Source organism: Bradyrhizobium sp. 179, assembly GCF_023073535.1.
GTDB lineage: Bacteria > Pseudomonadota > Alphaproteobacteria > Rhizobiales > Xanthobacteraceae > Bradyrhizobium.
The window spans coordinates 160,034-273,122 of the sequence record NZ_JADPJR010000053.1; the positions used below are offsets into that span (position 1 = coordinate 160,034).

102 protein-coding genes, 1 tRNA gene and 3 pseudogenes (2 of these 106 cut by a window edge) are annotated in these 113,089 nt (G+C 63.8%); 54 read left to right on the forward strand and 52 right to left on the reverse strand.

The window, feature by feature from the left end; all coding sequences use genetic code 11:
* The 3 genes from hemH to IVB12_RS12405 form a co-directional block, all read left to right on the forward strand.
* Positions 1-222: the 3' end of a ferrochelatase gene (hemH, locus tag IVB12_RS12395; protein WP_247299199.1), read on the forward strand. It extends 816 nt beyond the left edge of the window; the window shows 222 of its 1,038 coding nt (coding positions 817-1,038); the start codon falls outside the window, past its left edge; its stop codon occupies positions 220-222.
* 218 nt (positions 223-440) lie between these two features.
* Positions 441-1,439 carry an SPFH domain-containing protein gene (locus IVB12_RS12400; RefSeq protein ID WP_247299201.1) on the forward strand — a complete coding sequence of 333 codons (999 nt, stop codon included), beginning with the start codon at positions 441-443 and terminating at the stop codon, positions 1,437-1,439.
* A gap of 16 nt (positions 1,440-1,455) precedes the next feature.
* A complete protein-coding gene (locus tag IVB12_RS12405; protein ID WP_247299202.1) occupies positions 1,456-1,899 on the forward strand; it encodes an NfeD family protein in 444 nt (147 codons plus the stop codon).
* A 39-nt stretch (positions 1,900-1,938) separates the two neighbouring features.
* On the opposite strand, the gene IVB12_RS12410 is transcribed toward IVB12_RS12405, so the two are convergent.
* Positions 1,939-2,262, reverse strand: coding sequence for a helix-turn-helix domain-containing protein (locus tag IVB12_RS12410; protein WP_247299204.1), 324 nt, complete (start codon positions 2,260-2,262; stop codon positions 1,939-1,941).
* Positions 2,263-2,345: 83 nt separating this feature from the next.
* Between IVB12_RS12410 and IVB12_RS12415 the strand changes: the two genes are divergently transcribed.
* Positions 2,346-2,897: a carboxymuconolactone decarboxylase family protein gene (locus tag IVB12_RS12415; RefSeq protein WP_247299504.1), complete on the forward strand. Its 552-nt coding sequence runs from the start codon at positions 2,346-2,348 to the stop codon at positions 2,895-2,897.
* 159 nt (positions 2,898-3,056) lie between these two features.
* On the opposite strand, the gene IVB12_RS12420 is transcribed toward IVB12_RS12415, so the two are convergent.
* On the reverse strand, positions 3,057-4,064 hold the full coding sequence (locus tag IVB12_RS12420) for a KpsF/GutQ family sugar-phosphate isomerase (protein WP_247299206.1): 1,008 nt from the start codon (positions 4,062-4,064) through the stop codon (positions 3,057-3,059).
* A 192-nt stretch (positions 4,065-4,256) separates the two neighbouring features.
* On the opposite strand from IVB12_RS12420, the gene IVB12_RS12425 reads away from it, so the two are divergent.
* Positions 4,257-6,011 carry an outer membrane beta-barrel protein gene (locus IVB12_RS12425; protein WP_247299207.1) on the forward strand — a complete coding sequence of 585 codons (1,755 nt, stop codon included), beginning with the start codon at positions 4,257-4,259 and terminating at the stop codon, positions 6,009-6,011.
* Positions 6,012-6,213: 202 nt separating this feature from the next.
* Here IVB12_RS12425 and IVB12_RS12430 read toward each other — a convergent pair whose 3' ends face one another.
* Both IVB12_RS12430 and gltB read right to left on the reverse strand, forming a co-directional pair.
* A complete protein-coding gene (locus IVB12_RS12430; RefSeq protein WP_247299210.1) occupies positions 6,214-7,665 on the reverse strand; it encodes a glutamate synthase subunit beta in 1,452 nt (483 codons plus the stop codon).
* A 155-nt stretch (positions 7,666-7,820) separates the two neighbouring features.
* On the reverse strand, positions 7,821-12,554 hold the full coding sequence (gene gltB / locus IVB12_RS12435) for a glutamate synthase large subunit (RefSeq protein ID WP_247299212.1): 4,734 nt from the start codon (positions 12,552-12,554) through the stop codon (positions 7,821-7,823).
* Positions 12,555-13,040: 486 nt separating this feature from the next.
* On the opposite strand from gltB, the gene IVB12_RS12440 reads away from it, so the two are divergent.
* Complete coding sequence (locus IVB12_RS12440) at positions 13,041-13,820, forward strand: hypothetical protein (protein ID WP_247299216.1); 780 nt, start codon at positions 13,041-13,043, stop codon at positions 13,818-13,820.
* Between the two features lie 130 nt (positions 13,821-13,950).
* Here the strand turns inward: IVB12_RS12440 and IVB12_RS12445 are convergent, their stop codons facing one another.
* Positions 13,951-14,721: an alpha/beta hydrolase gene (locus IVB12_RS12445; protein ID WP_247299218.1), complete on the reverse strand. Its 771-nt coding sequence runs from the start codon at positions 14,719-14,721 to the stop codon at positions 13,951-13,953.
* 306 nt (positions 14,722-15,027) lie between these two features.
* The gene (locus tag IVB12_RS12450; protein WP_247299220.1) at positions 15,028-15,495 is read right to left on the reverse strand and encodes an Hsp20 family protein; all 468 of its coding nucleotides are present in this window, start codon (positions 15,493-15,495) and stop codon (positions 15,028-15,030) included.
* Positions 15,496-15,701: 206 nt separating this feature from the next.
* Between IVB12_RS12450 and IVB12_RS12455 the strand changes: the two genes are divergently transcribed.
* A complete protein-coding gene (locus IVB12_RS12455; RefSeq protein WP_247299222.1) occupies positions 15,702-16,649 on the forward strand; it encodes an alpha/beta hydrolase in 948 nt (315 codons plus the stop codon).
* A gap of 99 nt (positions 16,650-16,748) precedes the next feature.
* On the opposite strand, the gene IVB12_RS12460 is transcribed toward IVB12_RS12455, so the two are convergent.
* Both IVB12_RS12460 and IVB12_RS12465 read right to left on the reverse strand, forming a co-directional pair.
* Complete coding sequence (locus tag IVB12_RS12460; RefSeq protein WP_247299224.1) at positions 16,749-19,523, reverse strand: di-heme-cytochrome C peroxidase; 2,775 nt, start codon at positions 19,521-19,523, stop codon at positions 16,749-16,751.
* A gap of 173 nt (positions 19,524-19,696) precedes the next feature.
* Positions 19,697-21,493, reverse strand: a complete 1,797-nt coding sequence (locus IVB12_RS12465) for a tetratricopeptide repeat protein (protein WP_247299226.1) — start codon at positions 21,491-21,493, stop codon at positions 19,697-19,699.
* A 209-nt stretch (positions 21,494-21,702) separates the two neighbouring features.
* Between IVB12_RS12465 and IVB12_RS12470 the strand changes: the two genes are divergently transcribed.
* Positions 21,703-22,335, forward strand: a complete 633-nt coding sequence (locus IVB12_RS12470) for a LysE family translocator (protein ID WP_247299228.1) — start codon at positions 21,703-21,705, stop codon at positions 22,333-22,335.
* A 6-nt stretch (positions 22,336-22,341) separates the two neighbouring features.
* Here the strand turns inward: IVB12_RS12470 and IVB12_RS12475 are convergent, their stop codons facing one another.
* Entirely contained in the window at positions 22,342-23,094 is a 753-nt protein-coding gene (locus IVB12_RS12475; protein ID WP_247299230.1) for a sulfite exporter TauE/SafE family protein, read from the reverse strand.
* Between the two features lie 90 nt (positions 23,095-23,184).
* Here IVB12_RS12475 and IVB12_RS12480 point away from each other — a divergent pair, with 90 nt between their 5' ends.
* From IVB12_RS12480 to IVB12_RS12495, 4 genes are all read left to right on the forward strand, one after another.
* Positions 23,185-24,075 (forward strand): LysR substrate-binding domain-containing protein, encoded by an 891-nt coding sequence (locus IVB12_RS12480; protein WP_247299232.1) that lies wholly within the window; start codon positions 23,185-23,187, stop codon positions 24,073-24,075.
* Positions 24,076-24,623: 548 nt separating this feature from the next.
* Positions 24,624-25,409 (forward strand): succinate dehydrogenase iron-sulfur subunit, encoded by a 786-nt coding sequence (locus IVB12_RS12485; RefSeq protein WP_247299234.1) that lies wholly within the window; start codon positions 24,624-24,626, stop codon positions 25,407-25,409.
* 76 nt (positions 25,410-25,485) lie between these two features.
* Complete coding sequence (locus IVB12_RS12490; RefSeq protein ID WP_247299236.1) at positions 25,486-26,004, forward strand: NUDIX hydrolase; 519 nt, start codon at positions 25,486-25,488, stop codon at positions 26,002-26,004.
* Positions 25,973-26,833: an SIR2 family protein gene (locus tag IVB12_RS12495; RefSeq protein WP_247299238.1), complete on the forward strand. Its 861-nt coding sequence runs from the start codon at positions 25,973-25,975 to the stop codon at positions 26,831-26,833. Before IVB12_RS12490 ends, IVB12_RS12495 begins: the two co-directional genes overlap by 32 nt.
* 8 nt (positions 26,834-26,841) lie before the next feature.
* Here the strand turns inward: IVB12_RS12495 and IVB12_RS12500 are convergent, their stop codons facing one another.
* Together IVB12_RS12500 and IVB12_RS12505 are read right to left on the reverse strand one after the other, a co-directional pair.
* Positions 26,842-27,210 carry a hypothetical protein gene (locus IVB12_RS12500; RefSeq protein ID WP_247299240.1) on the reverse strand — a complete coding sequence of 123 codons (369 nt, stop codon included), beginning with the start codon at positions 27,208-27,210 and terminating at the stop codon, positions 26,842-26,844.
* A 107-nt stretch (positions 27,211-27,317) separates the two neighbouring features.
* Complete coding sequence (locus tag IVB12_RS12505) at positions 27,318-27,551, reverse strand: DUF3551 domain-containing protein (RefSeq protein ID WP_247299242.1); 234 nt, start codon at positions 27,549-27,551, stop codon at positions 27,318-27,320.
* Between the two features lie 135 nt (positions 27,552-27,686).
* Between IVB12_RS12505 and IVB12_RS12510 the strand changes: the two are divergent.
* Positions 27,687-27,944, forward strand: a pseudogene (locus IVB12_RS12510) (NADH-quinone oxidoreductase subunit D); the annotation flags it as partial.
* A 7-nt stretch (positions 27,945-27,951) separates the two neighbouring features.
* Here IVB12_RS12510 and IVB12_RS12515 read toward each other — a convergent pair.
* The 3 genes from IVB12_RS12515 to IVB12_RS12525 form a co-directional block, all read right to left on the reverse strand.
* Complete coding sequence (locus IVB12_RS12515) at positions 27,952-28,920, reverse strand: tripartite tricarboxylate transporter substrate binding protein (RefSeq protein WP_247299244.1); 969 nt, start codon at positions 28,918-28,920, stop codon at positions 27,952-27,954.
* Between the two features lie 21 nt (positions 28,921-28,941).
* Positions 28,942-29,724, reverse strand: coding sequence for a histidinol-phosphatase (hisN, locus tag IVB12_RS12520; RefSeq protein ID WP_247299246.1), 783 nt, complete (start codon positions 29,722-29,724; stop codon positions 28,942-28,944).
* 523 nt (positions 29,725-30,247) lie between these two features.
* Positions 30,248-31,138 (reverse strand): N-formylglutamate amidohydrolase, encoded by an 891-nt coding sequence (locus IVB12_RS12525; protein WP_247299248.1) that lies wholly within the window; start codon positions 31,136-31,138, stop codon positions 30,248-30,250.
* Positions 31,139-31,467: 329 nt separating this feature from the next.
* On the opposite strand from IVB12_RS12525, the gene IVB12_RS12530 reads away from it, so the two are divergent.
* The 5 genes from IVB12_RS12530 to IVB12_RS12550 all read left to right on the forward strand — a co-directional run bounded on the left by IVB12_RS12530 (position 31,468) and on the right by IVB12_RS12550 (position 33,509).
* Entirely contained in the window at positions 31,468-31,827 is a 360-nt protein-coding gene (locus IVB12_RS12530) for a response regulator (RefSeq protein ID WP_007597092.1), read from the forward strand.
* A gap of 73 nt (positions 31,828-31,900) precedes the next feature.
* Positions 31,901-31,975: transfer RNA gene (locus IVB12_RS12535), tRNA-Val, on the forward strand.
* Positions 31,976-32,133: 158 nt separating this feature from the next.
* On the forward strand, positions 32,134-32,349 hold the full coding sequence (locus tag IVB12_RS12540) for a DUF2945 domain-containing protein (protein ID WP_247299250.1): 216 nt from the start codon (positions 32,134-32,136) through the stop codon (positions 32,347-32,349).
* A gap of 27 nt (positions 32,350-32,376) precedes the next feature.
* On the forward strand, positions 32,377-32,913 hold the full coding sequence (locus tag IVB12_RS12545) for a DUF488 domain-containing protein (RefSeq protein ID WP_247299251.1): 537 nt from the start codon (positions 32,377-32,379) through the stop codon (positions 32,911-32,913).
* A 140-nt stretch (positions 32,914-33,053) separates the two neighbouring features.
* A complete protein-coding gene (locus IVB12_RS12550) occupies positions 33,054-33,509 on the forward strand; it encodes an L-2-amino-thiazoline-4-carboxylic acid hydrolase (protein ID WP_247299505.1) in 456 nt (151 codons plus the stop codon).
* On the opposite strand, the gene IVB12_RS12555 is transcribed toward IVB12_RS12550, so the two are convergent.
* Both IVB12_RS12555 and IVB12_RS12560 read right to left on the reverse strand, forming a co-directional pair.
* The gene (locus tag IVB12_RS12555; RefSeq protein ID WP_247299253.1) at positions 33,479-33,988 is read right to left on the reverse strand and encodes an NUDIX hydrolase; all 510 of its coding nucleotides are present in this window, start codon (positions 33,986-33,988) and stop codon (positions 33,479-33,481) included. The two genes, IVB12_RS12550 and IVB12_RS12555, sit on opposite strands and share 31 nt — an antisense overlap.
* Positions 33,989-34,180: 192 nt before the next feature.
* Positions 34,181-36,184 carry an AAA family ATPase gene (locus tag IVB12_RS12560; protein WP_247299255.1) on the reverse strand — a complete coding sequence of 668 codons (2,004 nt, stop codon included), beginning with the start codon at positions 36,182-36,184 and terminating at the stop codon, positions 34,181-34,183.
* Positions 36,185-36,295: 111 nt separating this feature from the next.
* On the opposite strand from IVB12_RS12560, the gene IVB12_RS12565 reads away from it, so the two are divergent.
* Genes IVB12_RS12565 through IVB12_RS12575 form a run of 3 tightly spaced genes read left to right on the forward strand, consistent with a single transcriptional unit; the run spans position 36,296 to position 39,533 of the window.
* Entirely contained in the window at positions 36,296-37,522 is a 1,227-nt protein-coding gene (locus tag IVB12_RS12565; protein WP_247299257.1) for an ABC transporter substrate-binding protein, read from the forward strand.
* Between the two features lie 53 nt (positions 37,523-37,575).
* Entirely contained in the window at positions 37,576-38,346 is a 771-nt protein-coding gene (locus IVB12_RS12570; protein ID WP_247299507.1) for a hypothetical protein, read from the forward strand.
* Positions 38,343-39,533, forward strand: coding sequence for an FAD-dependent monooxygenase (locus IVB12_RS12575; protein ID WP_247299259.1), 1,191 nt, complete (start codon positions 38,343-38,345; stop codon positions 39,531-39,533). Before IVB12_RS12570 ends, IVB12_RS12575 begins: the two co-directional genes overlap by 4 nt.
* 193 nt (positions 39,534-39,726) lie before the next feature.
* On the opposite strand, the gene IVB12_RS12580 is transcribed toward IVB12_RS12575, so the two are convergent.
* From IVB12_RS12580 to IVB12_RS12595, 4 genes are all read right to left on the reverse strand, one after another.
* Entirely contained in the window at positions 39,727-40,818 is a 1,092-nt protein-coding gene (locus IVB12_RS12580) for an enolase C-terminal domain-like protein (protein ID WP_247299261.1), read from the reverse strand.
* A gap of 576 nt (positions 40,819-41,394) precedes the next feature.
* Positions 41,395-42,618 (reverse strand): ABC transporter substrate-binding protein, encoded by a 1,224-nt coding sequence (locus IVB12_RS12585; RefSeq protein ID WP_247299263.1) that lies wholly within the window; start codon positions 42,616-42,618, stop codon positions 41,395-41,397.
* Positions 42,619-42,771: 153 nt separating this feature from the next.
* The gene (locus IVB12_RS12590) at positions 42,772-43,701 is read right to left on the reverse strand and encodes a carboxylesterase family protein (protein ID WP_346657674.1); all 930 of its coding nucleotides are present in this window, start codon (positions 43,699-43,701) and stop codon (positions 42,772-42,774) included.
* Positions 43,702-44,003: 302 nt separating this feature from the next.
* The gene (locus tag IVB12_RS12595; protein WP_247299265.1) at positions 44,004-44,573 is read right to left on the reverse strand and encodes an alpha-ketoglutarate-dependent dioxygenase AlkB; all 570 of its coding nucleotides are present in this window, start codon (positions 44,571-44,573) and stop codon (positions 44,004-44,006) included.
* A 79-nt stretch (positions 44,574-44,652) separates the two neighbouring features.
* On the opposite strand from IVB12_RS12595, the gene IVB12_RS12600 reads away from it, so the two are divergent.
* Complete coding sequence (locus IVB12_RS12600; RefSeq protein WP_212327277.1) at positions 44,653-44,793, forward strand: hypothetical protein; 141 nt, start codon at positions 44,653-44,655, stop codon at positions 44,791-44,793.
* Position 44,794: 1 nt separating this feature from the next.
* Here the strand turns inward: IVB12_RS12600 and IVB12_RS12605 are convergent.
* The 4 genes and pseudogenes from IVB12_RS12605 to IVB12_RS12620 form a co-directional block, all read right to left on the reverse strand.
* Positions 44,795-44,987, reverse strand: a pseudogene (locus tag IVB12_RS12605) (ATP-binding protein); the annotation flags it as partial.
* A gap of 168 nt (positions 44,988-45,155) precedes the next feature.
* Positions 45,156-46,427 carry a DUF892 family protein gene (locus tag IVB12_RS12610; RefSeq protein ID WP_247299266.1) on the reverse strand — a complete coding sequence of 424 codons (1,272 nt, stop codon included), beginning with the start codon at positions 46,425-46,427 and terminating at the stop codon, positions 45,156-45,158.
* A 141-nt stretch (positions 46,428-46,568) separates the two neighbouring features.
* Positions 46,569-48,023 (reverse strand): dihydropyrimidinase, encoded by a 1,455-nt coding sequence (hydA, locus tag IVB12_RS12615; RefSeq protein WP_247299267.1) that lies wholly within the window; start codon positions 48,021-48,023, stop codon positions 46,569-46,571.
* 116 nt (positions 48,024-48,139) lie between these two features.
* The gene (locus tag IVB12_RS12620; protein WP_247299268.1) at positions 48,140-48,748 is read right to left on the reverse strand and encodes a TetR/AcrR family transcriptional regulator; all 609 of its coding nucleotides are present in this window, start codon (positions 48,746-48,748) and stop codon (positions 48,140-48,142) included.
* 101 nt (positions 48,749-48,849) lie between these two features.
* Here IVB12_RS12620 and IVB12_RS12625 point away from each other — a divergent pair, with 101 nt between their 5' ends.
* Genes IVB12_RS12625 through IVB12_RS12640 form a run of 4 tightly spaced genes read left to right on the forward strand, consistent with a single transcriptional unit; the run spans position 48,850 to position 50,350 of the window.
* A complete protein-coding gene (locus IVB12_RS12625) occupies positions 48,850-49,545 on the forward strand; it encodes a PspA/IM30 family protein (RefSeq protein ID WP_247299269.1) in 696 nt (231 codons plus the stop codon).
* 52 nt (positions 49,546-49,597) lie between these two features.
* A complete protein-coding gene (locus IVB12_RS12630) occupies positions 49,598-49,873 on the forward strand; it encodes a YiaA/YiaB family inner membrane protein (RefSeq protein ID WP_247299270.1) in 276 nt (91 codons plus the stop codon).
* Positions 49,874-49,915: 42 nt separating this feature from the next.
* Complete coding sequence (locus IVB12_RS12635; RefSeq protein ID WP_247299271.1) at positions 49,916-50,095, forward strand: hypothetical protein; 180 nt, start codon at positions 49,916-49,918, stop codon at positions 50,093-50,095.
* 48 nt (positions 50,096-50,143) lie between these two features.
* Entirely contained in the window at positions 50,144-50,350 is a 207-nt protein-coding gene (locus IVB12_RS12640) for a hypothetical protein (RefSeq protein ID WP_247299272.1), read from the forward strand.
* 57 nt (positions 50,351-50,407) lie between these two features.
* On the opposite strand, the gene IVB12_RS12645 is transcribed toward IVB12_RS12640, so the two are convergent.
* On the reverse strand, positions 50,408-51,247 hold the full coding sequence (locus IVB12_RS12645; protein ID WP_247299273.1) for an SDR family NAD(P)-dependent oxidoreductase: 840 nt from the start codon (positions 51,245-51,247) through the stop codon (positions 50,408-50,410).
* A gap of 189 nt (positions 51,248-51,436) precedes the next feature.
* Here IVB12_RS12645 and IVB12_RS12650 point away from each other — a divergent pair, with 189 nt between their 5' ends.
* The 4 genes from IVB12_RS12650 (at position 51,437) to IVB12_RS12665 (ending at position 56,739) form a co-directional block, all read left to right on the forward strand.
* The gene (locus IVB12_RS12650; protein ID WP_247277660.1) at positions 51,437-52,933 is read left to right on the forward strand and encodes an aldehyde dehydrogenase family protein; all 1,497 of its coding nucleotides are present in this window, start codon (positions 51,437-51,439) and stop codon (positions 52,931-52,933) included.
* A gap of 109 nt (positions 52,934-53,042) precedes the next feature.
* Positions 53,043-54,152, forward strand: a complete 1,110-nt coding sequence (locus IVB12_RS12655; RefSeq protein ID WP_247299275.1) for an alkene reductase — start codon at positions 53,043-53,045, stop codon at positions 54,150-54,152.
* A 156-nt stretch (positions 54,153-54,308) separates the two neighbouring features.
* On the forward strand, positions 54,309-54,812 hold the full coding sequence (locus IVB12_RS12660; protein ID WP_247299276.1) for a GFA family protein: 504 nt from the start codon (positions 54,309-54,311) through the stop codon (positions 54,810-54,812).
* A gap of 265 nt (positions 54,813-55,077) precedes the next feature.
* Positions 55,078-56,739 (forward strand): thiamine pyrophosphate-binding protein, encoded by a 1,662-nt coding sequence (locus IVB12_RS12665; RefSeq protein WP_247299278.1) that lies wholly within the window; start codon positions 55,078-55,080, stop codon positions 56,737-56,739.
* 212 nt (positions 56,740-56,951) lie between these two features.
* Here the strand turns inward: IVB12_RS12665 and IVB12_RS12670 are convergent, their stop codons facing one another.
* Entirely contained in the window at positions 56,952-58,331 is a 1,380-nt protein-coding gene (locus IVB12_RS12670; protein ID WP_247299281.1) for an LLM class flavin-dependent oxidoreductase, read from the reverse strand.
* A 265-nt stretch (positions 58,332-58,596) separates the two neighbouring features.
* Here IVB12_RS12670 and IVB12_RS12675 point away from each other — a divergent pair, with 265 nt between their 5' ends.
* The 6 genes from IVB12_RS12675 to IVB12_RS12700 all read left to right on the forward strand — a co-directional run bounded on the left by IVB12_RS12675 (position 58,597) and on the right by IVB12_RS12700 (position 64,327).
* On the forward strand, positions 58,597-59,982 hold the full coding sequence (locus IVB12_RS12675; RefSeq protein WP_247299282.1) for a M20 family metallopeptidase: 1,386 nt from the start codon (positions 58,597-58,599) through the stop codon (positions 59,980-59,982).
* A gap of 86 nt (positions 59,983-60,068) precedes the next feature.
* Positions 60,069-60,980, forward strand: a complete 912-nt coding sequence (locus tag IVB12_RS12680) for an amino acid ABC transporter substrate-binding protein (RefSeq protein ID WP_247277654.1) — start codon at positions 60,069-60,071, stop codon at positions 60,978-60,980.
* Positions 60,981-61,108: 128 nt separating this feature from the next.
* Positions 61,109-61,840 carry an amino acid ABC transporter permease gene (locus tag IVB12_RS12685; protein WP_247277760.1) on the forward strand — a complete coding sequence of 244 codons (732 nt, stop codon included), beginning with the start codon at positions 61,109-61,111 and terminating at the stop codon, positions 61,838-61,840.
* 2 nt (positions 61,841-61,842) lie between these two features.
* Entirely contained in the window at positions 61,843-62,535 is a 693-nt protein-coding gene (locus IVB12_RS12690; RefSeq protein ID WP_247299284.1) for an ABC transporter permease subunit, read from the forward strand.
* A gap of 12 nt (positions 62,536-62,547) precedes the next feature.
* Positions 62,548-63,279 carry an amino acid ABC transporter ATP-binding protein gene (locus tag IVB12_RS12695; protein ID WP_247277653.1) on the forward strand — a complete coding sequence of 244 codons (732 nt, stop codon included), beginning with the start codon at positions 62,548-62,550 and terminating at the stop codon, positions 63,277-63,279.
* Positions 63,280-63,466: 187 nt separating this feature from the next.
* Positions 63,467-64,327: a D-amino-acid transaminase gene (locus IVB12_RS12700; protein ID WP_247299286.1), complete on the forward strand. Its 861-nt coding sequence runs from the start codon at positions 63,467-63,469 to the stop codon at positions 64,325-64,327.
* 88 nt (positions 64,328-64,415) lie between these two features.
* Here the strand turns inward: IVB12_RS12700 and IVB12_RS12705 are convergent, their stop codons facing one another.
* From IVB12_RS12705 to IVB12_RS12715, 3 genes are read right to left on the reverse strand one after another with little or no spacing between them, the layout of a single operon-like run.
* Positions 64,416-64,877 (reverse strand): carboxymuconolactone decarboxylase family protein, encoded by a 462-nt coding sequence (locus IVB12_RS12705; protein ID WP_247277651.1) that lies wholly within the window; start codon positions 64,875-64,877, stop codon positions 64,416-64,418.
* A gap of 26 nt (positions 64,878-64,903) precedes the next feature.
* Complete coding sequence (locus tag IVB12_RS12710; RefSeq protein ID WP_247299287.1) at positions 64,904-66,514, reverse strand: MDR family MFS transporter; 1,611 nt, start codon at positions 66,512-66,514, stop codon at positions 64,904-64,906.
* Between the two features lie 15 nt (positions 66,515-66,529).
* Positions 66,530-67,681, reverse strand: a complete 1,152-nt coding sequence (locus IVB12_RS12715; RefSeq protein WP_247299288.1) for an HlyD family secretion protein — start codon at positions 67,679-67,681, stop codon at positions 66,530-66,532.
* 133 nt (positions 67,682-67,814) lie between these two features.
* Between IVB12_RS12715 and IVB12_RS12720 the strand changes: the two genes are divergently transcribed.
* On the forward strand, positions 67,815-68,726 hold the full coding sequence (locus IVB12_RS12720) for a LysR family transcriptional regulator (protein ID WP_247299289.1): 912 nt from the start codon (positions 67,815-67,817) through the stop codon (positions 68,724-68,726).
* Positions 68,727-68,738: 12 nt separating this feature from the next.
* Here the strand turns inward: IVB12_RS12720 and IVB12_RS12725 are convergent, their stop codons facing one another.
* Positions 68,739-72,170: an indolepyruvate ferredoxin oxidoreductase family protein gene (locus tag IVB12_RS12725; RefSeq protein ID WP_247299290.1), complete on the reverse strand. Its 3,432-nt coding sequence runs from the start codon at positions 72,168-72,170 to the stop codon at positions 68,739-68,741.
* A gap of 156 nt (positions 72,171-72,326) precedes the next feature.
* Here IVB12_RS12725 and IVB12_RS12730 point away from each other — a divergent pair, with 156 nt between their 5' ends.
* Positions 72,327-72,782, forward strand: coding sequence for an Lrp/AsnC family transcriptional regulator (locus IVB12_RS12730; RefSeq protein WP_247299291.1), 456 nt, complete (start codon positions 72,327-72,329; stop codon positions 72,780-72,782).
* Positions 72,783-72,967: 185 nt separating this feature from the next.
* Here IVB12_RS12730 and IVB12_RS12735 read toward each other — a convergent pair whose 3' ends face one another.
* The 3 genes from IVB12_RS12735 to IVB12_RS12745 are packed head-to-tail and all read right to left on the reverse strand — an operon-like array spanning position 72,968 to position 76,209.
* On the reverse strand, positions 72,968-73,753 hold the full coding sequence (locus IVB12_RS12735) for a fumarylacetoacetate hydrolase family protein (protein ID WP_247299292.1): 786 nt from the start codon (positions 73,751-73,753) through the stop codon (positions 72,968-72,970).
* On the reverse strand, positions 73,741-75,135 hold the full coding sequence (locus IVB12_RS12740; RefSeq protein WP_247299293.1) for an LLM class flavin-dependent oxidoreductase: 1,395 nt from the start codon (positions 75,133-75,135) through the stop codon (positions 73,741-73,743). The genes IVB12_RS12735 and IVB12_RS12740 overlap by 13 nt, the downstream gene beginning before the upstream one ends.
* Positions 75,136-75,156: 21 nt before the next feature.
* The gene (locus IVB12_RS12745; protein WP_247299295.1) at positions 75,157-76,209 is read right to left on the reverse strand and encodes an Ldh family oxidoreductase; all 1,053 of its coding nucleotides are present in this window, start codon (positions 76,207-76,209) and stop codon (positions 75,157-75,159) included.
* Positions 76,210-76,504: 295 nt separating this feature from the next.
* On the opposite strand from IVB12_RS12745, the gene IVB12_RS12750 reads away from it, so the two are divergent.
* Positions 76,505-80,620 carry a GAF domain-containing protein gene (locus IVB12_RS12750; protein ID WP_247299297.1) on the forward strand — a complete coding sequence of 1,372 codons (4,116 nt, stop codon included), beginning with the start codon at positions 76,505-76,507 and terminating at the stop codon, positions 80,618-80,620.
* Here IVB12_RS12750 and IVB12_RS12755 read toward each other — a convergent pair.
* The 5 genes from IVB12_RS12755 to IVB12_RS12775 form a co-directional block, all read right to left on the reverse strand.
* Complete coding sequence (locus tag IVB12_RS12755; RefSeq protein ID WP_247299299.1) at positions 80,594-80,935, reverse strand: hypothetical protein; 342 nt, start codon at positions 80,933-80,935, stop codon at positions 80,594-80,596. The genes IVB12_RS12750 and IVB12_RS12755 overlap by 27 nt on opposite strands.
* A 217-nt stretch (positions 80,936-81,152) precedes the next feature.
* Positions 81,153-82,145, reverse strand: coding sequence for a UDP-glucose 4-epimerase GalE (gene galE / locus IVB12_RS12760; RefSeq protein ID WP_247299301.1), 993 nt, complete (start codon positions 82,143-82,145; stop codon positions 81,153-81,155).
* An 18-nt stretch (positions 82,146-82,163) separates the two neighbouring features.
* Positions 82,164-82,967 carry a WecB/TagA/CpsF family glycosyltransferase gene (locus tag IVB12_RS12765; RefSeq protein ID WP_247299302.1) on the reverse strand — a complete coding sequence of 268 codons (804 nt, stop codon included), beginning with the start codon at positions 82,965-82,967 and terminating at the stop codon, positions 82,164-82,166.
* Positions 82,960-85,341, reverse strand: coding sequence for a Wzz/FepE/Etk N-terminal domain-containing protein (locus IVB12_RS12770; protein ID WP_247299304.1), 2,382 nt, complete (start codon positions 85,339-85,341; stop codon positions 82,960-82,962). Before IVB12_RS12770 ends, IVB12_RS12765 begins: the two co-directional genes overlap by 8 nt.
* 279 nt (positions 85,342-85,620) lie before the next feature.
* Positions 85,621-86,421, reverse strand: a complete 801-nt coding sequence (locus IVB12_RS12775) for a methyltransferase (RefSeq protein WP_247299305.1) — start codon at positions 86,419-86,421, stop codon at positions 85,621-85,623.
* Between the two features lie 407 nt (positions 86,422-86,828).
* Here IVB12_RS12775 and IVB12_RS12780 point away from each other — a divergent pair, with 407 nt between their 5' ends.
* The gene (locus tag IVB12_RS12780) at positions 86,829-87,857 is read left to right on the forward strand and encodes a glycosyltransferase family 2 protein (protein ID WP_247299315.1); all 1,029 of its coding nucleotides are present in this window, start codon (positions 86,829-86,831) and stop codon (positions 87,855-87,857) included.
* A 16-nt stretch (positions 87,858-87,873) separates the two neighbouring features.
* Here IVB12_RS12780 and IVB12_RS12785 read toward each other — a convergent pair whose 3' ends face one another.
* Positions 87,874-88,860, reverse strand: coding sequence for a glycosyltransferase (locus IVB12_RS12785; RefSeq protein WP_247299317.1), 987 nt, complete (start codon positions 88,858-88,860; stop codon positions 87,874-87,876).
* A gap of 318 nt (positions 88,861-89,178) precedes the next feature.
* Between IVB12_RS12785 and IVB12_RS12790 the strand changes: the two genes are divergently transcribed.
* Together IVB12_RS12790 and IVB12_RS12795 are read left to right on the forward strand one after the other, a co-directional pair.
* Entirely contained in the window at positions 89,179-90,531 is a 1,353-nt protein-coding gene (locus tag IVB12_RS12790) for an O-antigen ligase (RefSeq protein WP_247299318.1), read from the forward strand.
* Positions 90,532-90,649: 118 nt separating this feature from the next.
* Positions 90,650-91,783 carry a GNAT family N-acetyltransferase gene (locus IVB12_RS12795; protein ID WP_247299320.1) on the forward strand — a complete coding sequence of 378 codons (1,134 nt, stop codon included), beginning with the start codon at positions 90,650-90,652 and terminating at the stop codon, positions 91,781-91,783.
* A 52-nt stretch (positions 91,784-91,835) separates the two neighbouring features.
* On the opposite strand, the gene wrbA is transcribed toward IVB12_RS12795, so the two are convergent.
* From wrbA to IVB12_RS12810, 3 genes are all read right to left on the reverse strand, one after another.
* A complete protein-coding gene (gene wrbA, locus IVB12_RS12800) occupies positions 91,836-92,435 on the reverse strand; it encodes an NAD(P)H:quinone oxidoreductase (protein ID WP_247299322.1) in 600 nt (199 codons plus the stop codon).
* 154 nt (positions 92,436-92,589) lie between these two features.
* The gene (locus tag IVB12_RS12805) at positions 92,590-93,288 is read right to left on the reverse strand and encodes a pirin family protein (RefSeq protein WP_247299324.1); all 699 of its coding nucleotides are present in this window, start codon (positions 93,286-93,288) and stop codon (positions 92,590-92,592) included.
* 37 nt (positions 93,289-93,325) lie between these two features.
* The gene (locus IVB12_RS12810; RefSeq protein WP_247299326.1) at positions 93,326-94,078 is read right to left on the reverse strand and encodes a 3-oxoacyl-ACP reductase family protein; all 753 of its coding nucleotides are present in this window, start codon (positions 94,076-94,078) and stop codon (positions 93,326-93,328) included.
* A 117-nt stretch (positions 94,079-94,195) separates the two neighbouring features.
* Between IVB12_RS12810 and IVB12_RS12815 the strand changes: the two genes are divergently transcribed.
* On the forward strand, positions 94,196-95,131 hold the full coding sequence (locus IVB12_RS12815; protein WP_247277631.1) for a LysR family transcriptional regulator: 936 nt from the start codon (positions 94,196-94,198) through the stop codon (positions 95,129-95,131).
* Between the two features lie 118 nt (positions 95,132-95,249).
* Here IVB12_RS12815 and IVB12_RS12820 read toward each other — a convergent pair whose 3' ends face one another.
* Positions 95,250-95,513, reverse strand: coding sequence for a hypothetical protein (locus IVB12_RS12820; protein WP_247299328.1), 264 nt, complete (start codon positions 95,511-95,513; stop codon positions 95,250-95,252).
* Between the two features lie 148 nt (positions 95,514-95,661).
* Here IVB12_RS12820 and IVB12_RS12825 point away from each other — a divergent pair, with 148 nt between their 5' ends.
* On the forward strand, positions 95,662-96,648 hold the full coding sequence (locus tag IVB12_RS12825; protein ID WP_247299330.1) for a tripartite tricarboxylate transporter substrate binding protein: 987 nt from the start codon (positions 95,662-95,664) through the stop codon (positions 96,646-96,648).
* 95 nt (positions 96,649-96,743) lie between these two features.
* Positions 96,744-97,088: a hypothetical protein gene (locus tag IVB12_RS12830; RefSeq protein WP_247299332.1), complete on the forward strand. Its 345-nt coding sequence runs from the start codon at positions 96,744-96,746 to the stop codon at positions 97,086-97,088.
* A 74-nt stretch (positions 97,089-97,162) separates the two neighbouring features.
* On the opposite strand, the pseudogene IVB12_RS12835 reads toward IVB12_RS12830, so the two are convergent.
* The 3 genes and pseudogenes from IVB12_RS12835 to IVB12_RS12845 form a co-directional block, all read right to left on the reverse strand.
* Positions 97,163-97,634, reverse strand: a pseudogene (locus IVB12_RS12835) (YbaK/EbsC family protein).
* Between the two features lie 54 nt (positions 97,635-97,688).
* Positions 97,689-98,420 carry a haloacid dehalogenase type II gene (locus tag IVB12_RS12840; protein ID WP_247299334.1) on the reverse strand — a complete coding sequence of 244 codons (732 nt, stop codon included), beginning with the start codon at positions 98,418-98,420 and terminating at the stop codon, positions 97,689-97,691.
* A gap of 376 nt (positions 98,421-98,796) precedes the next feature.
* Positions 98,797-99,681, reverse strand: coding sequence for an amidohydrolase family protein (locus tag IVB12_RS12845; protein ID WP_247277625.1), 885 nt, complete (start codon positions 99,679-99,681; stop codon positions 98,797-98,799).
* 304 nt (positions 99,682-99,985) lie between these two features.
* Between IVB12_RS12845 and ykgO the strand changes: the two genes are divergently transcribed.
* The 3 genes from ykgO (at position 99,986) to IVB12_RS12860 (ending at position 101,298) form a co-directional block, all read left to right on the forward strand.
* Positions 99,986-100,111, forward strand: coding sequence for a type B 50S ribosomal protein L36 (gene ykgO, locus IVB12_RS12850; protein ID WP_006611362.1), 126 nt, complete (start codon positions 99,986-99,988; stop codon positions 100,109-100,111).
* A 105-nt stretch (positions 100,112-100,216) separates the two neighbouring features.
* Entirely contained in the window at positions 100,217-100,858 is a 642-nt protein-coding gene (locus IVB12_RS12855) for a tetratricopeptide repeat protein (protein ID WP_247299336.1), read from the forward strand.
* 179 nt (positions 100,859-101,037) lie between these two features.
* Positions 101,038-101,298: a hypothetical protein gene (locus IVB12_RS12860; RefSeq protein WP_247299338.1), complete on the forward strand. Its 261-nt coding sequence runs from the start codon at positions 101,038-101,040 to the stop codon at positions 101,296-101,298.
* A 7-nt stretch (positions 101,299-101,305) separates the two neighbouring features.
* Here the strand turns inward: IVB12_RS12860 and IVB12_RS12865 are convergent, their stop codons facing one another.
* Positions 101,306-101,488 (reverse strand): hypothetical protein, encoded by a 183-nt coding sequence (locus tag IVB12_RS12865; protein ID WP_018648440.1) that lies wholly within the window; start codon positions 101,486-101,488, stop codon positions 101,306-101,308.
* A gap of 328 nt (positions 101,489-101,816) precedes the next feature.
* Between IVB12_RS12865 and IVB12_RS12870 the strand changes: the two genes are divergently transcribed.
* Positions 101,817-102,773, forward strand: a complete 957-nt coding sequence (locus IVB12_RS12870) for an alpha/beta hydrolase (RefSeq protein WP_247299340.1) — start codon at positions 101,817-101,819, stop codon at positions 102,771-102,773.
* A gap of 18 nt (positions 102,774-102,791) precedes the next feature.
* Here IVB12_RS12870 and cycA read toward each other — a convergent pair whose 3' ends face one another.
* The gene (cycA, locus tag IVB12_RS12875; RefSeq protein WP_247299342.1) at positions 102,792-103,187 is read right to left on the reverse strand and encodes a cytochrome c-550 CycA; all 396 of its coding nucleotides are present in this window, start codon (positions 103,185-103,187) and stop codon (positions 102,792-102,794) included.
* 276 nt (positions 103,188-103,463) lie between these two features.
* Here cycA and IVB12_RS12880 point away from each other — a divergent pair, with 276 nt between their 5' ends.
* Complete coding sequence (locus tag IVB12_RS12880) at positions 103,464-104,957, forward strand: FAD-linked oxidase C-terminal domain-containing protein (protein WP_247299344.1); 1,494 nt, start codon at positions 103,464-103,466, stop codon at positions 104,955-104,957.
* A gap of 213 nt (positions 104,958-105,170) precedes the next feature.
* Here IVB12_RS12880 and IVB12_RS12885 read toward each other — a convergent pair whose 3' ends face one another.
* From IVB12_RS12885 to IVB12_RS12895, 3 genes are all read right to left on the reverse strand, one after another.
* Positions 105,171-105,503, reverse strand: coding sequence for an antibiotic biosynthesis monooxygenase family protein (locus tag IVB12_RS12885; protein WP_247299346.1), 333 nt, complete (start codon positions 105,501-105,503; stop codon positions 105,171-105,173).
* Positions 105,504-105,860: 357 nt separating this feature from the next.
* Positions 105,861-106,121 carry a hypothetical protein gene (locus tag IVB12_RS12890; RefSeq protein ID WP_247299348.1) on the reverse strand — a complete coding sequence of 87 codons (261 nt, stop codon included), beginning with the start codon at positions 106,119-106,121 and terminating at the stop codon, positions 105,861-105,863.
* Between the two features lie 361 nt (positions 106,122-106,482).
* Positions 106,483-107,388 (reverse strand): ferritin-like domain-containing protein, encoded by a 906-nt coding sequence (locus tag IVB12_RS12895; RefSeq protein ID WP_256466517.1) that lies wholly within the window; start codon positions 107,386-107,388, stop codon positions 106,483-106,485.
* A 317-nt stretch (positions 107,389-107,705) separates the two neighbouring features.
* Here IVB12_RS12895 and IVB12_RS12900 point away from each other — a divergent pair, with 317 nt between their 5' ends.
* The 4 genes from IVB12_RS12900 (at position 107,706) to IVB12_RS12915 (ending at position 112,109) form a co-directional block, all read left to right on the forward strand.
* Positions 107,706-108,944: an FAD-binding protein gene (locus IVB12_RS12900; RefSeq protein ID WP_247299350.1), complete on the forward strand. Its 1,239-nt coding sequence runs from the start codon at positions 107,706-107,708 to the stop codon at positions 108,942-108,944.
* A complete protein-coding gene (gene glcF, locus IVB12_RS12905; protein WP_247299352.1) occupies positions 108,941-110,263 on the forward strand; it encodes a glycolate oxidase subunit GlcF in 1,323 nt (440 codons plus the stop codon). The genes IVB12_RS12900 and glcF overlap by 4 nt, the downstream gene beginning before the upstream one ends.
* Positions 110,264-110,347: 84 nt before the next feature.
* Entirely contained in the window at positions 110,348-110,707 is a 360-nt protein-coding gene (locus IVB12_RS12910; protein WP_247299354.1) for a histone, read from the forward strand.
* A gap of 388 nt (positions 110,708-111,095) precedes the next feature.
* A complete protein-coding gene (locus IVB12_RS12915; RefSeq protein WP_247299355.1) occupies positions 111,096-112,109 on the forward strand; it encodes a TorF family putative porin in 1,014 nt (337 codons plus the stop codon).
* Between the two features lie 265 nt (positions 112,110-112,374).
* On the opposite strand, the gene IVB12_RS12920 is transcribed toward IVB12_RS12915, so the two are convergent.
* On the reverse strand, positions 112,375-113,089 hold the 3' portion of the coding sequence (locus IVB12_RS12920; protein WP_247299356.1) for an ABC transporter ATP-binding protein/permease. It continues 1,040 nt past the right edge of the window; the window shows 715 of its 1,755 coding nt (coding positions 1,041-1,755); its start codon lies beyond the right edge, outside the window — the gene reads right to left on this strand; its stop codon occupies positions 112,375-112,377.

Below are 113,089 nucleotides of genomic sequence, written 5' to 3' on the forward strand. Positions count from 1 at the left end.
GAGCGTCTGGCGAAAGACGGCGTGCGCCGCATCGCGGTGGTGACCCCGGGCTTTGCCGCCGATTGCCTGGAGACGCTGGAGGAAATCGCGCAGGAGAATGCCGAGATCTTCAAACATAATGGCGGCGAGCAGTTTTCCGCGATCCCCTGTCTCAACGACAGCGAACCCGGCATGGACGTGATCCGCTCCCTGGTGCTGCGCGAGCTTCAGGGCTGGATTTGACGTTTACGATGGGGCGGCAAATCCAACCTTTGGCGCTAGGTCCGCGCCGCATCCTTTCAAGAGCGCCCTCGCAAATACATAATCGTTGCCATTCCCGTTCTGTACGTCTTGTGCAGAATCGCGCCGGTACCGACGTTAGTCGCGACCGCTGAACCGGTAGGGTTGCGATCCCGACCAATGACAGCGCGGGAAAGGGCCTTTTCCCGTTTGGAGGAGATATGAGCGGTTTCGACATTTTCGCGATTGTTCTGGTGTTGCTCGTCATCGTTACGCTGGTGGCGGGCGTGAAGACGGTGCCGCAGGGCTATGATTGGACTATCGAACGTTTCGGCAAATACACGCAGACGCTGAGCCCCGGGCTCAATCTGATCGTGCCGTATTTCGATCGCGTCGGGCGCAAGATCAACATGATGGAGCAGGTGATCGACATTCCCGAGCAGGAGGTGATCACCAAGGACAACGCCACGGTGACGGTGGACGGCGTCGCCTTCTATCAGGTGTTCGACGCCGCGAAAGCGAGCTACGAGGTTTCCAACCTCACCCAGTCCATTACCGTCTTGACCATGACCAACATCCGCTCGGTGATGGGGGCTATGGATCTCGATCAGGTGCTTTCGCACCGCGACGAGATCAACGAGCGCCTGCTCCGCGTCGTCGATGCCGCGGTCTCGCCCTGGGGTCTCAAGGTCAACCGCATCGAGATCAAGGACATCGTGCCGCCAGCCGACCTCGTCGAGGCCATGGGCCGGCAGATGAAGGCCGAGCGCGTCAAGCGCGCCGACATTCTCGCCGCCGAAGGCCAGCGCCAGTCGGAAATCCTGCGCGCTGAGGGCGCCAAGCAGGGCCAAATCCTCCAGGCCGAAGGCCGCAAGGAAGCTGCGTTCCGCGACGCCGAGGCCCGCGAGCGGTCGGCGGAGGCCGAGGCCAAGGCAACCCAGATGGTCAGCGAAGCGATTTCCAAGGGCGATGTCGCCGCGCTGAACTATTTCATCGCCGACAAGTATATCAAGGCGTTCGGGCAATTGGCCGACTCGCCAAACCAGAAGGTCATCATGCTTCCGGTCGAAGCTATGAGCATGCTGGGTTCGCTCGCCGGCATCGGCGAGATCGCCAAGGCGACGTTCGGCGAGAGCGCCGCGTCCGCTGCGCTCGCTCGCCGTCCCGGCTCGGTGCCGCCGACCGGCAGCACGCCGCCGGCCGCGCCGCCGCAGGGATAATCAAAGAGGTCGTATCATGGCCGACATGTTGGTATCGCTCGGCACCTGGAATTGGCTGATCTTCGGTTTCATCCTGATGGCGCTGGAGGTGCTGGCGCCGGGCATCTTCCTGTTCTGGCTCGGGCTCGCCGCGCTGCTGGTCGGCCTGATCTCGTTCACTGTCACCGTGTCCTGGCAGATCCAGCTCGTGATGTTCGCAGTCTTCGCTGCCGCCGCCGTGCCGGTGTGGCGCCGCCTGGCGCGGCCGAAGCCGGACGCCAGCGCCAGCCCCTTCCTCAACAAGCGCACCGAGGCGCTGTTAGGGCGCGAGTTCACGCTGGAGAAGCCGATCATTGACGGCGCAGGCACCGTCCGCATCGGCGACACGGTGTGGCGCGTGGCTGGCCCTGACACTCCGGCCGGGACGCGCGTGAAAGTCGTGCAGGTCGATGGCGCGAATCTTACTGTGGCCGCGGCGTAGCTTCCTTGCCCACCCCTCCAGGGGAGGTAAACAAGATCGCTACCTTTTCCATCGCTCGGCAAAACGGTGCAATGGCATGAATGTCTCGCACAGCTCGCGTCCGAGCGGCGTCAATGCGTAACCTCCGCCTTCGCCAAGCTCGACGAATCCCGCTGCGCGCAGCTCCGTCAGCCGCGCCTGCAGCACCGTCGGCGAGGCTTCGTCGCAGGCGCTGCGCAGCGCGCGCGAGGTGAGGGGCTCGCCGCGCAACTCCCACAATATCCGCAGGCTCCAGCGCCGGCCGAGCAGGTCCAGCAGCGCCATGATCGGCCGCCCGGTGCGCGAGCCGCGGACGCGGCGTTCTGATGCTGGCTGCTTTGCCATACCGGCCTGTTGCGTAGCGCTACAGATAATGTAGCGTATTGCTACGATAATTGTAGCAACGGAAGCAGTCCATGTCTTCTGCCATGTCACCCTCCTCGCCGCGTATTGCGCCGCTCGATCCGCCTTATCCCCCGGAGATCCAGGCGCAGTTCGAGCGCATCATGCGCGGCGCACCGCCCCTGGTGCTGTTCAGGGTGATGGCAAGCCACAGCCGCGCTTGGGACAAGTTTCGCGCCGGCGGCCTGCTCGATCCCGGCCCGCTGTCCCTGCGCCAGCGCGAGATCATCATCGACCGCACCTGCGCGCTGAACGAATGCGAGTATGAATGGGGCGTGCATGTCGCCATCTTTGCCGGGCCGGCAAAGCTCACGGAGGATGAGGTGCGTGCGACGGTGCTGGGCGACGCCATGTCACCGTGCTGGTCGCCGGCCGAGCAGGCGCTGATTGCGGCCGTCGACGCGCTGCATCATCGTGCGACGCTTGATGACGAGGAGTTCGCCGCGCTGTCCGCGCATTACGACGAGGCGCAGATCCTGGAAATCATGCTGCTGTGCGGCTTCTATCGCACGGTGTCGTATCTGGCGAACGGGCTGCGCTTGCCGCTGGAGGAGAACGCGGCGCGGTTTCCGGCGTAGGTCTCTCCGCCGTCATTGCGCGCCACACCCTCGGTGTCATTCCGGGGCACGCGAAGCGTGAACCCGGAATCCATTGGGCAGCGATCTCGGAGATGAATGGATTCCGGGTTCGCGCCCAAACGGGCGTGCCCCGGAATGACTCCCTGGAGTGTGTGCGCCTTACGCCACGCCCGCCCGCAACAGATCGTGCAGATGCACGATGCCGACCACCTTGCCCGCTTCGGTCACGACCAGGGTTGTGATCTTGCGTGTGTTCAGCACCTCGATCATCTCGGTCGCGAGCATCGACGGCGGCACCGTCTTCGGTTCAGTCGTCATGATCTCATCGACCGACGCAGCCAGCAGGTCGGGGCGCATGTGGCGGCGCAGGTCGCCGTCGGTGATGATGCCGACGGCCTCATCCGCATCATTGACGATACAGACGCAGCCAAGCCCCTTGGCTGACATCTCGACCACGGCCTCCGACATCTTGGTGCCGAGCGGCTTGACCGGAATTTCCGTGCCGGTGCGCATGTAGTCACGGACGAATTTCAGCATCGCCCCCAGCTTTCCGCCGGGGTGGAAATGCGCGAACTCCAGCGCGGTGAAGCCGCGGCCTTCGAGCAGCGCGATCGCGATGGCATCGCCAATCGCGGCCTGCATCAGCGTCGAGGTGGTCGGCGCCAGATTGTGCGGGCAGGCTTCGCGTGCCTTCGGCAGCTCGATCACGATGTCGGCGGACTGGCCCAGCGAGGACGCCGCGCTCGACGTCACTGCGATCATGGGAATCGCAAAGCGCGCAGAATAATTCACGAGGTTCTTCATCTCCGGCTGCTCGCCTGACCAGGACAGCGCCATGATGACGTCGTCGGACGTGATCATGCCGAGATCGCCATGGCCGGCCTCGGCCGCGTGCACGAAGAAGGCGGGGGTGCCGGTCGAGGCCAGCGTCGCCGCGATCTTGCGGCCCATATGGCCTGATTTGCCGAGCCCGGTGACGATGACGCGGCCCTTGGCGTTGCGGATCAGGTCCACCGCTCTCGCAAATGTCGCACCCAGCGGGCCGCGCAGGGCGGCGGCGAGCGCGTTGATGCCGCCGCTCTCCGTCTCCAGCGTGCGGAGCGCGGATTCGACGCTATCAGCAATGGGGCCGGATGATGCGGTCATCAGCGGTTTCGAACTCGGCATGTTCAGGTCCAGGGAGGAGGAGCGTTCGCCCGTTGGCACCTGCTTAGCACGCCCGGGCAGGCGAGGCGACGCGCCGGCCAAATCCCTCAACTGGTCATTAACCATAATTGTTTTAAGTCCATTAACGATGGTTCCCGCCAAGCGGTGGGAGCTCGTCGTGAAAGTAGTTGATTTCGTTGGAGTTCTTCCATCGTGGGGTCGCCTCCAGGCACCGGCCGGAGCAAACGCGCGCATTTCCTGCGCGCCGTATTGCCGTGCCTGATGCTGACGGCCCTCGAGCGTGCACCGGCTCTGGCCCAGAGCCTCACGCCTGATCTGTTCAATCCCAACCGCGGCGGCTTCGCTGCGCCCGAGACGCTGCCGACACGGCGCACCGCCGGCGTGCCGCAGGCGCCATCGGACGCGCTGCCGACGCTGCCCGATCCCAACGATCCGCGCAGGCGCCAGCAGCCCCCAGCGATCTCGCGCGCCGGCCAAAGCCCGACCGGTCAGGTCCCGACCTATGGCCTGCCCGCGGCCAACGGCGCGAGCGGCTCCGGCTACGATTCGCTCAACCGCAAGCGGCAGCAGCCAAAACTCTATCCCGGACAGCCGAAGCCGAAGCGCCCCGTCGGCCCCGGCTCAAAGGTCGCGCCGGCAACGCTGGAGCGGACGCTCGGCCCGCCGCGCATCGCGCCGCCACCCTCCGAAACCGCGCACAGGACGCCAGTGCCGCCGGCGATGGCCGGCAACGTGCCCGGCCAGCCGCTGCGCCGCCGCCTCAAGCTGGACGAGGATCCGTTCGGCGCGGTCGGGGACTATGCCGGCAGCTTCCTGATCAAGGGCGGGCTCGAGCTCTCCGCCGGCTACGACACAAATCCAGCGCGTCTCAACAAGCCTGTCGGTTCGCCGGCCTATGTGGTCGCGCCTGATCTGCTTGTGGTGTCCGACTGGGAGCGCCACGCGCTGGTCGCCGATCTGCGCGGCTCGTTCTCGGGCTACACCAACAACATGCCGGCGACCATCAACGGCTTCGCCTCGCCGTCGCCGGTCGAGGTCGATCGCCCCGATTTCACCGGCCATGTCGACGGCCGCCTCGACGTCACCCGCGATTTCAGGTTGACCTCGCAGCTCCGCCTGCGGCTCGCCACCGACAATCCCGGCAGCCCGAATGTGCAGGCGGGTCTTCAGAAATTTCCGGTCTACGCCGCCTATGGCGCGACCGTCGGCTTCGACCAGACCTTCAACCGTTTCCAGGTCGCCGCCGGCGCCACCGTCGATCGCACCGCCTACACCGATTCAAAGCTCATCGACGGGTCGACCTTTGCCAATACCGACCGCGACTTCAACCAATATGGCGGCGTGGGCCGGTTCTCCTACGATCTGAAGCCGGGCCTCAAGCCCTTCCTGGAAATCCAGGGCGACACCCGCGTGCACGACCAGGCCGCCGACCGCAACGGCTACTTCCGCGATTCAAACGGCGGCTATGCCAAGGTCGGCTCCTCCTTCGAGTTCTCGCGCATCCTCACCGGCGAGATCTCGATCGGCTATTCCGCGCGCAACTATGTCGACCCGCGCCTCAGCCAGCTCGCGGGCTTCCTCACCACGGGCTCGCTGATCTGGAATGCGCGCGGCCTGACAACCGTGAAGTTCTTCACCGACACGCAGATCGCCGAGACCACGATCCCGGGCTCTTCCGGCGTCCTGGTGCGCACCTATTCGGCCGAAGTCGACCACGACTTCCGCCGCTGGCTCACCGCCGTGGGCAAGTTCACCTACGGCACGCTCGACTACCAGAACCAGAATCGCAACGATAAGACTTACTCGCTCGAAAGCAATCTGATCTACAAGCTCAACCGCAACATCTGGATCAAGGGCACGCTGCGCCACGACATTCTGGATTCGAACGTCGCGGGGGCGAGCTCGTCGGGGACGGTAGTGATGCTGGGGGTGAGGCTGCAGAACTAGGTAAGACGGGGCGCGTCGCTCGAGGCCACGCTCTCTCGTCCCCACTCCGCTGTCATGCCCCGCGCAGGCGGGGGCATCCAGTGCGCCGCGGCGGATCTGGTGAGTGCGTGCTCTCTAAGGAGAGCCTCTGGAAATACTGGATCGTCCGCCTTCGCGGACGATGACAGCGTCATTTGAAGCTGGCTGCAGCGCGAGCCGGCGACTAGCGCGGCAGATCCGTCTTCCCCATCAGGAACGTGTCGATCGACCGTGCGCACAGCCGCCCCTCGCGGATCGCCCAGACCACCAGCGATTGGCCGCGGCGCATGTCGCCGGCGGTGAACACGTTCGGGCGCGAGGTCTGGTAGTCCAGTGTGTTGGCCTTGACGTTGCCGCGAGCGTCGAGCTCGACCGCGAGCAGCTTCAAGAGGCCCTCGTGCACGGGATGCACAAAGCCCATCGCGAGCAGGACGAGCTCGGCATCGAGCACGAACTCCGTGCCGGCAATCGGTTTGAACTTGTCGTCGACGCGCACGCAGTGCAGCTTCTTGACCTTGCCGTTCTCGCCCGAGAACCTCTGCGTCAGCACGGCGAATTCGCGGATGGCGCCTTCGGCCTGGCTGGAAGAGGTGCGCATCTTCAGCGGCCAGTTCGGCCAGGTCAGGCCCTTGTTCTCGCGCTCGGGCGGGGCGGGCATGATCTCGAGCTGGGTCACCGAGAGCGCGCCCTGGCGCAGCGAGGTGCCGATGCAGTCAGATCCGGTGTCGCCGCCGCCGATGACGACGACGTGCTTGCCGCCGGCCAGGATCTCCTGGACGCCGCCGAGCGGCTCCTCGGAGACGCGGCGGTTCTGCTGCGGCAGGAAGTCCATCGCGTAGTGAATGCCTTCGAGATCGCGGCCGGGGATCGGCAGGTCGCGCGGAGCTTCGGCGCCGCCGGTCAGTGCGACAGCGTCGTACTCGTTGAGCATCTCGCGCGGATCGACATTGCCGTCGGCGCCGACATGGCTGTTGTAGTGGAAGGTGACGCCTTCGGCTTCCATCTGCTTGACGCGGCGGTCGATGATGCCCTTCTCCATCTTGAAGTCGGGGATGCCGTAGCGCAGCAGGCCGCCGGCCTTGGCGTACTTCTCGAACAGATGCACGTCGTGGCCGGCGCGGGCGAGCTGCTGCGCGCAGGCCATGCCGGCCGGACCCGAGCCGATCACGGCGACCTTCTTTCCGGTCTTGACGGTAGCCACTTCCGGCGTCACCCAGCCATTGTCCCAGGCGCGATCGACGATTGCGCATTCGATGGTCTTGATGGTGACGGGATTGTCGTCGATGTTGAGCGTGCAGGAGGCTTCACACGGCGCCGGACAGATGCGCCCCGTGAACTCCGGGAAATTGTTGGTCGAGTGCAGGTTGCGCGAGGCTTCTTCCCAGTTGCCCTGATAGACAAGATCGTTCCAATCAGGGATCTGGTTGTTGACCGGGCAGCCCGGCGTGCCGGGCGCGACCGAGCCTGTGCCGTGACAATAGGGAATGCCGCAGTTCATGCACCGCGCGGCCTGGTCGCGCACCTCCTTCTCGGAGAGGGGAACGACGAACTCGTGAAAATGCTTCACGCGCTCGGCGACCGGGATGTACTTGCGGTCATGCCGTTCGATTTCAAGAAAACCGGTGATCTTGCCCATTAAACCCGTAGTCCCTGCCGCTTAGTCGTTTGCTCTCTCACTCCTCATCCTGAGGGGCGGCGCCCTTTCGCGCCGCGTCTCGAAGGATGAAGGCCCGGATGGTGGCCTCATGGTTCGAGACGGCGCTCCGCGCCTCTTCACCATGAGGTTATTCTCTACGCCCCGATTGCGATCTTCGGCTCGGCGTCCGCATTGGCGGCCATTTCGCGCAGCGCGCGCCGGTACTCGACCGGCATCACCTTGCGGAATTTAGGCAGCCATTCCTTCCAATTGGCAAGGATGTCGGCGGCGCGCTTGGAGCCGGTCGCTTTGGCATGGCGAGAGATCAGCACGTGCAGCCGCTCGACGTCGGAGGCGAGCAAGTTCTTGAACACGTCGACCCGGCCATGCGCCTCGAGGTCACCGGCATGGTGATAGGTGCCGGCATTGATCAGCTCTTCCGACAGCACCGGCTCGAGCTCGACCATCGACAGGTTGCACAGCCGGTCGAAATCGCCGGCCTCGTCCAGCACGTAGGCGATGCCGCCGGACATGCCCGCCGCGAAGTTGCGCCCGGTCTTGCCGAGCACGACCACGATGCCGCCGGTCATGTATTCGCAGCAATGATCGCCCGCGCCCTCGACCACCGCGACCGCGCCCGAGTTGCGCACGGCAAAGCGCTCGCCGGCGATGCCGCGGAAGTAGCATTCGCCCTCGATCGCGCCGTACATCACGGTATTGCCGACGATGATGCTCTCTTCCGGCACGATCGCAGAGTTCCTCGGCGGCTTGACGATGATCTTGCCGCCCGAGAGGCCCTTGCCGACATAGTCGTTGGCCTCACCCTCGAGCTCGAAGGTGACGCCGTGGGCCAGCCAGGCGCCGAAGGCCTGTCCGGCAGTGCCCTTGAGGCTGACATGGATGGTGTCGTGCGGCAGGCCGGCATGGCCGTAGATCTTGGCGACCGCACCCGACAGCATGGCGCCGGCGGAACGGTTGGTGCTGTTGATCGCGGCCTCGATCTTCACCGGCGCGCCGCGGTCGAGCGCAGGCGTCGCCTTCTCGATCAGCGTGCGGTCGAGCACGGCCTCCAGATGATGGTTCTGGCGCTCGGAATGATAGATCTTCTGGCCGTTCTCTTCCTTCTGCTTGACGAACAGCTTTGAGAAGTCGAGGCCCTTGGCCTTCCAGTGTGCGACCAGCTTGGTCTGGTCGAGCAGCTGCACCTGGCCGACCATCTCGTTGAAGGTGCGGAAGCCGAGCGAAGCCATGATCTCGCGGACTTCTTCCGCGACGAAGAAGAAGTAGTTGATCACGTGCTCGGGCTGGCCGGTGAAGCGCTTGCGCAGCACCGGATCCTGCGTCGCGACTCCGACCGGGCAGGTGTTGAGATGGCACTTGCGCATCATGATGCAGCCGGCCGCGATCAAGGGCGCGGTGGCGAAGCCGAACTCGTCGGCGCCCAGCAGCGCGCCGATCACGACGTCACGGCCGGTGCGGAAGCCGCCGTCGACCTGGACCACGATGCGGCTGCGCAGCCGCTCGCGCACCAGCGTCTGATGGGTCTCGGCGAGGCCGATCTCCCAGGGCGAGCCGGCGTGCTTGATCGAGGTCAGCGGCGAAGCGCCGGTGCCGCCCTCGAAGCCCGCGATGGTGACATGGTCGGCGCGCGCCTTGGCGACGCCCGCGGCGACCGTGCCGACGCCGATCTCGGAGACGAGCTTGACCGAGACGTCGCCCGCCGGGTTGACGTTCTTGAGGTCGTAGATGAGCTGCGCCAGATCCTCGATCGAGTAGATGTCGTGGTGCGGCGGCGGCGAGATCAGGCCGACGCCCGGCGTCGAGTGCCGTACCCTGGCGATGGTCGCGTCGACCTTGTGACCGGGCAGCTGGCCGCCTTCGCCGGGCTTGGCGCCCTGTGCCATCTTGATCTGCATCATGTCGGAGTTGACGAGATACTCCGTGGTGACGCCGAAACGGCCCGAGGCGACCTGCTTGATCGCCGAGCGCATGGAATCGCCGTTCGGCATCGGCTTGAAGCGGTCGGCTTCCTCGCCGCCTTCACCGGTGTTCGACTTGCCGCCGATCCGGTTCATCGCGATCGCGAGCGTGGTATGGGCCTCGCGCGAGATCGAGCCGAAGCTCATCGCACCGGTTGCGAAACGCTTGACGATCTCCTTGGCCGGCTCGACCTGGTCGAGCGGCACCGGCTTGCGCTTCTCCTCCTCCGCGTTCTTGATCCGGAACAGGCCGCGCAGCGTCAAAAGGCGCTCCGACTGCTCGTTGAGGATTTTTGCGAAGGTGCGATAGCGCTCCTGCGAATTGCCGCGGGCGGCGTGCTGGAGCAGCGACACTGACTCGGCGGTCCATGCGTGGTCCTCGCCGCGGCTGCGATAGGCGTATTCGCCACCGACGTCGAGCGCGGTCTTGTAGACCTGCGCCTCGCCGAACGCGTCGGCATGGCGGCGCACCGCTTCTTCGGCGATCTCGGAAAGACCGACGCCCTCGATGCGGGTGTGCGTGCCGGCGAAGAACTTTGCGACGAAGTCCGCCTTAAGGCCGACTGCGTCGAAAATCTGCGCGCCGCAATAGGACTGGTAGGTCGAGATGCCCATCTTGGACATCACCTTGAGCAGGCCCTTGCCGATCGACTTGATGTAGCGCTTGACGATCTCGTAGTCGTCGAGCGAGCCGGGCAGGCGGTCCTTCATCGCGATGATGGTCTCGAACGCGAGGTAAGGATTGATCGCTTCGGCGCCGTAGCCGGCAAGGCAGGCGAAGTGATGCACTTCGCGCGGCTCGCCGGATTCGACGACGAGGCCGACCGAGGTGCGCAAGCCGGTGCGGATCAGGTGGTGATGCACGGCGGCGCAGGCCAGCAGCGACGGGATCGGCACCCGGTCGGTGCCGACCATGCGGTCGGACAGGATGATGATGTTGACGCCCTCGCGCACGGCGCTCTCAGCGCGCGCGCAGAGCTCGTCGAGCACCTGGTCCATGCCGGCCGCCCCGAGGCCAGCGTGGAAGGTGGTGTCGAGCGTGCGCGACTTGAAGTGCGACTCGGCGACGTCGGAGATCGAGCGGATCTTTTCCAGGTCCGCGTCGGTCAGGATCGGCTGGCGCACTTCGAGGCGCTTGGTCGTGGCCATGCCTTGCAGATCGAACAGGTTCGGCCGCGGCCCGATGATCGAGACGAGGCTCATCACCAGCTCTTCGCGGATCGGGTCGATCGGCGGGTTGGTGACCTGCGCAAAGTTCTGCTTGAAGTAGGTGAACAGCGGCTTGGCCTTGTCCGACAGCGCCGAGATCGGCGTATCGTTGCCCATCGATCCCGCGGCTTCCTCGCCGGTGGCCGCCATCGGCGTCATCAGGATGGTGATGTCTTCCTGGCTGTAGCCGAACGCCTGCTGGCGATCGAGCAGCGACAGGTTGGAGCGCACGCCGGTGGTCGGCACCTTCGGCAACTCCTCCAGCACGATCTGGGTCCGCTCCAGCCACTCCTTGTAGGGATGGCTCTTGGCAAGCTCGGCCTTGATCTCGTCGTCGGGAATCAAGCGGCCTTGTTCGAGGTCGACCAGCAGCATCTTGCCCGGCTGCAAGCGCCACTTGGTGATGATCTGGTCCTCGGGGATCGTCAGCACGCCCATCTCGGACGCCATCACGATGCGGTCATCCTTGGTCACCAGATAGCGCGCCGGCCGCAATCCGTTGCGGTCGAGCGTGGCGCCGATCTGGCGGCCGTCGGTGAAGGCGATCGCGGCGGGGCCATCCCACGGCTCCATCAGCGCGGCGTGATATTCGTAGAAGGCGCGGCGCTTCTCATCCATCAAGGGATTGCCGGCCCACGCCTCCGGAATCATCATCATGACGGCGTGCGGCAGTGAGTAGCCGCCCTGCACCAGGAATTCGAGCGCGTTGTCGAAGCAGGCGGTGTCCGACTGTCCCTCATAGGAGATCGGCCAGAGCCGGTTGATGTCCTTGCCGTAGAGCTCGGAGCTCACCGAGGCCTGGCGCGCCGCCATCCAGTTGACGTTGCCGCGCAGCGTGTTGATCTCGCCGTTATGCGCGATCATGCGGTAGGGATGCGCCAGCGACCAGGCCGGGAAGGTGTTGGTCGAGAAGCGCTGGTGAACGAGTGCCAGCGCGCTCTCGAAGTCCTTCTCGTGCAAATCGGGATAGTACTTGCCGAGCTGGTCGGCGAGGAACATGCCCTTGTAGATCACAGTGCGGCAGGACATCGAGCAGGGGTAATAGCCCGCAAGTCCGCGGTCGCGGCGCTGGTAGATCGCTTGCGAGATCGACTTGCGCAGGATGTAGAGCCGGCGCTCGAATTCGTCCTCGGTCTTGGCGGTGCCGTTGCGGCCGATGAACACCTGCATGCAGGCCGGCTCGGTTGGTTTCACGGTGATGCCGAGCGAGGAATTGTCGGTCGGCACGTCGCGCCAGCCGAGCAGCGTCAGGCCCTCTTCCTTGATCTGGTCGGCGATGATGCTCTTGATGACGTTGCGCCAGGCGGTGTCGCGCGGCATGAACAGCGCGCCGATGGCATATTCGCCCGGGTTCGGCAGCGCGAAGCCGAGCTCCTTCGCCTTGCGGCTGAAGAAGGCGTGCGGGATCTGCACGAGGATGCCGGCACCGTCACCGGCGCGCGGATCGGCGCCGACGGCGCCGCGATGCTCCAGGTTGCAGAGGATGCTCAGCGCGTCCGCGACGATCTCGTGCGACTTCTTGCCCTTGATGTTGGCAATGAAGCCGACGCCGCAGGAGTCCTTCTCCAGGCTCGGATCGTACAGGCCTTCGGCTTTGGGGCGCGAATTGTGTTCCTGAATCGGATCGGTCGTTTTCGAGGCGACCGTCGCCGACAGCTGTTCTGCCACGATGTTTGCGCGCCCGAATTGCGACCCGTTCATTGTCCTGTCCTCTCCATGCGGCAAGCTGCCTCACCGCCATCTTCGGCGCACCTTGGGCGTTCCGCGGCACCCGCCTCTGGGTCACCGCTCGTCCGCTAGCGAGCCGCATTTTCTTAAATTCAGGCCTAGGCGTTCTTCGTCCCCGAGAACGGCTTTGCCTGCTACCTTCCGGCGCTCGAGAGCACCGCTTTCGCTGCAATCCCCATGCCGGGACCGCAAGCAAAATTGAGACAGCTTTCCTGTCCTAACCATCACCTTGCCAAATTTTTGTCTAGCACACAAGCGCGCACAAGTCCCGATTCCCGAGGTGTCATTTCCCTCTTTCATAGGGCCGCAGCCCCGGTTTTGAAGCAGACGTGCCCCGATCCGGCCCCGCGGCCGCCGAAATCCCAAATGAAGCTTCGGATCAACCCTTCGGAAGGCGCGCCACGCCGCGCGAAGCGAAAGAGGGCCGCCGTCGGGGGGCCTGACAGGAGCGTCTCGACCATGAAGTTTTTCACAGGATGTGTGGCTGCCGCCCTGGCTCTGGCCGCAAGTGCGGGCCATGCGCAGGTTCCACCGAACGGTATCGCGAGAGGGGCCGTTATCGCAGTGTCGGATTTCGACGGACCCTATGCGCCGCCGGAGGCCGCGCCGCCATCGCCGCCGCGTTACGGCTATGGCTACGGCTCCGAGGGGCGCGGTCCGGCCCCGGTGCTGCTGCCGTCGAGCGAGGTCTATGCGGTGCTGCGCGAAAACGGCTTCTCGCCGCTCGGCATCCCGCGCCTGCGCGGCAGCGTCTACACCATCGCAGTGATCGACCCTCGCGGCGACGATGGCCGGCTGGTGATCGACGCCCGCGACGGACGGATCATCCGCTTCATGCCCGCCAGTGACGCCTACGGCATGGCGCCCGCCTATGACGAGCGCGCGGTCGCGCCTTACGGGCCGCAAAGCGCGCTGCCGCCGCCGATCGTGATCCGCAGCGGCCCGCCGCGCCCGCCGGCTTCGATTCCGCATGTCGCCAGCCGCACCGTGCCGCTGCCCAAGGCCGCCCCGCGGCTCGGGGCGAGCCCGGTGGCCGCGGCGAAGCCGGCCGAACCCGCGCGGCAGGAGGCTCAGGCGCCGCCGCCGGCACAGGCACAGCGCGCGCAGCAGACCACTGCCGTGGCCGCAAAGCCTGCCGAGGCTGCTCCGCAGGCGGCCCCGCCAACCGCCGCTCAGGCCAAGCCGGCGCCGGCGATCATGCCGACCCAGGAGATGCCGGCCGCACAGGGTCTGGATTAGCGAGCTGCTGCTTGAGCGACGGCCCGTGTCCTCGGTGTTGTCCTGGCTTGACCAGGACGCTGCGGAGAGATGTGGGAAAAAATAAAGGCGCCCGACAATCTCGGGCGCCTTTGCATCAGGCCATCGTTCCTCAGCTATGCCCATACCCCGCCGCGTTCAGGATCAGCTTCGCCACTTCCCTCGGATGCGACACCAGCGAGAGGTGGCCGGCATCGAGCTCGATCGTGGTGGCGTTCATGCGCTTGGCGAGGAAACGTTCGAGATCGGGATTGATGGTGTAGTCGTTCTTCGACACCGCGTACCAGGTCGGCTTGCTATGCCATGCAGCTTCCGTGGTGCGGCCGGCGAAGATTGAGGCGGCGGTTGGCCATTGCACCGCGTAGAGCTCCTTGGCCTGCTCCGGCTTCACGCCATTGGCGAAATATTTCAGGAAGGCGTCTTCCGAGAGTTTTGTGTAGCCGTCGCGCTCGACAATGCCTGCGCGGGCAGGTCCCGCCGGAAACTGCTTGGACAGCGCGACGAAATCTTCGTTCGCGTCGGGAGCACGTGCAGCGACATAGACGAGGCCGGTGACCTTCGGGTCAGTGCCGACCTGGCTGATCACGGTGCCGCCCCAGGAATGCGCGACCAGCACAGTCGGTCCGTCCTGTTCAGCCAGTACGCGCTTGGTCGCCTCGACCGAGTCCGCCAGCGACGACAGCGGATTCTGCACGGCGGTCACGTGCAGGCCTGCGGCCTGGAGGATCGGGATCACCTCCGACCAGCTCGAGCCGTCGGCCCAGGCGCCGTGCACCAGCACGACGTTGTTGGCTTTCACCGTTTGCGGTGTCTGCGCGTCGGCAAGGCTGATGGGGGCCGCCAAAAGGCTCGCGGCGACGAAAAGGCTGCGCCAGAGTGTCATGATCGTTTTCCGTCTCGTTTTGGTTTCGATGATCATAGGACGGAGGGAAGGGTGGCCGCGTTACGCGACTTCACTGCTCTGTGATGCGGTGCAATAGCGGCACAGAAAACGGTGTCGTGGCGAAGGCCAGAACCCATAGGTCATCGGCCGAGGTGAGGTGTTCGTGCCGGACGGCGAGTCTTCGCCAATCGTCTCGCTGGGGTGTGGGTCGTCGCCTTCGCCAGAACGACGGCGGGAGGCGTGACCACGAACGAAAAAACGCCCCGGGGCACCGGGGCGTTTTCGTAACTTGGAAGTGACGTGCCTTTACGCGGCGGCTTGCGCGGAGCTCTCGATCACCTGCGCCTTCGGGGCGCTGGTGTTGATCGCGATCTGGCGCGGCTTCTTGGCCTCGGGAATCTCGCGTACGAGGTCGACGTGAAGCAGGCCATTCTCGAGCGAGGCGTCCTTCACCTGCACGAAATCGGCAAGCTGGAAGGCGCGCTCGAAGGCACGCGCGGCGATGCCGCGGTAGAGCACTTCGGATTGCGAGTTCTCGTTGGCGACTTTCTCGCCCTTGATCGTCAGCGTGTTTTCCTTCGCGAGGATGGAGAGCTCATCCTTGGCGAAGCCCGAGACCGCAACGGTGATGCGGTAGGCGTTCTCGCCGGTGCGCTCGATGTTGTAGGGGGGATAACCGGGGCTGCCGTCCGATGTTGCCTGGTCGAGCAGGCTGAAGAGGCGGTCGAAGCCGACGGTGGAACGATAGAACGGGGTGAGATCATAGCTACGCATGGTCAAGTCCTCCATAGAGCGACTGTTGGGTAACCCGCCCGCCAATCGGGCCGGGCTTTCGTCTGTGTGCAGCCTGATGTTCCGGTTCCGAAACACTGGTAGCGGCCTGCACGAAAATGATATGGGTGGAACGAGACGGCGTTCAAGAGGGCGGCATTTGCGCCTTTTCGGCGCTTTAGCCCCTTGATTTGCAGTACTTCCCGCCTATGACGCTGGTCTCGATCCCGTCCAATCCCGTCCCCGAAAACGTCGTCAGCGGCACCATCAAGACCCCCGATGGTGCCGAGTTGCGCTTTGCACGCTGGGCGCCGCCGGCGGGCCGCAAGGGCACGGTCTGCATCTTCACCGGGCGCAGCGAGCAGATCGAGAAATATTTCGAGACGGTCCGGGATTTGCGCGACCGCGGCTTTGCGGTGGCGATGATCGACTGGCGCGGACAGGGCCATTCCTCGCGCCGCCTGCGCGATCCGCGCAAGGGCTATGTGCGCGACTTCACCGATTTCGAGGTCGACGTCGAGACCTTCGTGCAGCAGGTGGTGTTGCCGGATTGCCCGCCGCCGTTCTTCGCGCTCGCCCATTCCATGGGCGGCACGGTGCTGCTGCGGGTCGCGCATGCCGGCAAGCGCTGGTTCGACCGCATGGTGCTGTCGGCGCCGATGATCGACCTGCCTGGCCGCACCACGTCGTTTCCGGCCCGCGCGCTCATAAAGACGATGCGCCTGTTCGGGCAGGGCAGCCGTTATGTCCCCGGCGGCAGCAGCCGCATCACCGGGCTCGATCCCTTCATCAACAATCCCTTGACCAGCGATCCCGTGCGCTATGCGCGCAATGTCGCGATCCTGGAGGAGGATCCGACGCTGGGACTGGCGTCCCCGACGGTGGCCTGGGCCGACGCTGCCTTCAGCGCGATGCAAACCTTCAAGCGCGTGAAATATCCGTCAGAGATCCGCCAGCCAATCCTGATGCTGGCGGCCTCCAGCGACACCGTGGTCTCCACCGCTGCGATCGAGGAGTTCGCCTATCATTTGCGCGCCGGCTCGCATCTCGTCATCGCGGGCTCCAAGCACGAGATACTCCAGGAGCAGGACCGTTACCGCTCCCAGTTCTGGGCCGCCTTCGACGCCTTCGTGCCGGGCACGCCGCTGTTCAAGTGAGAGCCCTGCTTCCGCAAGAGTGGTGCGAGGTGTGGACCTGCAGAGAATCCTCATTCTCCGCCATGCGGGGAGCTCTTGCGACGAAGCAAATGGCGGTGCTCACAGCGTCTTCAAATACTCGATCAAATCGTAGCGCTCTGCATCGTCCTTGAACGCGCGGCCGATGACGCCGGGGCGTTTCGGATCGCCTTCCTTGCGCTCGAAGGAATGGCCGAGCACGCTGTTGCCCTGGATCGGCTTGCCGTCCGATCCCGTCGCAGAAAATTCCGTTTCGCCGGTCTTGCAACGCTCGTTGGCGGTGACTGCAAAACCGACGGTCTCCGGATCATAGTCGCGGCGGCCCATGCAGAATTTTTGCGGGCGCTCGCCCGCCGGCTTCAGCAACCAATACAGTGAAGGTACCGAACCGTTGTGCAGGTAAGGTGCGGTGGCCCAGATGCCGTTCAGTGGCCGCGCGCGATAGCGCGGATCAGGCGCCGGATTGAGACAGTTCTTGCGCGCGAGATTCCACAATTTCGCCCGCTCGTGCTCCGGCATCTTCTCGTCGTCCATCCATTTGCGGGCGACGAGATCGACCACCGTCATGAGGCCGAGCGCATAGACCATCTCGTTGGGCGAGGTGCTTGCGGTCGGGATGTCGCATTGCCACCATTTCTGGAGATCGGCCGTGATCACCTTCAGGAAGCCGGGCACATCGACGGTCCTCTTGCTGAGGACAAGGGACTGTTCGGGATCCGTCTTGATCTCGTCGAGGGGGATCGTCACCGCGTTCAGGACCTTGCTGTCGCCGCTCGGCTCCCAATGCTTCGATGACCAGAAGGCCGGGCTGTCGATGGCGGGCAGATGGCATCCGGAGCACATTTCGGTGTAGATCGCACGGCCACGTTCGACGCGATCAGGCTTCAGCCTCCAGGCATCGCCGAGGATCTGCGAGGGCCATTTCGGCGCGAGCAGGCCGCCGAACTTCGGACCGGAGGAAGGATCGACGGCCTTGAACGGATCGGGGCCTCTCAGCATGTCCTCGATCCAGCCGAGTGTCGTGATGTTCACCGAGGAGCGCCACAGCCTGTCCTCTGGATAGGCATCGGACAGGTTAAGCAGGGCCGTCACGCCGAGGGCTTCGCCGGCGTTGCGGATCAGCGGCTGCTCGATCGAGGCGTCGTACTGGGCGAACTTGAACCACGGCACGGTCCAGATCGCGGGATAGCTGACCGGCGCGTCCTGGGCGTGCAGGTTCTTCTCGAATCCCTTGACGCCGCTCAGAGCGAGATCTTGCGAAAAGACCTGATTGCCGATGCGGTTGAGGGCATCGAGCCGGCCGAACCCTTCCTCGGTATCCTTCTGCTGCTTGCCGTCCCAGGTCGTCTTGCCTTCGATCGTTTGTTGCTGGGTTTTTGCCCAATCGATCAGGAAGGTGCCGATCGTGCTGAGCTTCTGCTTGAGCGCGGCGCGGTCCGTCTTGCTGGCCTCAGCGCCGAGCACGCGATCGGCGAAGCGCTGAAAGCGGAACGGAACGTGCAGCGTGTAGGCGATCGACAGGCCCGTCGCGAGCTCGAGCTTCTTCAGGTCGGTCATCGCCGGACCGCCGTCGAAGCGGACGTCGACGCCCTGATAATGGATCTGGCCGGTATGACAGGCCGCGCAGGTCAGCCCGATCTTATCCTCTTCGCGGCGGCCCGTCGCGGGATCGACGACACCGGTCATCCGCGCGAAGCCAACCGGCAGGCCGTCGACGTTCTCCGCCGGCGTCCATCTCGTCGACCAGTCCGACACCTGCGTCGTTTCGTAGACATTGGCGTAGCCGAACCGGCGCAGCGTCGCCGTGTCGGTCAGGATCGACTGCGGGCTCGGGATGAAGCCGAAGCGCTCGAGATAGGCGCTGTCCTTCATCATGCCCGGCTTCGAGAACAGATGAAGGCGCGGTTGCTCCAGCGCCACGAACCACTCATAGGGCACCGGGAAGGTGGCAGTGCCCTGGCTGGCATGATGGAACCAATGCCGGTCCTTCAACGACCAGTTCTGCTCAAGCCAGTAAGCGGCCTTGGTTTCGTGGATCGCCGGCAAGGGTGGCGGCAGAAGATTCACGAGAATGCCCTTCTGCGGCAGCATGGCACGGATCTGGTTGGGGAATTCGGCGACCGCGATGAGGGCGAGGAGACCGAGACCGATCACGACCGCTGCGAGCGCGACGGCCCAGCGAAAGCCGAGCTGGCAGGCCGACAGCAGCGGCTGCGACACGATCCGCTGGCTGATACGGTCCGGGAATTTGCGCTGCTCGAACAGTGTGCGCACGTCGGCCACGCTGAGATAATGCTCCTCGCCCTTCTTACCCTTGCCCATGATCTTCAGGAGGATGGGCCATTCGAACCTCATCAGCAGCGGGTCGTACCAGCGTGCGGCGTTGCCGGCGCGCTGGAGGTTGTCGCGCATGAAGGTCTTGATTTCGACGGCGTTGAGGCCAACCTCGCCGATGCCGGTGTTGGGATCGGTGTAGGTCCGGCCGAAGCTCGCGAGCCGCGTGATCTCGTCCTCGTTGACCTTGCCGTCAACGCCGAGGATGCGCGAGCCGGCCCCTCGCTTGTCGAGCGGACCGCCGCGCAACGCGTCGAGCTGCGCGCCCGACCAGATGGTCTTCAGGACGTGACTGATACCGTTGGCAATGAGCGCAACGCCGCGAACCTGGATGCGGGCCGAGATCTTCTTCACCCCCGTCTCGCCGCTCGCATTCGCAATGGTCTGCGATAGCGTGTTGAGCGGGACGGTCTTGCCGTCGATGAAGCCTTCGCCGACGAGGCCGCGAAGGAACGGACAGGGATTATTTGGCGAAACCTGGATCGAAGGGTCAAAGGGCGGCTTCGAAGCGGCGTGATGCATGGCCCAAATCCGAATCGTGAAAAAGCAGGCGCGCCGTTAGAGCGCGAAAGTTCTAACAAACCGACAGCACGATATACGACTTCAGCGTGTGACGAAGTGTGGCGGATTTCACTGTCTTGGAAACAAGAGCAGACGTGAGGCTGCCAATGGACTACAATGGACCCGTGGCCCTGTCAGGACTCGGCGGCGCGCTTGACGTCGCTCTGCACCAGGGTCAGCTTGCCGAGCGGCACGCCAGCCTTCAGCAGACCCTCGCGGTAATGGGCGATGTCCTCAGGCCGCTTCCAGTGGAAGTTGCGCAAGTGCCTGTCGACATTCAGGGTTGGATAGTTTGTCATCAGCACGCCGACGGCCTCGCTCGCCTCGCCGCTCCGTCCCATTTGGGCCAATGCCGCGGCGCGGATCGCCAGCGCCTGCATGTGGTTCGGGTTGATGTAGAGCTGCTCGCGCGCCCATGACAGGGTCGCGTCATATTGGCGCAACAGATAGTGACTGAAGGCGTTCAGCGCCGCCCATTGGTAGCGCGGGTCGCTGTTGTCGCGCTGCGCCGCCATCGAGAACAGCTCGATCGCCTCACGGTGTTCGCCGATAACGAAATGGCAGATGCCAAGCACGCCCCGCGCGCCGTTGTCGTAGGGGTTGAGTGCGACCGCGCGCTTGGCGGCGTCCATCGCGGCGTCGTAATGCCCCTCCATGGCGTGGGCCCAGGACAGGAGCGAGAACGCGAAGGAGGAGCGCGGGTCGAGCCGGACGCTGGTCTCGGCGAGGTCCATCGCCTCGGCCCACATCTCGCGCGTGCCCTTGACCCAGCCGAACTGGATGCTCTGGATCTGGATCGTGCCGAGATAGGCATGCGCGATCGACAGTTTGGGGTCGAGGCTGATGGCCTCGCGGAACAGCTCGACGGCGATGGCCAAATCCTCCTTGGTCTGCCGATAGTAGTGCGACAATCCCTTGAGGAAGCGGTCCCAGGCGCTCACGTCGGTCGAGAGCCGCGCCGGCGCCGAGGCTTCGGCGCGGACGATCTCGGTGGCGATGGCGGCGGACAGGTTGGTGGTGATCTCGTCCTGCATCGCGAACAGGTCGCCAATGTCGCGGTCGTAGCGGCCGGTCCAGAGCTGCTCGCCGCTCTCCGGAGCGATCAGCTCGGCGGTGACGCGGATCTTGGCACCGGCGCGCCGCACCGAGCCCTGGATCAGATAGGTGGCATCGATCTCGCGCGCGATCAGCCGGGTGCTCGTGTTCTTGCCCTTGAAGGCGAAAGTCGAGTTGCGGCTCAGCACGCGGTAGAAGGATTGCAGCGACAGCGCGTGGATCAAATCCTCAGTGAGTCCGTCGGAGAAATATTCGTCCTGGGCATCGCTGAGATTGGCGAAGGGCAGTACGCCGACGATCGCGGTGCGGTACTGCTGCGAAAGGGCGGACGCCTCCCTCAGCTCGGGCGCGAGCGGCGGCGCGCCCTCGGGCGTCCAGGTCCAAACTCCGACCGCATCCTTGATGTTCTTGAAGCGATGGTTGCCGGCGTCGGTGAGCGGCACGGTGAGATGCTTGCTCGCCTCGCGATAGGCCTTCGCCGAGATGGCGAAGCCGCCCGGGCTCGCCACCGATTCCAGGCGGACGGCAATGTTGACGTCGTCACCGAACACTTCGTCCTCATCGGCGATGACGTCGCCCATGTGGATGCCGAGCCGGAACTGCATGGCGCGGTCGGCGGGCAGATGATGGTTTCGCTCCGCCATCAGCGTCTGCATCGCGATCGCCGCCTCGGTGGCGCCGACGATCGAGGGAAACTCGAGCAGGAAGCCGTCGCCGGTGTTCTTCACGACACGGCCGCCGTGATTGAGGATGATGGGGTGGATCGCGCTGCGATGGGCCTTGAAGGCAGCATGGGTGCCGGCCTCGTCGCTGCCCATCATGCGCGAATAGCCGGCGACATCGGCGCAGACAATGGCGGCCAGACGTCTTTCCATATCCCAGGAGCTCCAAGGGACCTGCGATCGGCCACGGCGTGGCAGTCGCCCCGAATCCCGCATTTCAAGAACCCTGCCTTTATAAAGCAGATGGGGCCGCGCGAAAGTATGATCCGCATTGCAAATTCGAGTTAATTCCACGCAATTGCGGCAGTGGACGGGGAGGGGCGAACCGACTAAGCCGCTTCAAGGCCGACGGGGGGCATCACATGCTGGGCATTCACGAGATCTGGCTCTTCATCCTGTCGGGCGTGCTGCTCAACATCACGCCGGGCCCTGATACCGTCTATGTCATCGGCCGCAGCATGCAGATGGGCTGGCGGGGCGGCGCCGCCGCCGCGCTGGGCATCAGTTGCGGCTGCTTTTTCCATGTCGCGGGCGCCGCGATCGGCCTTTCGGCCCTGCTGATGGCCTCATCGACTGCGTTCTCGATCCTGAAGCTGGTCGGCGCGGCCTATCTGGTCGTCACAGGACTTCAGATGCTGTGGTCGCGCCCGGCGCTGGCGGCGGTCAGGGACGAGGGCGAACGGAGTTCGCTGCGGCGCGTCTTCCTCCAGGGCGTCTTAACCAACGCGCTCAATCCCAAGGTCGCGCTGTTCTTCCTCGCCTTCCTGCCGCAATTCGTCGCAGCCGATTCACCGCACAAGCCGCTCGCCTTCCTGACCCTCGGGTTGGTCTTCATCTGCACGGGGACGCTGTGGTGCCTGGTGCTGGCCGCCTTTGCGGCAAGGGCGGCCCATCGCTTGCGGAGCTCCGAGGGCGCGATCGCCTGGGTCAACCGCGCGCTCGGCGGCCTCTTCATCTATCTCGGCATCCGCGTCGCCATGCTGGAGACGCGGTGACTTCCGTCAGGCAAATTCCTTCGCCAGCGCGCTGCCGGCAAGATAAAGGCCGAGCAGGATCATTGCGATCAGGAACCAGCGGCGGAACGCCTCCGCTGGCATCCGCGCCCGTACCGACTGGCCGATGAACATGCCGGCAAAGGCCATGGCGAGTCCCACGGCGCCAGGCACGGCGTTGGCGGGCGTCAGCAATCCGACGGCGGTCAGGTTGAAGGCGAGCGCCAGCGTCGCCGTTGTGAAGAACACGCCGAGCGCCTGCACCAGTTCGTCCTTCTCCATGCCGATCGCCTGCATGAACGGCATCGAGGGGATCACCTGCACGCCGGTCGAGGCCGAGATCACGCCGGTGACGACACCGACCACGCCGCCGACCCATTTCTCGTTCTTAGGCGCGACGCGGAACTGGAATTTGTTCAGGCCGATCACCGCGTAGACGACGAGCAGGGCGCCGAGCACGATCGTGCCGTAGCGCGCATGCGGGCCGGTCAGCGCGCCCGCATTGAGCCAGCATCCAATCACGGTGCCGATCATCAGCGGCCAGAGCCGCCTCAGGATGTCGCGCAAATGAGGGCCGACGAAGGTCTGCCAGATGTTGGTGATAATCGCGGGCACGATGACGATGGCGATCGCGCGGCTCGGCGCCATGCTCACCGCGAGCAGGCCCATGGACACCGTCGGCAGGCCGAGCCCGACGACGCCCTTAACGAATCCGGCGATCAGGAACACGGCGGCGACGGCAATGAGAAGGGGGTCGAACATATCCGCACATTGACCTAAGCCTTGCGCCGGCACAATCTGGAGGTTACGGAGACAGCCTTCGCTGAATACGAAGGCTGAGGAGAAACCGTCATGCGCTTCGACCTTGTCGACCTCCAGCTCTTCATCGCGGTCGCCGATCAGCGCAGCATCACCCGCGGCGCGGAGCGGTCGCACCTGGCGCTTGCCTCGGCCAGCGCGCGCATCAAGGGCCTCGAAGATGCACTCGGCGTCGCGCTGCTCAAGCGCGGGCGCCGCGGCGTCGAGCTGACCGCGGCGGGCGAGAGCCTGCTTGATCACGCGCGCCTCGTCATCCACCAGATCGACGCCATGCGTGGCGATCTCGCCGGCTTTGCCAGCGGCGTGCGCGCCAGCGTGCATTTCCTCGCCAATACCTCAGGGCTCTCGGAGCACCTGCCGAAGGCGCTGGCCGGCTTCCTGCGCGAACATCCCGACGTCGCCATCGACATCGAGGAGCGCGAGAGCACCGATATCGCGGCGGCGATTACCGCGGGGGCCGCCGACCTCGGCTTTGCCGCCGAGCACGCGCTGCCAGAGCATATCGAGCGCTTCCCCTTCAGCGAGGATCGGCTGACGCTGGTGACGTCGCGCCGCGGCCCGTTCGCGGGCCGCCGCCAGATCGACTTTCAGGAAGCGGGCGCCTGTGACTTCGTCGGGTTGACCAGCGCCACTGCGCTTCAGATGCATATTTCGAAACATGCGGCGCGGCTCGGCATGCGCCCGCATTTCCGCGCGCGGCTGCGCGACTTCGATGCGATCTGCCAGATGGTCGCCGCCGATGTCGGCGTGGCGCTTGTGCCCGAAGCCGCCGCCCGCCGCTGCGCCAAGACCATGCCGCTCTCCATGGTCCGCCTGCGCGATGCTTTCGCCAACCGGAAGCTCGTGATCTGCGCGCGTAGCTTCAAGACGCTGCCAAGACCGGCGAAGATGCTGGTGGAGCATTTGCGGGCCACGGCGGCATGAGTCGGGTGTTGCCGCGGAATTGCGGTGCGCGACAAGGCGAGCTGAGTTGTCTGCATCGCGCCCGCGCCACCTATGAGGTGGCCGTCCGGAAGTCTCTCTGCGAAATGGTTCTGGCGCTTGCCGCGTAGTCGACAAGCCGAGCCTGCCAAGAGCGGGCAAAAACGATCCTTGCAGCAGATTGCATCTCCAGTGCGTGGACGACAGACGCATCGCCGCGTCGAACGTTCCTACTTCGTCGAGAAGATCGACATGGAGCAGGCGTTGGTGCCAACCAGCGTCTTGGCCGTTTAACGCAGGTTGGTCTCGATGGATTGGCTGCTTCGATGCGCAAGCCTCGCGCCGCGGAGGCGCGATCGTCATAGGAACGCTTGCGCGAGAGATGGCTTGTTTCTCGCGGCAAAAGTGCCGGTTCGCGCACGGGTCATCAATGCAAGGCATCAGATGCTGCTCGCGACAGCGCCGGCATTCAGGGTCATCTTATTCGGTCTCTTGCTGGATGATCTTCTGCAGTTGCGTTGCTCTGTGCCGATCTGACGGAGGAGGTGACCATGGTGGAGTTCAGGCTTCCAAGAAACTCCCGCATCGGGCAAGGAACGGTCTGGCCAAAGCCGCGCAGCAAAAGCTTGCGCGAGTTTCACATCTATCGCTGGAATCCCGACGATGGCCGCAATCCCCGGCTCGACACCTACTTTGTCGACACGACGGATTGCGGGCCGATGGTGCTGGACGGCCTGATCTGGATCAAAAACAACGTCGACTCGACCTTGACGTTCAGGCGATCCTGCCGCGAGGGCGTGTGCGGCTCATGCTCGATGAACATCGCCGGCCAGAACACGCTGGCCTGCACCAAATCCATGAGCGAGGATATCCGGGATGGTGAGCCGCTCCGCGTGCTGCCCTTGCCGCATCAGCCCGTGGTGAAGGATCTGGTGCCGGACCTGACGAACTTCTATGCGCAACTCGCCCTCATCGAGCCGTGGCTGCAGACCAGTTCGCCCATGCCTCAGAGGGAATGGCGGCAAAGCCTCGAGGATCGGGCAAAGCTCGATGGCCTGTACGAGTGCATTCTCTGTGCCTGCTGCTCGACGTCGTGCCCGAGCTACTGGTGGAATTCCGAGCGCTTCCTGGGCCCGGCGGCCCTGATTCAGGCCGCGCGATGGATCAACGACAGCCGGGACGAAGCCACAGGCGAGCGCCTCGACATGCTCGAGCACCCTTTCAGGATCTATCGCTGCCACACCATCCTCAATTGCGCCAAGGCATGTCCGAAAGGTCTCAACCCGGGAGAAGCCATCGCCGCCCTGCGCCTCAAGATGGTCGAGCGGAAGTTCTGATCGCTGCAGACGCCACTCCGCAGACAGGAACCATGCCTGCGGCGCTTGCTTATCAATCTCCGAACGGAGGAGTTTGATGGGAAAGAAGCAGTTCGCCGCTTTGCCGTTTCGTCTGGATAATTCCGAACTGCGCGTGATGCTGATCACGACCAGGCGCAAGCGCAGATGGAGTGTCCCCAAGGGATCGCCGATGCGCAACAAGGAGCCGCATCTCACGGCTGCGCTGGAGGCCTACGAGGAGGCGGGTCTGGTCGGCATCATTGCGACACGCGCGATGGGCAGCTTCAAGCATCGCAAACGGAAGGGCGACCGCAAGCGGACCATGGACGTTGCCGTCTTCCCCATGAAGGTCCATGGTCAGGAGCGTTGGTGGCCCGAAAAAGGGGAGCGGGAAGCGATCTGGGTCTCCCCGGAAACGGCGGCGCGTCTGGTGCACAAAGCGGAGCTCCGGCGGTTGATTGCCCGCTTCGCGGCGCGAACGGAAAAGGGTGCGTCCTCGCTGCTGAGCGGCAGGCGGGCTTTCTTGTCCAGGAACCAGCGTCCCGCGCAATCATTCAAGCTAGATGAAGCAAAGACCGACAAGGCTTGCATCTGAGGAGCGGCCGCCTCACGAAGTTCTGGCTGCGGCCATAGAACGACGTCGCGCGGTGCTGTTCGTCGGCGCCGGCGTCTCGATGGCCGTCGGATTGCCATCCTGGCAGTCCCTGATCGAGCATCTGCTCGACGATCTCGGCCTCGAACGGGACGTCCTCGAGGGAATGCACGGCGGCTATCAGATGCTTGCGGAGTATTACCGGCTGAAGCGTGGGGGCATCGGCCCGCTCCGCAGCTGGCTCGATCGCAATTGGCGCGTCGATCCAGAGAGAATCGCCACCTCGGAGCTCCACCGGATCATCGTCGAGCTCGATTTTCCGGTCATCTACACAACGAACTACGATCGCAATCTCGAGACTGCCTTCGATGTTCTGAAAAAGCCATACGCGAAGATCAGCAACGCGAAGGAGATCGCGAGCGCTGGCGCCGGCGTCACGCACATCATCAAATTCCACGGCGACTTCGACGATGATGCCTCGCTCGTTCTGACCGAGACCGACTTTCTCAACCGGCTCGCATTCAATTCCCCGCTCGATATCCGTTTTCGCGCCGATGCTTTGGGAAGCACGCTGCTCTTCGTCGGCTACAGCATGTCCGATCCAAACATACGGCTGCTGCTGCACCGGATTTGGCAGATTTGGGATGAATCCGGGCACCGACAGGACCGGCCGAAATCCTTCGTGTTCGTCGCCCAGCGCAATCCGGTGCAGGAAGCCGTATTGGCGAACTGGGGCATCACGACCATTGCGCCGCCTGAGGGAATGGCCGCCGACGATGGTCTGACCCGATTTCTCCTCGACGTGCGTCAGCGTATCGATCGAAGCTCCTAGAGCGATCGCTATCGCCGGCGCACGGTGCAGATCCCGTTCCGGATCGGAGCGACGCTTGCTGCATATTGCATATCCAGAAGGCCCGCCCGCCACCGCTGCGCCACCGCTTCCGAAAGATCAAAGGATTTTTCAGGTCCGGCCTCTTCGCGACCCTGGCGGTAGCCCTGGAGATCGACGAGGTCGTCGCAAACAAGGTCCTGCAGCTCCGCGCGAAGCTGGCGGGCTTCCAGGGCATGGCCCAGGCGCTGAAATGTCTGGTTGCCGTAGGTCAGGTCGCTTTTGCGCTCGGCTGCAGCTTCATCGCCGAGCCACCGGCCGGCAATCTGCACTGGCGCGAACTCAGGGAGGAAGCCGCAACTGGCCAGAATGTGATCCATTTCGATCCGTTACGGCGGTGAGCTGGCGCTCTGCTGTCTCGGCGCCGCTCGGCTCAGCGGCGCGGTCAGTCAAGGCGGGCCCCGGTTGTCGGTCTGATTCAGGCTGATCACCGGTATCCCCTGTGGCGGCGTGCGTAGGCATGTCGAGGGTTGATGCCGCAATAGGCCTGCGTGCCCGATGCGGTCGCCATGCACTGAGCGTAGCTGGCGAACTGGCAATTGCCCGGATAGCCCCAAATCCGGCCCTGGAGGCAGTAGCGATCCTGTGCGACCGCCGTCGCAGGGCCGAAGCTCGTCACAAACGACAGGACGGCGGCAATCATCAGCAAACGATGTTTCATTGAAATCTCCAATTTCGACAATGAACGCGGCCGGTGAGGCTGCGTTCCAAAAGGGCGCGCAGCACGCGCGTCCCAGGGATTCAAGCGTGCGATTAACCTGTATGAAGCCGCTCGCAGTGGATCGCGGCTAGGGTAATCGCTGCAACGTCTCGATCGGAAGCAGGATACCCGAACAGTCTTCGAGCCTCAGAACTTCAGCATCAATTTGGTCCTCAGCATCCGCGACCAATAGCGTGCTGCGGCTCGTGCTCGCGCTCGACAGCGAGGTCGCCGCGCGCGTCGATCCCCATATCGGATTTGCTGCGTCGAGGCAGCGAGAAGCTGATAGAGGCCAAGGCATACCTCCACGCAATTCCGTATTTCGACCGGCTCGACAAACTATTTCCGGCGTCTGTGGGCTTTACTTTGCCGTCTCCACGCCGGCGTCCTTGATCACCTTCGCCCACTTCTTGGTCTCATCCGCGATGAAGCTGCGAAAATGCTCCGGCTCATCGCCGATCAGCGTCGCGCCTTGGGCTGCGAGCTTCTCCTTCACCGCCGGATCGGCCATCGCCTTCGTCGCAAGAGCATGCAGCGCGGCGACGATCTCGTTCGGTGTGCCCTTGGGGGCGACCATGCCGTACCAGTTCTCGATACGTAGCGCGGGAAATCCCGCTTCCGCGGTGGTCGGCACGTCGGGCGCGGTCGGTGCGCGCTCGGCCGAGCCGACCGCAATGGGGCGCAAGGCGCCGGCCTTGACCTGCGGCAGCAGCACCGGCAGGTCGAGGAACGTCATCTGCACCTGCTGTCCCAGAAGATCGTTCACCGCCGGCGCGGCGCCGCGATACGGCACGTGCACGATGTCGATCTTCGCCGTCAGCTTGAACAATTCGCCGGCGAGATGCGGTAGGCTGCCGGGGCCGGAGGAGGCGAAGTTGAGCTTTCCCGGCTGCGCCCTGGCGAGCGCAATCAACTCGCCGATGTCCTTGGCGGGCACGTTGGTCGCGACCACCAGCATTTCCGGCACGGTCGCAACCAGCGTCACCGGCGTGAGATCGTTGAGCGTGTCGTAGGCGACCTTCTCCATACTCGGGCTGATCGCCAGCGCGCCGGCTGAGGAGATCGCGACGGTGTAGCCGTCGGGCGCGGCCTTGGAGACGGCGTCAGTGCCGAGCACGCCGCCCTGGCCGCCGCGATTGTCGATCAGCACCGGCTGTCCCGACAGTTTCGACATGCGCTGGCCGATCACCCGGGCGATGATATCGTTGGGACCGCCGGCCGGGAACGGCACGATCAGCTTGATCGGCTTGGCCGGAAAATTCTGCGCGGAGGCGAGCGTCGGCAGTAGAAGCAGGAACAATCCGAGGAGCAGCCTGCGTGAGACGGTCATGCAAGCCCTCCGCTCGCGTTGTTATTGGTTCAATAGCTTGAGTGCTTCTTCGTGGACCCTGGGGTCGCCAGCCGCGATGATGCGGCCGCCCCCCTGGGCCGGCTTGCCTTCCCAGGTGGTGACGATGCCGCCGGCGCCGGTCACGATCGGGATCAGCGCCGCGATGTCGTAGGGCTTCAGCTCGGTCTCGACCACGAGGTCGACATGGCCGGCCGCGAGCATGCAATAGGAATAGCAATCGCCGCCATAGCGCGACAGCCGCGCGCCCTGCTCGATGCGGCCAAAGATGGCGCGGTCGCGCTCGTTCATCAGCAGCGGGCTGGTGGTGTAGGTCGTGGCTTGCGAGAGCGAGGCGCAGCGCCGGACCTGGAGCCGCCGCTCGCCGGAGGGCCCCTTGTAATTGGCCAAGCCGTTGTCGCCGGAGAAGCGTTCGCCGATGAAGGGTTGGTGCATCATGCCGAACACTGGCGCGCCCTTGTGCAGCAGCGCGATCAGGGTGCCCCAGATCGGAAAGCCGCCGATGAAGGATTTCGTGCCGTCGATGGGGTCGAGCACCCAGACATAGTCGGCGTCGTCGCGCTCATTGCCGAACTCCTCGCCGACGATGCCGTGCTGGGGAAAGCTGGCCTTGATCAGCCGCCGCATCACTGCCTCCGCGGCGCGGTCGGCTTCCGTCACGGGATCGAAATCCTTGGTCTTGCTCTTGTCGTCGACCGACAATGAGGTGCGGAAGAACGGCAGGATGGTTTCGCCGGAGACGGTGGCGAGCCGTCCGATGAAAGCTGAGAAGTCGATCACCGTCACGGCGTATCCTCGAAAGCGAAAGTCGAATGAAGCTCGCTTCTGCCTAGCTCAAATCGGCACAATCTTGCAGCGCTGTCTTTGAATGCTCCCTGGTATTTTGAATGCCGCAAGCCGGCTGCCTCATCTCAGTCATCTCTTGGCCAAATATCGATCACAGCGTTGAAAACTTAGTTCCAATGATGCCTCGTTCGTATGCAAACACCTATCAACCCATTGAATTTCCTTATCAATGGAAGTGAATCGGGGTTTCCATAGAAGCAACTGAGCCATGTGTGTTTTGCATGGGAAATCGCTCAAAAGCCCTTGCACTTTGTGCGGCGCGGTCGCATATTGTTGCGGTGCGGTAGCGCTTTGCGTTACCGCTGCCCTCCTTGGGCGTTTCCTCCCTAGACTTGGGCCGCTTCTTCATCAGAAGCGGCCCTTTTTTCTTTCGGAGCCTGTTTTCGTTTTCAGCGCGCCGGCGATGCGAAGCGAAACGCGCCCGCCGTTGCTCACGGCCCGGATCGTTCCGGAAAAATCCAAGCTATTCCGCTGCGGCCTGGAACGGGCCGAGATCGCCGAACGGGATCGTGGCCGCCAGCACGTCGGCGAGGATGGCGAAGTCGCTTGCGACTTGCGCAAAGCGCGGACCGCGCTCGCGCCGCCGTTCGTCCATGTAGATCGCGCGATTGAGCTCGAGCTGCACGGCGTGCAAGCCGCTTGCGGGGTTGCCGTAATGCTCGGTGATGAAGCCGCCGGCATAGGGCTTGTTGCGGCCGATCGAATAGCCGAGCCCCGTCATGGTCTCCTCGACGCGGTCGGGAAGCAGCGGCGTGCAGCTCGTGCCGTAGCGGTCGCCGATCACGATATCGGGCCGGCGCGGCTCGTCGCGGGAGACGCCGACCGAGGGCATCGAGTGGCAGTCGACCAGCACCACGGTGCCGAACATCTGGTGTACCTTGTTAATCAGCCGGCGCAGCGCGCGATGGTAGGGCTTATACAGCGTCTCGATCCGCCCCAGCGCGTCGTCGACCAGGATGCGGTCGCGGTAGATCTCCTGTCCGTCACCGACCACGCGCGGAATGGTGCCGAGACCCCCGGCGACCCGCATCGAGCGGGTATTGGCAAAGCTTGGCAGACGGCCTGTGAACATGCGCGGGTCGAGCTCATAGGGCTCGCGGTTGACGTCGACATAGGAGCGGGGAAAGTTGACCCGCACGGTGGGAAAGCCGCGATCGCTCAAATGGCCGATCAGCTCGTCCATGAAGGAATCTTCGGACCGCCGCAGCGTCGGCAGATCGATTCTGGAGGCGCTGAGGAATTCGTCCGGATAGGTCGAGCCGGAATGGGGCGAGTTGAAGATGACCGGGGCACGCCATTGCGCGGGCTCCACGATCTCAAAGGCTGGCGACGTCGCGCCGTCAAACCGGGTCATCTTCTCAGGCTTCGTCCCTTCGCGCCGGGATCTGGCGTGGTCCAGATCGCATTGATTCGGCCGATCGAGCGGCTCTTATGTGTCGTCATTGTCCGGAATCGCAACCATTCTGCCAAGCGAAAAGATGCGATGGCCGTTGGAACACGTCTTAACCGTGCGGGCAGGGAGGTGGGGATGCGTCGGCGGCTCGATTGATTCGATCTGCATTCTGGTTCACAAGGGACCGGCAGTGGCAGCTGTCTCAGGGTTAAGATTTTCACCCCAAATTTACCCTCTGTCGGGCTTAGTGACCTCTGCTGATATCCTCTGGGGATTCGACGTTTCCTGCCATGCCAAAGATCCTGCTCGCCGAAGACGACAACGACATGCGCCGCTTCCTGGTCAAGGCGCTGGAAAACGCCGGTTTTCAGGTCTCGTCCCACGACAACGGCATGGCCGCCTATCAGCGGTTACGGGAAGAACCGTTCGAGATGCTGCTGACCGACATCGTGATGCCGGAGATGGACGGCATCGAGCTCGCCCGCCGCGCCTCGGAACTCGACCCCGACATAAAAATCATGTTCATCACCGGCTTCGCCGCGGTGGCCCTGAACTCGGATTCGGACGCCCCCAAGAATGCCAAGGTACTGTCCAAACCCGTCCATCTGCGCGAATTGGTCAGCGAAGTGAACAAGATGCTGGCGGCCTGAATCGGCCCCTTCCGTCCTTGCACAGGCTCCCCTGAGCCGTTATAGGGACCCCACCCGATCTAGACGACCTCTAGGGCACGTAGCTCAGCGGGAGAGCACTACCTTGACATGGTAGGGGTCACAGGTTCGATCCCTGTCGTGCCCACCATCCTTCGCTCGCGAAGCGAGAGAAGGATGCCACGCCGAAGCCCAAAGGGCGCAGGCGGGCTTATCGCCGGCAAGCCACGATTCAACGGATACTAACGCGAAGCGTAGACGGACTGGGGTGTCCCTGGAACAGTCCGATGCCATCGGTATTGGTCCGCCATGCCGAAAACCTTCAAGCGCGGCGACCACGTCAGCTGGAATTCGGAGGCCGGCCGCGTGCGCGGCCGTATCCTGCGCGTGCACACCGCGAACGTCGACTACAAGGGCTACGTCCACCACGCCACGCCGGACGATCCGCAATACGAGATCAAGAGCGATAAGACCGATCACGTCGCCCTGGACAAGGGCAAGGCGTTGCGATTGTTGCAGAGCTGACGAACGTGAGGTGGGCAAGGCATCCCCATGGCTCATCCCTTCTTCACCATCGGTCATGCCACGCGTTCGATTGGGGAATTCGTCGAGTTGCTGCGAGGCAGCTCGATCACATATCTGGCCGACGTTCGCACCGTTCCCCGCTCGCGCACCAATCCGCAGTATAATCGCGACACGCTGCCGGAGTCGCTCGCGGCCGTTTCGATCGGCTACGAGCATATCGCCTCGCTCGGCGGCCTGCGCAGCCGCAAGGGCGAGGTGCCGCGCGAGACCAATGCTTTCTGGCAGAACGGCAGCTTTCATAATTATGCCGACCACGCCATGAGCGCGGCCTTTCACGATGGTCTGGCTCATTTGCGCGATCTCGGGCAGACGCAGCGCTGCGCCATCATGTGCGCGGAAACATTATGGTGGCGATGTCACCGACGCATCATCACCGATTATCTGCTCGCCGCCGGCGAAACCGTGTTTCACATTCTGGGACCAGGGCAGGTCAAACCGGCCGAGATGAACCCGGCGGCGCGCGTTATGGCTGACGGCAGCTTGGTTTATCCTGCGGAAAGTTAGCCAATCGTCGCTATCGCGGCTATTCTTGCCGCAGTCGTAGATCCTCTGCGGTGATGGTCGTCACCGTCACTCATAAATCTACGGCCTTGATCCAAGACGCGAGGCTGCCCATGAGCGTGTCCGTCATCGAATAGGCAAAAATCCAGGCGCAGGTGCTGGTGCCGCTGGTCAAGGCATTGCAGGCCGAGCTCGGCGAGGCGCGCGCCAACGCGCTGGTGCGCAAGGCGCTCGGCGATCTCTATCGCGGCTTCGGCGAGGAATTCTGGAAATCGAAGAACCTGAACAAGAACGAGACAGACCTCGGCCAGGCGGTCGGGTCCGCCTTCACGACCTATGCCCGCGGCGACGCGCTCGCCTATGACGTCATCGAGCAGTCCAAAGACGTCTTCGCCTTCGACGTGAAACGATGCGCTTATGCCGAGTTCTACAAGGCGCTCGGCGAGCCCGAGCTCGGCTTTCTCCTGATCTGCACCGCCGACTTTGCGACAGCAGATGGCTTCGGCCCTGACATCACGCTCACGCGCACGCAGACCATCATGCAAGGCGCCGATCATTGCGACTTCCGCTACCGACGCGACTCCGGCGAGCGCCGGTGAAGGGAGCGCCTCTCACGCCGACGCGTCTTTTGCCCCAGCAGCAGGTCTTTCAGCCCGGTCGGAAACAGGCTCGGGGCACCTTCCACGTCGAGATCGGCGAGATCGAACCAGCGGGCGACGACGTGCGCGCCGTTGTCCTCCCTGAAATCGATGTGGTCGTGATCGCGGAATGCAGCATCGGGAAACTCGACCTCGGAGATGAACATCACCTCGTGCCCGGTTGCTCCCTCGTGCGCGAAGATATTCTCCAGCATCAAGGGCTCGCCTTTGAGGACGACGTCGATGCCGAGCTCTTCGTTGAATTCGCGCGCCAGGGCAGCCCGCCAGCTTTCGCCGAACTCGATCTCGCCGCCGAGCGGGCGCACGCCCTTGATCCGGCCTGCATCGTCACGAACCTCGGCCGCCAGCAGGCGTCCGTCCCGCCAATGCAGGCCGATCGCGACGACCCTGATATGGGCATGAGGACGCCATCTGGTCATGGGGCACCGTTAGTCCGCCTCCGGCCTCTGTGCAACGCGCCGTGTTGCTTTCGCTTCGTCGTTGCGAGCACACCGCAATCATCAGCCGCCTCAAGGAGGGCCTTCATCGATTGGCGCCAGAGCAGCTTGCGGGGGCCGCTGGATCTAAACGCGGCGGCTCCTTAGGTGTCGGCAACAAGCGGTTGTCTCCTCTTAAGGGGACGGCGCCATTGCGAGCATCCGATCGCGCCACTCCAGCCAGGGTTCCGTTTGCCAGTTCCGGACGAAGCAGCCGATGGGCAGGCCGTCGATGACGAGATCGCAGGCGGGCATGCGCAGGAAGCCTGTGCCTTCGAGGAGAGGCGCAAAATGATCGGGGTGGACGGAAACCACGACATAGAACCTTAGATTGCGCTCGGTCGCCCAAAGGGTGGAGTGACAAATCTGCAAGGCGTTCATCGCCGGATTCAATCCGCGTCTTTCGCCCTCCGGTATCGTAAACCTGGACATCAACGATACGGCTATCCCATCCGGATCATGAAGTCCGTCGCCCAGCACCCCGCACACGGCATCCACGACCGGATCAATCGCGGCGCTGCGGTCGTCCAGTCCGTCGAGCCGCAGCACCAAGGTCACCCCACAAACCATGCCATCGCGTTGGCGCGCCACGAGCGCGCGGGTGGCGCTGTGTCGGCTCCAATGTTCAAACAACACGCGTTCGGCGGGCGGCAGCGCACCATCACGCAAGCGTGCGATGCCGCTCGAGTCAGCTTCCGTCGCTGGACCCACTGTTATGCTACCCATCGTGGGATAGTCGAAGTAGCGCTGCATCAGCGGCGAATGGCGGCCAAGGAACTGTAATTCGACTCCGGTCCGCAAGATGTCCCGGCCGTCGCGGAGGCGCCGAATCAAATGCCGACTGATCGAATGTTGAAGTCGTCGTAAGGCCTGAGGGTCTCGCCAACGCAGTTCTTCATCAATCGCCGCCCGCACCAGTTCATGCGGCTGAAGGCCGTGGGGGCTGACTCGCACATAATTCTGCATAGCGAGCCACTCGAACAGCATGGGCGCACTTGCCGAATCCACGACGTCGGACAACAACGGGGCCGTCGTTGTCAATGCCTGTGCACAGACTTCAAGCGCTGTCCGGTGCTGCGGGGTTGGGGCTTCGGCGACGCAGCGGCGGGTTAACTCCCGGACAATATCCGGACCCAATCCTTGAGGGACATGATCCGCGCGCCGAACCTCGGCAGCGAGCATGACCAAAGCTAGCGGATGTCCGTGGCAGAGATCGAGGATCGCGGCATGCGCGTCCTCCCCGACACCGTAAGCCGTGAGCAGATGCGCCGAATCCGTGCGGGAAAGAGAATCCAGGCCGATGCATTGCATTGCTGTGCACCACAGGGGATGCGCGGTCCAATGCGAGTCAGGCGGTTGACGTCCGGCCAACACCACGGTCGTTTGCGAAGGCAAGCTTGGGAGCAACGTATCGCGCACCCAGCCGCTGGCGGGCTCAAGGTGTTCAAACGAATCGATCACCAGCACGTTGCGACCGGATACCAGCCGGCCTGAAGCAAGCACGTCGATACCGTCGGCCTTACTGTCCGGTTCAATTGCGCTTCTTGCGGCACCAATGAGCGCCTCCGGTCTCGGTGGAATACCCGCGGCATCAATCATGAAAAAGCCGACGTCGCTTGTGACCGCTTCGGCGCGCAGCCGCTCCAGCAAGGTGGTCTTTCCGATGCCGCCGGGCCCGTGGATGAAATACAGCGACGTGCTCGGTGCGCTAGGTGAAATGGATGCGCGAAGCGCGCCAAGTTCGGTCTCGCGCCCGACGAAGCGTCTCAAGGCTACGCCACGGAGGCGATCTCCCATGCTGATGACGCTTGCACCTGCGGGGTCTTGCGGAGTAGCGGCATCGGTGCCGCGCTCAACCGTGACCAGCATATATCCACGGCGCGGGAGAGTTCGCAGCGCCGTGCGGCCGAACTTCCCGAGTGCCTGGCGAACGTCTCCGATGGCCTGAACAAGCGAGTCCTCGGTAACCTCGCAGTCGGACCAGACCTCGTCCAGCAATTCGCTCTTGCCGACCAGACAACCGACGCGGAGTGAGAGGAGCTTGAGCACGAGCCAGGCCCTCGGTCGCAACGGAACAGGCTCGCCGTGGACGTCGAGCAGCAGCTCGCGTGATAAGTCCACGGTGTAGTCACCGATCACAACCGTCTGTGGAGATGGCTTCACGAGTTGTCGCCGGCAGTTTCGGAAAATTTCGTCCCATTTTCGGGACTTGGCACTACTCATACCGCATTATTACGTCGCGGATAAAGCATGGAGGCGTACATGAAACGTTCTCTCGTTGCTGCAGCCTTATTGGTTACGGCACTGCATTCGCAGGCATTTTCCCAAAAGAGCTACGGACCCGGGGTAACTGATACCGAGATCAAGATCGGGCAGACTGTGCCCTATAAGGGACCTCTATCGGCGCTCGCCATATTTGGCCGCGTCGAAGTGGCTTACTTCAGGAAGATCAACGAGACCGGCGGGATTAACGGCCGCAAGGTCACACTGATCTCACTCGATGATGCTTTCTCGCCGCCAAAGACGGTCGAGCAAACGCGGAAGCTGGTGGAGGACGACCGCGTTCTTGCGATTGTGGGGTCGACCGGCACTCCGACCAATCTTGCGACCGTCAAATATCTCAACACCAACAAGGTTCCGCAAATCCTGATCCTGGCCAGCTCGCCGAAACTTCATGATCCGGAGAACCTGCCGTGGACCACCACATTCTTCATGTCGCAGGCCGTCGAGACCAAGTTTTATGCTGACTACCTGTTGAACTCGAAGCCAGCAGCAAAGGTCGCAGTGCTCTATCAGAACGATGACCTCGGTAAAGGCAACGTCACTGCGTTTCGGACGGCACTTGGAGCCAAAGCATCCGGCATGATCGTAAGAGAAGCCGCCTATGACGTGATGGACCCGACCGTCGACTCGCAAATCGTCGCACTCAAGGCATCAGGGGCAGACACCCTGTTCCATGCCTCGTCGCCAAAGTTCGCGGCACAATCGATCCGCAAGGCACACGAGCTTGGCTGGAGCGTCGAGCACATCCTGCTCTCGGGAGTGAGCGACATTCCGACGGTCCTTCGGCCTGCGGGGCTCGAAGCATCTCGCGGTGCCGTAACGGCACGCTGGATCAAGTCGATCGACGATCCCACATGGGCCGACGATCCTGCCGTGAAGGATTACCTCGCCTTCCTGAAGCAATGGATGCCCGGGGAGACGAATGACGATCCAAGCGCGATTCTGGCCTATTCGACGGCGCAAATGATCGAGGAAGTGCTGAGGCGTTGCGGTGACGACCTCTCGCGTGAAAATCTGCTGAAGCAGGCGACAAACGTCCGAGATCTTCAGCTTCCAATGTTTCTGCCCGGCGTGAGAGTGAACATCTCACCTGGCGACCGCATCCCGTGGCGCCAAGCGCGAATGGCGCGCTTTGACGGCAGCCGCTGGGTGTTCTTCGGCGACATCGTTGGCGTCTCCACTTCCACCGACTGAGGTATGCAATGAGCAGCACTGAAGGAGACGGCCGGCAGGCCGGAGCCTGGCGCATGCCAAGACGATCCCATCGTCCCATCATTGTGGCGCTCCTCCTCGTCCCTTACATCGTCCTGTTCGCGAGCGACGCGAGATCTCAATGCACGGCACGAGATGTCTTGCACAACCAACTGACGCTGAAGAAATCGCCGCTATCAAGCGCGCGACGAGCTCCAATCCGATCCGCCGTCGATGTTCCTGTGTGGAAAACGATCGCCATAGGGACGTTTGCAGATGTGTCTGCTCTCACCAATGCGTTGAATGCAGTAGGTTGTGGCATCGGAGACTCGGCTGGGGAAATTCTCGCGCGACCAGCCTTTTCGCTTAGCGTCACGAAGCGCAGCGTAGATCTATTTGCGGTGTCGGTCACCGAATTGGGCTTTCAGGCCGATACTGTGTCGCTATCGAATATATACGCACGCGCTCAGCAGCTTGGTTTTGGACTTGCGACGGCGGAGATTGCTCCACAACTGAGACTTCAATATTTTGATCAGCCGGTCGGTGAATTTCTAACCGTCGGAATGGCGCCAATTCAGACATGGAAGGGTGAGCCTGTCATCTTGACAGTAGCCAACGGTGGAGCGGGACTCATCGTCATTGGCCAGGATGGCAATCCGGATGCACAAGTCCCGGTGACGTCACGTTTTCTCTTTGTAAGGCCCGGGTCTTCCGATTGGCCCGATGAGGCCGCGGTCACTCATCCGCCGTCGGCGGGGGCAAGTGTCCTCGTGCGTGGAGACCAGTCGGCTAGCGCCCCAAATTCCAGCGGTCGAGGAAAGCGATGAGCCGACGGCTCGAAGTTGCGATCACTGGCGCGGGCATTGGCGGATTGACGGCCGCCCTCGCGTTGCGGGCCCGAGGCTTGAAAGTGAAAGTCTTTGAGCAGGCGCCCGCAATTCGGGAAGTTGGGGCCGGCCTCACGTTGGGCCGCAATGCAGTGCGCTTGCTTAGGAGGATCGGACTGGAAGACCAACTCCAGCGCATCGGTTCGGCAAATATGGGTCTCACGCTATTGAACTCTCATGGGGCGCCCATCGGCATGTCTCCACTGCCTGCAAGGGCACGGCTTCCAGGCGAGTTCGACAGTTACTCCGTCCTAAGGGCGGAATTTGTTAGTCTGCTGGCAGAGGCACAACCGCCGGGAACGCTCCATTTCGGCCATAGATGCGTCGAGGTAGATGAGACGGGCGCCGGCGTGCGACTGACATTTGCGAACGGGGCCTGCGTCGAGGCAGACTTGTTCATTGGGGCCGATGGTATCCACTCCTTTAGCCAGCGCGAGATCGGTGTCAAAACGCAGCCGACGAGCGGAGGGACCATGGCCTACCGGGGCTTGGTTCCCGTCGAATGCCTACCCTGGGCGCGCGACCTGCGTTCATTAAGGATGTGGATCGGACCAGGCCGAAGTTTCATCTGCTATCCAGTCTCGCGCGGACGCCTCATCAACATCGTAGCCTTTGTGCCTGCGGATCGGTATGGCACCGAATCCTGGTCGGCCCCCGGTGATCTTGGGAGTCTGGCGGCGGAATATGTGGGCTGGGATGCTCACGTTTTGCAGATGATTGCCGCGCTTGATGAAACATTTCTTTGGGGCATCTATGATCGGGATCCACTGCCTTATTGGTCAACGGCACGAAGGTCGCTGCTTGGCGACGCTGCTCATCCAATGCTCCCGCACCTTGGACAAGGTGCCGGACAGGCCATCGAGGATGGCTTTGCGCTTGCCGTTTTACTGGAGAATGCCGGCACTGCTCAAATTCCGGAACGGCTGAAGGCCTATGAGCGACTACGGCATGCACATACGAGCCAGGTGCAGGCAGCTTCACGCGAAGCGGGCCGATTCTTTCATTCCGAAGATGGGGACGCCCCGCGCAGAGCGCAGCAACTGGCGAGTTGGAGGGCCGCGGGCAGATGGATCAACGAGTACGACGTCGAAACAGCCGCGACAGAACTGCTACATGAGGTGGCGTAAGCTGAGTCTCGATCGGATCAAACGGTGCTTGATAGAAGGCAGATTTGGCTCATGGCTGACAAAGCGTAACGTTCGCCAATCGCGTCGCTGTTGGCGACACAGCAAACCTCGGCGAAGGGGACCCAAGGCCTCGCCCTGCCTACATCCCTCCGCGCGAGTGGAAGAAGCGAAACAAGCGACGCTGGCCTTTCGATCACCCGACCAGATACTTCCTCACTGCCGCCTCGTCCCACGCAATCCCGTTGCCGGGCTCCTCGCTCGGCAGCGCAAAACCGTCCTTGATCGCGAGTCGCGTCGACAGCACCGCGTCCGCCCAGTCGACATATTCCAGCCAATGTGCGGTCGGCGTCACGCACAAGAGGTGCGCGCTGACTTCCGAGAACAGATGCGTCGACATCTCGATGCCGGCGGCGTGCGCCAGCGAGGCAGCGCGCAGCCAGCCGGTGACGCCGCCGATGCGCTGGACATCAGGCATCACGTAGTCGCAGGCTTCCGCTGAGAGCGCCGCCTGCATCGAAAACGCGCTGTCAAAATTCTCGCCGATCTGGACCGGGGTGTGCAGCGCGTCGGCAATGCGGGCGCAGCCGGCATAGTCGTCGTGGCGGATCGGCTCCTCGATCCAGCTCAAGCCCTCGTCGTCGAGCATCTCGCCGCGGCGGATGGCTTCCGTGACCGTCAGCGCCTGATTGTAGTCGCACATCAGCGTCACCTGATCGCCGACGGCCTTGCGCACCGCGCGCACGACGGCGAGATCCTCCCGCGCATCGGGCCGACCGACGCGGATCTTTGCCGCCCGAAAACCCTCGGCCAGCAGCTTGTGCGCTTCATCCACCGCGGCGCCTGTAGGCATGAGGCCGAGCCCCTTCGAATTGTAGGCCTTGACCGGCTTCGGCGCGCTGCCGAGCAGGCGGGCCAGGGGCAGGCCGCGTATGCGCGCGAGAGCGTCCCAGGCCGCCATGTCGATGCCGGATTGCGCCAGCCGTTGCAGGCCGGCGAGGCCCAGCAGCGTGAAGCGCTGGGCCAGCTTGCGCTCGATCTCGAACGGCAGCAGTTCGTCGCCGGCGACGAGGTCTGACATCTCCGTGACCATGGTCGTCAACGGCTTCAAGGCCGACGGCGTGATCGAGAACAGATAGGCGTGGCCGCGCACGCCTTGGTCGGTCTCGCAGTCGATCAGCACCAGCGGCGCTTTTGCGATTGCCCCCGTCGAGGTCTGGAGCGGCAGGTTCATCGGCACGATGACCGGCCGCGCATGGAAGCGCCTGATGCGGATAGTCTCGGTCATGGGTCTCTCCCGGCGGAGCGGATGCAGGAAGGCGCCGATCTTAAGCATTCGCGATCAAACGAAAAGGTGCCTGCTGCGACTCTCATGCAATGAGGTTGCGCCACCGCAGTGGTAAAGTCCGGTAATCCAGCGCGGGTCCGCTCGCTGCTGGAAAGCGCGCTGGCTTCGCTGAAGCCGGCGTGAAGGTTCGATCAGGCTTGTCTGATTGAGCCCCGTTGTGGCCGCGAGGAAGGTCTGCCCCCTCTCCCGCTTGCGCTACCAGATTCACACATCTCGAAAATGGAATCATCCTCAATGACTTAGCAAAAGCCAGGTTTTGGACGCTCACGCGCTGCAGAATCGAGACAAGTGACTCGGATGACTCACTTTTTGGGCTTAATCGGCGAATGGCTCCGACAGAGATGCGTGAATACGGTAGCTCGCTTGCGGGAGAGGGTTGGGGAGAGGGTGTCTCCTCAACGGGACAATCCCCAAGCGGAGAGAGCCCTCACCCGGCGCTTCGCGCCGACCTCTCCCGCAAGCGGGAGAGGTTTTAGCCCGGGGGGCCATATGTACCTCACTCACGCCTGAGGCGCCTCACCGCGCCGCGCCTTCGGTGAAGGCGGTCTCGATCACGTCGCCAAAAGGCTGCCAGGAACGGCCGTCGAACTGGACGAGCCGCATCTGCTTGATCGGCAGATAGCTATTGGGCGAGGTATTCATCCTGATGTCGGGCAGCGCAACGGAGGGGTGATGACCCCTAATCGACGCCGCCTGACGCATGATGTTCTCGCGCGAGAAGTCGTCGCCGCATTGCTTCAGCACGAGCGTCAGCGCCTCGGCCGCGGCGTAGCCAAAGACGGCCGCGCTGTTGTTCGTGCTTTCGACTTGATGGTATTTGTCCATGAAGGCGAACCATTCCTTCATGGCGGAATCGTCCTTCCATGCGGGATCGCTCGGATCCTTCAGAAAGACCGCGGAGATCACGCCGGCGGAGTTCTCGAGGCCCGCTGGCGCCATTGCATTGGCGATCGAGGCGGCGGCATCGTTCACGATGAACACCGGATGCCAATTAAATGAGGCCGCCAGCTTGATCACCTTGGAGGCCGTCGACGGCACGCCGAGAAAGATGAAGATGTCGGCGCCCGCGCGCTTAAGAATCGAGACGTGCCCGTCGAGATGCTCGTCGGCAATGTCGAAGGCGATGTCGACGAGGACATGACGGTTCAAATCGCCAAGGCCTTCCTGGACGCCCTTGTAGAGCATGCGCCCGAACTGGTCGTTTTGCAAGAGCACCACGATCTTCTTCCGGGGATAATAGGTTTGGATGTAGTTGGCGTAGATGCGTCCCTCGGACCGGAACGACGGCTGCCAGCCCATGGTCCAGGGAAACGCGCTTGGCTGGCTCAGCTCCTCGTCGCCGGAGGCGACGAACAGTTGCGGGATCTTCTTCTCGTTGAGATACCAGCGCGTGGCGAGATTGCCGGGCGTACCGAACGACCCAAACATCAGGTGCACGTCGCCGGTCTCGACCAGGTTGCGCGTCAGCTCCAGCGCCGTCGCCGGATCGGAATTGTCGTCGCGCGAGATGAAGCGGATCTTGCGGCCGTTGATGCCGCCACGCGCGTTGATCATGTCGAAATAGGCGGCCTCCGCCTGGCCGATGGCGCCGAACTCCGACAGCGGTCCCGAATACGGCATGACATTGCCGATGCGGATTTCCTTGTCGGTCGTGGGTTGCTCCGCATGTTGCTGCGACATCGCCCCGAGGGAGGCGTAGGCGAGGATCAAAACGAACGATAGTCTGCCGGTGATGCGCATGGTCGGCACCTCAACGTTGGCCCCGGAGAGGTCGGCTCGATCCCCACCAAGGCTGGTTGGTGTAGGTCAAGCGTTTGACGATCGTATGGCTTGATCGTCCGCATCAACGCAACTTAGGGACCGAATGAAATGGCAGGCCTGCTGTCACGCCCGCTATGGCAGTCCCCGCGCCTCGAGCTGATGCACCAGCAGCAGCGTCGGCTCGGCGAGGCTGTCGCCGGAGCCGTCGAGGCCGAAGGCGCTCGCGATGCCGTCGCGGCTGCGCAGTAGCGCACTGCGCGGGCAATGGCCGGCGCCGCAGAGCGTCTTCTTCAGGGTCTCGCCCTGCGCCACAACACCGGCGGAATCGTCCGCGGCCCAGGCCAGCACGATCGGCACGTCGACATTGAGGATGCCGGGGAAGACCGAGCGCTTGTTATATTGGCTGGCGTCGCTGCCGAGATAGGCCTTCTCGCTGTCGCTGGCGTCCTTGCCCGCACGGTAGATGCCGGACACCAGGATCACGGCGGCGACGTCGGCGCGGTCGGCCTGAAGCTCGGGATGCGCCAGCAGGGTGGCGACATGGAAGGCGCCGGCGCCGTAGCCGACCGCGACGATCTCGCGGGCATCGCCGTTGAACAGGTCGATATTGCCGTGGACCCAGGACAGTGCCGCCGCCACGTCGCTCGCGCCGGCGGGCCAGGTCGCGCCGGGCGCCAGACGATAGCCCACGCGCACCCCGATCATATCGTTGCGCGCGGCAAAGCACATCGCCTGGTCCTGGATCTGGCGGGCCAGCTCCGGCGCGGCGCGGTCGCCGGTGAAGGTGTCGCCGGCCACGAACAGCAGCACCGGCCGCGGGGTATCCGCCTTCGTCGCGCTGGTCGCGACGTCGAGCACATTGGCCTCGCTCTCGCCATAGCGCAGGCCGCGCGAGAAGGTAACCTGCTCGCACAGCCGCGCGGTGCCGCCGGCGGTCGTGTCGGAATCGGTGAGGCCCACTTGGACGAGATCGGAGGGCGGCGACGGCCGCGCCGGCAAGGGTCCGTGCGCGGAGGCCGAGGTCATGGTCAGAGTTAGGAAAAATGCCAGATAATTCTTCATGGTGATGCCGGCTTTGCGTGCCTCATATTGGCTTGCCGGTTTGGCCTGTCTATTCAATTCGCCGCATTAGTTGGCTCGGCTTGAGGCGATTTCACGGCACCTCGGTCGGCACGGGACGGACATCCCGCCCGGCCTGCAGCCGCTCTTGGAACGCAAGTTGACGGGCCGCAGGACGATTTGCGCGGCGCAGCCGTTTTATCTCGATCCGTCAAGCCGTTGCCCAGCGCCGCAAAGCCTCGAGCCGGAAACGGCTTTCTACTGTGCATGGGGTTGTTTTCGCAGTTTTTGTTTTGGACGGCCTGTCAGGCCCGCTTCATGGTTCGGAAGGTGATCGAATAGCGGCGCGCCTCGACCGGCGGAATGCTGTGCTCCCATTGCGACCGTGCCTCGCCGTCCATCATGTAGAGCGAGCGCGGCATGGCTTCGAGCGCGTGGCGCTCCCATCGGTCGCCGTTGCGGCGGCGAAAGCGGAATTTGCAGGGCGCGCCGAGCGACAGGCCGAGGACCTTGTCGAAATGCGGCTTGTCGCGGTGCCAGCCGATGCCGACGCCAACCTCATATTCGGTGCAGAGCACCTGCCGGATGTCGCCCGACGGCAGTCCCGCCCATGCCTCGACCTGGCGCGCGACGGGCGCCACCCAGTCCGGGATTGGCTCCGCCTCGGCCAGACGTTGCAGGGAGTAGTCGTAGCGATAGCCGAACGAGGCCACCCGGCGATTGCCCTCGAAGGCGCCGAACTGGAAGCGCTGGAGCGGCAATGCCGCGATGCGGCCGATCAAGGCCTGCTCAACGGCCGCCTCGATAAAATTGTCCGTATAGCGAAGCCCAGCGGGCCCTACTTGTGGTTCTGCGAACAAGCCTAGCTGCGTCATTCCTCGCACGTCCGTGATGGAACCTTATGGCGGCTGATGCGACTTACATAGGACGCGGGGAGTAATGTGCGAGGCTGTCATGGCAGAGAAGCATTCCGCCGATCCGGCAGAGATCATGCGGGCGACCGGCCATCCGGAGCTGGAATATGCCGCCGGCTGGACCATCGCCGGTCTGGTCACCATCGGCACCATCGTCGCCGCCTGGGTGTTCGCCATCTAGGCTACAGGGAATAGGCGACAGGGAATTGAAGTTCGAAAGCCGCGCCCTGGTCGGCCGGCTCGAGCCGGATTGCCATGGCTCGCCATTACCGTCTGTGCCATCGCCAACCCCATCCCGGTGCCGCCCTGTTGCGGGCGGCTGGTGCAGAAGGCGTCGAAAATCCGGCCGCGGTTGCGCAAGAAGATCGGCTCGCCGCAGGTCGAGTGCGGCATAATTGAACAGCACCGGCACCTAAGCAGTTCGCGATCGTCAAGAGCGAGAACGGCCAGTCAGCCAGCGCGGCCAGCGCAGTGCGAGGAGCAGCGCGTACCGCCCCGTAGAGGGGGGCGGTTGAACTCAGTGCGCACGCGTTCGCCAGATTCCTATTCGGCCTGCTCCAGTGCGGCGGGCATCTTCGCCACCGACATCAGCGACCGCGCCACTTGATTGAGCAGGAGATCGGCATTCTCTTCTTCGGCGAGCGACTTCGAGAGCAAGGCGACGACCGCGCTGTGACGGAGCTGCTGGGCCAGATTGCGTGCCGTGGTATAGCCGGACATCTCGTAATGCTCGACGCGTTGAGCCGCTGAGATCAGCGCGAGGTCGGCGGCTGCGTCTTCCTTCTCTTCGCCTTCCTTCATGACCTCCTGGCCTTCCTCGATCAGGCCCATCATGCCTTTGCAAGGCTTGGCCCGAGCGTTCTCGCCGAGGAGCTCGAAGCATTCGTTGATGCGTTCGACCTGGTTCTCGGTCTCGGCGAGATGCTGCTCGAACAGTTCCCGCAACTGGTCGAAACGCGCGGCCTGCGCCATCTTCGGAAGCGCCTTGGTCAACTGCTTCTCGGCATGGAGAATGTCACGTAGCTCGTGAAGCAGAAGATCGGTCAGGCCGGCTTCGTCGACGGGCGGCGAGCTCTCCGTGACGATCGTTGTGGTAGCGCCGGGCTCCGCGGACTGCAGTGCCGGGGACTCGGTGAACACCCAGTCTTCGCCTTCGTTCCACGGACCGCGGGTGTCGATTTCGCCGTGGTCACCGCTGCCGGTGGAGTCGTTGAAGTACTGGTTCACGAGGCCAGGAGTCGGAGCGATCCGGCCGACACTGAAGGCCGGTTTGGACAGGCTTTCGAGTGCGCGCGCGAAGGCCTTCATATGCGTAATCTCGCGCGTCATCAGGAATTGTAGTGCGTCTTTGCTGCCGGCGTCGTCGCAGAAATTGATCAGACGCTCGTAGACGATCTTGGCTCGCGCTTCGGCGGCGATGTTGCTGCGCAGGTCGACGTCGAGCTCCCCGGTGATCTTGAGATAGTCGGCGGTCCAGGGATTCCCCTGCGAATTGAACAGATTGATGCCACCGCCGCCGGCAATGGCAATGAGCGGATCGGCTTCCGCCGCCTGACGGTCGTTCTTTGAAGGCGCAAGATGCATCCGCGCCAGGCAGCCGACGACCTCGAGATGACTGAGCTCTTCGGTGCCGATATCCATCAACAGGTCTTTGCGGTCGGGGTCCTCGCAATTCAGCCCCTGAATCGAATATTGCATCGCGGCCGCGAGTTCGCCATTGGCGCCGCCGAACTGCTCGAGGAGCATATTGCCGAAGCGCGGATCGGGTTCGTCGACGCGCACGGTGAACATCAGCTTTTTGACGTGGTGATACATGGGGGGCTCGCGCTCTGGAAGGAAAGATACGCGACAACGAGGCGTCCGGACGTTCGTTCCTAAGCCCTCTCCAAGATTCAAGCTGTAGTTGCCCGAGGCATTGCCGCAGAAGCGATCGCTCTGATCTCGCGGCGAGGAGTATTACGGCGTCACCGCGCCGCGTTCGACCGCGCGGGGGGCGGTGAGCTTCTTCCAGGTCGAATTGGCCAGATGTACCGGCGAGAATGGCGGCCGCTCGACATAACGGCCGTCGCCTGCCTTGGCGCGCAGATCGCCATCTTTCCAGACGATGCGGCCACGGGACAACGTCGCGGCCGGCCCGCCGGTGCAGGAAAAGCCCTCGAACACGTTGTAATCGATCCGACTCATCTGCCGCTTGGCACTGATGGTCCTGGTTGCCTTGGGATCCCACACCACGATGTCGGCGTCCGATCCGGCGGCGACGGCGCCTTTCCGCGGATAGATGTTGAGAATGCGGGCGATGTTCGCCGAAGTCACCGCGACGAATTCTTCTTTGGTCAGCCGCCCGGTGGCGACGCCCGCGGTCCACAGCAGCGCGAGGCGGTCTTCGAGCCCGCCGGTGCCGTTCGGAATCTTCCTGAAGTCGCCGAGGCCGAACCGTTTCTGCGCGGTGGTGAAGGCGCAATGGTCCGTCGCGACGACCTGGAGCGAGCCGGCTTGCAGGCCGGCCCACAGGCTGTCCTGATGCGATCTGTCGCGGAACGGCGGTGACATCACGCGCTGGGCGGAGTGATCCCAGTCCTTGTTCTGGTACTCGCCGGCATCGAGCAACAGGTGCTGGATCAGCGGTTCGCCATAGACGCGCTTGCCGGCCGCGCGCGCCCGCGCAATCACCTCATGCGCTTCGCGGCAGCTGGTGTGCACGATGTAGACCGGCGTGCCCGTCATGTCCGCGATCATGATGGCGCGGTTGGTGGCTTCGCCCTCGACCTCCGGCGGTCGCGAGTAAGCGTGGCCTTCGGGGCCGGTGACGCCGCGTGCGATAAGCGCCTCCTGCATCAGGGCGACGACGTCGCCGTTCTCGGCATGGACCACCGGCATGGCGCCCAGATGAGCGCAGCGCGCGAACGAGTTGTAGAGCTCGTCATCGTTCACCATCAGCGCGCCCTTGTAAGCCATGAAATGCTTGAACGTGTTGATGCCGTAGGTTTTGACCACGGTCTCCATCTCGTCATGGATTTGCTTCGACCACGATGTCACCGCCATGTGGAAACCATAGTCGGCAGCCGCCTTCTCGGATTTGCGGCGCCAGTCCTGATACGCCGCGAGCATCGACTGGCCGGGATCGGGCAGGCAGAAATCCACCACCATCGTGGTGCCGCCGGCGAGCGCCGCTTTGGTTCCCGATTCGAAATCGTCGGCGGTGACGGTGCCCATGAACGGCATTTCGAGATGGGTATGCGGGTCGATGCCGCCCGGGAGGACGTAGGCGCCGCCGGCGTCAATCACTTCAGCGCCCGCGGGTGCATCGAGTGAGGCTCCGACCGCGACGATGGTCTCGCCGTCGATCAGCACGTCAGCACGGCGCGAATAATCGTGATTGACGACGGTGCCGCCGCGGACGAGGAGGGGCATAGAGAACTCCGGGGTGGGGCGAGGGGATAGGGCTGCGTGAAGGCTAAGCGCGGCAATCGCGATGCGACAGGCGAAATTTTAGTCAGCCACCGCCAACGGTTTTCGCCGCGCTGGCTCTACTCTGCGAGGGCGACTAGCCCAACCAGCATTGCGCGTACGAGGCCTGCGATTTCCTTGCGCAGCGCCGGCAGGGGCACGGCGACCAGCTTCTGTTCCAACCCCAGCGCCACCATGCCATGGACCGCCGAGAACAGGCTGCGCGCGGTGATGCTCAGTTCTTCCGGGCTGCGTGTTGGAAGCAGCGCGGACAGCGGCTGGTAGATGTGGCGGAACAGCTGCATCTGGTCCTCGATCGACCAGTCGGGGACGATCTTGTCGGCCTCCATGCGGTGCTCGAACAGCGCGCGCCAGAGCTGGAGATTTTCCGCGGCAAAATCACAATAGGCGATCGCGATGCGGACCAGGGCTTCTTGTGGCGATGGCTCGCTCGCGCTTTCGGCGGCGCTGAGCGCCTTGTCGAGCCGAAGCAATGTGCGCGAGCCGACCCGCAGGATCAATTCGTCGACGTCGGCGACGAGATTGTAGATCGCGCCATTGGCGCAGCCGATCTCGCGGGCAAGATCCCGGGTCTTCAGGCCAGCCAATCCCCGTTCGGCGATCATTCGTTCCGCCGCCAGAATTAGGTCTGATCGCAGTTTCTCTCGACGTTCCGAGGTTTTAGACATTTGTTTACCAAATTCGTGAGCGCCGCTCATAAATATCTTGAGCAATGCTCAAGATATGCTACAAAGCACGTGTGAGCAACGCTCATAACAGGGAGCAACAAATGTTCAAGACCGTGGTGACCCTTTTCCGCGGCAGCGTAGCCGCTGCGGGCGAGGAGCTGGAAGACCGGACCGCCCTTCTCATCCTCGATCAGCAGATGCGTGATGCGGCCGCGGCCGTCGAGCGCAGCAAGCGCACGCTGGCGCTGGCGATCGCGCAGGACCAGCAGGAGGGCCGCAAGCTCGAAGCGACGAATGCCCGCATCGCCGATCTCGAGACCCGTGCCGTTGCGGCGCTCGACGGCGGCCGCGAGGACCTCGCCAAGGACGCGGCGGAAGCCATCGCGAGCCTCGAGGCCGATCGCGATGCGTCGATGACGGCACGCGCGCTGTTCGCGACCGAGATCGCGCGGTTGAAGCGCCATGTCGCGAGCGCGCAGGCCCGCATCACCGACCTCGATCGCGGCCGCCGCATTGCCCGCGCATCGGAAGCGGTGCGCTCGCTTCGTCGCAGTGGCATCGAGGCTGCGCGTCCCTACGAATCCACGCTGCCGGAGGTGGAGGGCACGTTGAGGCGTTTGCGCGAGCGGCAGATGGAGGCCCAGGCCGCCGACGATGCCCTGGTGGAGCTCGACGCGACCACCGGTCCGCTCGCCACTGCCGAGAGACTCGCCGAACAGGGCTTTGGTCCCCGGCTCAAGACGACCGCAGACGATGTGCTGGCGCGGCTGAAGTCCAAGCGCATGCCGACTGCCTGATCTCAACCCCAATCTCCCGAACCAATCATCATTCGAACGACAGGAGACCACCATGAACAAGAACGGCCAGCCGCACAGCAGTGCTTGGGTGAGCTTCACTTACGCGTCCTTCGCAGCCTCCGCTTTCCTCGTCGCCATCGGCATCTTCTTCCTGCCGATCGACCTCTGGGTGAAGGGCTATCTCACCATGGGCATCGTCATGCTGATCCAGACCTGCATCACGCTGACCAAGACCGTGCGCGACAATCACGAGAGCAGCCGCCTCGTGAACCGCATCGAGGACGCCAAGGCCGAGCGGCTGCTGATGGAGGTGTCCAAGGCGGCTTGAGGAGAGGGGCGCGGAAGAGGAGCGCTCTATGGCGGGCGGCTGATGCTGAGCATCGCCCCCGCCGTATCTCCGGTCATTTGCAACAATCGTGGCATCGCCTGCAAAATGCAGTCGAACCATGATGGCGGGGTGTTGCGCTCATATGTTGCCGAGATCCTTTACATGCTGAGGCTTGCTACCTGGTTGTCCAGGTCAGAGCAGGCTTTGCCGATTGTGATTTGAACGCAGGTGCGATATGGCTCTCGCGCTTTCCAGAGGCGGAGACGAGCATTGTCGAAACAATCGTTGCGTGAGGAGGCCGAGCGCCTGATCCGCGAATCGATGGAAAAGAGATCCATCGTCGTCAAGCAGGGCACCACCCGCATCGAGGCCGTCTGCGGCAAGTGCGGCGCGCCGAACCGGATGCAGGCGGAAAAGGGCCAGACCCGCGTCAAGTACGCCTGCAAGGATTGCGGGCACAAGCAAGAGACGCTGTAGGCGGGCTGATCTCACGGTGCTGTCGTGCTCCAGCTCCTCAGCATGAGGGTCTGATAGTCAGTCGCCCTCCACAAACGTCTTGAACGCATCCGCGTAATCCGAGTGCCACCGCGACAGCGGAGGGCGGTTCTCGATGATGTCGGCCCACAGCATGCGCTTCTCGTCGAGTGCGCGCGGCACGTCGTTGTCCGGGCACAGGATGTAGAAGTCGCCGGCCTCGATCCGCGCCAGCATGAAGTCGACGGTCTGCTCCGGCGTCCAGGCGCCTGCGGGCTTCTCGGTGCGGCCCTTCGCGGTAAGGCCGGTGAAGACGAAACCGGGGATGAGCAGATGCGCGGTGATGTGGCAGCCCTTCGTGTTGCGCAGCTCGTGCTGGAGCGCTTCCGTAAAAGCTTTCACGCCGGCCTTGGAGACATTGTAGGCGGGATCGCCCGGCGGGGTGGTGATGCCTTGCTTCGATCCGGTGTTGATGATGAGGCCTGGTTTGCCGCGCGCGATCATGCCCGGCGCGAAGATGCGCGAGCCGTTGATGACGCCCCACATGTTGACGCCGATGATGCGCTGCCAATTGTCCGGCCCGGCGAACAATGTGCTGCCGGGCTGGATGCCGGCATTGTTCATCAGAATGTCGGTGCCCCCGAAGCGTTCGCCTACGGCGCCTTCGAGTTCCGTCACGCTCTCGGCCTTGCTGACATCGGCGGTAAACGTCATCACATTCGCAGCACCTGCGACGGATGACAGTTTTGTTGCGGCCTCGGCCAGCCGCACCTGATCGAGATCGGCGATGCACAGCTTCATGCCGATGCGCGCGAACGCCGTGGCGGCGGCAAATCCGATCCCGGACGCGCCTCCTGTGATCACGGCAACGTTGTCTTTGACGATGGCGGGATGTGACATGGCGGCCTCCGGCGAAGCTACGTTGCGTTCCGCCGCGTTATAGCACGTGTCTCGTGCCACCCTGCACAAGTCGGCATGGGAGGTCTTCGCTCCGCGCCGCCTTTACGCCTCTCCGGCGCCGCTGTATTTTGTGGGACGAACGATCCCGCCCAGATCGAACCAATCAATCACCTGACAGGGAGTGCAGCCATGGCTGTGTCGCAGGCTATTCCGATCACGCGCCATCCATTCGCCAATGGGTCCTACAAGCAGATGCTGGTCGACGGGAAGTGGGTCGACGCTGCCTCAGGCAAGCGTTTCGAAACCCGCAATCCCGCCACCGGCGAGCTGCTCGCAACCGTCGCCGAGGGAGACAAGGAAGACATCGACCGTGCAGTCGCCGCGGCCCGCCGCGCCTTCGAAGGACCCTGGAGCAAGGTCAAGCCGTTCGAGCGGCAGAACCTGCTGCTCAAGCTCGCCGATCTCGTCGAGAAGAATTTCGACGAATTGTCGCAACTCGACACGCTCGACATGGGGGCCCCCGTCAGCCGGACCCGCGCCTATCGCCTGCGCGCCATCGGCATGCTGCGTTACTACGCCGGCCAAACCACCGCGATCCATGGCGAGACCATCGAGAACTCGCTGCCTGGCGAGATCTTCTCCTACACGCTGAAGGAGCCGGTCGGTGTCGTCGGTGCCATCATCCCCTGGAACGGGCCGCTGACGGCGACCATCTGGAAGATCGGTCCGGCGATCGCGACCGGCTGCACGGTGGTGCTCAAGCCTGCCGAAGAAGCGCCGCTGACCTCGCTGCGCATCGCCGAGCTTGCGATGGAAGCGGGCGTGCCGCCCGGCGTCATCAACGTCGTTCCCGGCTATGGCGAGACCGCGGGCGCGGCGCTCGCCTCCCATCACGACGTCGACAAGGTCGCCTTCACCGGCTCGCATGTCACGGGCCAGTCGATCATCCGTGCGTCGGCCGGCAACCTCAAGCGCGTCTCGCTCGAGCTCGGCGGCAAGTCGCCGGACATCGTGTTCGCCGATGCCGATCTCGATGCTGCGGTACCGGGCGCCGCGATGGCGGTGTTCGCCAATTCGGGGCAGATCTGCAGCGCCGGAACGCGCCTGTTCGTCGAGCAGTCGATCTACGAGGAGTTCGTCGGCCGCGTTGCGGAGTTCGGCAAGAAGCTGCAAGTCGGAAACGGCCTCGATCCCAACACCCAGATCGGCCCACTGGTATCCGAGCAGCAATTGGAGCGCGTCACCGGCTATCTCGATATCGGCCAGAAGGAAGGCGCCAAGGCGCTTGCCGGCGGCGGACGTGTCACCGAAGGCGCTCTGTCGAAAGGCTTCTTCGTCTCACCCACGGTGTTCGCGGGCGTCCAGGACAACATGCGCATCGCGCAGGAGGAGATCTTCGGTCCCGTCATCTCCGCGATCGCGTTCAAGGACATGGATGAGTTGGTCAAGCGCGCCAACAACACCACTTTCGGCCTCGGCTCGGGCCTATGGACCCGCGACGTCAGCAAGGCCCATGCGGTAGCGAAGAGTCTGCGCGCCGGGTCGGTGTGGGTGAACTGCTACCAGGCGATGGACCCGGCTGTGCCCTTCGGCGGCTACAAGATGAGCGGCTACGGCCGCGAGTCGGGCAAGCAGCACGTCGAGGAATATCTCAACGTGAAGGCCGTCTGGATCAAGACGGCGTAGTTTCCCTCCTCCGTTTCGCAAGGAGGAATATTGCCTTCGTGGGGCGGCGCCCTTCCGGTAGCCGCCCCGCTATATGATCGTCAGCCATTCGTAGCCATTTGAGGCCAGCATGAAATTCGAGGCGTTGTTTCGACCGTTGCAGGTCGGTCCGTACAAGCTCGCGCACCGCGTCGCGATGGCGCCGCTGACGCGCATGCGGGCGGAGCGCGAAACTTTCGCGCCGCGGCCGCTCAACGCCGAATATTACGGCCAGCGCGCGACGCCGGGCGGCTTGATCATCGCGGAAGCCTCCCCTGTGCTCTCGCACGGCCGCGGCAATCCGGCGACGCCGGGTATCTATTCGGAGGCGCAAGTTGCGGGCTGGCGCAAGGTGGTCGACGCGGTGCACGCCAAAGGCGGCATCATCTTCCTCCAGCTTTGGCATGTCGGCCGCGTCTCGCATTCCTCCTTCCACGGTGGCGCGCTGCCGGTGTCGGCCTCGGCGATCCCGATCAAGGCCGAAGGCATGAAGGCGATGACCGCCGACGGCAAGATTTCGGACTACGAGACACCGCGCGCGCTGGAGACCGAAGAGGTCAAGGACATCGTCGAGGCATTCCGGCAGGGTGCCAAGAATGCGCTCGCCGCCGGCTTCGACGGAGTCGAGATCCACGGCGCCAACGGCTATCTGCTCGAGCAGTTCCTGCAATCGCGCAGCAACCAGCGCACTGATCAGTATGGCGGATCGGTCGAGAACCGTGCGCGGCTGCTGTTCGAAGTGACGCAGGCCGCGATCGATGTCTGGGGAGCGAACCGCGTCGCCGTCCGGCTGTCGCCTCACGGCATCGCCAATGATTCCGGCGAGCCCGATCCGATGCCGCTCTATACCCATATCGTGACGGCGCTCGACAAGCTCGGTCTTGCCTATTTGCACTTCATCGAGCCGCGTTCCAGCGGCGCGGGCCGCGCCGAGCCCTCCGCGATGGTGCTGTTCCGCCCGCTCTACAGCGGCGTGCTGATGACCGCCGGCGGCTTCACCGGCGGGAGCGCGAATGCCGCGATCGCCGACGGATATGCCGACATCATCGCCTTCGGTCGCATCTTCATCTCCAACCCCGACCTGCCGCGGCGTCTTCGGCACGGCTTCCCGATCACGCCGTACAATCGTGCGACGTTCTACGGTGGGGAGGAGAAGGGGTACACGGATTATCCGGCGTATGACGAACTGACGCCGGCCTGAACTGTTTCCGTCATTCCGGGGCGACGCAACGCCTCGAGCCGGGAATCCATGTCGCATCCTGGCGTGCGCCTGATGGATTCGGGCTCGCGACTTCGCCGCGCCCCGGAATGACAATCGTGTATTCTCGTCCTCGCAATGACGACGGAGAGAATCCCCATGGCCAAAGCCGCCGCCGCCGCAGGAATTGCCACCGGGCAATGTCTCTGCGGCAAGGTCAGCTTCGAGATCGACGTGCCTGCGCGCTGGGCCTGGCATGATCATTCCGCCGCCAGCCGCCGCGCCCATGGCGCGGCCTACGCGACCTACGTCGGGAGCTGGAAGAAGCGCTTTCGCATCACCGCTGGCAAGACTGCGCTCACGCGGTACGAGGACAAGGCCACGAACACCACCCGCAGCTTCTGCTCGCATTGCGGCACGCCGATCGCCTATGAGCGCCCGCGCGGGCCGCACATGGTCAACATCCCCCGCGCGCTGTTCAACGAGCGCACCGGCCGTCAGCCGCTCTATCACATCGCGATCGAAGAGCTGCAGGAATGGGCCTATGCCGGCGAGCCGCTGGTCCCGCTGAAAGGCTTTCCGGGCGTGGTCTGGCAGCGCTCGAAAAGGAAGAAGCGGGCGAGGGGCGAGGATCCGTTCGAATTGGGCCGGGAGGAGCTGTAGCGCACCGCGCACACAGCTCTCGTGCCCTGGACGCAGCGCAGCGCCCCTTCGGCGGTGCGCTGCTGAGCCGCGGCCCATGCTACCAACCATCGTCGTGCGAGTTCTGGGTCCCGGCTCTGCGTCGCAACGTTACACGTTTGCGCCGCGTCCGAGACACGGAGTGGCGCTCGCGCAACGCAGCCATGACCGCGCTTCCTTGCACGCTTCCTCCGACTTCGGCCATCATACGCCCGTCCTTGCGGCAACGTCCGCTCCTGGAGGAAACATGAAGAACAAGATCACCGGCCGCTCCGCCTTTCTCGCGCTGCTCAAGGACGAAGGCATCACTCATCTGTTCGGCAATCCCGGCACGACCGAGTTGCCGATCATGCATGCGCTGAAGGATCACCCTGATCTCACCTATGTGATGGCGATGCAAGAGAGCCTGGTCGTCGCGATCGCCGATGGTTACAGCCGCGCCTCCGGAAAGCTCGTCGCTTGCAACGTCCATGTCGCGCCCGGCCTCGGCAACGCGATGGGCTCGCTCTACAACGCCCAGTTCACGGGCACGCCGATGATCCTCACCGCCGGCCAGCAGGAGCAGGGCCACGGCTTGATGGAGCCGGTGCTGTACGGTCCCTTGGTACGCATGGCCGAGCCGCTGGTGAAATGGGCGGTCGAGGTGACGCGGCTCGAGGACCTGCCGCGCATCGTGCGCCGCGCGGCAAAGGTCGCGACCACGCCGCCGACCGGCCCCGTGTTCATCTCGCTGCCTGGCGACATTCTCAATAGCGAGGCGGGCATCGATCTCGGCCGTTCCACCCGCATCGACGCGCGTACCAGACCATCAGATGGCGCGCTCAGGGCCTTTGCTGCCCGGCTGCTGAAAGCCGAGCGTCCTGTGATCGTCACCATGGACGAAGTGGTCAAGAGTGACGCGCTGAAGGAGGCGGCTGAATTGGCGGAGTTGCTCGGCGCCGCCGCGTTTCAATCCTCGACAGCTTATGGTGCGCACTTCCTCTCGGAGAGCCCGAGCTTCGTCGGCACGCTGGCGCGGGTTCAGAAAGCGGCGCGCGATACGCTCGCGCCCTACGATCTCCTGATTGCGCTTGGCGGCGATCCGCTGCGGATGTCGGTCCATAGCGAGCTCGATGCGCTGCCGGATGGTCTCGGCATCGTGCAGATCGGTCTCGTCGATTGGGAGATCGCCAAAAATTACGGCGCCGAGATCGCGCTGAAGGCGGATTTGAAGGAAACGCTGCGCGCGCTGATCCCGGTGCTGAAAGAGATGGGCGGCGTAACACTCGCGAGCCGCGCCAAGCAGCGCCTCGCCGAGCTCGTGCCGAAGAATTGGACTGCGCGCCGCGCCGCGCTGATCGAGCAGATCAACAAGAGCGCCGGCCGCACACCGATCGACCCGGACTTTCTGGTGCTGCAAATGATCCAGGCCATGCCCGACCATGCCATTCTCGTGGACGAAGGGCTCACCTCCAGCCGCCAGATCACCAACCTGCGCCCGCATCGTGAACGCTACGGCTATCACGGTCTCGCCTCCGGCGGCATCGGCTGGGGCCTGCCTGCCTCGGTCGGCGTCAGCATCGCCAATCCGGATCGCCCCGTCGTCTGTTTCTCTGGCGATGGCAGCGCGATGTATTCGATCCAGGCGTTGTGGACGGCGGCGCATCACAAGCTGCCGCTCAACGTCGTCATCGCCAATAATGGCGGCTACCGCATCATCAAGCAGCGCCTGCTCGCATTCCATGGCGATGACAATTACGTCGGCATGGATTTCGTCGATCCGCCGGTGGATTTTGCGGGCGTCGCCAAGGCGCTCGGCTGCGAGGCGATCAAGGTCAGCGATCCCCGCGAGCTGAAGGCGACGCTGTCGTCGGCGCTTGGCCGGCCGGGGACGAAGCTGATCGAGGTGCTGGTGGACGGGAGGGTGTAAGTGGCAGCGCTGCCTCCAAGTTCTCAGCTGTCATCGTCCGCGAAGGCGGGCGATCCAGTATTCCAGAGACGGCTGTGATTCCTCGATAGGCCGCGGCGTACTGGCTGCCCCGGTCCCGGCTGCGCTAGGCTACGCCGGGCCTGCAAACTCACTCGGCCGGCTAAGCTTCAGCGAAGAGGGCAAGCCGGGGCATGACAGTGAGGATGTGGCTCCTACCCCGTCTTCCCCACCCGATACCCCGCTGCCGGATGCGGCGCGCCTAACCGGGCACGTCCTTGGCCGAACAGCTTCTCCCGCAGCGTGCCCTTGGCATAGCCCGGCTTGTACCGTCCGCGCCGGGTCAGCTCCGGCACCAGCATGTCGGCGATGTCCTCGAAATCGCCGGGCGAGATCGCGAAGGCGACGTTGAGGCCGTCGACATCGGTCGCCTCGAACCATTGCTCGATCTTGTCCGCAACCATCTCCGGCGTGCCGATCACGACCGGGCCGGCGCCGCCGATGCCGACATGCTCGATGACGTCGCGCACGGTCCAGACCCGGTCCGGATCGGCCCGGGTGACGTTGTCCATGGCGCTGCGGCCAGCGTCGTTCTGGACGTGCCGGACCTGCTGGTCGAGGTCGTATCCGGAGAAGTCGACGCCGGTCCAGCCCGACATCAGCGCCAGCGCGCCTTCGGGGCTGATATGGCGGCGATAGTCGGCGTATTTCTCTTTCGCCTCGGCTTCCGTCCGTCCGAGGATGATCGTCATCATCGAGAACATCAGGATTTCGGCCGGGTTGCGGCCGAGCGCGGCGGCCTCTTGCCGGATTGCTGCCACGCGCGGCGCGATCACCTTGGCCGACGGTCCCGACATGAACACGCATTCGGCATGCTTCGCCGCGAATTGCCGGCCGCGCGGCGAGGTGCCGGCCTGGTACAGCACGGGCGTGCGCTGCGGCGACGGTTCGCTGAGATGAATGGTGTTGTTGATGCGGTAGTTCGCGCCCTCATGGTTGACGCGATGAACTTTCGCGGGATCGGTGAAGATGCCGCGCGTCCGGTCTCGCAGCACGGCATCGTCCTCCCAGCTTCCTTCCCAGAGCTTGTAAACGATCTCCATATATTCGTCGGCGATGTCGTAGCGGTCGTCGTGCCCGGTCTGCTTGTCCTTGCCGGCGCCGCGCGCGGCGCTGTCGAGATAGCCGGTGACGACGTTCCATCCGATCCGTCCCTCGGTGAGGTGATCGAGCGTCGACATCCGTCGCGCGAACGGGTAGGGCGGCTCGAAGGACAGGTTGCTGGTGACGCCGAACCCGAGATCTTGCGTTACTGCCGCCATCGCCGAGAGCAGCAGCAGCGGCTCGTTCGACGGCGTCTGTGCTGCGTTGCGCAAGGCTGCGTCAGGGCTGTTGCCGTAGACGTCATAAACCCCGAGCACGTCGGCGAGGAACAGCCCGTCGAATCGGCCGCGCTCCAGCGTCTTGGCGAGATCAATCCAATAGGGCAGGCGGTTATAGTTGGCGGTGCGATCACGCGGATGGGTCCACAGGCCCGGTGACTGGTGTGCGACGCAATTCATCGCAAAAGCGTTGAGCCTGATCTCTTTGGCCATGACGGTCCCTCGGCACTCTGTACTGAGCGCTCTTCGAATGGTAGACGTGCGCCCGAACTTGGCGAAGTTCTTGCATATCCTAGACTTGGATGTCTCGGCCTTGGCAAGGCCAAAATCCGCAGCGCTGCCGCACTTGGCAAGCCAGTCTCAAGAGAGCAAGAACCAAATTCCAAGAGAACTCCAACAACCATCGAAGTCCCGCCACTTTCGAAGAGCCGCCCGTCTCGGGTAATGTCCTTCGTCTCAAAATCTCGAAAAGCAAGTCATGACCAGAGCCGACGCCATCGCCCGCGCCCGCGAGGATTTCAAATCCGGTGCGTTCCTCACCGAGCTCGACCGCCGCGTCGCTTATCGGACCGAGAGCCAGAATCCCTCGCGCGGCACTGAGCTGCGCACCTATCTGGAACAGGAAATGCAACCGGCCTTTGCCGCGCTTGATTTCACCAGCCGCATCGTCGAATCCCCGAGCGGCAAGGCGCCGTTCCTGTTTGCCGAGCACCACGAGAGTGCCTCAGCGCCGACCGTGCTGATCTACGGCCATGGCGACGTCGTCGACGGCATGGAGGGCGAGTGGCGCGACGGCCGCGATCCCTGGCGCACGACGGTTGCGGGCACGCGCCTCTATGGCCGCGGCACTGCCGACAACAAGGGCCAGCACAGCATCAACATGGCGGCGCTGCGCGCCGTGCGCGAGGCGAGAGGCGGCAAGCTCGGCTTCAACGCCAAATTCATCGTCGAGATGGGCGAGGAGATCGGCTCGCCCGATCTCGGCAAGGTCTGCGACCTCAATCGCGATGCGCTCAAGGCCGATCTGTTCATGGCCTCGGACGGGCCGCGTCTGTCCGCCGACCGTCCGACGCTGTTTCTGGGCTGCCGCGGCGGCATCCGCATCCATCTCGATGTGAACTTGCGCGACGGCGGTCACCATTCCGGCAATTGGGGCGGCGTGCTCGCCAACCCCGCGACCATCCTGGTCAACGCGATCTCCACGCTGGTTGACGGCCACGGCCGTCTCCAGCTTGACGCGCTGAAGCCGCCGCGGCTCACCAACCAGATCCGCAGCTATCTCGCCGACGTGCAGGTGGTGCCGACCGCGGATGAGCCGGCGCTGGCGGAGAATTGGGGCGAGGAGAGCCTGTCGGCGGCCGAACGGCTCTACGCCTGGAACACGCTGGAAGTGCTGGCGATGGCATCGGGCAATATCGAGAAGCCGGCGAACGCCATTCCCGGACATGCCAATGCCGTGCTGCAACTGCGTTTCGTGGTCGGGACGAAGATCGAGGGTCTGATCGAGGCCATCCGCGCGCATCTGGTCGCAAAGGGTTTTCCGATGGTCGAGGTGCGGGCGGCCCAGAGTTTTGCCGCATCGCGGACCGATTTCGACAGCCCCTGGATCAATTGGGCGGCCAATTCAGTGCAGGAGACGACCGGCAAGGCGCCGGCCGTGCTGCCGAATTTCGGCGGCTCGCTGCCCAACGACGTGTTCTCCGAAATCCTGGGCCTGCCGACGATCTGGGTGCCGCACTCCTATCCCGGTTGCTCCCAGCATGCGCCCAATGAGCACATCCTGCTGCCATTGACCGAAGAGGCCTTGACGGTGATGGCCGGGCTGTTCTGGGATCTCGGCGAGTTGCCGGCGCCGTTAACCTGAGCCTTTGATCCAGCCGAAAGTTACATTCTAATCCGGCTCGATTTGTGCTTGCATCCGGGCCGCATCATCTGAAAGGGGAATAAAAAGTGAAACATTTCCGTTACATCGGGCTCGCGCTTGCCGCCACCTTCGCCGTCAGCCAGGCCGGGGCCCAGGAGCTGACCGGCACGCTGAAGAACATCAAGGACACTGGCGCGATCACGCTGGGCTTCCGCGACTCCTCGATCCCGTTCTCCTATCTCGATGACAACCAGAAGCCCATCGGGTTCGCGATGGACATCTGCTACAAGATCGTCGACGCCGTGAAGAAGGAGCTCAAGCTGGACAAGCTCGAGGTCAAGCTCAATCCGGTGACCTCGGCGACCCGCATCCCGCTGATGGCGAACGGCACCATCGATCTCGAATGCGGCTCGACCACCAACAATGCCGAGCGCCAGAAGCAGGTCGCTTTTACCAACACCCACTATCTGACGGCCAGCCGCTACGTGTTCAAGAAGTCGAGCGGCCTGAAGTCGATCGACGATCTCAAGGGCAAGACCGTGGTCTCGACCGCCGGCACCACCAACATCAAGCAGCTCACCGAGGCCAACGTTGCCAAGGGCCTCGGCGCTAACATCATTCCGGCCAAGGACCACGCCGAGGCCTTCCTGATGGTCGAGACCGACCGCGCGGTCGCCTTCGTGATGGACGACATCCTGCTGGCGAGCCTGGTGGCCGGCTCGAAGAACCCGGACGACTATGCCATCTCCAAGGATGCGTTCTCCAAGCCCGAGCCTTATGGCATCATGCTGCGCAAGGACGACCCCGCCTTCAAGAAGGTGGTCGATGCGGCGACGGCGGCGCTCTATACGTCCGGCGAAGCCCAGAAGATCTACGATAAGTGGTTCACCCAGAAGATCCCGCCGAAGGGACTGAACCTCAACACGCCGATCTCGCCAGAGCTGAAGAACGAGTTCGCCAAGCCGACGGACTCGCCGAATCCGGACGATTACAAGTAAGATCGAGCTGTTCGCCTCTCCCCGCTTGCGGGAGAGGCGGTACATTTCGGACATTCTGGAGGGAGAATGGCCGGACATTTGCATAGACGCCGGGACATCCATGATCGGCGCGTTCGCGCGGGGGACACGTGAACTACAACTGGAACTGGGGAATCTTTTTCCAGCCGAACCCGATGGGGACCGGCACCTATCTCGACATGCTGCTGTCGGGGCTGGTGCTGACCCTCAAGACCGCGGCGCTGGCGTGGGTCATCGCGCTGATCACCGGCTCCATCGTCGGCGTGATGCGCACGCTGCCGTCGAGGGGAGCGAATTGGTTCGGCTTTGCCTATGTCGAATTCTTCCGTAACATGCCGCTGCTCGTGCAGCTCTTCCTGTGGTTCTTTGTGCTGCCGGAACTGCTGCCAAGAGGCGCCGGCACTTGGCTGAAGCAGCTGCCGAACGCGCCGTTCTGGACGGCCGCGATCGGTGTCGGCTTCTTCATGTCGGCCCGCGTCGCCGTGCAATTGCAGGCCGGCATCGGTTCGCTGCCGCGCGGGCAGAAGATGGCCGCAACCGCCCTGGGTCTGACCACGGTGCAGGGCTATCGCTACGTGCTGCTGCCGATGGCGTTCCGCATCATCCTGCCACCCTTGACCTCTGAGTTTCTCAACACCATCAAGAACACGGCGGTTGCGATCACCATCGGCCTGCTCGAGTTGACCGGACAGGCGCGCTCCATGCAGGAATTCTCGTTCCAGGTGTTCGAGGCCTTCACCGCTGCGACTATCCTCTATCTCCTCGTCAACGCCGTCGTCGTGACCGCGATGCGCTTCCTCGAGCGCTGGGTTGCGATCCCCGGCTACATCACGGGGAAATAGCGATGTTCGGCAATCTCGATTTCGACGTCATCCGCCGCGCGCTGCCCTATTTGTTCTATGAGGGCATGACGTTCACGCTGACGCTAACGGGGCTCGCAGCACTCGGCGGGTTGGTCTTCGGCACGGCACTCGCGCTGATGCGGCTCTCCGGCTTCAAGATCCTTGGCCGGATCGCCGGCGTTTATGTCGACTTCATGCGCTCGCTGCCGCTGGTGCTGGTCATCTTCTGGTTCTATTTCCTGGTGCCCTATATCGGGCAGTGGCTGACCGGCGCCTCGCGCCCCATCAGCGTCGGCGCGTTCGCATCGTCGCTCATCACCTTCATCATGTTCGAGGCGGCGTACTTCTCCGAAATCATGCGCGCCGGCATCCAGTCGATCTCGCGCGGGCAGCCGGCTGCCGCCAGCGCGCTGGGGCTGACTTACGCCCAGACCATGCGCTATGTCGTGCTGCCGCAGGCCTTCCGCAACATGCTGCCGGTCCTGATCACGCAGACCATCGTGTTGTTCCAGGACACCTCGCTGGTCTACGTGCTGTCGATCACCGACTTCCTCGGCGCCGCCAGCAAGGTGGCGCAGCGCGACGGGCGCCTGGTCGAAATGTATCTGTTCGCAGCAATCGTCTACTTCACCATTTCCTGTATCGCGTCCTACGGCGTTCGCCGCCTCCAGGCGCGCATCGCCATCATCCGATAGAGCGTGTCCGTCATGATCGAAATCAGCCACGTCAACAAATGGTACACGCCGAGTTTCCAGGTGCTGACGGATTGCACCACCAGCGTCACCAAGGGCGAGGTCGTCGTGGTCTGCGGTCCCTCGGGCTCGGGCAAGTCCACGCTGATCAAATGCGTCAATGCGCTGGAGCCGTTCCAGAGCGGCGACATCCTGGTCGACGGCACCAAGGTCAACGATCCCAAGACCAATCTGCCGAAGCTGCGTTCGCGCGTTGGCATGGTTTTCCAGCACTTCGAGCTGTTTCCGCATCTCAAGATCATCGACAATCTCTGCCTCGCCCAGGAGAAGGTGCTGGGGCGCCCGCGTGACAAGGCGCAGACCAAAGGCATGCAGCTTCTGGAGCGCGTCGGGTTGATCGAGCAGGCGCAGAAATTCCCGGCGCAGCTCTCCGGCGGGCAGCAGCAGCGCGTCGCCATCGCTCGCGCGCTGGCGATGGATCCGATCGTCATGCTGTTCGACGAGCCGACCTCGGCGCTGGACCCCGAAATGGTCAGTGAAGTGCTCGACGTCATGGTCGATCTCGCCCGCGAAGGCATGACCATGATGGTCGTCACCCACGAGATGGGTTTTGCCCGCAAGGTCGCCAACCGCGTCATCTTCATGGACCGCGGCGAGATCGTCGAGGACGCAGCGAAGGACGATTTCTTCGGCAAGCCCCGCAGCGACCGCGCGCAGAAATTCCTGTCGAAGATCCTGTCGCATTAATCACCGCTGTCATTCCGGCGCGACGACTTCGCGAGCCCGGAATCCATTGTGCGGCAGTACGCGAGATGAGATCGATTCCTGGCTCATTCGCTTTGCGAATGCCCCGGAATGACGCATCGAGGGTTTATCGTCCGCGCCAAATCTCCTATACCGGTGGGCAAATCCCCTTTCCGCCAGGAGACCTGCCTTGGACTCGATTGCCTACGTCAACGGCTCATTCGTCCCGCTCTCGGACGCGAAAGTCTCGATCCTCGACCGCGGCTTTCTGTTCGCCGACGGCATCTACGAGGTCTCGGCCGTTCTCGATGGCAAGCTGGTCGACAATGCCTCGCATCTGGCGCGGCTGGAGCGCTCGGTCGGCGAGATCAAGCTGACGCTACCGGAGACGCTCGAGCGCATCACCGAGTTCCAGAAGGAACTGATCGCACGCAACAAGCTCGAGAACGGCCTCGTCTACCTCCAGGTCACGCGCGGTGCCGACAAGGGCCGCGACTTTGCGTTTCCCAAGGGTGACGTCAAGTCGAGCCTGGTGATGTTCACCTCGGAGAAGGATATCATCAACGCCGCGTCGGCGAAGACCGGCATCAGCGTGATCACCGTGCCCGACATCCGCTGGGAACGGCGCGATATCAAGAGCGTGGCACTGCTGGCGCAGGTGCTGGCGAAGCAGGCCGCGGCCGAAGCCGGCGCCGGCGAAGCCTGGATGCTGGAAGACGGCTATGTCACCGAAGGCGGCTCGTCCTCGGCATTCATCCTGACGCAGGACGATGTCATCGTGACCCGCAAGAACTCCAATGCGATCCTGCCGGGCTGCACCCGCAAGGCCGTGGTGGCGCTCGCCGAAGAGCGCCAGCTCCGCGTTGAGGAGCGTTCTTTCACGGTGGCCGAGGCGCTGGCTGCAAAGGAGGCTTTTGCGACGTCGGCCTCACTGTTCGTGCAGCCGGTGGTCGCGATCGATGGGAAAAAGATCGGCGACGGCAAGCCCGGCCCGTTGGCAACGCGGCTGCGCGAGATCTACGTGGAGTTCGCCAAGGCGACGGCGGTTTAAGCCACACCCATTGCTGTCATCGCCCGGCTTGACCCGGGCGACGACAGTTGTGGGGGTGGAGGCGACGTTGCGTCCATGACGCCACTCCTCACCCCACCGACGCCTTGACCTTCACCGGGTGAACTGCGCGGAACGAGATCGCGATCCTGTTCCAGGCGTTGATGGTCGCGATCAGCATGGTCAGGTTGACCGTTTCCTCCTCGGAGAACTGTGCGCGGACCTGCTCGTAGACGTCGTCCGGCGCGTGCGTCTGCGAGATCAAGGTCACTGCTTCGGTCCAGGCCAGCGCGGCGCGCTCGCGGTCGGAATAGAGCGGAGATTCGCGCCAGGCGTCGAGCAGATAGATGCGCTGCTCGGTCTCGCCGCGCTTGCGCGCGTCCTCGGTATGCATGTTGATGCAATAGGCGCAGCCGTTGATCTGCGAGGCCCGGATCTTGACGAGCTCGATCAGTGACTTCTCCAGGCCTGTCGACTGGATCTGCGTCTCCAGCGCCATCAGTGCTTTGATCGTGTCGGGCGCGGCCTGGTAGTAGTTCATGCGCGGCTTCATGGTCGTTCTCCTTGCTTGGATAGAGGTCAGTGGGCTCCGCCGGGGGAAGTCTGGCCGGGCTTCTTCAGGAACAGGGCTGCGACCAGGGCCACGATCAGCGCCGCGCCAAGCAGATAGAAGGTGTCGCTGAAGGCGAGGATATAGGCCTGCTTCTGCACGATACGGCCGATCGCGACATAGGCTCGATGCGACGCATCCGCATGGTCGAGGATGCCGTGATTGATGAAATACTGGGTGAGCTGCTCCAGCCGTGTGCGCGTCGCCTGCTCGAACACCGAGACCGACTGCATCAGCACGTTGGAGTGATACTGCTCGCGCTTGGTCAGCACGGTCTGGAGCAGCGCGATGCCGACGGCGCCGCCGAGATTGCGCATCATGTTGAACAGGCCTGACGCCGAGCCTGCGTTTTCCGGCTCGATGCCTGATGTTGCCACCGCGGACAGCGGCGCCATCACCAGCGCCTGGCCAATCGCACGGACGACGTTGGGCCAGAACAGCTGATCGGCGGCATAGTTGCTGGTCATGGTGATGTTCATGAAGTTGGAGGCCGCGAACAATACGAAACCGACGCCGATCACCAGCCGTGCGTCGAACCTCTGCATCAGGCGAGGGACGAGCGGGATCAGAACGAGCTGCGGCAACCCGGTCCAGGCCAGCACGAAACCGATCTGCTCGGCATTGTAACCTTGGATGCGAGCCAGATATTGCGGCAGGATGAACACCGAGCCGTAGAGTGCGATACCAAGCAGGAAGTTCGCGAGCATGCCGAAGCCGAAATTGCGCCGCACCAGCAGGCGCAGGTTCAAGAGCGGCTTCTTCACTGTGAGCTCGATGACGAGGAAGGCGGTGAGCGCAACGCCAGCGATTAACGACAGTTTCACGATGAACGGCGAGCCGAACCAGTCGTCCTTGTTGCCTTCCTCCAGCACGGTCTGCAGCGTGGACAGCCCGATCGCCATGGTGATGATGCCGGCCCAGTCGCCTTCCCGCAACAGCGACAGCTTCATGGGCGTTGCGTCGAGCGCGTACCAGAGCATACCGACCATGATCGCGCCGGGCACGAGGTTGACGTAGAAGATGTACTGCCAGCCGAAATTCTCGGTGAGATAGCCGCCGATGGTCGGGCCGATCGCGGGTGCGAACGTCGCCGATAGCGCGAACAGCGCAAGGCCCACGGGCTGTTTTCCGCGCGGCAATAACGTGATGATCAGCGTGAAGGCCATCGGAATCAGCACGCCGCCGGTGAAGCCTTGCACCGCGCGCAGCACGATCATCTGCGACAGATCCTGCGCCAGCGCGCAGGCCGCCGACAGAGCCAGGAACAGGATCGCGTTGGTGAGCAGATAGAGGCGGATCGAGAACACCTGCGCGAGCCAACCTGAGAGCGGGATCACCACGATCTCGGCGATCAGATAAGAGGTCGAGATCCAGCCGCCGTCGTCGATGCCGGCGCCGATCGCACCCTGGATATCGGCCAACGAAGCGTTGACGATCTGGATGTTCAGCACCGCCATGAAGGCGCCCAGGGTCGCGCCGATCACCGCGATCCATGTTCTTGCGGAAACCGCCGGGGTGGCAGGCGCAGCCGGGGCGGGGAGGCCGGCTGCGGCGTTGAGGGTGGGTTGGAGCGTGCTCATGGAAGCCTCGTCAGCTCAGCCGCCATTCGGACGGGATGTGTTGTCGGCGAGATGCCTGGCCGTCTCGCGCTCGGCCAGCACCGCCTGCTTGGTGTCGACGGTCGGCACCGCGGACATGCCGGGGCGCAGCAGGCCGGTCAGGCTGTGGTCGTCGAGCACGATCTTGACCGGCACGCGTTGCACGATCTTGGTGAAATTGCCGGTGGCGTTGTCCGGCGGCAGCAGGGCGAATTCGAGCCCGCTTGCCGGCGACAGACTGTCGACATGGCCGCGCAGGGTCTGGCTGCGGAAGCTGTCGACGCGTAGCTCGACTGGCTGGCCGGGGCGCATATGCGTGAGCTGCGTCTCCTTGAAGTTCGCGACGACATAGACGGCATCCAGCGGCACCACGGCCATCAATTGTGTGCCGGCTTGTACGTACTGGCCGACGCGTAGGCTCCGTGCGCCAACCGTGCCGTCGACCGGCGCGGTGATCTCGGTATAGGACAGGTTCAGCGCCGCCTGCTGCGCCACCGCGCGGGCGCGCTCGAGTTGGGCCGTCGCCTGGGCCCGCTGGGTGGTGAGCACGTCGACCTTGCGCTGCGCCGCCAAGAGGCCGGATTTGGCGTGCTGCAATTGCGCGGTGCTGGCGCGCAGCGCTGAATCGGTCTGCTGCGCGCGCTGGATGGTGCCGGAGCCCGACTTCATCAGGTCGTCGTAGCGGGCGCGTTCCTCCTGGGCGAATTTCAGGTTGGCCTCAGCAGCGATGACATCGGCGGTGCTCTGCGCGATGATCGGCTGTTGCAATTCGAGCTGGGCATCGATGTTGCGCACCGAGGCTTCGCCGGCCTCGACATCGGCGCGGGCCTGGTCGAGGGCTGTCTTGAAGTCACGATCGTCGATCTTGGCCAGCAGCTGGCCCGCTTTGACTTTCTCGTTGTCGCCGACCAGCACCTTCGCGATGTAGCCCGAGACCTTAGGCGCGATGATCGTGGAATCGGCCTTCACATAGGCGTCGTCGGTGGATTCGAGATAGCGGCCGGTCTTCAGGTAATCGTAGCCATAATCGGCAGCGACCACGACGCCGAGGGCCAGCGCCAGGCCGACCGCGCCCCGCTGGAGCGCCTGGCGAGACGGGCGAAGCCAGATTTTCTCATTTGTTTCAGTAACATACGAAGCGTTTGACATGACATCCTCGACATTCCCGGGCGCCTCCTAAGGGGCACCGCTGGCTCTAAGATGCGTTGTCCTCATAGCTGTGATAATCGTGGTATTAGTGGAAGAATTATCCAGTCCAGATGGATAATCGGAGCTCCGAGACATGGACCGCTTCAGCAGCCTCACGGCGTTCGTCCGGGTGGTCGATAGTGGCGGCTTTTCCGCCGCGGCCCGCCGGCTCGACATGTCGACGACAATGGTGAGCAATCATGTCCAGGCGCTCGAAGAGCGGCTGGGGGTGCGGCTGCTCAATCGGACCACGCGGAAAGTCAGCCTCACCGAAATCGGCAAGGCCTATTACGACCGTGCCACGCAGATCCTCGCCGATCTCGAACAGGCCGACGACATCGCGAGCGAATTGCAGTCGGTCCCCCGCGGCACGCTGCGCATCCACGTCGCCACGCACATGGTGCCGTTCGCCGCGCCGGTAGTCGCGCAGCTCCTGTCGACTTATCCGGAGCTCAAGATCGACCTGCGCATGGGCGAGGCCGACGTCGATCTCATCGAGGAAGGTTATGACGTCGCCTTGCGCATGACCCAGCCGCGGGATTCCAGCCTGATCGTGCGGAGTCTCGCCACGTGGCGCCATGTGCTGTGCTGTTCGCACGACTATCTCGAGAAGCACGGCCGCGTGCAGAAGCTCGATGAGCTCTCGGCGCATAATTGCGGCCGGCACCTGAATTATCCTTTCGGTGACGAGTGGCGCTTCCTCGATCGCAAGGGTGCGCCGGCATCGGTGCGCATCTCAGGCAGCTTCGTCACCAACAGCGGAGAAGCATTGCGGAAGGTGGCGCTGGAGGGCGCAGCCATCTGCCTAATGGCCGGGTTTCTCGTTCAAGACGATCTCGAATCGGGTCGGCTGGTCCGTCTGTTGCCGGAATATCGGACCGTCGAGCTGTCTATGAACGCGGTCTATCCGCATCGCCACCATCTGACGGCGAAGGTCAGGACCTTCATCGACATGCTCGTGCATCACAGCGCCGAGCAGCAGAAGCTGATCAACCCTTATTCATGAGGACGAATGCGGTCAGGCTGCCTTGGCCGCGACCGGCCGCGCCAGCAAGGATTCGACGTCGGTCTTCACCTTCGCGATCGCAGCCTCCTTCACCGGGCCATAACCGCGAATGTCCATGGGAGCCCTAGCGATGGCCGTGAGATTCGGCAGGCGTGCCGCGTCGAGCTCGCCGAGCATCCGCTCGATCAGGCCTTCGTACCAGGCGATCAGCTCCCGCTCGGCACGCCGTTCGGCCGTGTAGCCGAATGGATCGAACGGTGTTCCGCGCAGCCCCTTCAACCGCGCCAGCATGAGGAGCGGTGCCTGGATCCACGACCCGAAGGCGCGCTTGCGCGGACGCCCACGTGCATCGCGGCTTGACGGCAGGAAAGGCGGGGCAAGGTGATACTGGATGCGGAAGCCATCCTCGAACTCGCCTTTTAGCTCGTCGAGGAAGCCGCTCTGCATATGCAGCCGCGCCACCTCGTACTCGTCCTTGTAGGCCATCAGCTTGAACAGGGCGCGGGCAACCGCGCCGGTCAGAGCTTCGCTGTTCAGGACAGCCTCGGCGCGGCGGACCCTCGCGACGAGCGCCCGGTAGCCCGCCGCATAGGCTTCGTCCTGATAGGCGGTGAGGAAATCGGCGCGGCGTTCGATGAGTTGGTCGAGTGTCTCGGCCGTGGGCACGCCGTCCGTCTTCGGCAGAAAATCCGGAGCGGCAGCGGCGATGCGGCCCCAGGCGAACGCCTGCTTGTTGCGTTCGATGGCGATGCCGTTGAGCTCGATCGCGCGCAGCAGCGCTTGCAGCGAGACCGGCACCAGTCCGTGCTGCCAGGCAAAACCCAGCATGATGATGTTGGCATAGACGGCGTCGCCGAGCAGCCGTTCGGCCAGCGCATTCGCGTTGATCGTATCGAGATTGCCGTCGCCGATCACGCGGCCGATGGCGCGCAGGCGGGCAGTGGAGGCGAGGTCGGCATCGCGGAAGCGGACGACGTCGCCGGTCGGCATCTCCGCGGTATTGACCGCGGCGCGCGTGCCGCGGCGATAGGTGCCGGAGGCCTTCGACGAGGAGCTCACGACGAGATCGCAGCCGATCACCGCATCGGCCGCGCCTTGGTCGATACGAACCTGATGCAGCGCCCCGGGGGAAGCGGCAAGCCGGATGTAGCTCAGCACGGGGCCGAATTTCTGCGCAAAGCCGGTAAAATCCAGCACCGAGACGCCGCTTCGTTCGAGATGCGCGGCCATGCCGATCAGCGCGCCGACCGTAATTACGCCGGTGCCGCCGACGCCGGTCACCAGCAGGTCGTAGGGCCGGTCGAGCGTCGCGAAGGCGGGCAGAGGCAGCGTCGCGGCACGGCCGATCGCGTCGACCCGGCTCGCGGTTTTCTGGCGACGCGTGGCGCCTTCGACGGTAACAAAACTCGGACAGAAGCCGTTGAGACAGGAAAAATCCTTGTTGCAGGCCGAGAGATTGATCTGGCGTTTGCGGCCGAACGGCGTTTCCTTCGGCTCGACGCTGAGACAGTTGGACTCGACCGAGCAATCGCCGCAGCCTTCGCAGACGAGATCATTGATGTAGACATAGCGCTTCGGGTCGTTCATCTGGCCGCGCTTGCGCCGCCGGCGCTTCTCGGTGGCGCAGGTCTGCTGGTAGATCAGCACGGAGACGCCTGGCACCTCGCGCAGCTCGCGCTGCACCGCGTCCATCTCCTCGCGTGGATGGATGGTGACGCCGGTTGGCAGGTCGGGCGGAGAAAATTGCGCGGGATTGTCCGACACCAGCGCGATACGCTCAACACCTTCGGCGCGGACGCTGTGGGCGATGGCATGCACGCTGACCGGCCCGTCGACTGGCTGGCCGCCGGTCATCGCTACGGCATCGTTGAACAGGATCTTGTAGGTGATGTTGGCATTGGCCGCGATCGCCTGCCGGATCGCCATCGAGCCGGAGTGATAATAGGTGCCTTCGCCGAGATTTTGGAACACGTGCTTGTGGCCGGTGAATTTCGATGAAGCCGCCCAGTTCACGCCCTCGCCGCCCATCTGGATCAGCGAGGAGGTCTCACGGTCCATCCAGCTCGCCATGAAGTGGCAGCCGATGCCGGCCAGTGCCTTGGAGCCCTCCGGCACCTTGGTCGACGTGTTGTGCGGACATCCCGAGCAGAAATAGGGTGTGCGCGTCGCGCCTGGGACGTTGATCGTGCGCGCGGCCTCCGGCATCAAGGCAGCTGCCCGCGCGGCGAGATTGAGGCCTGGAAACATCGGGTCGAGCCGGCGCGCCAGCACGGCAGCCAGCGCGCGCGGCGACAATTCGCCGATCCACGAGATCAGCCGCGCCCCCCGCTCGTCATGCTTGCCGACCATGCGCTCGGGCTTCGCGCCCGGATAATCGTAGAAATATTCCTTGAACTGGCTCTCGATGATGCCGCGCTTCTCCTCGACGACGAGGATCTCGCGCTTGCCCTTCACGAACTCCATGGCGTCATGGAGCGCCAGGGGCCAGACCATGCCGACCTTGTAGATGTCGATGCCGATGCTGCGGCAGGCCGTTTCATCGAGGTCCATCAGCCGCAGCGCTTCCATAAGGTCGAGATGCGCCTTGCCCGTGGTGACGATGCCGTAGGTGGCACCCGGAATGTCGTAGATGTGCCTGTCGATCGGATTGGCCTTCGCAAAGGCGTAGACGGCGTGCTTCTTCGCTTCCAGCCGTTCCTCGATCTGCGGACCCGGCAGGTCTGGCCAGCGATAGTGCAGGCCTCCCGGTGGTGGCGCGAAGTCGGGCGTGCGGAAGTCGCGGGGCGGGCTTAGCGCCACGGACGCGCCAGACTCCACGATCTCCGAAATCGCCTTGAAGCCGACCCACATGCCGGAGAAGCGGCTCAGTGCGTAACCATATTCGCCGAACTCGAGATATTCGCCGACGCTTGCCGGGTGCAGCGTCGGCATGAACCAGCTCATGAAGGCGACGTCGGACTGGTGCGGCATCGAGGATGAGACGCAGCCATGATCGTCGCCGGCGACCACCAGCACGCCGCCATGCGGCGAGGAGCCATAGGCATTACCGTGCTTGAGCGCATCGCCCGAGCGATCGACGCCGGGGCCCTTGCCGTACCAGAGCCCGAACACGCCATCGACCTCGCGGTCCCCTTGCGTCTCGACTTGCTGCGATCCGAGCACGGCGGTTGCCGCAAGGTCTTCGTTGACTGCGGGGAGGAATTCGATGCGGTCGCGCTTTAATCGCTCCTGGATGCGCCAGAGCTCGAGATCGACGCCGCCAAGCGGCGAGCCGCGATAGCCGGAGATGAAGCCCGCGGTATTGAGGCCGCGGGCGCGATCGCGCCTGACCTGGTCGAGTGCGATACGGACGATCGCCTGTGTGCCCGTGAGGAAGACACGGCCTTGCTCGCGGTCATAGCGGTCGGAGAGTTCGTAGATGTCGAGGGACGGAATGGCGTCCATGCGGACCTCCCGCGGCATTTCCTGCCGGATCAGCAGAGGTTAGGCTCGGACGGCTGGTAGGTCTTACCTATCTTTCCCGGTAGGCGCGGTTATTCTGGTAGATATAACCCGATTTGGCCTATCATTCGGTCAAGTTATCCGGTTTATGAGGATTCCATGATCGAAGAGCAGGATGCGCGGATTCTTGCGCACCTCCAGAAGGACGGCCGCGCCACCAACCAGCAGCTTGCCGACGAGGTCGGCATGTCCACCTCGGCCTGCTGGCGCCGGGTGCGCGCGCTTGAGGAAAGCCGCGTCATCCGTGGCTATGCAGCGCTGATCGATCGCGAGCGGGCGGGCTTTGCGATGTCCGCCATCCTCCACGTCTCGCTGGAGCGGCATGACGCCAAGTTCGTCGATGAATTTGTCGCGCGGGTCACCACGCGCCGCGAGGTGCTGGAGTGCTTTGCGACCACGGGCGATGCCGATTATCACTTGCGCGTCGTCGTGCAGGACATGGCCGCCTACAACAGATTCTTGGACGAATTCATGTTCCGCATCCCCGGCATCCGCTACGTCCGCAGCAATGTGGTGCTGAAGGAGATCAAGACGAGCGTGGCACTGCCGTTTTGACGCAGGTGTGCACGGATTATCCGTGGTCGTCCCGGCCCTGCTGCGCCATTGCGCAGGGAGCCGGGACCCATGATCACGAATGCCAATTGTTTGCGAAGCTGTAACAACGAGTCCCGATCATGACATCGGCTGCGGCGGTATGGCTCCCGGCTTTCGCCGAGACGACACTGTGGGTGCAGCGTGCGCTATACCTTCTCCCTGACAAACCTATTCCGCAACGTCCCGATGCCGCTGATCTCGATCTCCACGACATCGCCGTGCTTGATATCCGGCGAGGCTCCGTCCGTCCCCATCCAGATCACGTCGCCGGGCCACAGCGTGAAATACTTCGTCAGCTCGACCAGGAACGGCACCACGCCGAAGATCATGTCGTTGGTTTGGAAGCGATTGGTCTCCTTGCCGTTGACCCGGACGATCGTCTGCATCCCGGCGAGGTCCGCCTCGGTCTCGATCCACGGACCCATCGGCTTGAACGTGTCGGCGTTCTTGGAGCGCCACAGGCTGCGATCAGCCTTCTGCCAGCTGCGCTCGCTGACGTCGTTGCCGATGGTGTAGCCGAACACGCAATCCATCGCGTTCGCTTCGGTGAGATGCTTCACTTTTTTGCCGATGACGACGACGAGCTCGCCTTCATAGTGGATCTTGTCCGTTGCAAAGGAAGGGATCACGACATCCTGGTCATGTGCGATCAGCGCGTTTTGGGCGCGATAGCCGATCTCGGGACGGTCTGGCACTGCCGGCACCTCGCCGCGCTTGTCGGCGGCCTCCTTCAGGTGCTTCAGGTAGTTCAGGCCGACGCAATAGAAGGTGCGGGGAATCAGCGGCAGCTCGATGGTAACTTGTGACAGCGGATGCGTGCGCGAGCTGCGCCGCCATTCACTGAAGGGGTCGCCGTCGACGGCGATCACCTGGTCGTCTTCAACGATCCCCCAGGACGTCCTGTCCCTGGCAGTGAATTTCAGCCAGCGCATGTTATGCCCTCATTGTCATTCCGCGGCATCGCGGGCTGCGTCTTCCAGGCACCGGGTGCCGGCCGCTTGAGCCCGAGATTTTCCCGCAACGTCTTGCCGCGGTATTCTTTCTGGAACAGGCCGCGCCGCTGCAATTCCGGCACGACGTGTTGCACGAAATCCGCGTAGGAGCCGGGTACGTAAGTCGCGGCGATGACAAAACCGTCGCAGCCGCGCTCGGCGAACATCTCTTCCAGCTTGTCCGCGATCTCCTTGGGACCGCCGACCATCGCATCCTGAACCTGGCCGCGGCCGGAGTAGGTGACGAAGTCACGCGCGCTCGGATTGTTCTTGCCCGAATTCTTCAGCACGCCGTCGCGAATGCCTAAGATGCCCTGCATGCTCTTCAGCTCTGCCGTCGTCAGCGGCTCGTCGAGATCCTTGGAGGCGAAATCGTAGTTGAGCGCTTCGGCGAGCAGCGACAACGCGTCGATCTCGAGCGGAAGTTTGTTGATCAGCGCCATCTTGTCCTCGGCCTCCGCCTTGGTCGCCGCGCAGACCGGCGTCGTCAGGTTGCAGAGGAGCATCTGGTCGGGATCGCGGCCAGCCTTGGCGGCTTCGTTGCGCACGGAAGCATAGCCTTCCTTGGCGCCCGCGAGGTTGCGCGCGGCGGTGAAGATCACCTCACCCCATCGCCCGGCAAAGCGCTGGCCGCGACCGGACGCGCCGGCCTGGATGATCACGGGATGGCCCTGGTCCGAGCGCGGCACGGTGAACGGTCCGCGCGACTTGAAGGCCGGTCCATTGTGATCGAGTCGCTTGACCTTGGTGGGATCGGCAAAGCGGCCGCTCTTCTTGTCCATGATGAGCGCGCCGTCCTCCCAGGTGTCCCAATGGCCGAGCACGACCTCCATGAACTCGTCGGCGCGGTCGTAGCGGGAATCATGCTCGGGGTGCGAGTCGCGCCCCATGTTGAGCGCCTCGCCGTCGTTCAGCGAGGTGACAACGTTCCAGCCGGCGCGCCCGCCGGACATCAGGTCGAGCGTTGCGAAGCGTCGGGCGACGTCGAACGGCTCGTAATAGGTGGTCGAGCAGGTCGCGCCAAGTCCGAGCTTCTCGGTGACCATGCCCATCGTGGTCAGCACGATCAGCGGGTCCATCTTCACGCAGCGGATGCCGTATTCGACGGTGTGGGCGTGATCGTTGCCGTAGCGGTCCGGCATCGCAAGGCGATCGTCGAAGAAGGCCATGTGGAATTTGCCGGCTTCGAGGATTCTCGCGATCTCCTGATAATAATCCGCCGACATCGAATCGTTGCGCGAGTCCGGATGCCGCCAGGAGCTCGGCAAGTTCGTGCAGTTCTGCGCCTGGAGGAAGCCGACCAGTACCATCTGCCGCGTCATGCTGCTGTTCTCCTGATGCCGTCAAGCCAGATCGAGGACGGTGTCGAGCCGGTACTCGCGCGCCAGCGCGCGCAGCTTCCCCCAGGTAGTATCCTCGATCTCGATGCCGTCGCGCAGGCGTTGCCGCTCGCGCAGGCCCTCGATCTCGCCGGGATAGAACACGCCCGTGCTGCCTTCGGACGGCGGCGTCGATTTGAGGTAATGCGCAAACTCGGCGACTTCACGCTTGAACTCCTTCAGCGGACGGAAGGCCGCGACGTTGAACACCGCCATGAAGCATCCGTCATTGTGCCGCCCGGTCGGCTCGACGCCGAAGCCGAGACCGGTGAGCAGGCCGCACAGCACCTCGACCATGGCAGCAAGACCGCTGCCCTTGTAGCCCTCGGTGCCGCCGAGCGGCAGCAGCGCGCCGCCGTTGCGATATTGGGACGGATCGGTGGTGTGCCGCCCCTCGGCATCGATGATCCACCCCGCCGGAATCTCCTCGCCGCGGGCGAGCGCGAGCTGGATCTTGCCGGCCGCCACCGCCGAGGTTGCCATGTCCAGATAGAACGGCGCATCGAGGTCGGACGGCACCGCGATCGAGATCGGGTTGGTGCCGAGCCGCGCCTCCTTGCCGCCAAACGGGGCGACGTGCTTCGGCGAGCGGCCGGAGTCCGCGGTCGCGATTCCGATCATACCTTCCCGCATCGCCATCAACGGATAAGCGGCAAGGCGGCCGACATGGCTCTGCCGGAACACGGTGCAGGCGGCGACGTTCGCCGTCTTCGCCTTCTCGATGGTCAGTGCCATGGCCTTGGCGTTGACGTGGTAGCCGAACCCCCAATGGCCGTCGATCACGGTCGTGGTCGGCGATTCCTGGACAATGGTCCATTTGGCGCCGGGAACGATGTGTCCGGCCTTGATGCGGTCGATATAGGTCGGAACGGCGATCACGCCGTGCGAGTCATGGCCGGCGAGATTGGCGTTGACGCAGCCGAACGCCACCGCGTCCGCTTCTTCCTCGGACGCTCCGGCGGCGCGGAGCAGCGCTGCGCTGATGCACGTGAGACGTTCGGCCCCGACGATCGGCATGGCGTTTCCCCGGCTTGGTGCCCTTAACAGGGAGTTTGTTCGGTGCATGGTCTCAAAGCGCCGGTGCGATATCAATCTCCCGTAAACCAATACAGGGCTGCATTTTCGTAAAGAGAACGCGCCTTCGGTCGAAAGTTCATGCCATGCGGCGGTATTTTCGACAGTTTGGCGCCGGCCGTTCGCCGCTCATTCACTTTGATCGAGGGTTTGCAGCGCGCAATAACGTCCACTTAGGCGATCGCCACCCATAAAGTCACCCGGGAAAAATAGGCAGAAATGCCCGGGAGCTGAGAACGTGCCGACGACCCTCGCACGCACCTTTGCGGCGTTGAGCGCCATTAACGAAGCGATTCTCTACGCGAAATCGCCGGACGAGCTGTACCAGAAGGTCTGCGACGCCGGGTTTTCGAGCGGAGATTTTTTGGCCGTCGCAGTGTTTCTGGTGGGACCGGACGGCCGGCGGCTGCACTTTGCGGCCGGCTGCGGCGATGACGTTGCGCGCCTGCGCTCGATCGTGATCACGACGGAAGCAGGCACGCCGGAAGGATCTGGCGTCGGTGGCGAGGCGTTCCGCGATCAGAAGCTGTGCATCAGCAATGACTATCTGAACGATCCGCGTTCGCCGGCGTGGCGCGAGGGTGCGGCGAAGCCCCAAATCGGCGCGGCTGCGGCAGTCCCGCTCCTCTGTAACGGCAAGGGCGTCGGCGTGCTCTACGTGACCCGCCGCGAAGCCGGATCGCTGAACGAGCAGATGGTGTCGCTGTTCGAGCGCATGTCGGCCAATATCTCCTACGCGCTCGAGAATTTCGAGCGAGAAGGAGCGCGCCGGGACAGCGAGGCGGCAATGCGGCGGCTGAATCGCATGTTTGGCGCGCTTAGCGCGACCAACGAAGCAATCCTCAAAGCCAGTACCGAGTTGGACTTGTATCAGCGGGTCTGCGACGCAGCAGTGCACGGCGGCAAATCGCTGGCGACTTTCGTGCTGTTGCGCGAGGAGAACTCGCACTGGCTGACGCCGGTGGCCGCGACCGGACAAAATCTCGATCTAATCAGACAAGCACGCTACTCGATCAATCCCGACAATCCTCACGGTCGGGGCATCTCCGGCCAGGTCTTCCGGACGCAGAAGGCGATGGTCGAAGACGACCTCGTCGGTCGTACCAAGGGAACGACCTGGGAGCGGGCCAGCATCAATGCCGGCGCGGTCGCCTGCGTCGCCGCACCATTGATCAAGCGCGGAACCAGCGTCGGCGTGATGTTCTTCTTCGTCAGCAAGTCGTGGGCGAAGGACCATGGCATCGTCGCGCTGTTGCTGCGGATGACCGAGAACGTGTGCTTTGCGCTCCAGAATTTCGATCGCGACGAGGAGAAAGCGCAGATCGCGCGGGAGGAGGAGCGGCTCGCGCGCATGTACGCCGCGCTGAGCGCGACCAATGAAGCGATCATCCGGGCCACGTCGCGTGCCGAGCTGTTCGATCTCGTATGCGAGGCGTCCGTGCAGGGTGGAAAGTTCGGCTCGGCGACGATCGCGCTTGCCGAGCCTGCCTCCGGGTTGCTGCGGGTCGTCGCCTCCGCAGGGCCGTACTCCGATGAAGTACGCAGACTCAAATTCGCCACGACCGACAAGGTGCCGGAGGGAAGAGGCCTGACCGGCACGTGCTTCCGCACCGGGCAGCCGTGCATCTCCAATCACCTGCTCGCCGACGAGCGCCTCAAGCCCTGGCACGAGAGTGCCCGCCGCACCGGCGTCAAGTCCTCCGCCGTGTTGCCGTTGCTGAACGGCGACCGCAAGGAGGGCGTATTCCTGTTCAATTCGCTCGAGATCGGCACCTTTACGCCGGAATTGGTTGAACTGCTGGAACGACTCGCACGCAACGTGTCATTTGCGATCGCAAATCTCGACCGCGCCGAGGAGAAGGCGAAGGCCGACAAGCAGCGAGACCGGCTGAGCGGCATGTTCGCGGCGTTGAGCGCCACCAACGAAGCCATCATGCGCGCCGAGACCCGTGAGGAGCTGTTCGAAGTCGCATGTCAGGCGGCCGTGCTGGGCGGCATGTTCGCCTCTGCGACGATTGGAATCATCGACGAGAAACGTGAGTTGGTCCGGGTCGTCGCCGTGAAGGGACGGCTCCAGCAGCGAATGGTCGGGCGCACCTGCGCGATTACCCCGGATCATCCCGAGGGCCAGGGCATCATTGGAACCTCGCTGCGGACGCGCCGGCCCAGTGTCGTTAACGACTATATGCACGATCCGCGCTCGGCACACTGGCACTCCAAGGCGGTTGAGGACGGAACCCGGGCCGCTGCCAGTTTCCCGCTTCTACGCTCCGGTCAGGAGCCGATCGGCATCCTGCTGTTCCTTGCTCCGGAGGAGGATACATTCACGCCCGATCTGGTCGAACTGCTGGCCCGTCTCGCAGAGAACGTCTCGTTCGCGCTCGACAATTTCGACCGCGCCGAGGAAAAGGCGCGCACCGAGGCGCAGAAGGAGCGCCTGACTCGCATGTTCGCGGCGCTGAGCGCGACCAACGAGGCGATCATGCGGGCGAAATCGCGCGCCGAATTGTTCGACCTCGTATGTCTCGCCGCATCGAACGGCGCCAAGTTCACCTCGACGACCATTGCGCTCGCCGGCGCCGACAGCGACCAGCTCAAGATCGTTTCAAGCGCAGGACCGTCGTCCGACACCACGCGCAATGTCCGCCTCTCGGTCGACCCCGAGCGCCCCGAAGGTCGGGGCATGGCCGGCACGGCGTTCCGGACCCGGCAGCCCTGCATCAGCAACGACTATCTCAACGACCAGCGCGTGAGCGCCTTCCACGACATTGTTCGTGGCGACGGCGCACGGTCGGGCGCGGCGATCCCGCTCATCGTTCATGATCTGGCCGTCGGCGTCATGATCTACATGTCGACCGACAAGGACACGTTCACCGCCGAGTTCGTCGAGCTGTTGCAGCGCCTCGCCGACAACGTCGCCTTCGCGATGGAGAATTTCGATCGCGCCGACGAGAAAAAGAAGGCCGACGAGCGGATCGAATACCTCGCCTCGCATGACAGCCTGACGGACCTGCCGAACCGCGAGACATTCAACGGATTGTTGCGCGAGGCGATCGGCGCGGCGCAGCGTCGCGATCACCGCTTTGCGGTGCTGTTCATCGATCTCGACCGCTTCAAGGTCATCAACGATTCGCTCGGCCACGAGGCCGGCGACCTGCTCTTGCTCGAAGTGGCGAGTCGGTTGCGGGGCGCGCTGCGGACTAGCGACGTGGTGGCACGGCTCGGCGGCGACGAATTCGTGGTGATCCTCGACCGGTGCGGCGAAATCGACGAGGTCCAGCGCATCGCCAGCGGGCTGCTCGCCGTGCTTGGCGAGCCCATGGAGCTGGCCGGGCACGAGTGCCACACCACGGCCTCGATCGGCATTGCGATGTATCCGACCAACGGCTCCGACGCGCAGACACTGACCAAGAATGCCGACATGGCGATGTATCTCGCCAAGGAAGACGGCAAGAACGGCTATCGCTTCTTCTCGAAGGAAGTGAAGACGCAATCGATCGAACGTCTGTCGCTGGAGAGCGCGCTGCGCCGGGCGCTGGAGCGCCAGCAATTTTCGCTGAATTACCAGCCCAAGGTGGATATGGAGACCGGCCAGATCACCGGAGTGGAAGCGCTGCTGCGCTGGACGCATCCCGATCTCGGCAACGTCTCGCCGGCGCAATTCATTCCCCTTGCCGAGGAGACCGGGCTGATCGTGCCGATCGGCCGCTGGGTGCTGAATGAAGCCTGTGCCCAAGCGATGGCTTGGCAGCGCCGCGGCCTGCTGCCCTTGTCCATGGCGGTCAACCTGTCGCCGCGGCAGTTTGCCGACGAGCATCTGTTGCAGGACGTCGATGAGGCGCTGGCTGCCAGCGGCATGTCGCCGGTGCTGCTCCAGCTTGAGGTCACCGAGAGCATGATGATGCGCAATGTCGGGCGCGCGCTCAAGGTGCTCGACGCCATCCAGAGCCGCGGCATTCGCCTCGCCATCGACGATTTCGGCACCGGATATTCATCGATGTCGCTGATGAAGCACTTCCCGATCGACACCATAAAAATCGACCGCTCCTTCGTCCGCGACCTGCCGCAGGATTCGGAAGACCAGGCCATCGCGCAGGCGATCATCAGCATGGGCAAGGCGCTCGGCATGACCGTCGTCGCCGAAGGCGTCGAGAACGCCGAGCAGGAGGCATTCTTGCGCACCCATGGCTGCGACGAGATGCAGGGCTATCTGATCTCCAAGCCGCTGCCGGCGCGGCAGATGGCCGAACTGCTGCGGCCGATAGAACTGCCCGTCGCGCCGCCGCTCCAGCCGGAGCCGGACCTTGCCGCAACCGAGGCCGCAGCGTTACGGCTGAAACGCGCTGTCGTCTGAGGGCTGCGGGTGCAGCTCGCGGACGTCATCATCCTTGCTTTCCGCCTTGCGCGGAAAATCTTCCGGCCACGGCAGTGAGGTCTGATCCTCAAACAGCGCGAGAAGCAGGCGCGCGCCATCGGCAAAGGCCGATCCTTCGCCGAGGCCGAGCGTGCGCGACCACGCACTTGGCATAGGCTGGCGCACGTCGAGCACCGCGATCGCGGGTCCCCACCACCAGGCCGGCGCCGGCGAACGTTCGTCCTCGGGCACAGCGAGCCAGCGGGCGAACTCGTCCACCACGCGCTCGAATTGCAGGCTTGCGGCCTGATGCATTCGCTCAGTGCTCCTTGGGTCCGCCTGAAAGCAGGCCGATGTGCGCACTCGGTCGTGGTCTTTACGTTGAAGAACGGCTCGCGTCGCGCAGCCACGTCTGCCGCTCCCATCGGCGGCCAGGCCTGAAACATGCGGCGGCCGGAAAAGCGGTCGACGCCGGTCGTCATAGTCTCTTTAGCCGCTGAAGGCCCCTGCCGGCAAGGTGCAGGACGGTTACCTAACGCGACCTGAAGGGATGCGCCTTCTGGTGCCAGGCCCAGGCCGTGCGGATGATCGTAGGCAGGTCGGAATGACGCGGCACGAAGTTCAGCACCTTCTTCGCAGCAGAGGGATCCGCGACCAGATAGGTGGGATCGCCGGCGCGGCGCGGCTTGACGGTGTGTGGCACCTCGCGTCCGGTCTCCTGCCTGATGGCGTTGAGGATCTCGCGCACGGAAAAGCCGGAGCCGGTGCCGAGATTGAAGCTGCCGCCGGCATGCCCTTCTTCCAGAAGCTTCAGTGCCGCCACATGCGCCGCGGCGAGATCGGTGACATGGATGTAGTCGCGGATCGCGGTGCCGTCGGGCGTGCCGTAGTCGTCGCCGAACACTGCGAAGTCGACATGACCCTGAAGCGCCATCATGGCGCGCGGAATGAGATGGGTTTCGTTGTCGCGCAGTTCTCCGATGCCGCCGGCTGGGTCGGCGCCGCTGGCGTTGAAATAGCGCAGGCAGAACGCGCCGAAGCCATAGGCCGCGCGGTAATCGGCGAGCATGCGCTCGATCATCCATTTCGATGCGCCGTAGGGGTTGATCGGCACGCAGGGAAAGTCTTCCGGCAGTTCCTTGGAATCGGCGTTGCCGTAGACGGCGCCGGTCGAGGAGAACACGATGCGATGGCAGTTCGCGTTACGCATCGCCTGCAACAGCGACAGCGTGCCTTGCACGTTGTTGATGTAATATTTCTGCGGGTCGATCATGGACTCCCCGACGAGGCTCGCCGCCGCGAAATGCATCACTGCCGTGATCTTGTGATCGGCGAAGGCGCGCGCCAGTGCTGTGCCGTCGAGCAGATCGCCCGTCACCAGCGGGCCGGTCACGAAACTGCGATGGCCCGTCGAGAGATTGTCATAGACGACGGGCTGATAGCCGGCGGCGGTCAGTGCGCGGCAGGCATGCGAGCCAATATAGCCCGCGCCCCCGGTGACGAGGACGGTCGGTCGGTCGGTCATGTCGTGTTCAGCTCTTCCCTAACGGACGGGTCGGTTACGGCTGAAGAGAAGATAGAGCGCGCGGGGGTTGGTGGTCAAATAGCGCCAGAACAGGCGGCGTGGCTCGAGCCAGGTGCGCCAGGCCCACTCGAGTCCGATCTTCTGCATCCATTGCGGCGCGCGGGAGCGGCTGCCCGACAAAAAGTTGAATAGGCCGCCGGATGTCTTGATAACGCCAACATTGGTGAGATGCGGCGTGAATTCCTCCACGAATGCCTGCTCGTTGGGCACGCCGAGCGCAACCCAGAGATAATCCGGCGCAAGCGCGTTGATTTCCTCGACCTTCGCGCGCAGCGCTTCGCCGCGCAGATAGCCATGGCTGCGGCCGACGATCCTAAGATTCGGATACATCTTCTGGACGTTCTCGACCGCTGCGATGTTCTCGGCCTCGCTGGCGCCGAGCATGTAGAAGGTGCGGCCGAGCGCTTCCGCCTTGCGCGCGACGACATGGAACAGGTCCGTGGTTGCGACGCGCTCCGGCAGCGGAAACCAGGATTGTAGCTTCGAAGCCGCGACCAGCGGCTGGCCATCGGCGTTGATCAGGTCGGCGACGCGGAACAGGCGCTCGGTCTGCGGCTCGGTCGAGCAGCGCGCCAGCACCTCGCCATTGGCCGAGGTCAGGAACAGCGGCCGGCCGATGCGCTTGTCAGGATCGGTCGCCTCGATCATGAAATCGGCGGTCGCTTCCAGGTCGATCGCGGCCATGCGAAGGCCGCCGACGGTGATCCGCGGCACGTCGGCAGTTGCCGCCCGTCCCTCGAAGTTGACGCGACGCTCAAGCATATTGCCTGCCTCGCTGGCGCGTTTGGGCTGCGGGAGTGAGCTCGTCGAGCACGACGCCGACGAGCTTGCGCTCGGCGCGACCGAGCGTGGTCAAGATCTCTTCCAGGCTGTCGTTGATGTCGAGGCTGGTCGGCAGCACCGCCACTAGCGCGTCGGTGTCGTCCAGCAGCTTACGGCCGCCGGCCGAAAGCGGCACCGCGGGGCCGTCGAGGATCACGAGATCATAGCCACCCGCGGCTCGCGCCTGTGTAATCGCCTTGCGGATGGCGTCGGCCGCCTTGCCGGCGTCGCCCTCTGCGGCCGGCAGCACCGAGATGCCGTTGACCGTCTTGATCTCGCGGGCGTCCTTGCTGCCAATCGAGAGCCAGCCGAGCCTGCTCGGCTCGTTCTTGCCGCGACGATCGACCTTGTTCGAGAGCGAACGCGCCTGATGGTCGGCATCGATCATCAGCACGCGGGTGCCGTCGCGCGCGGCCGCCAGTGCGAAATTCAATGCGGTCACGCTACGCCCGGTGGTCTCGCCTGCCCCGACGAGTGCGATGACGGGCATCGCCTTGCCACCGGCGCGCCGGGCCACGGCAGCGCGCATGTCGCGCCAGGCATTGAGCAGCGTGGTGAGGGGAAAGCCGGGGCGCAGCGTCGGCCAGCCCAGCCGGGTGAGATCGACGCCGCCGCCAGTGGCGAGAATGGCGCCGAGCGTGTGAATGACGTCGGCCTCCTGGAGGCGTGCGATCAGCGGCTTCTCGATCAGGGGCTTCTCGACGATCGAAGGCTGTAACGGAGGTGCGGCAAGTTCCGGCGGAGCTTGCTCTACTTCCGGAGCCCCTGAGACCTGCGGGGGCGGCGAGGCCTCCGAGAGCTCTGGAGCCCGCGCGCGCTGCGGAGCTCGCGTTGCATCCGGCACCGGCGTGCGCTGTGGACGGGCAGGTGTTGGCGCCGGCGCGCTCGCACGAGAGAACAGGAGCTCGGCCGCAGCGAACCAGCTTGACGCCGCGACCGCACCGAAGATGAAGCCGATCATGGCAAACAGGCTCATCGCCGGCGGAAACGAGCGCCGCTGCGGCACCGTCGCTTCGCCGATGACGCGGGCTGCGGAGGTGTTCAGGCTCTCCTGCTCCTCGGTCTCGCGAGAACGCTTGAGGAAGGACTGGTAAACGTCGCGGCTGGCGTCGGCCTCGCGTTCGAGCTCGCGCAGGCGGACTGCGGCCTGGCTAAGCTGGACGCTCTGCCGCTTCTGCGCTTCCAGCGCCCGGTTGAGCGAGGCTTCGAAGTCGCGGGCACGCGTCAGGTCGTTCTTGGCGGATTGGGCGAAGCGATCGATTTCCTCGTTGATGGTGCGCTTGAGATCCTCGACCTGCTTCTCGGTCTGGCGCAGCGCCGGGTGGCGCGGGCCGAGCTCGCCGGCTTGTTCCGCATATTTCTTGCGGGCGTCGGCATATTGCGCGCGCAGGTTCGCAATCGTCGGCGATTGCAGCGCCTCGGGGATTGCGCCCGCATCCGCCGCCGTGCGCCGGCTCGCCTCGATCTGGTCGAGCCGCGCCTGCGCATCCATCGTCGCCGCGCGGGCCGCGGCCAGCCGCTGGTTGCTGGCGGAGAGCTGCTGGTCGCTGATCAGCGTGTCCTGGGTGCCGACGAAATTGTTCTGTGCCTTGTAGGTGGCAAGCGCGGTCTCGGCGTTGCGCAGCCGCTCGCGCAGCTCCTTCAGACGGCCGGAGAGATCATTGGTGGCGCGCCGTGCGGCCGAGGCCTGCGAGTTGCGGGATTCCGCAAGGTAGGCATTGGTCAGCGTGTTGGCGAGCATCGCCGCTTTCGCGGGGTCCGTCGACCAGACCTCGATGTCGACGATGAAGCTCTTCTCGGTCTTGCGGACCGTGATGTGGCGGTTCAGCGCGTCGAGCGCCGCGAGCTGCACTTCCTTCTTTTCCGCGGCCGAGGGCGCGCGGGGCTGAAGGCCGATCAGGCCGAGCAGCGAGGACATCAGGCTGGTGCCCTCGCCACCGCCGAATTCCGGATCCTTGTCGAGGCCGGCTTGCTGGATGACCTGGAGCAGCACGCTATTGGAGGTGATCAGGCGCGCCTGGCTCTCCACCACCATGGACATGCCGGAGACGTCCTGCGCGCGCGGCGTCAGCTCGCGATCGACGAGCTGAAGCTCGCGCGGGTCGACATAGAGCTGTGCGGTGGCGGTGTAGCGGGGCGTCAGGCTCTTGCCGACGGTGACCGCGAGCGTCGCGCCGAGCAGGGCGGCGGCGGCAATCGCGACCTTTCGCCGCCAGAGCAGATTGGCGAACTCCAGCACGCTGAGACCGGCCTGAGGCTTTCCTTGCGGGGCCTCCGATCTAGCCCGATCAATCGGCTGGTTATAGTCAAGCATGATCCCCAGCTTTCATTCCAACTGCCGCGGGCTGAGGGGTTACTCTTCGGTTCACGCCACGCACCCGGGACATAGGTGCCCAATCAACGCAACAGGGAAAATTAACCATACTCATTGAGGGACTATTCACCGAAATGGCAAACAAAGCGTTTAAGCGCATGCCGTTCTTCGGTGCGTCGCCGCGACGCTGAGGTCGCTCAGAGATTAACGGTTCGTTACCGCACGCAGCGTGGCCGCGAAGCTTCGCTTGTTGTGCGATCCGCTGCGCGCGCATGGCCGTCAGCTCTTTCGCAGGATGACGTGATAATCGCCGCGGCGGACGTCGGTGCCGCGCGGCAGCACGGCGTTCAGCACCGCGGCCCCAGCGTCGACGAGGACCGCAAACAAAGGCTTGCGCCGGCGCATCTCGGGATAGCGCGGGCTCTCGACTTCACGACGATAGATCATCTCGAGACCGTTGGCGGCCGCGAACGCTTCGAGCCTCGGCAATGTCACCAGCGGATGGAAGAACGTCGGGAACGGCGGCTCGCCCGGCAGGCCGGCATCCTTGATGCCGCGGATGTTCCGGTAAAACCAGACGTGGAACCAGTGCGGCGAGTATTTGGTGACCACGCCGGACAGCGAGCGCGGGTTGGGGGCGCCGATCAGGATCAATCCGCCGCGCTTGAGCGCATCGCGGAAATTCAGCAGTGCAGCTTCGACGTCGGGAAGATGCTCGATCACGTTGTAACAGATCACGAGATCGAAGGTCTCTTGCCCGAAACGGTAGGTCTGGACGTCACCGAGGATCGCCTCGTCGGCGTAGGTATTGTTGCGGACCTGATCCTCGTCGATGTCGACGACGGTGACGTGGCTGCGGCTCGGCAATTCCGGCGGCAGAACGCTGCACGAGCCACCGCCGGCTTCATAGATGGCGAGCCGGCCCTGCGGCAGCTCGCGGCGCAGCACGTCATGAATTGCGAGCAGGCTGTCGCGGGCTTCGCCAGGGATCAGATCGTGCAGCGCCTGGGTGGGGGGAGTGGCCGCGGAGACGTTGATTGCCGTGGCTGTCGCGAACTCGATCGTCGCTGGCTTGTTCATGATTTTCTGACCGCACTTGTTCTATTCAAATTTACAGGAAAAAACTCGCTTGCCCGAAGAGCAAATCTGATGCCGCGCCGTGTCACTGATCGCAGTGCTTACGGTCGGGTTAATGCGCATAGGCGTTAACTAGGGCATTGTTCATGTTGAGCTGTTGCCGGCGCATTGGACCGCGAGTTGCACTAACACGGGTGCGAGGTTTCGCTGCAGAAGCGTGCGAAGGCGGTTAACTGCATGATGTTTGTGCCAAGATGACTGGAGATCGCCGGCGTGCGCGAGGATTTTCCGCTCGCCGGACGTTCATTTTGGGACGCATCTGTCCCGCCGCGATGTGCCGCCGCGGGACGCGGCCGATCCGCGCGATCGAAGCAGGGCTTTTTCAACATATCTCGGACATCTAGGACGTCATGACATTGATCCCGACAGACTTGTCCGCGAGGCGCTTCTCGGACCTCGTGTGCGATCCCAACCGCGAGATCGCGGCGAGCTCCAGCGTCATCGACCTGTCGGTCGGCATCGTCGTCTGCATTCCCTGCTTCCGCCGCCCGCAGCATCTGCGGCTGACGTTGGACTCGCTGGTCAGCCAGCGCACAGCTCGCTCCTTTGCGGTCGTCATGGTCGAGAACGATGCCGCGCGGCGTGAGAGCGCGCCGGTCGCCGCGGAATATCTCGCCGACGGCAGGCTCCAGGGCATCTGCCTCGTCGAGAAGCGGCAGGGCAATTGCCAGGCGATCAACGCCGCGTTCGAGACGGCCCAGGCCCTGTTTCCCGCCGCGACCCGCTTCCTGATGATCGACGACGACGAGATCGCTTCGCCCGATTGGCTCGAGCTGATGGTTCGCACCGCGGAGGCGACCGGCGCCGACGTGGTCGGCGGGCCGGTGTTGCCGGTCTTCGACGACGACAGCCAGCCCTGGCTGTCGCGTCATCCCGCGTTCTGTCCCGCCTATGATTACAGCGGCGCGGTGCCGCTGATCTATGGCTGCGGCAATTGTCTGATCACGCGCGCGGTGTTCGAGCGGTTCGAGCGTCCGGCCTTCGACCTGCGCTTCAATTTCCTCGGCGGTGGCGACTGCGATTTCTTCGTGCGGTGCCGCGATGCCGGCATGACATTCCACTGGACGGCGGAGGCGGTCATCACCGAAACCGTGCCGCAAAGCCGCACCAGCCTCGGCTGGATCGCGAAGCGAGGCTTGCGCATCGGCGCGATCAATTATCGCGTGCAGTCCAAGGCTGCGCAGAGCGCAGCGGCGCGGATGCTGGTGTTTGCGCAGATGGTTGGCCGGTTGCCGCTGTCGCTGGTGCGTGCGGCCGGTCTGCTGACATCGTCGAAGACAGTCGTCGCGATGCATCCCGTGATGGTCGCGCTCGGCTCCGTGCTTGCGGCATTCGGCATCGAGCCGAAGCCCTATGAAGCCTCGAAGATCGTGTCCTGACGTCCTGGCAGCGGAGCTAGATGCCAAAGCGGGCGAGGACGACCCGGAGCGCGGAGCGCGGCAGCGATTTGAGCGACCGCCGGCCGACCATAGCGAGATAGGCGAAGGCGTCGCGATATCTGCCGAAGCGGACCGCCTGCATCGCCGAATAGGTGACGAGATGAATCTCGGCGGCCCGGCGCAGCGCGCCGGCCGTGCCTTCGGGCAGTCTCGCCAGGATCAGCCCGTCGCCGAAGACTCGCGCGACCGCCGGGAAGAAATCCTGCGGCGTCCGCACCGCCGCATTCATCGTGTTCGCCGTGTGCAGGCGATAGTCGAGTAGGAGCTTTGGCGCGAATTCGAACTCGCCGATCGCGGCAAGTCGGCACCAGCAATGCCAATCCTCACAATATCTGAGGGAGACGTCGAAGCCGCCCACAGCGCGGAAAGCCTCCGCACGGGTGAGCACGATGCCGCCATTGACGATGAAGTTGCCGGCTGCGAGCCGCGTCAGCACGTCGCCGGTCGGCTTGCGGCGTCCCTTCAGCAGATCGCGCCGGCCGATCTGCCGTCCCTCGCTGTCGATCGTGTTGTAGTCGCCATAGACGAGAACCGCGCGCGGAGCGGCGCGCGCTGCCGCCAGCAGGGCCGCCACGCCATCGGAACGCAGGCGGTCGTCGGCATCGAGGAAGAGCAGCCAATCGCCGACCGCCTGCCGCGCGCCAAGATTGCGCGCCGCTGACACGCCCGCGGAGTCGTTTTGTATCATGCGCAGCCGTGGATCACGCATGGCGCGGACGATCGCAATCGTGTCGTCGGTCGAGCCGTCGTCTACGACGATGATTTCGGCGACATCGCGTTGCGCCAGCGCGCTGGCGATGGTTTCACCGATATAGGCCGAAGCGTTCTTGGCGGGAATGACGACAGATACCGACGCGCCCGGGTTCACCGGCAGCGGCAGGCGCGCCGCCGGCATCACGCGTGAGGCAGCCGTTAGTTCGAGAACCACGTCGGCGGTGATCAAGCTGCGGCTCGTCTTTAATGATCCGTTAACCAGGGCGCGTCTGCCGAGCCGGCAATGCCAGCAATCGAAATCTCGGCTGCTGCGGATGATACCCGCATTATGGGCAAGTCGCTGCCGCGAGCGCCTGCGCGGCGCCGGATTCGTGGAATAACGTTAAGCCGGTGACATTGAACCTGCGGCAAACCTAGCAGGGTGCGGCAGCGCTGCCGCGCAGAATGTGCCTGTCGTCTTCGGCATGCTGGTTGACGGATGGTTCACGACGGTGAGCTAGAAGCTGAAGCTTCCCGGCCTCACCTGCCTTAAGCTATGGATCGCAGCTTGGATCGCAGCGCCGCTGACATGACTGACGTCGAGGCCCGATCGTTGGGCCACGTCCTGCGCGGCGGGCTCGCAGGGCTGAACGCGGTGCGGGCAGCGCGCTGTCTCGTCGCCGTCGCGACCTTGCTGTTGATCCTGGTGACGCTCGATCCGTTTCCGGACCTGCGGAGTGAGAATTTCGCTACTGTCGTCAGCGGGCGAATGGCGCTGACGTACATCGCCTTCGGCCTCTTGGCCGTGGTCGCCGTGCTGTTCGTCGCCGTGACCGATGCGCCAGCGGTGAAGTCCCTGCTGACGCCGCTGCATCTCTGTCTCATCGGTTGGCTCTTGATCAACATCGCCTTTTCCGAGAACCGCGGCGTTTCGTTTCAGCGGTTCGTGCTCGCGGCGAGCGTGACGTCGCTCGCCGTGCTCCTGCCGCTATTGCCGCCGACGCAGCGCAGCTTCAACCTGTGCCTCGGCGGTGCCGCGCTCGCGCTGCTCGTGCTCTGCTATCTCGGCGTCTTCCTCGCGCCGCAATATTCGATTCACACCGCGTTCGACATCACCGAGCCGCAGCTTGCCGGTGACTGGCGCGGCAGTTTCGGCCACAAGAACGTCGCCTCGCCGGTGATGACCGTCCTGGTCTATGTCGGCATCTACCTTTGCGGTGTCGGCTCGTTCGTGATGGGGCCGGCGATCGCGGTGCTTGCCGGCATCTTCCTGATCTTCACCGGCGGCAAGACGTCCTCGGTGCTCTGCCTTGCGATCTACGCGCTGGCGTCGCTGGTCTACGTCACGCGGGGCCTGTGGCTGAAGCGGATCATCTGTTTCGTGCCGCTGATCGCGATGAACCTGCTGACGGTGGGCAGCGTCTTGAGTCCGGCGCTCGGCGCCATGACGCGGCTGCTTCCGCTCGACCCCACCTTCACCGGCCGCTCCGCCATCTGGGAATTCGCGCTCGCAGCCGTCGCCGAGAAGCCGATCATCGGCCACGGCTATGCGGCCTTTTGGGATGATTTGACCGAGCGGCAGACCGCGCAAGGCGCGGAATGGGCGACGAGCGCGGCGCACAGCCACAACAGCTATCTCGACCTCGCGGTCACCATCGGCCTGCCGGGGCTGCTGCTGGTGATCCTCGTCTTCGTGCTCGCACCGCTCGGCAATTTCCAGTCGGCCCAGGCGCATAACAGCAGTCGCGCGCTGGCAAAGCTGTTCCTGACCGTATGGCTGTTCGGCCTGTATTACGGAGCCACCGAGACCTTCCTGCTCGACCGACAGAGTCCGATCTGGTTCATGTTCACTGTCGCAGCGGCCGGCTTGCACTTCCTGGCTCGGTTCCAGTGCGCAGGGCAGGTGGAACCGGAGCACTGACACCTTGTCGCAGCGGGCGGCTTGATTGGCATCGCTTAACGATAAGCAGCGACGTTACTTGTCCTGCGCGGCAAAACATAATCTATCCGGAAACATTCAGTAATCCTATGTCCCGCGGATGACGTTCCTCAGCGTCGAGCAATCAGAAGGCCGGGTGTCGCGCACGTCGGGAATCGCGGTCGATTTCATACGCGACTGGCGGCCGGCCGCATTGCGCCTGAATGCAAGCCATCGCACCGCATTCCAGCACGGTTACTGGCTCGGCGCCTGGTACGAGGCGTTCCACGACCTCGCACCGCTGATCGCCGTGATCTCCGATGCCCCGACCGGCAAGGACATCGCTCTTGTGCCGATGATCAGCCATATCAGGCGCGGCATCCGCGTGGTCGAATTTGCCGATCTCGGCGTCTCCGATAACAATGCGCCGATCCTGTCGCTTGGGGTGGATGCGCCAGATGCCATCAGCAAGGCGTTAATCGATGCGCTACGCGCCTTGCCCGATGGCTTCGATCTGCTGCGCCTGAGGAAGATGCCGGCCCAAATCGGCGCCAAGCCGAACCCGCTGGTCTCGCTCGGCCGGATCGGATCCTCCTCGCTCAACGGCAATCTGGTGCTGATGGGTGACGACTATGAGGCTTACCGGGCCTCGATCAAGCGCATGCAGATGCCGCGCTGCTGGCGCGTCTTCAGCCGTCATGCCGGCGCGCGGTTCGAGATCGCTGCGGATGTCGCTCGCGCGCATGAGCTGCTGGATGTCATGGATGTTCAGCAGCAGGCGCGCATGAGAAAGCTCGGCTCGCCATTTATCCTCAACGACGAGAGCCATGCGCGATTTTACCGCGAGATCGCCCGCCAGGGTGTCGCGGAAGGCTATGCCGTCCTCTCGGCGCTGGTCTGCGACGAGGGCGTCGTCGCCACCTCGCTCGGCGTCAGGCAGGATGCGACCTACTACCTGCTGCGCATCAGCCACGCCGGTGATTCATGGTCGAGCTGCTCGCCCGGGCTGCTCGTCGCCGAGCGCACCATGGCCGCACTGCATGCACGGGGCGTGCGCCGCTTCGATCTCAGCATCGGCAATCAGGACTATAAGCGCCGCTTCGGCGCTCAGAGGGTCCCGCTGACCGATGTCAGCATCGCACTGTCCTGGCGGGGCCTGCCCTATGCATGGCGCGACCACGCCGCGCAGGGCCTGCGCCGTCACCCGAGGCTCGCCGCGCTTGCGGCGCGGGCGATGGGCAAGGGGACGCGCTAAAGCGGCATTCCCGAACGAGAATGCCGCCCCGCGATCGCGTCAGCCGTGCAGCTCAGCCATGTAGTTTCCTGGCGGTCTCCGCGATCTGGCGGCCCTGATAGCGTGCGCCGGCGAGCTCGTTGGCGCTGGGCTGGCGGCTGCCATCGCCGCCGGTGATGGTGGTGGCGCCGTAGGGTGCGCCACCCGTGACCTCGTCGAGCTTCATCTGTCCGGCGAAGCCGTAATTCATGCCGACGACGATCATGCCGAAATGCAGCAGGTTGGTGATGATCGAGAACAGTGTCGTCTCCTGGCCGCCATGCTGGGTCGCGCTCGACGTGAACGCGCCGCCGACCTTGCCATGGAGCGCGCCCTTGGCCCACAGCCCGCCGGCCTGGTCGAGGAAGTTGGCCATCTGCGAGGCCATCCGGCCGAACCGGGTGCCGGTACCGACGATGATCGCGTCGTAATTGGCGAGATCTTCGATCTTGGCGATGGGGGCGGCCTGATCGAGCTTGTAGTGCGAGGCTTTCGCGACCTCCGCCGGCACCAGCTCCGGCACGCGCTTGACGTCGACATTGGCGCCGGCCTCGCGCGCGCCTTCGGCAACGGCATTCGCCATCGCCTCGATGTGGCCATAGGCGGAATAATAGAGGACGAGAACTTTGGTCATGGGTGGTCTCCGTTGGATGACGAGGTGAGTTATTTGTTCGCCGTCGTTGCCGGGCTTGACCCGGCAACCCATCGCTTTTCAAAAAGCTCTTTACGAAGGCGATGCATCCCCGGCTCAAGGCCGGGCATGACGAGTTGCTGTGTGCTGGCGGCGCCTACGCCGCATCGACGAGCACGAGCTCCGAATCTTCCAGAGCGGTGATCTTCAGCCTGTCCTCGTCGCGGATTGCGGCACCGTCGCGGGCTTCGACGCGAACGCCATTGATCTCGACCGCGCCCGCAGCCGGCACCAGGTAGAGGTGCCGTGACTTCTGCGGCGTGTATTCTGCGCTCTCGCCGGCCTTCAGGGTGGTGGCGAGCACCCGCGCATCGGCGCGGATCGGCAGCGCGTCGGTGTCGCCGTTGAAGCCGCTCGCGATGGTGACGAGCTTGCCGGAACGGTCCGCCTTGGGGAATGGTCTCGAGCCCCAGGTCGGCTGACCGCCGCGTGCGGTCGGCTCGATCCAGATCTGGAAGATCCGCGTTCTGGTCGGCTCGAGATTGTACTCGGAGTGGCGGATGCCGCTGCCGGCGCTCATCACCTGCACGTCGCCGGCCGCGGTGCGTCCCTCGTTGCCGAGGCTGTCCTGATGGGTGATCGCGCCCTCGCGCACATAGGTGATGATTTCCATGTTGGCGTGGGGATGAGCGGGAAAGCCGGTGTTCGGCGCGATCTCGTCGTCGTTCCACACCCGCAGGGCACCGTGGCCCATGTTGTTCGGGTCGTAGTGGCTGGCGAAGGAGAAATGATGCTTGGCCTTGAGCCAGCCATGATCGGCGCCGCCGAGCTTTGCGAAGGGTCTGAGTTCGATCATGTGCGTAATTCCTTGATTTGAGCGGATGGCGCCTGAATCAGGCGCCGAATCCGCCGTCGACATTGAGCACCGTTCCGGTGACGAAGGAGGCTTCGGGGCTTGCGAGGAAGACGACGCCGGCGGCGACTTCCTCGGGGCGACCGAAGCGCTGGAGCGCGTGCTGCTTGCGCTGGGTCTCGGCGAACTCGCCGCCGTCCTTCGGATTCATGTCGGTGTCGATCGAGCCCGGCTGCACCACGTTCACGGTGATGCCGCGCGGGCCGAGATCGCGCGCCGCACCCTTGGTGTAGCCGACCACGGCCGCCTTGGTGGCGACGTAGTCGGCAAGTCCGGGGAACGAGGCGCGGTCGGCCAGCATCGAGCCGACCGTAATGATGCGACCGCCCTCATTCATCAATTGCGAGGCGGCGCGGATCGCCGCGATCACGCCATGCACGTTGACCAGATCCTGGCGGGCGAACGCTTCGATGTCGGCATTGGCATCGTCGATCGCTCCGCCCGCGGCGACGCCGGCATTGTTGACGAGGATGTCGAGATGGCCGAACTCCTTGGCCACGTCTTTGACCAGCTGCGTCACGTCATCGGCCGAAGCCTGATCGGCCTTGAAGGCGCGTGCCTTGACGCCCTTGGCTTTCAAATCGGCAACGACGGCCTCCGCCTTTTCGGGCGAGGCGACGTAGCTGATGGCGACGTCCGCGCCTTCATCTGCGAGCGCGCGGGCCGAAGCCGCGCCGATGCCGCGCGAGCCGCCGGTCACGAGAGCAACCTTGCCTGAGAGCTTCTTGGTCATTGGATGTCTCCATTGCTGGAATTGCGATTGACCCTTGGATAAGCCTCCGTCTGTGGTATAGAAATAGAAACTGTTGAAACTCATTGTTTCACTAAATGCCCCAACGACGGACTTCGGATGGCAAAACTCCCTGATTTCGAGGCGCTCGCGGTTTTCGCAAAAGTCGTGGAATTGCGGTCGTTTGCAGGGGCCGCAAGCGAGCTCGCGATGTCGAAGGCGACGGTCTCCAAGGCGGTCACCCGGCTGGAGGAGAGGCTCGGCGCCCGGCTGTTCAACCGCACCTCCCGCCGGCTCGCGTTGACCGATGCCGGCCACAAGCTCGCCGAACGCGCGACGCGCCTGCTGGCCGATGGCGAAGCCGCGGAGAACGAAGCGCTGGCGCAATCGGTGGCGCCGCGCGGCCTGGTCCGGCTCGCGGTGCCCATGACATTCGGCATCAAGGCCGTGGCGCCGCTGCTGCCGGAATTCTTTCAGGCCTATCCGGAAGTCTCGGTCGACCTGCATTTGAGCGATGCGACCGTCGACCTGATCGGGGAAGGCTTCGACATGGCGGTACGGATCGCGCGGCTGCCGGATTCCTCGCTGATCGCACGGCAGCTCTTCACCATGCCGCGCTATACCGTGGCGGCGCCGTCTTACCTCAAGCAATATGGCCGTCCGACGCATCCGATGCATCTGGCCGAGCACAAATGCTTCAGCTACGCCTATCTCTCGACGCCGAATGCTTGGCACTACACCAATTCTGCCGGTGAGCAGGCCAGCGTGCGCCCGGGCGGCCAGCTCCGCGTCAACAATGGTGAAGCGGTGATGCCGGCGCTGATCGCGGGCCTCGGTATCGCCGAGTTGCCCGAGTTCATCGTCGGCGAGGCGATCTCCTCAGGTCAGGTCGAAGTGATCCTCAAGGACTGGAAGCAGGCCGAAGGCGCCGTGCACCTGGTGACGCCGCCCGGTGGCCCGCGTCCCGCGCGCGTCGAGGCCCTTGGCGATTTCCTGGCCGCGAAGCTGCCGGGCACCTGTAAGCGGCGGACACGCGGGAAGGCAAAGACGTCGTAGAGCCACGCAGACTGACAGATCTCACGACCTCGTCATTGCGAGCGCAGCGAAGCAAACCAGAGTAAACCCGCGGAGAGACTCTGGATTGCTCGTTGCAAGAGCTCTTCGCAATGACGGGTTAAAACGAAGGCAACTTCACGCCGTCGATCGCGACAATGCGCAAGCTCGGCTTCAGCGTCTCTTCCAGCTGCGACTTCAATTCGTGAACACGAGGGTCGCTCGAGCGTCTCGCGCAAACCGCATATTGATGGACGGATTGCGCCAGTGCGCGTCGCGCTTCCGGCGTTCGCGTCATTTCGGGCGTTGAAAGTCGCAAGACGATCCCGGCGAGATTCACCAGCATCTCGTCCAAGGCGACGTCGATGGTCGCAAGTTTTCCCATGGCACACTCCTCGGAGGGAAACGGAGGCCTCAGGCATGCGTTCCGGACCCGGTCGAACATGGCTAATGCTTCGTAAACATCTTGTTCTTGCCGATCGCGACGTTAGGCTGGCAAGCGAACGAAGAAAAAATGAGGGGAGGGACCTGCCATGGACCGACGCGACGTCCTGCGCGCCGCTGCTGCACTGCCGTTGCTTCGCGCTGCGTTACCTGACAATGCCTTCGCTCAAACCTATCCCGCCCGCAACATCACCATGATCGTGCCGTTTCCCGCTGGCGGACAGGCCGATCTGGCGGCGCGTCCGGTGGCCCAGGCGCCGGAGCGGATCCTCGGCAAGCCCGTGATCGTCGACAATCGCGCCGGCGGTGGCGGCGGATCGGTGGGCAATGCCGCGGCCGCGCGCGCCGAGCCCGACGGCCACACGCTGCTGATGACACTGTCCTCGCTCGCGGTGCTCCCGGAAGCCGACCGCCTGTTCGAGCGTCCTGTTGCCTACGAGGTCTCGCAGTTCATGCCGATCGCGCGCGTGCTCGCCGATCCCACGCTGCTCGCGGTGCCAGCCTCGGCACCGTGGAAGACGGCGCAGGATTTCGTCGAGGACGCGAAGAGGCGACCGGGCCAGATCACCTATGGCTCGTCCGGGCCCTACGGCACGCTGCACGTGGCGATGGAAATGTTCGCAAGCAGCGCCGGCATCAAGCTGCTGCATGTGCCGTTCCGCGGCGCAGGTCCCGCACTGACCGCCATCCTCAGTGGTACCGTGCAGGCGATCGCCGCCGCACCCGGCACGCTGAAGCCGCAGGTCGACGGCGGCAAGCTGCGCGTGCTCGGCAATTGCGGCGCGCAGCGCATCGCGAGCTTCCCCGACGTGCCGACCTTTCAGGAGCTCGGCTACAGGGATGTCGAGATGTACATTTGGGCCGGCCTGTTCGCGCAGAGCGCGCTGCCGGCCACGATCGCGACCCGTCTGCGCGAGGCGATGGCGCAGGTGATGACGAGTCCGGACGTGCTCAAATCGTTCGAGGCCTCGGGCAGCCTCGTGGCCTATCAGGATGCCCCGGCCTTCGCGCAATTCGTCGCGGCCGACAGCGCGCGGCTGATCGCGGCGGTGAAGAAGATCGGCAAGGTGGAGTAGGTTCCAGGCGCGCTTTCACGTTTTGTTGTTGGTCCAGAACCTTCCCCCGCCTCATTGATTGAGGAGGTTTTGACGGATTCGGGAAGGATCGGGACATGCGAACAGAGCGGATTGCGCTGGGTGTGGCGCTCGCGGTCAGCGGCATCGTCGCGCAGAGCGCGGCATCCGCGCAAAAATACCGCGGCACGATGGAACAGCAGATGGCCTGCACACCTGATGTGTGGCGTCTGTGCAGCGATCAGATTCCCGACGTGAACCGTATCGTGGCCTGCTTGCAGCAGAACACGCCGCAGCTCTCCAGCGGGTGCCGTGCGGTGTTCCAGTCGAACAATCAGACCCAACCGCAGCAGCCGGTGCCGCGTAACCGCGCCGCACCGCCGCCGCCGCGCTATAACGCGGCTCCGCCTGGGGCTCAGCCCCGACCCTACGATGACGATTAAAGCGCTTTCACGCGACGTGGATACCCGGTCGCGTGGAGAGGTTCGGTTTTGATTCGATCAAAACCGATAAGGCCCTAGTCGGACCTGATTTCGCAGACGTCGACCCATTCGGCCGCGACCAACTCGGCCATCCGATCCGGGGCGATGCGCACGGCACTGTGGGTCGAGCCCGCGGCTGGCACCACGACGTCGAACGCTTTCAGCGAGACGTCGCAATAAATCGGCAGCGGTGCCTTCAGGCCGAACGGGCACACGCCGCCGACCTCGTGGCCGGTGATCTCGGCGACCTCTTCCGGTCCCAGCATTTTCGGCTTGCCCCCCGGACTGCGCCTTCACCTTCTTGTTGTCCATGCGCGATGTGCCGGCGGCGACGATCAGGATCACGCGCTCGCCGACGCGCAACGAGAGCGTCTTGGCGATGCGCCCCGGCTCGACGCCATAGGCTTCAGCCGCCAGCATCACCGTGGCGGAGCTAATCGGGGATTCGATGACGGTAATGTCGGGGGCTTTCTCGGCGAAGAAATCGCGAACGGATTGCAGGCTCATTCCAAACAGCTCATTCCAAACAGTTCACTCGAACTCATGGGCAGCTAGCGATCTCTAAGCGATGCTTGGCAGCTCGGAGAGCGCGCGGACACGATGATCCGGCGCGAAGCCGAGCTCGTCCATCTGGGTGCGGATCGCCTTGAACATCGTCAGCGGTGCCATGAGTTCGGTCTCGACGCAAGCCAGCGCCATGGCTTCGGGTGCCACCCGCTCGATCCAGGCAACCTTCAATCCGAATGATTTCGCGCCGGCGGCGTCCCAAGGATTGGAGGAGACGAACAGAACCTCATCCGGCGCGGTGCCGAGCACCTCGCCGATGAGTTCATAGGCCTCCGGGCTCGGCTTGAAGATGTTCTTGGCGTCGACGCTGATGGTGGCATCGAGCAGGGCATCGAGGCCGGAATTGCGCACGAGCGCGTTCAGCATGTCCGGGCTGCCGTTGGAGAGAATGGCGAGCTTGCGCGGCCTCAGGGCCGCAAGCGTTGCGGTCGCATCCGAATAGAGATCGAGATGCAGATACTTCTCGATCACGCGCTCGAACGCCTCGCTGTCATAAGCGAGCCCGAGCACGCGCAACGTATAAGCCAGGGAGTCGCGCGTGACCGCCGAAAAATCCTGGTAACGCCGCATCAGCGAACGCAACCAGGTGTATTCGAGCTGCTTGATGCGCCAGACCTGCGTGATGATCTCGCCATAGCCTGGAAATGCATCCTCGGTGATCTCAGCGACCGACTGGATGTCGTAGAGCGTTCCGTAGGCGTCGAAGACGACGGCTTTGAGGGGCAATTGACCGTCCTCCGGGCTCGATGCAGGCGCAGGACTATAGCGGGCGCGGTGATATCGATCCAAGCAGGAGATTCGGATCGGGCGCTGTTGCGCGGCCAAGCGTGTGCGAGGAATTCGATCGGGTTGCGAGGCGAACGCTGCAATCTTTCAACGAAGCGAAGCGCATCTGGCGTGAATGCGTTCCGAAGTCGATCAGGCTGATACCACCGAAGGGGAGCTCTTGCGTGCAGTTGAGAAGCTGCGCGCCGAAGCCACTAGAGAACCGGGAGTTACACCGTGATTTGGCGCGGACGATGTGACCGGAAGCAGCTTCCGTTGGCGCAGTATCCGTTGCGCCCACGAAAATCAGCCAGACTCCATCGATCCATGAGCGCGTCTAGATTCCCAGCAGCTTGCGCGCATTGGCTTTGAGCACCTTCGGCCGGATCTCGTCGCGGATGTCGATCTTGGCAAAATCCGACAGCCAGCGGTCCGGAGTGATCACCGGCCAGTCCGAGCCGAACAGCATCTTGTCCTGGAGAATCGAGTTGATGTAGCGCACCAGGATCGGCGGGAAATATTTCGGCGACCAGCCCGAGAGGTCGATATAGACGTTCGGCTTGTGGGTCGCGACCGACAGTGCCTCCTCCTGCCACGGGAAGGAGGGGTGGGCGAGAATGATCTTGAGGTCGGGGAAATCGGCCGCGACATCGTCCATGTACATCGGGTTGGAGTATTTCAGCCGCATGCCCATGCCGCCGGGCATGCCGGAGCCGACGCCGGTCTGGCCAGTGTGGAACAGCGCGATGGCGCCGCCATTGTTGATCTCTTCATAGAGTGGATAGGCCATGCGGTCGTTGGCGTAGAAGCCCTGCATGGTCGGGTGGAATTTGAAGCCGCGTACGCCGTATTCCTCGATCAGCTTGCGCGCCTCGCGGACGCCCAGCTTGCCCTTGTGCGGATCGATCGAGACGAAGGGGATGAGGACGTCGAGGTGGTCGGAGGCGACCTCCAGCATCTCGTAATTGTTGTAACGGCGGAAGCCCGTCTCGCGCTCGGCGTCGACCGGGAAGATCACGGCGGCGATGTTCTTGGCGCGGTAGTACGCCGCGGTCTCCGGCACTGTCGGCGGATGCTTGTTTGGCGACTTGAAATACTCCGCCATCTGCGCCTGGAAATCGTCATAGCCGTCGTCGGCATGGCAGCCGCAGGGCTCCTCGGCATGGGTGTGGATGTCGATGGCGACGACATCGTCGATGTTGGGCAGCTTCAGCTTCGGCATGGGTTTCCTCCCGGCGGGTTGCCGAATTGATTATATGATATAACGAATTTTGCAAGGCGCTGCCGCAGGTTATCGCTTGGCCGATCCGGCCGATCCGGCCGTTTCTACTGTGCATGGGGTTGTTTTCACGAATTTGCTGGATCGGAACGGGGCCGTTAACATTGACATCACCGCCCGCCATGCCTTAAGAACCGCCCCGTCCCGGGCGGTCGGTCCGCCAGCGGGAAAAATCTCATTTTGCCACATTCGCGCGTGCCGAAACGGTAGTGCCGAACACGGCCTTTCGAACGTTCAGGATTCTGCCATGAAGGTCCGTAACTCGCTGAAATCGCTGCGCGGTCGCCATCGCGCCAACCGCCTGGTCCGCCGCAAGGGCCGGGTCTATGTGATCAACAAGGTGCAGCGCCGCTTCAAGGCGCGCCAGGGCTGATCTCGCCCTGCCGGACGCCGCGCGCGTCCCGCAAGACCCGGTCTCACACGAGTTTGACGCCGCCTTTGCTTTGCAAGGGCGGCTTTACGCGTTTAGACTTTCACCATGGCAGTGAGATTCCCTTTCGCGCTTACGCTGTGTCTGGCCCTTGTCCTGGGAACCGCCGGCTTCGCCCCGGCGCGAGCGCAGCAGATTGAGCCGCCGCCCCCGCCCGGCAAGCAGAAGAAGCTGCCGGAAGCGCCGGCCAAGCTGCCCAAGGTCGACCGCACCAAGAACCTCGATTTCCTATTCGGCGCACTGAAGGCGGCGCCCGACGAGGCCAGCGCCAAGCATGTCGAGGCGCGGATCTGGGCGATCTGGCTCCAGACCCCGAGCGACACTGCGGCACTGTTGATGTCGCGCGCCAAGACCGCGGTCGACGCGCAGAAGATCGAGGTCGCGATCAAGCTGCTGGATTCGGTCATCAAGCTCAGGCCCGACTACATCGAGGCGTGGAACCGGCGCGCTACGCTCTATTACATGCAGAACGATTACGGCCGCTCGCTCGCGGATATCCAGCAAGTGCTGATCCGCGAACCGCGCCATTTCGGTGCGCTCGCAGGGCTCGGCATGATCATGCAGGAGGTCGGTGATGAGAAGCGCGCGCTGGACGCCTACCGCAAGGCACTCGCCGTCAATCCGCACCTCGAGAAGATTCCGGAGCAGGTCAAGGCCCTGACCGAGAAGGTCGAAGGCCGCGACATCTAGAGCACGATCCGGAAAAGTGTGCAGCGGTTTCCCGGAGAGATCGTGCCGAAGCAATAAGGCTTAACTCGATCATTTCTAGCGATCGCGGCCGGCGCGGATTAACCACGATAGCAGGCGTCGCATCGTGAGGGCTATTGCCGGGGCCGACGCCGGCCTACCTGCATGGCGGGAGCAAAGCCATGAAGCGTTTAATCTTTGCGGGTAGCTTGCTGCTCGCGTCGGGCACGGCGAGCCTCGCCGACGGATTGTTCTGGGTGGTCGGCAACCGCGCCACCGGCAAATGCAACATCGTGACCAGCAATCCTGTGATCATCGGCGATATCTGGTTCGGTGACGGCCCCTACAAATCCAAGGCCGACGCCAAGCTTGCGCGTTCGACGATCCGCGCCTGTCCCGCGCTCACGCCGGACGAGGAAAAGGACGAGGACGGGTCGAACTAGCCTGCACTCAATGCAGGACGCTGCCGCCGCGCTCGGCGAGGCCGCGATCGGCGGCCGCAGCGTAAGCTTTTGCAAGCTCCGCTTCGAGATGCTCGTTGATCAGGAGCAGCGCCCGCACGGCACCGCGCAGGTCGCCGTTACAGCTCGCGACGATCTCATCGATCGCAGTGTCGTTCGATCTGAAGCTCATCGAAAATCCTCCGGTTCAAACCAGGAAAATCCTGCCGGTCTTTCCCGCATCCCCGAGGTTGCGAGCAGGATCGGCGCCCACCCGCGCCTAGATGGCCGAACCGACCATGGCGATTATATGGATTCCGGGATAACGACCGCATGAAGCTGGGCCGAGGTGTCCGTATCGCCAAGGAATATTGTTGATTCCATTGAGTTTTTACGGTCCGAGATTGTGCACATATCCACAGCCCACCATTTCCGGTGGAAGCCTTGATGCCGGCTGAGCGAAACTGCCGTGTGCCAAGACCCGTAACTGCCCTGTGTCCAGGATCGCCCGGATTCTCTCGATGATCGTGATGTCAATCGTGACGGCGCTGGTTCTGTTGGCGCTGGTCACGCAGGCTGGAATCGTCGTCGTGCAGCGCGCCTTTCCGGCGCAGGGCCGGATGATCGAGGTCGACGGCGCTGTGCTTCACGTCGTCGATCTCGGCCCGCGCGACGCTGGCCTGCCGATCGTGATGCTGCACGGCGCGAGCTCCAATCTCGAAGCGATGCGGCGGCCGCTCGGCGATCTCCTCGCCAGGGATCGTCGCGTCATTCTGATCGACCGCCCCGGCCACGGCTGGAGCACGCGCCTGCGGCGGCAGGATTCGACGCCGCAGATCCAGGCGCGGATGATCGATGAAGCGCTTCATAGGCTCGGGATCGATCGCGCGGTGTTCGTGGTGCATTCCTGGAGCGGCGCCCTCGGCGCGCGGATCGCGCTCGATCACCCCCACCGCGTCGCCGGCCTCGTGATGCTCGCGCCCGTCACTCATCCCTGGCGCGGCGGCGTCGGCCGCTACAACGAGATCATCGCAACGCCCGTGGTCGGTCCGCTGCTCGCCTACACGATCACGCTGCCGCTCGGCTACGTCCTCGCTGAATCCGGTGCGCGCAACGTCTTCCTGCCCCAAGTCATGCCGGACGGCTTCGTCAAGGATTCCGCGACGCCGCTGCTGCTGCGTCCACGCGAGTTCATCGCCAATGCCTATGATCTGGTGACGCTGAAGGAAGCCGTGGCCGGGCAAGTCGCGCGTTACGGCGAGATATCGGCGCCGGTCACGATCATCGCCGGCGAGCCCGATAAGACCGTCTCGACCGGCATCCACGCGCGCCCGTTCGCTGCCACCGTGCCGAATGCGAAATTGATCGTGCTGCCCGATCTCGGCCACATGGTGCAGAACGCCGTGCCGGATCTCGTGAAGGCGGAGATCGAGGCGATGATCGGCAAGATCGTGCCGGCGCAGGCGGCCGCCGATTAGCGGCCGCCTTTTCCGCGCTTACTGCTTGATCTTCCCGTCCTTGTCGAATTGGGAAATGAAGGCCCAGAGATTGTTGATCTCGGTCTCGTTCTTGATGCCGGCGAACGCCATCTTGGTGCCGGGGATCTTGGCCTTGGGATCCTTGATGTATTCCTTGAACGTCGCCTCGTCCCAGGTGATGCCGGAATTCTTGTTCGCATCCGAGTAGTTGTAATCGGGAGCGGTGCCCGACTTGCGGCCGTTGAGGCCGTTGAGCTCGGGGCCGACCTTGTTCTTGGCGCCTTCGCCGATCGCGTGGCAGGCCAGGCATTTGTTGAACGACGTCTTGCCGGCCGCGACATCCTGCGCCATCGCGGCGGGTGCGGTGGCAATCACGGTGAGGATCGTCAGTGCGCCAAAAGTCAGTTTTGTCATCGGGTGCTCTTCGTCTCTTCCCTGGTGGGTCTAGTCAGTCTCTTGCCTGCGCGGCAATGGTCGGACGTGCCGGTTTTGGCAGGCCTGCCCGGCTTGGACAAGCCGCCAGACCATGACAGGTTTCACGATTTCCTACTTGTCCCAGAGCGAACTCTCGGAAAGATCGTTGATCCGACTTTCGATTGGCCTACCCAAACATCCGCGGACGTGGTTGATTTGCCGCGACAAATTATCAGGCGGCGTGAGCCGGAAACGAAATGCCGTGAAGGACTTGATATGGCCATCATGATGCCTGCGAGCGACCAGGCCGTGCTTGCACGCCGCGCGGACATCGTTGCCGCACTGCGCGCAATCGTGCCTGGCGAGGGTGTGATCGACAGCGCCGCCGAGATGCGAGCCTATGAATCCGACGGATTGACGGCCTATCGGCAGCCGCCGATGGTCGTGGTGCTGCCCGACACCACCGAGCAGGTCTCGCTGATCCTGAAATATTGTGCAGGGCAGGGCATCAAGGTCGTGCCGCGGGGGTCCGGTACCTCGTTATCCGGCGGCGCCCTGCCGCTCGAGGACGGCGTGCTGCTCGGGCTCGGCAAGTTCAAGCGCATCCGCGAGATCGATTTCGACAACCGCGTCGTCGTGACCGAGCCCGGCGTCACCAATCTCGCCATCAGTCAGGCGGTTGCGCATGCCGGCTTCTATTACGCGCCCGACCCGTCCTCGCAGATCGCCTGCTCGATCGGCGGCAACGTCGCGGAAAATTCCGGCGGCGTGCATTGCCTGAAATACGGCATGACCACCAACAACGTGCTCGGTTGCGAGATCGTGCTGATGAGCGGTGAGATCCTGCGCATCGGCGGCAAGTCGGCGGAGAATCCCGGCTACGACCTGATGGGAGTCATCACCGGTTCCGAGGGCCTGCTCGGGGTCATCACCGAGATCACCGTGCGCATCCTGCAAAAGCCTGAGACCGCGCGTGCGCTGATGGTCGGCTTCGCAGAAGTCGAAGCCGCCGGCGAATGCGTGGCACGCATCATCGGCGCCGGCATCATCCCTGGGGGCATGGAGATGATGGACAAGCCCGCGATCCACGCGGCCGAAGCCTTCGTCCACGCCGGCTATCCGCTCGACGTCGAGGCGCTGCTCATCATCGAACTCGACGGTCCCAAGATCGAGGTCGACGAGCTGATCACGCGCGTCGAGGCGATCGCGAATGGCTGCGGCTCCACCACCTGCCAGATCTCCAATTCCGAGGCCGAGCGCAATCTGTTCTGGGCGGGCCGGAAAGCCGCGTTCCCCGCGGTCGGGCGCATCTCGCCCGATTATCTCTGCATGGACGGCACCATCCCGCGCGGTGCGCTGCCGAAGGCGCTGGCGCGCATCCGCGAGCTCTCGGAAAAATACCAGCTCGGCTGTGCCAATGTGTTCCATGCCGGCGACGGCAATCTGCATCCGCTGATCCTCTACGACGCCAACAAGCCGGGCGAGATCGAGCGTGCGGAGGCCTTCGGTGCGGACATCCTGCGTGCCTGCGTCGAATTCGGCGGCGTGCTCACCGGCGAGCACGGCGTCGGCATCGAGAAGCGCGATCTGATGCCCGACATGTTCAGCGAGATCGACCTCAACCAGCAGCAGCGCCTCAAATGCGCCTTCGACGCCCAGGGCCTGCTCAATCCCGGAAAAGTGTTTCCGACCCTGCATCGCTGCGCCGAGCTTGGCCGCATGCATGTCCATGCAGGCAAGCTGGCGTTTCCGGACATCCCGCGGTTCTAGGCTCGCAATGTCGGATCTTCCTCATCCTGGACTGTCTATGTCGACGCTGTCGGGAGAAGTGCTCGCCGCAATTCACACCCGAAGATCGGTCACGTTTCAGCTCGATCGCGCGTGAGAGGCGGCGATTGGCAGGAGACACATGACCGGGCGTGGCGCGTCGCCGAACGGCGCAGCGAGGCTACACCATTCGGCTTTCCTGATGCTACCGCGGGTCTATATCAGCGCATATTGCGTACGTTCGCGCCTGGTCAGCAGAGGTAGGGCTTGACCGGCGATATGGCTCTTAAAATGTGCGCTGTCCTGATGCGCCTTGAACGCGGCCTCGTCGCGGAATAGCTCGTAGAACAGGAACTGGGCCGGATTGTCCTTGGCGCGGCTGATCAGGAATAGTTTGGGCTCGCTTTGAGCCTGTGGCAGGAAGCTACGCAGGATCTCGGCAACCCGATCGGCTTCTTCAGCCTTCGCTTCCCATTGCGCCACGACCAGCAGACCGCCGCCGCCGACGGCCTGATGGATGGCTTGTTGGTTCATTGATTGTTCGTCCATGATGGAGCTCCGTTGTGACGAGAACCATGCGACCGGTAGCGAAGTCTCGGGTGAAGATGGTTCGATGATGATCGAAGTGCGGATGTCGCCGGGCGTAGGCCGAGGTGCACTCCGTATCCTCATGGGAGACCGACAAGCTGTCGTCTCGCCCATGAAGGCCCGGCGGTTGCAGCGCGGATTTCGTCCTTGAGACGCTTGCTGCGCAAGCTGCTCAGGACGAGGGAAGGCGCGACGCTCGGGGTGGCCGCCCACGTTCGCAACCCTCGTCGTCGCCTTGGGATCGCTCACACAAAGAGCCGCCGGGTTGAGACCGCGGCGGCTCTTGTCATTGGCCTATTGGCAATTGCGAGATGGCCGTCAGTAGCTACGTTTCGTGCTCGCGCCCGTGGTTTGGCCGGGAGCGTAGCCAGAAGCGCCGGGATGACCTTTCTTAGAACCCATGGCCTGCTTCTTATGTCCCGGAGCGTAGCCGGATGCTCCCGGATGGCCTGCCTTGGAGCCCTTGGTTTGCATCTCGTGGCCCGGCGTCTTGCTTGATACGCCTTGGGCAAAGACGGTTGGTGCAGTGCCAATGAGGGCGATGGCAGAAAGTGCAATTATCATCCTCTTCATCTTCATTCCTCCTCTCAGCGAAGAACTTTGATCAACGGGTTGGAAACTGCGCCGTTCCATGAACGCCTGTTCATCAATCCATTATCGCAGGTCAGCAAACGCCCGACGTGCGCGGCTCCGATTCGCCGAAAAAGCAGTGCCGATGATCGCGACGGTTGATGCAGAACGCGGAGTCTAGCTGTGGGCGCCGAGCGATTGCGTCGCTCACGGTTTGCTCGCTCGACCTGCCGACAATGCTCTCGTCCGGGTGGGCGAGCCACGCGAACAAGATCACCACAGCGTCAAAAGCGACCTACCCGACGATCGTGCCAAGGCGCGCTTCGGCCGCCGGCACGACGGCCGATCCGGCTCCCATTTGGCCGAGAACTCAGGTGGATTTGAGCACGCCGTTCATTCCGTTCGGATAGAACCCGCCTTTGCTGACACCCTGCTTCTCGGTCAGATAAACGATATGGAGCACCTCCTGCGGCGTGCGGCGGAAGGCAATGGCATCGGGCGTGGACGGAACGACATTGGCTTTGCCGTTCATCCGGATGCCCTGGTCCTTGTCCTGACCACCGTCGACCTTGTCCCGGGCGTCGGAGATGGCGTTGGCCGCATTCCAGGCCTTTTCACCCATCAAATAGAGCTGCGAGCGCGCCATCCCCATGTGGTACGCCTCGACGGCCAGAATGCCCGCCGCAGCCTCGACGAACTCCTTGCTCTTGAGCAGCGGCGCTGCCCCGGCATATGCCGTCACGCCGACATCCTCAAACAGCATGCCGCCCAGCAAGACACTCATGTCATCAGCAAACGGATCGAAGTCGGCGGGGAGACCAGCGGCCTGGGCGGCTGCCTTGAAGCCCGCATCGAAATCGATGGCCGGGCGCGATACTGCCATCCGGCCCAGCGTCTTGCGATAGAAGCGCACGTGGGCAAGCTCGTTCTCGGCCAGCTCCTCGACAAACTCGCGGATTTCCTTCCTGTCGAATTTGGCTTCGTGTCCGCCAGCGACCCTCGCGGCGTCGGGTCCAGCGTCAGAATCATCGATCCCCTTGCCGGTCGTGGCACGCAGATAAAACTCAGCCTCCATGTATTCCAGGTTCAACGCGAACTGAAAGATGTCCTCATCCTTCACTTCGGCGGCATGTATTCCGACGCCAGTGGTTTCCTGGTGCTTCTGTTGTGCTTTGTGCTGCGCATGGGCTGTGGGGATCAACAGCCCGCTCAGGCCAAGGACCGACAAACCGGCAACGGATTGCCGTCGGGAGATACGAACTCGCTCCACGTTCATGGCAAACCTCCTCTTCGTGGTGGTTGTGACGCGCCTTACAAGAGCCGCAGATCGCCCCGCCCATTTTCGCCCGCTTCGCGCTGGCGCGCCGAATGCATGTCAAATGCGAGTGCGTGCGTCCGTTCCTATTGGGGAGCAGGCAACCCTGATCGTCCGCAATCGCCCTGTGACAGTCCGCGGCGTGCGCTGATGTCTGCCCAGCAAGGGGAGCGCGTGGCCGCCGCTCTTTCGCGTTGCACCAGAGATTGCCGGGCCGAGCGATGCGCAAGGCTTGCCAGATTTGATTTCCGGCGCGAATTTCGTTACGGCCTCTTCCCGTGGATACGCTGAAGGTCAGAGACGCCAAAGACGTCGAAGAGGTGGTGCGCGCGGCGATCGCCAACGAGCAGCCGCTCGAGATCATCGGTCATGGCTCCAAGCGCGGCATCGGCCACGCGATGGCGACCAATGCTGTACTCGACGTCTCGGCGCTCAATGCAGTCACCTCCTACGAGCCCAACGAGCTGATCGTCACGCTCCAGGCCGGTGCGCCGCTGGCCGACGTGCTGTCGCTGATCGATGCCAAGAACCAGCAATTCGCCTTCGAGCCGATGAACACGGCGCCGTTGCTCGGCGCGCCGGCGCTCGGAACCATCGGCGGCATGATCGCCGCCGGGCTCGCTGGTCCGCGGCGGATCAGGGCGGGCGGGGCGCGCGATCACCTGCTCGGGGCGCACGCCGTCTCCGGTTTCGGCGACAGCTTCAAGACCGGCGGCAAGGTGGTGAAGAACGTCACCGGCTACGACCTCTGCAAGCTTCTCGCCGGCTCCTGGGGCACGCTGTCGGTGATGACGGAGGTCACGCTCAAGGTGATGCCCAAGCCCGAGGCCGAGCGGATGTTGGTGCTGCGCGGGCTCGACGACGCCGAGGCCAACAAGGCGATGACGGCGGCACTCGGCTCGCCCTTCGACGTTTCCGGTGCCGCGCATCTGCCGAAATCGGCCTTTCGGGCCAAGTCGGAAGGACTTGGCGACATCGCGAGCCAGGACGAGGCGTTGACCGTGCTGCGGCTCGAGGGCATCACGGCCTCTGCCGCGCACCGCGCAGGCTCCTTGCGCGAATTGCTGGCGCCGTTCGGAACTGCGACGCTGGTCGAGGACGTGGCATCCGCGGCGCTGTGGGCCACGATCCGCGACGTCCTGCCGTTCGCGGCAAGCGGTGCGCTGGGCGCGTGGCCGGTCTGGCGGATCGTCTGTCCGCCGGCATCAGGGGCAGCGCTCGGCACCCAATTGGCCCGTGAGACCGGCGGGGACGTGATCTACGATTGGGGCGGCGGGCTGATCTGGGCGGCGTTGCCGCCGAAGCCGGACGCGCATGCCCCGGCCGTGCGCCAGCGCACCAACGCGTTCGGAGGACATGCCACGCTGATCCGGGCGACCGAGGGCGTCAGGCGTGACGTCGATGTCTTCCATCCGCAAGCGCCTGGCATTGCCGCGCTGAGCGAGCGGGTGCGCGCCAGCTTCGATCCGAAGACCATTCTCAACCGGGGGCGGTTGACGCGGAGCGCTGCGACATGAAGACCGAATTCTCACTGGCGCAGCTCGCCGACCCCGACATCGCGGAGGCCGACAAGATCCTTCGCGCCTGCGTCCATTGCGGCTTCTGCACAGCAACCTGCCCGACCTATGTGCTGCTCGGCGACGAGCTCGATAGCCCGCGCGGCCGCATCTACCTGATCAAGGAGATGCTGGAAAAGGACCAGGCGCCGACCGCCGAGGTGGTCAAGCATGTCGACCGCTGCCTGTCGTGCCTCGCCTGCATGACGACCTGCCCCTCAGGGGTGAACTACATGCATCTCGTCGACCAGGCCCGGGTCCGGATCGAGCAGCGCTATCAGCGGCCGCTGACTGAGCGGTTGTTGCGCCAGGTGCTGGCCTTCGTCCTGCCAGACCCGCGGCGCTTTCGCGCGAGCATGGTGCTGGCGCGGCTGGCCCGCCCGCTTGCCGTCTTCCTGCCGACGCCCCGGCCCTCGGCCACGCCCGGGTTGATCCAGCGCATCAAGGCGATGCTGGCGCTGGCGCCGAACCGGCTGCCATCGCCGGGGCCCCGCGCCGGCAGCGTGTTCGCCGCGCTCGGCAAGAAGCGCGGCCGGGTCGCTCTGCTGCAAGGCTGCGCTCAGCAGGTGCTGGCGCCGCGCATCAACCAAGCCGCCGTCAGCCTTCTCACCCGCCACGGCATCGAGGTTGTCCTGGTCCGGGACGAGCAGTGCTGTGGCGCGCTGACCCATCATCTCGGCGACGACCATGACGCCTTGACGCGAGCCCGCGCCAATGTCGCGGCGTGGCGGAAGGAAGCGGCCGGCGAGGGGCTCGACGCCATCCTGGTGACGGCCTCCGGCTGCGGCACCGTGATCAAGGACTACGGCTATCTGCTGCGCGAGGACGCTGCGTTCGCCGCCGACGCGGCCAAGGTCTCCGCGATCGCCAAGGACATCACCGAATACGTCGCCGGCCTCGAACTCGCGACCACCGCGCCGCACGATGACATCGTCGTCGCCTATCACTCTGCGTGTTCGTTGCAGCATGGGCAGAAAATCACGGACCTTCCGAAAGAATTGCTTTCCAAGAATGGATTCGTGGTGAAAGATGTGCCGGAGAGCCATTTGTGTTGCGGTTCGGCGGGGACCTACAACATTCTCCAGCCCGAGCTTGCGGGCCGGTTGCGCGATCGCAAGGTCGCCAACATCGCGAGCGTCAAGCCGGACATGATTGCCGCGGGCAATATCGGCTGCATGGTGCAGATTGCCAGTGGCACGTCAGTTCCGGTCGTACACACGATTGAGCTTCTCGATTGGGCTACGGGCGGGTCGCGGCCGGCATTGAACGCGCAAGTTTGAGCTTTCAAAAGCTGAGCTTTCGTCCGGAGGTGACGGCTGAAGACGCCCGATCGACCATTGTTCGGCGGCAACAGGAGGACCACGATGGCGAAAGCGAAGAAGAAAAAAAGCAAGAAGGCCAAAAAGGCCAAGAAGGTCGTAGCGGCGAAGAAGAAGACCGCTAAGAAGGCAGCCAAGTCCGCGAAGAAGTCTGCCAAGAAGGCTACGAAGAAATCTGCCAAGAAGGCAGCCCCGAAGAAGGCCGCCAAGAAGGCGGCGACTAAGTCGGCCAAGAAGGCCGCACCCAAGAAGGCCGCGAAGAAAGCGGCACCGAAGAAGGCGAAGGCAGCTCCCGCGCCGAAGCCATCAACGCCGGCAGCTCCGGCTGCCGAGCCTGTCGCTGAGACAAGCTGGGCGATGCCTTCGTCTTCTGCGGAAGCTGCGCCGGCCGAGGGGCAAGGCTAGGCAGAGCGACCACCACCATCGACGACAGGAAGGCCGCTGCGGTGACGCGGCGGCCTTTTTGCATCGCCGCAAGCACCTTTAGAGGCCGCCCTTTTCTGCGCCTGTCTGATTCGTAGCCGGGGTGCCACGCTGCCTGGCTTTCCCGTACTTGCACGGTCCCTCTCGTGCACCTTGCAACGCAAAGAATGTGTTCGAGAAGACACACAGGCTGACAACGTTTCGTGGAATCGTCAAAGCGCCTAAAAAGTCGGCAGATGCCCGCGCTTTTTGCTTCACGGCTCGCACCCCTCAATCCAAATTGCCGCAGTTACGAGATTGCAATCAAGTCGAGCGCTCCGGGGGGTACCGGGATCCGACTGGGGCTTAAGAACTGGCGATGGGGATCGAAATGAAAAAAGTGGCTTTGTTGGCAACGGCGCTGGCAATGGTGACGGGTTCGGCTTTCGCGGCAGACATGCCGGTCAAGGCATTGAAAGCCCCGCCGCCGCCCGCCTTCGATCCCTGGGACATCGCTTTTGGCGGCGCGATCATGAGCGACTACATCTTCCGCGGTATCAGCCAGTCGAACCACAAACCGTCGGTCGCCGCCTATTTCGAGCCGCGCTACAACGTCACCAAGGACCTCCAGCTCTACATCGGCGTCGCCGGTGAGAGCATTTCCTTCCCCAACCGCGCCGCGGCCGAGATCGACGTCTACGGCGGCATCCGCCCGACCTTCGGTGCATTCGCTTTCGACATCGGTGTTTGGGGTTATCTCTATCCGGGTGGCACCTGCTTTTACGGCGCGCCGACCGACACCGCCGGCAACCCGCTTAGCGCGCAGTGCGCCGCCAACGCTCTGCTCAACGGCAACGTCATGAAGAAGGACGTGAGCTTCTTCGAGGTCTACGGCAAGGTGAATTACACCATCAACGACAACTGGACCCTTGGCCTGAACGAGTACTATACGCCGAGCTTCCTGAACTCCGGTGCGTGGGGCGACTATGTGTCGATCACCGCCAAGTACACGGCGCCGAGCACCTTTTTCGGCTCCAGCGGCGTCGGGATGTACGTCTCGGGTGAGTTCGGCCGCCAATTCCTGGGCACCTCCGACTCGTTCTATGGCACCGGCTTCGCTGCGCCGGGCTTCGCTGGTCCGTTCCCGAACGGCATCAAGTACGCCGACTACAACACCTGGAATATCGGCATCGGATTCACGTACAAGGTATTCACTCTCGACCTGCGTTACTCCGACACCGACCTTTCGAAGGCGAACTGCAACGCCTTCACCAGCGACTACACGGCAGGCTTCAACGGCAGCTTCAGCAACATCAATCCGACTGGCGTCGGCTCCAATTGGTGCGGCGCCGCCGGCATCGCCAAGCTGTCCTTCGACCTGACAGCGATGACCAACCTGAAGTAAGTTTCTTCCCGAAACGACTTGATGAGGGCGGCGGAGCAATCCGCCGCCCTTTTGCTTTGGGGTCGGGTCTCTTCGCAAACGTCATGCCCGGGGCTTGTTCCGGGCATCCACGTTCTTTGGCACTGCCGCGCAATGAGCGCGTAGATGGCCGGGGCAAGCCCGGCCGTGGCGACGCAGAAACACCGGTGAAAAGCCGCTGGCGCCTTGTCGCGAGGCAGACTCGGCATCCGTTCTGACGAGAACGCAGTAGGGATTGCCCTGCGCCTCAACGCGCCGCGCTCGGCTCCGCTGCAGCCCGTTCGCCGCCGAGGACGTGGATCGCACCGTCCTTCACCAGCGCCACCTTGCGGGTGTGGAAAGCGTCGAGCGTCGAGCGGTGGCCGATCGAGACGATGGTGGTCTGCGGTAGCTTCTCAGCGAGCAGCCGGTAGAGCCGGGCCTCGGAGGGTTCGTCGAGCGAGGCGGTGGCCTCGTCCAGGAACAGATAATCCGGCACATGCAAGAGCGCGCGGGCGAGCCCGAGGCGCTGCTGCTCGCCGAGCGAGAGCATCCGATTCCAGTGACCGTTCTCGTCGAGCCGCTTTGCCAGCCGCGGCATGCCGACCGCGTTCAGCGCCTCTGCGATCTTCTCGGGTGCGATCGCGCCACGCCCTGCGGGGTAGATTACGGCGTCGCCGAGCGGGCCGATCGGAAAATACGGCCGCTGCGGCAGCATCATTAGCTTGGCCTTCTCGGGAATCGCGATGGTTCCGGTGCCGAACGGCCAGATTCCGGCGATGGCCCGGAACAGCGTGGATTTCCCGGAGCCCGACGGCCCGGTCACCAGCACGCGCTCCGCCGGCTGGATCGCGAAGGCATCGGCCGCAACAAGCGGCTCGCCGTTCGGCAGCTTTACCAGCAACTGATCGAGACCGATTGCCTTGCCGCTCGATGGTGCAACGCCGATGGTCGGCTCGCGCGTCGCCGTGTGGGCCGCCGAC

Coding starts and splice junctions, on each gene's coding strand:
- IVB12_RS12400 (WP_247299201.1), top strand. CDS start 441: ATGAGCGGTTTCGACATTTTCGCGATTGTTCTGGTGTTGCTCGTCATC.
- IVB12_RS12405 (WP_247299202.1), top strand. CDS start 1,456: ATGGCCGACATGTTGGTATCGCTCGGCACCTGGAATTGGCTGATCTTC.
- IVB12_RS12410 (WP_247299204.1), bottom strand. CDS start 2,262: ATGGCAAAGCAGCCAGCATCAGAACGCCGCGTCCGCGGCTCGCGCACC.
- IVB12_RS12415 (WP_247299504.1), top strand. CDS start 2,346: ATGTCACCCTCCTCGCCGCGTATTGCGCCGCTCGATCCGCCTTATCCC.
- IVB12_RS12420 (WP_247299206.1), bottom strand. CDS start 4,064: ATGCCGAGTTCGAAACCGCTGATGACCGCATCATCCGGCCCCATTGCT.
- IVB12_RS12430 (WP_247299210.1), bottom strand. CDS start 7,665: ATGGGCAAGATCACCGGTTTTCTTGAAATCGAACGGCATGACCGCAAG.
- gltB (WP_247299212.1), bottom strand. CDS start 12,554: ATGAACGGGTCGCAATTCGGGCGCGCAAACATCGTGGCAGAACAGCTG.
- IVB12_RS12440 (WP_247299216.1), top strand. CDS start 13,041: ATGAAGTTTTTCACAGGATGTGTGGCTGCCGCCCTGGCTCTGGCCGCA.
- IVB12_RS12445 (WP_247299218.1), bottom strand. CDS start 14,721: ATGACACTCTGGCGCAGCCTTTTCGTCGCCGCGAGCCTTTTGGCGGCC.
- IVB12_RS12450 (WP_247299220.1), bottom strand. CDS start 15,495: ATGCGTAGCTATGATCTCACCCCGTTCTATCGTTCCACCGTCGGCTTC.
- IVB12_RS12455 (WP_247299222.1), top strand. CDS start 15,702: ATGACGCTGGTCTCGATCCCGTCCAATCCCGTCCCCGAAAACGTCGTC.
- IVB12_RS12460 (WP_247299224.1), bottom strand. CDS start 19,523: ATGCATCACGCCGCTTCGAAGCCGCCCTTTGACCCTTCGATCCAGGTT.
- IVB12_RS12465 (WP_247299226.1), bottom strand. CDS start 21,493: ATGGAAAGACGTCTGGCCGCCATTGTCTGCGCCGATGTCGCCGGCTAT.
- IVB12_RS12470 (WP_247299228.1), top strand. CDS start 21,703: ATGCTGGGCATTCACGAGATCTGGCTCTTCATCCTGTCGGGCGTGCTG.
- IVB12_RS12475 (WP_247299230.1), bottom strand. CDS start 23,094: ATGTTCGACCCCCTTCTCATTGCCGTCGCCGCCGTGTTCCTGATCGCC.
- IVB12_RS12480 (WP_247299232.1), top strand. CDS start 23,185: ATGCGCTTCGACCTTGTCGACCTCCAGCTCTTCATCGCGGTCGCCGAT.
- IVB12_RS12485 (WP_247299234.1), top strand. CDS start 24,624: ATGGTGGAGTTCAGGCTTCCAAGAAACTCCCGCATCGGGCAAGGAACG.
- IVB12_RS12490 (WP_247299236.1), top strand. CDS start 25,486: ATGGGAAAGAAGCAGTTCGCCGCTTTGCCGTTTCGTCTGGATAATTCC.
- IVB12_RS12495 (WP_247299238.1), top strand. CDS start 25,973: ATGAAGCAAAGACCGACAAGGCTTGCATCTGAGGAGCGGCCGCCTCAC.
- IVB12_RS12500 (WP_247299240.1), bottom strand. CDS start 27,210: ATGGATCACATTCTGGCCAGTTGCGGCTTCCTCCCTGAGTTCGCGCCA.
- IVB12_RS12505 (WP_247299242.1), bottom strand. CDS start 27,551: ATGAAACATCGTTTGCTGATGATTGCCGCCGTCCTGTCGTTTGTGACG.
- IVB12_RS12515 (WP_247299244.1), bottom strand. CDS start 28,920: ATGACCGTCTCACGCAGGCTGCTCCTCGGATTGTTCCTGCTTCTACTG.
- IVB12_RS12525 (WP_247299248.1), bottom strand. CDS start 31,138: ATGACCCGGTTTGACGGCGCGACGTCGCCAGCCTTTGAGATCGTGGAG.
- IVB12_RS12530 (WP_007597092.1), top strand. CDS start 31,468: ATGCCAAAGATCCTGCTCGCCGAAGACGACAACGACATGCGCCGCTTC.
- IVB12_RS12540 (WP_247299250.1), top strand. CDS start 32,134: ATGCCGAAAACCTTCAAGCGCGGCGACCACGTCAGCTGGAATTCGGAG.
- IVB12_RS12545 (WP_247299251.1), top strand. CDS start 32,377: ATGGCTCATCCCTTCTTCACCATCGGTCATGCCACGCGTTCGATTGGG.
- IVB12_RS12555 (WP_247299253.1), bottom strand. CDS start 33,988: ATGACCAGATGGCGTCCTCATGCCCATATCAGGGTCGTCGCGATCGGC.
- IVB12_RS12565 (WP_247299257.1), top strand. CDS start 36,296: ATGGAGGCGTACATGAAACGTTCTCTCGTTGCTGCAGCCTTATTGGTT.
- IVB12_RS12570 (WP_247299507.1), top strand. CDS start 37,576: ATGCCAAGACGATCCCATCGTCCCATCATTGTGGCGCTCCTCCTCGTC.
- IVB12_RS12575 (WP_247299259.1), top strand. CDS start 38,343: ATGAGCCGACGGCTCGAAGTTGCGATCACTGGCGCGGGCATTGGCGGA.
- IVB12_RS12580 (WP_247299261.1), bottom strand. CDS start 40,818: ATGACCGAGACTATCCGCATCAGGCGCTTCCATGCGCGGCCGGTCATC.
- IVB12_RS12585 (WP_247299263.1), bottom strand. CDS start 42,618: ATGCGCATCACCGGCAGACTATCGTTCGTTTTGATCCTCGCCTACGCC.
- IVB12_RS12590 (WP_346657674.1), bottom strand. CDS start 43,701: ATGAAGAATTATCTGGCATTTTTCCTAACTCTGACCATGACCTCGGCC.
- IVB12_RS12595 (WP_247299265.1), bottom strand. CDS start 44,573: ATGACGCAGCTAGGCTTGTTCGCAGAACCACAAGTAGGGCCCGCTGGG.
- IVB12_RS12600 (WP_212327277.1), top strand. CDS start 44,653: ATGGCAGAGAAGCATTCCGCCGATCCGGCAGAGATCATGCGGGCGACC.
- IVB12_RS12610 (WP_247299266.1), bottom strand. CDS start 46,427: ATGTATCACCACGTCAAAAAGCTGATGTTCACCGTGCGCGTCGACGAA.
- hydA (WP_247299267.1), bottom strand. CDS start 48,023: ATGCCCCTCCTCGTCCGCGGCGGCACCGTCGTCAATCACGATTATTCG.
- IVB12_RS12620 (WP_247299268.1), bottom strand. CDS start 48,748: ATGTCTAAAACCTCGGAACGTCGAGAGAAACTGCGATCAGACCTAATT.
- IVB12_RS12625 (WP_247299269.1), top strand. CDS start 48,850: ATGTTCAAGACCGTGGTGACCCTTTTCCGCGGCAGCGTAGCCGCTGCG.
- IVB12_RS12630 (WP_247299270.1), top strand. CDS start 49,598: ATGAACAAGAACGGCCAGCCGCACAGCAGTGCTTGGGTGAGCTTCACT.
- IVB12_RS12635 (WP_247299271.1), top strand. CDS start 49,916: ATGCTGAGCATCGCCCCCGCCGTATCTCCGGTCATTTGCAACAATCGT.
- IVB12_RS12645 (WP_247299273.1), bottom strand. CDS start 51,247: ATGTCACATCCCGCCATCGTCAAAGACAACGTTGCCGTGATCACAGGA.
- IVB12_RS12650 (WP_247277660.1), top strand. CDS start 51,437: ATGGCTGTGTCGCAGGCTATTCCGATCACGCGCCATCCATTCGCCAAT.
- IVB12_RS12655 (WP_247299275.1), top strand. CDS start 53,043: ATGAAATTCGAGGCGTTGTTTCGACCGTTGCAGGTCGGTCCGTACAAG.
- IVB12_RS12660 (WP_247299276.1), top strand. CDS start 54,309: ATGGCCAAAGCCGCCGCCGCCGCAGGAATTGCCACCGGGCAATGTCTC.
- IVB12_RS12665 (WP_247299278.1), top strand. CDS start 55,078: ATGAAGAACAAGATCACCGGCCGCTCCGCCTTTCTCGCGCTGCTCAAG.
- IVB12_RS12670 (WP_247299281.1), bottom strand. CDS start 58,331: ATGGCCAAAGAGATCAGGCTCAACGCTTTTGCGATGAATTGCGTCGCA.
- IVB12_RS12675 (WP_247299282.1), top strand. CDS start 58,597: ATGACCAGAGCCGACGCCATCGCCCGCGCCCGCGAGGATTTCAAATCC.
- IVB12_RS12690 (WP_247299284.1), top strand. CDS start 61,843: ATGTTCGGCAATCTCGATTTCGACGTCATCCGCCGCGCGCTGCCCTAT.
- IVB12_RS12695 (WP_247277653.1), top strand. CDS start 62,548: ATGATCGAAATCAGCCACGTCAACAAATGGTACACGCCGAGTTTCCAG.
- IVB12_RS12705 (WP_247277651.1), bottom strand. CDS start 64,877: ATGAAGCCGCGCATGAACTACTACCAGGCCGCGCCCGACACGATCAAA.
- IVB12_RS12710 (WP_247299287.1), bottom strand. CDS start 66,514: ATGAGCACGCTCCAACCCACCCTCAACGCCGCAGCCGGCCTCCCCGCC.
- IVB12_RS12715 (WP_247299288.1), bottom strand. CDS start 67,681: ATGTCAAACGCTTCGTATGTTACTGAAACAAATGAGAAAATCTGGCTT.
- IVB12_RS12720 (WP_247299289.1), top strand. CDS start 67,815: ATGGACCGCTTCAGCAGCCTCACGGCGTTCGTCCGGGTGGTCGATAGT.
- IVB12_RS12725 (WP_247299290.1), bottom strand. CDS start 72,170: ATGGACGCCATTCCGTCCCTCGACATCTACGAACTCTCCGACCGCTAT.
- IVB12_RS12730 (WP_247299291.1), top strand. CDS start 72,327: ATGATCGAAGAGCAGGATGCGCGGATTCTTGCGCACCTCCAGAAGGAC.
- IVB12_RS12735 (WP_247299292.1), bottom strand. CDS start 73,753: ATGCGCTGGCTGAAATTCACTGCCAGGGACAGGACGTCCTGGGGGATC.
- IVB12_RS12740 (WP_247299293.1), bottom strand. CDS start 75,135: ATGACGCGGCAGATGGTACTGGTCGGCTTCCTCCAGGCGCAGAACTGC.
- IVB12_RS12745 (WP_247299295.1), bottom strand. CDS start 76,209: ATGCCGATCGTCGGGGCCGAACGTCTCACGTGCATCAGCGCAGCGCTG.
- IVB12_RS12755 (WP_247299299.1), bottom strand. CDS start 80,935: ATGCATCAGGCCGCAAGCCTGCAATTCGAGCGCGTGGTGGACGAGTTC.
- galE (WP_247299301.1), bottom strand. CDS start 82,145: ATGACCGACCGACCGACCGTCCTCGTCACCGGGGGCGCGGGCTATATT.
- IVB12_RS12765 (WP_247299302.1), bottom strand. CDS start 82,967: ATGCTTGAGCGTCGCGTCAACTTCGAGGGACGGGCGGCAACTGCCGAC.
- IVB12_RS12770 (WP_247299304.1), bottom strand. CDS start 85,341: ATGCTTGACTATAACCAGCCGATTGATCGGGCTAGATCGGAGGCCCCG.
- IVB12_RS12775 (WP_247299305.1), bottom strand. CDS start 86,421: ATGAACAAGCCAGCGACGATCGAGTTCGCGACAGCCACGGCAATCAAC.
- IVB12_RS12780 (WP_247299315.1), top strand. CDS start 86,829: ATGACATTGATCCCGACAGACTTGTCCGCGAGGCGCTTCTCGGACCTC.
- IVB12_RS12795 (WP_247299320.1), top strand. CDS start 90,650: ATGACGTTCCTCAGCGTCGAGCAATCAGAAGGCCGGGTGTCGCGCACG.
- wrbA (WP_247299322.1), bottom strand. CDS start 92,435: ATGACCAAAGTTCTCGTCCTCTATTATTCCGCCTATGGCCACATCGAG.
- IVB12_RS12805 (WP_247299324.1), bottom strand. CDS start 93,288: ATGATCGAACTCAGACCCTTCGCAAAGCTCGGCGGCGCCGATCATGGC.
- IVB12_RS12810 (WP_247299326.1), bottom strand. CDS start 94,078: ATGACCAAGAAGCTCTCAGGCAAGGTTGCTCTCGTGACCGGCGGCTCG.
- IVB12_RS12815 (WP_247277631.1), top strand. CDS start 94,196: ATGGCAAAACTCCCTGATTTCGAGGCGCTCGCGGTTTTCGCAAAAGTC.
- IVB12_RS12820 (WP_247299328.1), bottom strand. CDS start 95,513: ATGGGAAAACTTGCGACCATCGACGTCGCCTTGGACGAGATGCTGGTG.
- IVB12_RS12825 (WP_247299330.1), top strand. CDS start 95,662: ATGGACCGACGCGACGTCCTGCGCGCCGCTGCTGCACTGCCGTTGCTT.
- IVB12_RS12830 (WP_247299332.1), top strand. CDS start 96,744: ATGCGAACAGAGCGGATTGCGCTGGGTGTGGCGCTCGCGGTCAGCGGC.
- IVB12_RS12845 (WP_247277625.1), bottom strand. CDS start 99,681: ATGCCGAAGCTGAAGCTGCCCAACATCGACGATGTCGTCGCCATCGAC.
- ykgO (WP_006611362.1), top strand. CDS start 99,986: ATGAAGGTCCGTAACTCGCTGAAATCGCTGCGCGGTCGCCATCGCGCC.
- IVB12_RS12855 (WP_247299336.1), top strand. CDS start 100,217: ATGGCAGTGAGATTCCCTTTCGCGCTTACGCTGTGTCTGGCCCTTGTC.
- IVB12_RS12860 (WP_247299338.1), top strand. CDS start 101,038: ATGAAGCGTTTAATCTTTGCGGGTAGCTTGCTGCTCGCGTCGGGCACG.
- IVB12_RS12865 (WP_018648440.1), bottom strand. CDS start 101,488: ATGAGCTTCAGATCGAACGACACTGCGATCGATGAGATCGTCGCGAGC.
- IVB12_RS12870 (WP_247299340.1), top strand. CDS start 101,817: ATGATCGTGATGTCAATCGTGACGGCGCTGGTTCTGTTGGCGCTGGTC.
- cycA (WP_247299342.1), bottom strand. CDS start 103,187: ATGACAAAACTGACTTTTGGCGCACTGACGATCCTCACCGTGATTGCC.
- IVB12_RS12880 (WP_247299344.1), top strand. CDS start 103,464: ATGGCCATCATGATGCCTGCGAGCGACCAGGCCGTGCTTGCACGCCGC.
- IVB12_RS12885 (WP_247299346.1), bottom strand. CDS start 105,503: ATGGACGAACAATCAATGAACCAACAAGCCATCCATCAGGCCGTCGGC.
- IVB12_RS12890 (WP_247299348.1), bottom strand. CDS start 106,121: ATGAAGATGAAGAGGATGATAATTGCACTTTCTGCCATCGCCCTCATT.
- IVB12_RS12895 (WP_256466517.1), bottom strand. CDS start 107,388: ATGAACGTGGAGCGAGTTCGTATCTCCCGACGGCAATCCGTTGCCGGT.
- glcF (WP_247299352.1), top strand. CDS start 108,941: ATGAAGACCGAATTCTCACTGGCGCAGCTCGCCGACCCCGACATCGCG.
- IVB12_RS12910 (WP_247299354.1), top strand. CDS start 110,348: ATGGCGAAAGCGAAGAAGAAAAAAAGCAAGAAGGCCAAAAAGGCCAAG.
- IVB12_RS12915 (WP_247299355.1), top strand. CDS start 111,096: ATGAAAAAAGTGGCTTTGTTGGCAACGGCGCTGGCAATGGTGACGGGT.